The sequence below is a fragment of the Parabacteroides sp. Marseille-P3160 genome, from assembly GCF_900162725.1.
Classification (GTDB): Bacteria; Bacteroidota; Bacteroidia; order Bacteroidales; family Tannerellaceae; genus Marseille-P3160.
This window is the reverse complement of sequence record NZ_LT799418.1, coordinates 880,399-995,741: the sequence shown is the minus strand read 5'-3', so window position 1 is coordinate 995,741 and position 115,343 is coordinate 880,399. Positions and strand designations below refer to the sequence as shown.

The window sequence follows — 115,343 nt, the reverse complement described above, 5'->3', positions numbered from 1 at the left end:
TTGACATGGCAACTCCTTCATCATCTGTAAAACCTACTGAAGTAGAATACTTTATTTTCGAATCTCCCCCGTCAACACTTAAATAATAATTTTGCCGTAATGCCGAATTAAAGGCTATGTCAAGCATATCATTATCCTGGAAGACTAAAGTTTTAGAAGGGTCCAGCGGATCTATCATTGATTTCCATCCTACAGGAACATTTTCTCCCGATTGTAAATACCTAGTTGTATAAGATGATATAGCTGTATTATATCCACTATATGCATTATTATCTTGTTCAAGCCATTTTGCATTAGGACCTCGGGCTACACTAGGACGAATAATTGAAAGATATTCTTCCGCATTACATAAATCATAATATCTTTCAATGTTTTGAAGAGAGAAGTCTGCTTGAAAAGTAACTTTTGGCCCTGACGTACTTGAGCCTCCTTTAGTAGTTATTAATATAATGCCATTGGAAGCCCTCGAACCATATAATGCTGTCGATGCCGCATCCTTCAACACTTGTATTGACTCAATATCATTAGGATTTATTTCGTTGTATCCTCTTTCAAAACCATCAACCAAAATCAAAGGTGAATTACTTTTGTTTATAGAGGACCCACCACGAATTACAATATTAGGTGCTTCTCCGGGTTGACCGGAATTGCTATATATACGTGCTCCAGCCACCTTTCCTTTTAAAGCATCCATGACATTGGTCACCGACATATTTTCCAATTCTTTTGTATTCACCTTAGACACAGAGGATGTTAATGTTCTTCTGGACTGAGTTCCATATGCAACAACCACAATATCATCTAGTTCAACAGAAGAAAGTTTTAAAATAATCTTTAGATTTGAATCTTTAGCTACAACATTTTGACTCGTATAACCAATGTAAGAGAAAACTAGAACCGAATTCACTTTAGTACGGATAGAAAATTTACCATCCAAATCTGTAATGGTACCATTAGAAGTTCCTTTTTCCATTACCGAAACACCTATCAGCGGTGAATCCTGGTCATCAACAACGCTTCCTGATACACTTATTTCTTGGGCTGAAAGGGTACCAATAGAAAAAAGCAGACAGAAAAATAAACATTTAAAATTAATTTTGTTCATCTTTGTACTATATTTAAGTTTAACTTAATGAATGGCTGGGGAAATGTATGCCGTTCAAAATATACTTTTCCCCGGCTTTATTTTTGGATACCAGAAAAACCGATCTTTTTAAGATCATTTTTTAGAGAGTCATACTCTTCATCGGTAAATGAAGAGAGGGGAGACCTGCACGAACCGCAGTCAATTCCGATTAAATTCATAATAGCCTTTCCTCCTCTTACCCCTCCTCCGTACTTGATGATTACTTCTACTACTTGGATTGATTTCTGTTGCAAACTGCGTGCAGTAGCCAGATCATTATTCTTCATCGCATCGAAAATACCAGCATAAACTGAAGGGATATAATTGTAAGTACTTCCTACGCCTGCAACAGCACCCAAAGCCAAACCACAGATAAGGATTTCGTCATATCCATGAAGCACCTCAAACTCTCCACCGTTCAGTTGTAAACAAGCTCCCATTTCCATCAGATTATTGTGAGTAAATTTTGTTCCGACCAAATTAGGAATGCGTTTTTTCCCTTCCTTTAGAAACTGGACAACGGATAGATCTACCCCTGTCATCGAGGGCATGTTGTAGTAGTAAAAGGGAAGATTCGAGGCTGCAGCGGCAATCGGTGCAAAGAAACGGATCAACTCATCCACTGAACTCGGCTTAAAAAAACTGGGAGCTATAGCTGCAATAGCAGCAGCTCCTGACTGGGCTGCGTGCTTTGATAATTCAATTGCTTCCCGTTGACAGTTACTTCCTACATGTGCGATCACTTTAAAACGTCCTTTCGCAGACTTTAACCATTGCGTTAGAATCAGTTTCCTTTCCTCTGTAGTCAGGGAAGCCGATTCCCCTGTCGTTCCGCAAACAAAAACCCCTGTGACTCCTGACTTCGCCATTAGATCGGCGTATTTGTCAATTTCCGTCAATTTCAGGTCGCCATTAGCCTCCATCGGGGTAAAAGAGGCGGCAACCATTCCTTCTAATCGCTGATAATTCTCCATAAGCATTGAATTTAAACTGTTTAATAATTTCTATTCTATAATTCCTCTTAGAATATAAGGGATACGTATTCCGGGCTTAACCTCTCCGCTCGTAATATAAATTGTGTCATGATTTACGACAAGATTGGTGGTTACCGGAATAGGAAATGGAGAGGTACTAAGAATTTCCAACGACTGATCTTGTACGTCAAAACACCGGATACGTTTACTGAATCCGGGATGATCTTCAGTTGTCGGCAGGACTTCCTCAACACCTCCCATAAATAGTATCTTATCATTCTCATAGGGCATCGCGACGCCGGCCATCACGGGAAATGTTTGATTTATTTTATCCCATCTGTTTTCTGTTGGATGATACACATACCCATCCGTATGTACCTTCAATACGCCTTTTCCATCATAGTCCCGCCCACTAAAAAGATACAAAGAATGATTCTGGGCGACACAAACAGCGTAACCTTTTGGATCCCCCGGCCATGAAGGAAGCGCTTTCCAACCCTCTTCTTTCCGACTTAAATCCAAGACGAAGAAATGAGAAGTAGCCGTTTGGTTTTCCATACTCGTTTGACCGCCTAAAATATATATCTTTTGATCCAATAAGACTCCGCAGCTACAAGACAAAGGCTCCGGAAGCGACGGCCAATCGGTATCTATTTTCCATCGACTGTTCTCCCTCTTCACCATCCAAACCTTATCATAACATTGATTTGCATCATTACCTCCAATACACAAAACTCCCTCCGGTAACTGGATGGATACACCGTAAGCCACAGGAAAGAGTAGAAAATCTTCCTCTATTTGCCAATCCGACTCCTCTGCACCCTCTAAAGAAAGACTGTATAATGTTCTCCACCACTGTTTCACGCCTCCCTCCCAAGGTTTCTTGTCGGGAAAGTTCGCTCCTCCCATTACAATCAGATGATTGTCGACAATACCGGAGAAAGCACCTGCCAATCCGGGATTCTCTACGGAAGGTTTTAAAGAAGGTAGTTTTAAACGGATATCCCAATGAATTTCAAGACAAGAAGCATCTGTTGTAAAGACCTGTAGGCTACACATAGATAATAATAATATTTTTAAGGTGTTTTTCATGTAAAATCAAAATGTAAAAATCAAGTATGATGACTTCTTTTCATAAATATCTTATAGACCAGGAAATGTCGCTCAAGAGCTTTCCGATACCCGTTTTCATCTCTGGTTTTGATATAATGCAAAAGATCTTCGTGTGTCACAATCCCTCCGTCTTTTTCCAGTTCCACATTAATCGGCTCCAGGAAATCTTTAAATTTATCCTTCACAAAAGTCATAACAGGATGAACGATTTTCTGAAATTCCGTAATTGTCTTATTCCCTGTAATTTCATATAATTTGGTATGGAAAGAAAATTCGCTGTAAGGGGCGTAAGCATTATTCTCAAACATGACGCTTACTTTTACGATTTCTTCCAACTCGTCAATATCTTTTGGCCGGATATTTTGAAAAATATCATGGCAGATTCCCATTTCCAATGCAATACGGAAGCCCAAAATATCAAATAAGGTATCCTCACCCAAAATGCGGGGATCAATTACACGTTCCATTCCTCTGAGAATAGACGGCTCCGTTAAAATCATCCCCCTTCTTGTCCGGGATTCTATCATTCCCATCATCTTCAAACGGCTCAAAGCTTCACGAAGGACACTTCTGGCAACACCCAAAGCATTTGATAATTCCAATTCATTCGGAATGGCACTCCCTGCCCTCAAGTCATGTTCTCTAAAGTAAGTGAGCAACTTATCCTCTACCTGATCAACCAAGGTCAACGATTGGTTATGTATCTTTAGGTTTTCCATTGAAATGATTTATATTATTTGTCTGACAAATGAAAGAATTAAATTTGATATATCAAACATTTCAAAATAAAAAATAAAAGATTTAACATTCTTCCCTCTGCTTTTTATCCTATCAAATAACCAACTGCCTTATTCTTAGGAATGTTTGAAAGAATCAACCTGTTCCTATCCTTTTTGTCAGATCAAAAAACAAGCTATATAGCTTGAGCGATTTTTTTACTTTTTTTTATCCTCTTCATTGTTGGAAAAATCCCCTTCACCTGTCTTCTTTTCCGTTTCACCCGAATTAGGCGGAACGGCCTTTTTTAACAAGGAAATATTCTTTGTACTTATGCCGTTATTTTGTAACAAAAACGTAACAATTTATATGGACTTGGGATTAGAGACTTTCGATATGATAACATTAGATAAGATGGAACATATCCGTCTTATGAATCGTATAGATACCAAATATCTTATTCGTACGGAGTTTTTGCCGGAGATATTAAATATGCTCCGAAGCAATTACTATGTACAAGATATTTCGGGGAAACGCTCTTTCGATTATCTTACTTTATATTATGATACACCCAGCTATGCGATGTATCACTCGCATCAAAACGGCAAATCGGAACGTATAAAAATACGGACACGTGAATATTGCGATTCAAACCTTTGTTTTCTGGAAATCAAAACAAAATCGAATAAAGGACTGACACAAAAAATAAGGATTAAGAACAACCGGCTCGACTCACTTGATTCAACTGAGTCCATGCGCTTTTTAAACCTTCATTCATCTTATCCAAGTTCTATGCTCGAAGCAAAGCTAATGACCTATTACAAAAGGATAACTTTGGTCAATAAGGCGGAAACCGAACGATTAACGATTGATTATGATTTGCAGTTTCAAAACAAGTGTACAGATTGGAAAGTAAAATTACCTTGTATGACCATCATTGAACTAAAAAGAAAGAAATGGGCGCATTCTTTGATCGAAGATAAACTGAATGACATACATATAAAGCCTTATCATATCAGCAAATATTGTCTGGGTACGGCACTCACGGACTTAAGGGTTAAACATAATAACATTAAATCCAAGATCTTATATATTCATAAACTAACGGATTTTATCTATGAACAACATGCTTGATTTTTTCTATCCAGAAGCGTTTATCTCTCTCCTTACCCGATTTGCTTTTAATCTAATCATTATAGGCATCATCATTATTTTCTTTTATTTTAAGAAAACGAAAAGGCGGGATTATTTATTTACCTTTTTTATGGTAAGCACAACCATCTTTTTGATGATTTATCTTCTTGATTCAGTGAAAATCCAAATCGGATTCGCGTTAGGGCTCTTTGCCATTTTCGGCATTTTGCGCTACCGTACAGACACATTACCGGTAAGAGAAATGACCTATCTCTTTGCTATTATAGGTATATCAGTAATCAATGCATTAAGCAATGCTAAAATAAGTATTATAGAGCTTGTTTTTACAAACCTGATTTTTATCGGCATGTTCTGGGGATTGGAAAGCATTAAAAAGTTAAAGCATATAACCAGTAAGTTAATCATATACGAGAAAATAGATTTGATAAAACCGGAACGGCAAGAGGAGATGCTGACAGATCTACGGAATCGGACAGGTATCGATATCGAACGGTTCGAAATCGGACAAATCGATTTCTTGAAAGATATCGCCTATGTCAAAATCTATTATTCCAATGATAATAGGGAAAATATGGCTGATAATATCACCAAGACGAAAGAGTTTCTGGATAATTTATAATAGAAGCGTTGAGATGAAAAAGAAATCAGTCTATATTCTAAGTATGCTAGTCCTGTTTCATGTTCCCCGGGTTATTGCTCAAACCGAGACTTTCGGTCTATGGTCTTCGATAGAAGCATCCAAAAAATTAAATCGGTTCGATTTGAATAGTGAATTGGAATTGCGAACGATGGAGGGAGTGGAGAAGATTGCACGCATTTCGGCCAAAGTGGGCGTCGACTATCGTATGATCAAACCATTGAAGGTAGGGATCGCTTATCAATACATTCATTTTAATGATGTCAAATATTCGGATTTTCAGCCGAGAAATCGTTTTATAGCCTATTTGCAGGGAAAACAGAAATGGGGAAATTGGGAGTTTACTTTGAGGGAACGGCTACAGACAACGATCAAAGACGAAAGTGATCGCCTGAAAGAAAGCGGAAAGACGGACACTTACAAAATGAATCCGGAGTGGACCTGGCGTAACCGGCTGAGGATAAGCTACAACATTCCGAAATGTAAAATTACGCCTTCATTTTCCATCGAAACTTTTTACCAATTAAATAATCCGGATGGAAATACTTTTGACCGGCTTCGTTACACGCTATCCGGCACATATAAAATAAATAAGCAAAACGCCATTGAGTTGTATGGTTTGTATCAGCGGAATATAAACACGGACGAACCGGAAAACCGGAGTGCCATCGGAGTGTCTTACTCTTTTTCTTTTTAATAGGAACCAATAAATCACTTACATAAGATGTGTATAATAAATAGATTCTCAATCATTATCCAGTTTCTTCTCTTTGTAAACATCCTCATTTCGTGCTCCGGTAATGATGAGGAGATAGAAGATATTGGAAATAGTATAGATTATGAAGTAGAGGAAGACTATGAAACCAATTCAATCGATTCGACTTTTACGGATGCGATTACCATCGCTTTCAGCGCTAATGGGGTCACGATTGGAAATCCTTATTCCGCCACTGGGGTTACGATTGAAGAAACAAATGGAAAAGTCGTTGTGAATTCTACTTTCACGGATACTGAAATCAATTATGTCCTATCAGGAGTTACTGCGGATGGTTCGTTGAAAATATACAGCAAACAGAAATTCGGATTAATCTTTAATGGCGTCAGTATCATTAATAAAAACGGGCCGGCTATCAATATACAATCGGATAAAAAGGCTTCTGTTACGCTGTTGAAAGGTACTCGTAACCGTCTTGTGGACGGAAGTACTTACGAAGAAAAGACGAATGAAGACCAAAAAGGAGCTTTTTTCAGCGAAGGGGCGTTCATTTTCGACGGAACAGGCAGTCTCACGGTTATAGGGCGTTATAAACACGCCATCTGCAGCGATGATTATGTAGAAATTAAGAATGGGAACATAACAGTCGAAATTGCATCGAAAGACGGAATTCATGTGAATGACTATTTCCAAATGGAGGGAGGAGCATTATCTATCGCCTCCCTGAGCGACGGCATTGAATGCGAAGAAGGTACGATCCTTATAAATGGCGGTACTTTAGCGGTAAACAGTACTGACGACGGCATCGTATCTTCTTACGAAGGAAACGATAACTCCATAGATCCTTCCATAAATATCAATGGAGGAACTATTACAATTTCGACCGCCGGCGAAAAAGGAATGGGGATTAAGACTAATGGAAATGTCGTTATTACTAAATGTGATTTGCTGACAATTCAGGTGGCAGGAAACGGATCGAAAGGAATTAAAACCGGAAACAATGTGAATATTTCCGGCGGAACAACCGAAATGAGAGTAACAGGCGATGCTTTCTTTGATAAAGAAGATAACGAGATCACGTCTCCCGCAGGAGTAAAATGTGACGGCAATTTTACCTTAACCGGCGGAACGCTGACTATCAATAGCTCGGGAACCGGGGGAAAAGGTATTAATGTGGATGGTACTATAAAAGTAGACGCGGGCTCCATTTACGTGACAACAACGGGTGGACAATTCCGGTATGGTACGGACGACACCGCTGCCAAGGCGATAAAGGCGGAAGGCGAAATTACAATTCAAGGAGGAAAAATCATCGTAAAAACATCCGCTACGGAGGCGGAAGGCATCGAGAGTAAATCGACGCTGACAATTAACGGAGGAGAAATCGAGGTAGAAGCATACGACGATTGTCTGAACGCTTCAAAACACATCGCAATTAACGGTGGTTCCGTCTACTGCTACAGCCAGACTAATGATGGCATTGATTCCAATGGCACGTTGACCATTACGGGCGGAGTAATTATTTCATCCGGTTCTACCTCTCCCGAAGAAGGCTTGGATAATGATAACAATACTTTTAAAATAACGGGAGGTACGATTTTAGGCATAGGAGGAAGCACGAGCACACCGAGCTCCTCTGTTTCCACTCAACGTTCAGTAATATATGGAGGTTCAGGTTCTGCCGACCAAATCATCCGCATACAGTCTGAATCGGGTACAGACATTCTAACCTATAAAATACCGAGGAACTATTCACAAATGACTCTCTTATTCAGCAGTAATGCGCTTCAGAGCGGAACGACCTATACAATTTATCAAGGAGGGAGCATAACCGGAGGCACAAACTTTCACGGCTTGTATTCCAATGCAACCTATACAGGGGGAACCGCTGCGGCAACATTTACTCCGAGTTCCATGGTCACCTCTGTCGGTCGTACCTCAACTGGAATAGGAGGTGGAGGCGGCCCTCGGTAAGGTCGGGGACATCATTTAAGAGGAGCAAAGTCAAATTTTCAAACAGTTAGGCTGTAAAAAGGATTTTTAACCATTATACAACGTTTAATAAAAGATTTAACTTTACTATTTAGGCAAAAATAATCAGCATATGGTATTTTTGCCTAAATGTTTACATAAAGAGTCTTTTATGAAAAAGTATACAGTTCTTCTATTATGGATAATATTACCGAGTGTTATTTCCTGCAGCAAAGACGATAACAATAATGAGAGTAAAAATATAAGCCAGATCAACGGATTTGTTGAAAAAGGTCCGTTTATCGCCGGCTCATCGGTCACCGTATATGAATTGGACGCCAACCTCAATGGGACCGGCAAAGTGTTTGAAGCGAAGACGAACGACGAAGGCGCCTTTACGATTAACACCTCAACCGCATTTGTTTCCAATTATGTACGGTTATCCGTCAACGGTTTTTATTTCAACGAATATACAGGCAAACTATCCGACGCACCGATAACACTGGAAGGCCTTACGGAAATTAAGAAAGACGGAAACGTGAGCATTAATATCAATGTATTGACTCATCTGGAAACTCCCCGCGTCGTTCAGTTGGTTACAAAGGAGAAACTGGATTTCCGGGAAGCCAAAAAGCAAGCGGAAGAAGAATTGCTGTCAGCTTTCCTGATAACCGGCCAGGCGATCGTTCCCGAGGAAACCAGTATCACGGCTAACAATACTTCAGCCAATATCCTGATCGCCGTTTCCTCAATCTTATTGAACCAACGCAGTGATGCCGAAGTCTCCGAACTGATGAGTTTTATACGCGAAGATCTCTCCGACGGACAATTTAAAGAAGAGACAATAAAGAAAATAGAAGATTCGAGTTTTGGTTTGAATTACTCGAATATTAAAAAGCATATCATTGACCGATATGCCTATTTAGGAAAAACCGTAGAGGTCGGCAACTTTGAATTATTTATTGACGGAGACGGAGATGGGGAAATAGGAGATACTTACGAAGAGCAATTTCCTGTAGCGGAAGAGGATTTCTTCGATAAGGAAGAAAATGTCATAAAGTTTTTCCAATCTTCAAATGATCGGCTTGCTAATTATTTCAGGTACGAATCTCTGTTCGATGGGCTTTATACACAGACGGTATCCGCCGACGAACTGCAAAGCAACTATGATTTAAGAGCGGCCTATGAACATAATATCTCATCGAATAGTAACCTGATTTATAATCTATGGGCTTCAGCATACCTATCGTTGTCCAATGATAATCAACTGCTTGCAAAAGCCGAAACTTCTCAGTATGATTGGTTCAAAAAATATAGTTCCTTCTCACGTACCTATCGCTCTTATAAATATCTCAGCATGATCAATCTTTGGGGAGACGTCGTACTGCTCACCAAACAGCCAAATCCGGATGAAGCAGCTAACATTGCCCGGACTTCCAAAGAGAAAGTTCTTAGTTTTATCATCAGCGAATTGGCTGAAACGGAAAAAGTACTCCCGGAAGAAAAAGAGGAACTATTCTGTGACCGCTACTTTGCAGCCGCTTTACTGGCAAGAGCCTATCTGGAGAAAAAAGACTATCCGAACGTCTTAATATACGCAACGAAAATCATAAACAGCGGGAAATACGAGCTAAGCCCGGATTATAATGCAATCTTCGAGGGTGGCAATAAAGAGGTCGTTTTTGAACTTCCCGAAAAGGAAGAAGGCACACAGATACCGGCGGCCTACAAGGGACTGATCCGTAAAGGGAATTACATCGCACTAAGCCGTTACGCCGAAGTTTTGTTAATGGCATCCGAAGCAAACTATAAACAGGGCAATACCGGGCAGGCGGTTTCGTTGCTCAATCAGGTAAGGCGCAGGAACGGGAAAACGGATTTAACTGCTGCGGATAATATAGAAGAGGCCTTATTGGAAGAATGGAAAGAGGATCTGAAGAATGAAGGATCATATTTCGCTACACTTAAACGGTTAGGAGTTGCTGAAAATGTTTTAAAGATACCGGATTACAAGTTATTAATACCTATTCCACAAAGAGAAATAGATTTAAATTCCCGAATGACACAAAACCCGGGATATAATTAAAAGAAAATTCAATATTGCTCCCGGTATTTGCTTTCGTCTTTGTCCTTGAGGATGTTGAGGTAGCTCTTGTAACGGGATTCGCTGATGTAATGATTTTCGACGGCTTTGATGACTGCACAACCGGGTTCGTGCTGGTGGGTACAGTTATTGAAGCGGCAGTCGGCAGAATATCTGAATATTTCGGGGAAGTAATGGGCGACTTCCCCTTCTTCCATTTCGATTATGCCGAATCCCTTGATTCCCGGCGTATCGATCAGGTATCCCCCTTCCGGCAGGATAATCATCTCCGAAAAGGTCGTGGTGTGCATTCCTTTATTATGATATTCGGAGATATTGCCGGTGCGAAGATTGACCTTCGGTACCAGCTCGTTGATAATAGTAGACTTTCCCACCCCGGAATGCCCCGAAAGGAGAGTCACTTTGTTTTTCAACTCGTCCCGCAACAAGTCCAACCCTTCCCCCGTACGAGCGCAAAGCTTCAGGCAGGGATAACCGATAGAGGTATAAAGATGGATGAGCGCATCGAGATATTCGAGATCCTCCTCCTTATAACGGTCGATCTTATTGAAGACGATCTTTACCGGTACCTGGTAGGCCTCGGCCGTCGCCAGGAAACGATCCATAAAAACCGTCGTTGTGATAGGATAGTTTACGGTTGCAATCAGCAGGGCCTGATCCAGGTTGGATGCCAGGATATGGGATTGCTTGGAGAGGTTGGACGCCCGACGAATAATATAGTTCTTACGCTCGGCAATTTCAGAGATAAAAGCGGTACCCTCCTGGTTAATTTCAAGGGTAACATAGTCGCCGACCACGACCGGATTCGTATTCTGAATATCCTTTAACCTGAAGTTTCCCTTCAGTTTGCTTTCGATATCCCGCCCGTCCTCCGTCCGAACCGTATACCAGCTTCCCGTATTTCGTATAACCAAACCCTTCATTGTTTCCTTCTTGTAAATGTCCGCGAAGCGCAAACCGTACAGATATTGATCCGTACGGTTTTAGAAAAGTTTTTTGCCACCTTTACCTCTTATTATTAGATTGTCATAATTTCTTTTTCTTTGGCAACATACAGTTCATCGACCTTCCTAACATACCGGTCGTGAATTTTCTGTACTTCTCCCTCAGCGTCTTTCTCCACATCTTCGGGAATTCCTTCCTTGATACTTTTCTTCAACGAATCAATCGCATCCCGACGGGCATTACGAATTCCTATTTTTGCATTTTCCGCCTCTTGTTTAGATTGTTTTGCTAAAATACGGCGACGTTCTTCCGTCAAAGGCGGGATCCCCAAGCGAATAATTTCGCCGTTATTCTCGGGAGTAATCCCTACCTCCGAATCCAATATAGCTTTTTCAATATCACGGATCAAGGACCTTTCCCAAGGTGTAATAATAATTGTTTTGGCATCCGGCGTGGTCACCGACGCTACATTGCTTAGTGGTGCCAGACTTCCATAATAGGGCACTCTCACTCCATCTAAGATTTTTGGATTGGCTTTTCCTGCACGAATATGGGAAAGCTCGTCTTCCAGATATTCTACCGATTGCTCCATCTTAGCCTCCGCTTCTTTGATAAATTGCTTTATGTCCACCATAATCTTATCTATTAATAGTTTTGTATTAGCTTCCAAAAATAGTCATTTTCCGCAATATATCAATGAGAAATCCGGTATACTCAATTTGTTGATTTAATAGATTCAACTAAAAAGGACCGGGGCCGTGTCAAGAAAAAATGCTGTAAAAAATTCATAACTATGACTGATCGCATTCATAGTTATGAATCCACTCGTTCATAGTTATGAATGCGATCAGTCATAGTTATCATTTTTTCAGTGAATAAGCGGATGACTTTTGATACATTCTTTTTATCCGGCAATTGTCTTGTTTTTATACTCCTGCGGGCGATCGGAATTTTAAATAAAAGGCTATTGATTCCCGAACCTCGATGTATCTACCTCTTTTCGCTTCTTGTCTTTATAACCACCGAATTTGTAAGCAAAAGAGAGTTGTACGGCCCGCAAATCCGGAAGTGGATTCATTTTAAAATCCTGATGATCGTGTTTTAAGGCAATGTTATAGTGCCAATTGTCGAACAAATCCGTTGCTTTCAACCGGAGTTCAGCCTTGTCTCCGGCAAAGGTCCATTTCAATCCGGCATCCACCCGGTATAATTTATGGATTTCCATCGGGCCCTGGATATTCCGGGTAGTAAATATCCCGTTAAGTTCGAATTGAATATCCGGTTGGGTTGAAAGATGAACGGTATTATTCCATTGCGAATACATCGAGAGATTGTCTTTCCGGAAAGCGATATCGTGAAAATGGTCGTTCCTTACTTTATCATAGAAACCAACGAGTGACAGACGCGAATCCCATCTATTACCCACCGCAAAAGGTATGACTAAACTCAGGCCGGCCTGCTGCTTGTAATCAAAATTGGTGGTCTGGTAAATCAAAGCCAGCCTGTCGGGCGCTTGATAAGGTAGCTGAACAAAATAATCGTCCTGATAATTATAAAAGGCCGTAAGGATATATTTTCCTTTGATAATATAATTCAATTGTGCGTTGTAATCTTTATAAGGTTTCAACAAAGGATTTCCATGAACCTCTCCATACCCGTTCAAATAACTGACGGCTCCCTGCATCTCCCAATAATCAGGATATACTTTATCGGAAGAGAAAGAGAATTGCAATATCTGTGAAGGAGAAAAGACATAGGTGGCTTCCATTTGCGGAAACAAAGTCCATTCGTCGAAACTCCCCAACCTGTAATATTCTCCTGTCAGCGAAGCCGAAAAAGAGAATTGTTCCGTAAAACTCTTATTAAATCCGGCGTATAAATCATAGGTATATTCGTTCAACCGGCTGGCTGTGTTCAAATCCGACAAATCCCCTCCGGCCAGGGAATGATAAGTTTGCCTGCTGTCGTCGGATGCATAGAGAAACTTCCCGCCATAATTCAGCGACCCGCCTTTAGAGACAGGATGCGTCTGGTCGGCATATAACATCAGCCGGTTGATATTCTGATTGGCATAAGCCTCAAAACGGTTCTCTTTACCGACCGCCTTTTCGGTGAAATCTTGTATTGCGTGATTTTTGTAATAAGTATAATCGATCCCCGTATTCAATCCGAATCCGGAAGTATACCCCAATTCCAGATTATGCATTCGGATAGGATCGGCCGCATTTTTCCGGTTTTCCGAATGGGAATAAGTGCCTTCGGACAATTCCATCCTCTTACTGACCGGGATGATCTGGTTTGTAGATGTCAGGTGAACCTTGTTTTTATCATCAATATTGTAATCCGCCCCGATACGAACCGTATGGTCTTGAGAGCGTCCGCTACCCGTATTATCTTGGGTAATATCATAATATTCTCCGTCAAACAAATGGTGCGAAATTTGGTCTGTTTCGGAATGGGTGCGATTATAGGCGAAAGAATACAAAAAATCAAGCGATAATTTAGAGGAAGAGTATAATAAAGCGCTACCTAAGGAGTAATTGTCATAATACCGTTGATTGTACATACTATTGACTTGTCCCTGCCAATGGGGAGTCTCCGAAATTCCTTTTTGCAAAACCAGATTGATGGCAGCTCCGCGGGTATGGTATTGGGGCGGCGCACTGTACATTATTTCCGCTTTTTCGATCTGTTCCTTAGGCGTATTTTTCAGTAAATTGATTAATTGCTCATTTGTCATAGTAGTCGGCTTGCCATTCAATAATACGGTCAGACTATTAGCTCCGGCAAGCACCAACCGGTCGTCTTGTTCGCGTACGCCGGGCAATTGCAATAATGATTCGTAGGCATTGCTCACTACTTTATCTTCAACCAAACGAGACAAATCGTAAGTCATCTTGCCATCTATCACCCGGACAGCCGGTCGTTCGCCACTGACTATCACTTCCCCCAGATGATGTTCATTTTCTTGTAAATGAAGGGTTCCGATATCTTGGCGGGTATATTCGCCCTCAAAAGGTTGATACATCAAATGTTGTACGATTAGTCGAAACGCTTTCAGATCCGAATGGATCATAAACCGTCCCAATGAATCGGTATAAGCGGAACCGGCATAAACCGAGTCGGGCGTTTGCAGCACAATCGTAGCCAGTTCAACAGGAACATTATTTGCATTGCAAACTTCGCCGCTTATTTGCTGCGCATGGATAGTGAATGAGAATAGGGATAGTAGAATAATGAAAATATACCGGCTCATCTTTTTATAATTTTATTTGTCTCATTGCAAAATTAAGGGGAATAAAGACAAAGCTATGTTATCGCCTGCTTATGAAGTCTTATTTAGTCTTAATGGATATAACTTATACGAAAAAATACAGACAAGTTTTTGAATAGTTAAACAAAACCAATACTCAAAAGAGTATTTGTGTATTATTTGTGCAATACTCAAAAGAGTATTACATTTGTTTAGTCAAAATAACCAGTTAACCGACAATCAAATACCAGAACCATGACAGATGAAGAGAAAAAGAAAGATTTAGAGAAGCTAAAGAAGGATTTAGGAGATTATTTAAGAATTGCTCCATTAATCGGAGCTACCCCGGAGGAGATCGAAAGAGTAACAAACCGATTCTTAGATGATATTCAGAGAGTAATTAACAAGAAATGATTAACAAAAAAGGGTAGAATATGCTACCCTCCCAAAACAAAAAGATATGGATATAGAGAGTTTAATGCAAAGGATGCATGCCGTTACAGATGAGAACGAAAAGATTCAGATAGAATCATTAATTAAAAAAGAATTTAATACTCTTTCCGATATAGAAAAAGAGATTGTCCGTAAAGAGTTCTGTGCCTTATGGCAAAAAAAAATAGATCATACGGCACAAATATTAAACGAAATAAATATAGCCCAAGAGATTGAGGAAATATCGAAGTACCTTTCATTGTCCCGGATAGCTAAAGATTATTTTGGAAAGTCAAGAGAATGGCTTTATCAACGTATTAAAGGATATAATGTGAATGGTAAACCTGCAAAGTTTACCGATTCGGAAAGAATAAAACTATCACAAGTTCTTGCGGATCTAAGTCGCAAGATAAAAGAAACATCTATCAGAATTAGTTCTTAGCAGAGGGTTAACTTGACAGCTTGGCCCGGCCTTTTTTAATGTCGGGCCTTTTTGCTTCTATCATACCCCATTCCATACAAGCAATTGTTTTTATCAAAAAGCAAAATCACAACAATGGCGCTACGTTATCGCCTGCTTATGAAGTCTTATTTAGTCTTAACGGATAAGGAAAGGATAGGCAAATATTCATACATTTGTTTGACTCTAAAGAATGTAGATTGTGAACGCAAACTTCAAATATATTGTAATCGGCATCATTACCCTCCTAATTGTCATTTTGGGTTTTCAACTACTGTGGTTAAAAGGCTTATATCATTCCATTGAAGATGAAACAGGAAAACGGGTGATTGATTGTATTGCCAAAGCCGACCAGATAGAATTACAAATGCGGCTGGACAGTTTAGACAAGTTACCTGATCAAGGCAAGTCAATAACAATACTTAAGGCATTCTCATCACCGAAAGACTCTCTATCCAACCAAGTAGAAGATATCACGCAGAAACAGTTCATAAATAAAAACGATACGACAACCACTCTCCTTTCCAAAAAGGAAAGGAACATGACTATAAACGAAATGGACGCGATATTGACGGAAATAAAAATAGCCATCCATCAGGTTTTCGATTCCATTGCTCCTGTAAACATTCACCGTTTGGATAGTCTTGTCAGCCTCAGCCTAACGGATGGAAATATCAAGGCAAAGCTTTACGGCGTAGCTTATATTGATTTCAGCAAGGATTCGGTCATGGCATCCACAATAGATAACCTGAAACAAGACCCGACGGAATCATTCACCTACGAATATGATACGATAAAACAAATCGGTTATAAAGTAGAGATTGAATCTTTGACCGGAACCGTGTTGTCCCAAATGTCCGGCATATTGATTACCACCTTCCTTATCGTCATCATTCTTGCCTTTGCCTTTTGGTACCTGATACAAACGGTGATGCGACAAAAAACATTGGAAGAGATGAAAGACGACTTTACCAATAACATGACCCACGAACTGAAAACACCGATTGCCGTCGCTTATTCGGCATCCGATACTTTACTTAATTTCAGGCAAGGAGAAGACAAAGAGAAGCGGAACAAGTATTTGCAAATATGCAAAGACCAGCTATCCGAACTGACGGCTTTGGTGGAACAAATCCTCTCAATGAGTATGGAGCGGCATAAATCGATCTTACTAAACAAAGAAAATATTCCATTGAAAGAACTGATCCAGCCCTTGATAGAGCAACACAAGTTGAAAGCAATAAAAGAAGTGGATTTCAAAGTTGTAATTAAACCCGACAATCTAACAATCAAAACCGATCGTACCCACCTAAGTAATATCATTAGCAACCTGATTGATAACGCCGTCAAATATTCCACCGATACCGTAGAGGTCACAATCGAGGCTTACGAAAACGATTCGAACGGCATTATCCGGGTTAAAGACAAGGGGATCGGCATCTCCCGTGAAAATTTGAAACATATTTTCGATAAATTTTACCGGGTGCCTACAGGAAATCACTATACCGTAAAAGGATATGGTCTCGGGCTATTCTATGTAAAGACAATGACGGAAAAACTGGGAGGAACCGTCTCGGTGGAAAGTGTACCTGGCAAAGGCTCTACATTTACCATTCAAATACCTGTTTAATCATGAAGGAGAAGATAAAGATATTACTTGTGGAAGATGAACAAACATTGGCCATGATTATTAAAGATACCTTATCAGACGAGGGATTTGATATTACTTTAGCCGAAGATGGAGAAAAAGGATTGAAATATTATCTGGACAATAAACCCGACCTATTGATCGCCGATGTGATGATGCCCCTTTTAAACGGCTTTGAAATGGTCAGCAAAATAAGACAAAGTGACAAAACAATACCGATTCTCTTCCTCACGGCCCGCTCAGCTATAAAAGATGTTGTGGAAGGTTTTGAACGGGGAGCCAACGACTATCTGAAGAAACCGTTTAATATGCAAGAGCTGATTATTCGTATCAAAGCATTAGTAAACAGGGCTTATATTGAGAAAAAGAAGACAGAATCCAATAAATTTGAAATTGGCGATTATACCTTTGACGCCATTTCCCAAAAACTATATTCTACCGGAAATTGCCAGGAGCTTTCACACCGTGAATCCGAAATTCTGAAACGGTTGTGTATTAATAAAAATGAGGTAGTCAACACTCGAAATATTCTGCTTGAGCTTTGGGGGGATGACAGCTTTTTCAACGTACGCAGCCTTCATGTCTTTATCACCAAACTCAGGCATAAATTATCTCAGGATGAACGAATTAGAATAATCAACGTACGAGGTATCGGATATAAGCTTATATTTTGAACCTGACCTCTCCATGAAAAATGATATTATCCCTCACCTAAATCACAACATTCGTTATCTATTTCATTACTTTTAGACAACAATAAGGTTCTTTTTCTGTTTTTATATAAAGTACTGAAACTGGTTTCAGTATTAACAATAAAAGCACAGTCTTCTTTATGGCTTACTACCTCCAAGGAAAAATCCGTTCATACAAAAGAAATGTCCGGATAATGAATAAAATCTGTTTCCTTCTGATTATCCTTTCCTTCATCTTCAATAGTTGTACGTCGGAACCTGAGACAAAGCCTGTTCCCGAACAAGAAATAACTGATTCTCTAACCTATGCAAGTGAAGATTCGACGGAGTCCATCGATCCTCAGAAGATAGAAATAGAAAAAGTTTTGCTTTATGATAAGCATACCTTGGACGACAGTTATCCTTATAAAGACACGACCCGTGTCTTCCAATGGGATAAGATACGTGAGCGTTTGGCTTTGATGGATTCAATCCGCAATCTGTCCGCCTCATGGGGCATCCTGCAAAATTATAAAAACAAAAACGGAGAAGCGCCCCTTGTCAAAAACTTCCATAGGAACGAGTATAAACGCATCTCCGATACCTTAGGAGTAGAACGATATCAATCGGTTCCCCTGTTTCTTCCCAATGATTCTAATAAAGCCGAACGGTATGGGAGAGACGGCATGCTGGTAAAATACATCAAAAGTGAGGGCAGTTTCATTCATGTAACCACTATTGACTTTGACGGGGAATGGAAAGTTCCACAAAAATATATCAAGGTAATTCATGATACCGTCGTATTCAATAAGGCAATCTTTGTTGATGTAACCAATCAAAACATTACGACTCTTGAAAAGGTTGATTCAAAATGGCTTGTCCGAAGTATGAACCCGGCTACGACGGGAATGCATAAGCCTCCTTATATGCAGGAAACGCCTCTCGGCATGTTTATGATTCAGGAAAAGAAATCCAAGATGGTCTACCTGGTAGACGGAGGGCAGGAGACCGGAGGTTTCGCTCCTTATGCAAGCCGTTTTACCAATGGTGGTTATATACACGGAGTCCCCGTGAATGCGCCCCATACCGCCCTGATCGAGTTTAGCCCGTCCCTTGGCACGACTCCCCGCTCCCACATGTGTGTGAGAAACGCAACGTCCCACGCTCAATTTATCTACGATTGGGCTCCTGCGGAAGAAACGATGGTTTTTGTTTTTGATTGAAGGGTTACGTATTTCTGGTAAGTATCTATAAATAAATAAAATACAAATTTTATTCTCTAACGAAAACCTGTTTAAATTTCCAAAATAATTTTATTAAAAACGATTTCGTTATTTGTTCCGGCCTTTCTATTTTTACCATTTTAAAGAATAAAAACACTTTCCTTTAGTTAGACAGATAAAACAAAAGGTCTTTGCAGGCTGTTAGGATAATAAGATTATATTCTAAAAAAATTTATTATGAGAGCACCTAAATTATGTTTATTACTACTGGTTTTTTTGTTAAGCTCGACAACTTACAATAACGCTTGTACGCGAGTTGTATATAAAGGGCCTGAGAATATAGTTATCACTGCTCGTTCTATGGACTGGAAAGAGGAAATAAATGCCAACTTATGGGCATTCCCCAAAGGCATGCAACGCAGCGGTGAAGTCGGTTCTAAATCTATTGAATGGACTTCTAAATATGGAAGCATTATTACTACAGCCTGGGACATTGCCACAGCAGACGGTATGAACGAAAAAGGGCTGGTTGCAAATATCCTATGGTTAGTCGAATCTAAATATCCGACATTTAACCCGGATGGACAGGAAAAGGGACTATCCATATCTTTATGGGCCCAATATATATTAGATAATTTCGCGACAGTAAAAGAGACTGTCAACTATATGAAGGACGAACCTTTTGTTGTGGTCAGTGATTACATACCCGGAACTGAAAAATTCACTACTCTCCATTTGTCAATTTCGGATGCAAACGGAGATAATGCAATTTTTGAATATATAAATGGAAAACTGATTATTCATCATGACCCCTCGTACACTGTAATGACTAATTCCCCTGTATTTAACGAGCAATTGGCTCTTAATGAATATTGGCAGGGAATACCCGGAACAATTATGCTTCCGGGAACAAACAGGGCGGCTGACAGATTTGTCAGGGCTTCTTATTATATAAATGCAATACCTCAAACTTCGGATATACGGACAGCTATTGCCAGTACATTTAGTGTTATCAGGAATTGTTCTGTTCCATTCGGAATATCCTCGGAAGAGGAACCAAACATCTCGTCTACGCGTTGGCGCTCAGTTTCAGATCAAAAACATTTAACTTATTATTATGAAGCAGCTTTGACTCCAAATGTATTTTGGGTAGACTTGAAGGACTTTGATCTGAGTTCAAACGGAAAAGTGATGAAATTAGACCTGAGTAATTTTGCCACTTATAACGGAAAGGCTAATGGTTTTTTTAAAGAATCAAAACCATTCAAATTTCTTGGTCTCTAAATATTTAATAAAAAATAAAGGTGAGGAAATACTTCCCCCACCTTATTTACTGTATAGTAAACGAGCATTTCATCGATTGAGCCTGATACAGAATAACGGATTTTTAGAAGTTCCCTGAATACTTAACTTTTATTTCAACAAAAATATTCTATATTTGCAAGCATATCCCATTACTATGCAGAAAGTCATTCTATACATCTTACTGTTCTTTCTTCCGGTGGGAAACTCGTTCGTGAAAGATGAAAAGGCGAGCTTTCAATCTCCCCTGTCGGAATGCCGGAAACTTTATTACGAGATGAGGTTGGATAATATAATTAATTACGCCGCTTTCGAACAAGCCATTATCGGTTACAATAAAATTGATGAGAAAAATAAAGACATTATCACCCTTATTGATTATTCCAAACCTTCGACGGAGAAACGCCTCTATGTAATCGATATGAAACAGAAGAAGCTACTATACGCTTCGCTCGTATCCCATGGCAGGAATAGCGGGGAAAATTATGCGACTTCTTTCTCAAATGAAAACGGTTCCTATAAAAGTTCATTAGGTTTTTATTTAACGGAGAGCACCTATCAGGGGAAAAACGGGTATTCACTTGTACTGAACGGACTCGAAAAAGGAATCAATAACCGGGCGAAAGAGCGGGCGATCGTCATGCACGCCGCTCCCTATTGCAATCCTTCATTTCTCTCCAACGGACGCCTGGGACGAAGCCAGGGATGCCCTGCCTTACCGGAAGCGGTCTCCAAATCCATCATCAATACGATCAAAGGCGGAAGCCTTCTTTATATTTACGCTGACAACGAGGACTACCTGCAACATAGCCGTATTTTATCAGACCCTCCCATTGCGTTCGACGGCAGGCAGGAAAAAGAAGCCCGCCGACGAATCTAAATAGGACGATCTTAGTTCGTCTTCAACCTGAAAGTCAACAGGAAAAGATACAAAACGCAGAGACTCATTACCAACACCGCACCTAACTGCGTGCCTAAGAGATCCGAAGCGATGCCCATCAATGGAGGGAAAACAGCTCCGCCGACAATTCCCATCATCATCAATCCGGATACCTCATTTTTCCACCCGGGAAGATGCAGCAATGCTTGTGATAGTAAAATCGGGAAAATATTCGAATTGCCTAAACCGACAAAAGCAATACAGACATAGAGTAGCACCACGGAATCGAAGATCAAAAGACCGATGGCCGAAAGAATCATCAGCACTGTACTGATCAGGAAGAATTTCTTATTTGAAAACCTCGATAAAACCACCGCCCCGGCAAGGCAACCAATCGTACGAAACAGGAAATAGATGCTGGTGGCAATAGTCGCATCGGCCAAACTAATGCCGTCGCGTTCGATCAACAGTTTGGGCGCTGTCGTATTTACACCGACATCGATGCCCACATGGCAAAGAATTCCCAGAAAAGAGAGTAATATCACTTTATCTTTCAACAAGGCAAAACAATCGCCAAAAGTAGAGCTCTTCTTTTCTTCGTCCTGCTGTTCTTCGATAGGAGTCAGACGAAGGAAAACCAAAGCAATGATGGAAACGAATAGAAAAATAGGATATAAATACTTCCAATCACCAAGGTTTACCGCTGCCGAACCGGCAATAATAGGTGCGATAAACGAGGCTATCGCCTTCACAAATTGACCGAAAGTCAATGAACTCGATAGTTTTTCGCCACTGACCAAAGTGGAAAGAAGCGGATTCAAAGAAACCTGCAGTAATGTGTTCCCTATGCCTAACAATGAAAAAGAAACCAACATCAGCGGCAAGGTATAACCTATTATCGGAACGAGCACGGCCAAAATCGTGACGAACAAACTCAACAACACCGTCTTTTTTCGCCCGATCCGGTTCATAAGGATCCCGGTCGGTACGGATAGTATCAGAAACCATAAGAATACCATCGACGGAAACAGATTCGCAACGGAATCACTCAACCCGAAGTCTTCTTTCACAAAATTAGTCGCAATTCCGACCAGATCCACAAAGCCCATCACGAAAAAAGACAACATGATCGGGACCATCTTTAAATACAAACTCCTATTTTTCATTACCAGATTGATTTTAATTGATAGACATCTAAGCTTTTTACTTGAATATTATTTCCCCAGAAATGGAATCCTTCCTTATTCCCCGGATCCGGCTTACGCTCCATTGAATAGGAATAGGCTCCTCCATCAATAAAAACTTCAACAGATGTCTTGTCTATGAAAATATCAGCCGTAATCTCCGTACTCGTTATATCATCCGGAGAATAAAACACTCCGTTCACCAGATTAAAATTCAGATCATAATTTATTAATGATTGCCCTGATAAGTTTAAACCGGCACTGGTTGCGTGGGATAATTTAATCGTTGTCCGTATGCGTAAATAATCGGAATGCTCATAGGGTTTCATTAACTCCCCGGCCTGTTCGGCACTGAATGGTCCCTCCTGGCGGATCGCCGTCTCGTTCAAAAGGTCACATTCTTTTACAGGAGTACTGTATAATCGTATTCCATTAGTCGTCGTTCGCAAGCTCAACTCTGTAGGAAGAAGCATCATATTATTAAACGGCATTCCTTTTTGTCCAATCCGTCCCCAACCGATCTGTATGCGTCTGCCATCCGAAGCAGGAATATTCGTAAATGTTTGCGCCGCATAGATAGAACCGCTGGTATAATAGAATTTCCCGGTTTCCGGCGTAAATTTCTTCCCGTCAAAGGAACCGATCATATAGGTTCCCGAAGCGCCGTACATTACCCATTTTGTTTTTGTGGTATCTCCGTCGACCGGTAATTCGAACAGTTCCGGACATTCCCAAAATCCGGTCGTATGACTTTCATATGTCCAATCCTTCAGGTTCGCGGAAGTATAGATCGAATGCCCGTCGCGTTCATTTAGAACCAGTACCCAATGCTTCCCTTTATCATACCAGAATACCTTCGGATCGCGTGTATCCGTACTATTCCATTTTTCTTTTGAATCGATTACCGGATTACCTGGATATTTACTCCATGATCTTCCATGATCCGTACTATATGCGATGCATTGAGTCTGCCTACGATTTCCGTCTGCTGTATATGCAGCGACCATTGCCGGCTCGTTTTTTGTGCCAAACCCGGACGTATTCCCATAATCGATCACAGTAGAACCGGAGAACATCGTTCCCAAAGAATCAGGATATAAAGCAATGGGTAATTCTTTCCAGAAAATAAGATCCTTACTCACCGCATGTCCCCAATGCATATTGCCCCATTCCCGTTCATAGGGATTATGTTGGTAAAACAGATGGTATTCTCCTTCATAATAAATCAATCCGTTCGGATCATTTATCCAGCCCCGGCGAGTAGTAAAATGAAACTGGGGTCTATTTGCCTCTTTGTATAAATTCTTGCCATCGGCAATTTCATCGCTTTGGTAGATCTTGCCCATCCCGGCGTTATCACCCTCATAGTTAATCTGTATCGTCTTTCCAATCCATTGGGAAAGATCACAAAAGACCCAATAGTCTGCCGTATCCGGAGCCAACCTGATGGCAAAAGATCGTTCGCTCTTTCCGTCGACCTTAATATCCATCGTTGCCCGGTCTACACGCTGGGATATAGGCAAATTGAGGTATCTTTTTGAAACTTTGACAGACACTTCTTTCGCATTAAAAGTAAAGCATATAAAAAAGAACAGGAAAACTGAATAAATTCGGTTGCAGTTCATGATTTCAAATTTAGGTTATACATAATAAAGATCGTATCACACGATTGGACAATGCTTTTTATCGGATTGTCCAATCGCTAAAACAAGTACATTCTATTTATATGCCGGCCATGCTCCATCCCGGGTGCAAACAAAAGCAGCGGTATCAACGGCCAACCGGTGCGCTTCCGCCAAGCTTTGCCCTGACAGGATTGCATAGACGAAGGCGCCGGAGAAAGAATCGCCCGCACCGACCGTATCGGCGACTTTTACCTTAGGGGTGGCTATGACAGACTTCTCATTGCCGGTATAGATGGTACTACATACACTTCCTGCGGTCAGAATCAGGTAATGTAATGCGTATTTATCGATAAGTAGCCGGCACACCGTATCGTCATCTCCTTTCAATGCAAATAGTTCACGCAACAAAACCAGCTCTTCATCATTAATCTTAAACACATTGGCTTTTTCAAGCAATGATTCGATCAGTTCTTTGGAATAATAGGACTGACGAATATTGATATCAAAGAAGCGAAGGGCGTCCGGCGAAACATAAGAGAGCAGAGAGAATAGTGTATTCCGCGTCTCTTCCGAACGCAGTGCCAAGGTACCGAAGCTGACGGCATCAGCCCGCCTGACCAATTCGATCGCTTCCGTCGTAAGCGGGATGTGATCCCAGGCTACATCTTCAACGATCGTATAAGTAGGGCTTCCATGGTTTAATTCTACAATCACACTACCGGTCGGATACTCCACCGTTTCGATGACATAGTTGATGCGATTCTTTTTTAACTCCTGAATAATCTCAGCACCGAGCACATCATTTCCAATGGCACTGATTGCATACCCTTCAGATCCTAATTGTGTCGCATGATAGACAAAGTTAACGGGAGCTCCTCCGGCTCTTTTTCCTGTCGGGAATACATCCCAAAGCAATTCTCCCAGTCCAACGACGATCTGCTTTTTTGTTTTCATTCTATCGATTTTTATTAAATTTTATTTCCAGATGCTGTGCAGTTCTGTAATAGTTCCCTGCGTATAGTCAATCTTTCCATTCTCTGTGAACAACTCAATAATATCAAATGGATCGGAAGGATAGAACACATTTGTAATCACAATGCGTCCACCCGCGGTAAAGAATTCGACGGATGAAACATCAATGATAAAACGCCATTCGATTTCCGGCGTAGTGACTATATACGGAACAACTTGAATCCCCGCGAATTTATCGGAGAAAACGATCCCGGTTGCATGGGTCCGATCAACATAAAAGAACTTATCCAGATTGTTATATCCGATCGTAATATATTCGCCTTTAGCATTTTTCAAGCGTATGCCGTAGTTGGAAGGAAACGTAATCCTCGTATTTTCCGCCTGATTGAAAGTCAGTGCCAATTCAATCGGCGCCTTCGAAAAAGCAAATTGATCGGATAGGACTGCCAATTGATCAACCGTTCCTTTTTTAAGTTCTACCGATTCTCCACGAATGGTTTGTATTTCCCTTACCGGATCGGAGGTCAACAGATAGAGAGATCGATCTTTCACTAAACCTAACTCACGGGGAAAGGTTGCCGCTCCACTCCAGGTCACACAGGGTTTATCTCCGGCATACTGCCAATTATTCATCCAACCAATTAAGATACGACGATCATCAGGTGCATCAGACCAGGTGACGCCGGCATAATTATCACGTCCGTGATCCATCCAAAGCGGCTGATGCTGGGTACTTGTAAATTTCTTTCCATCAAAGTCCCCAACAAAATATTGCGTGGCTGAACCGCCTGACGGGCCGCCGGGATTGATATTAACGATCAATACCCATTTCGTTTCAGCCGTTCCTTTTACTTTCAGAGAAAACAGGTCCGGACATTCCCATACTCCGTCATGGCAACCATAACCTTCGCCAAACTCACTAAGGTAGGTCCAATTAAGTGCATCCGGAGAACTATAGAAGCGAATAACCTGTCCTGAAGCTAAAGCAACAATCCAGCGTTGGCTTTCTTCATGCCAGAAAACTTTAGGATCGCGAAAATCACGAATACCCGGATTCTTAATGACCGGATTCTTCTCATATTTAGTCCAGGTACGCCCTTTATCCAAACTATATGCAACAGCTTGCGATTCGATTTCGATCTTTTTTGCCTGTTCAATATCCGGATTATGGTAGGTAAAGAAAGCAAGCAACGGTGGATTTTCCGATGATCCGAAACCGGAAGTGTTTTTCCAATCAACAACCGCACTACCGGAGAAGATATATCCCAAGCTATCCGGATACAATGCGATAGGCAGGTTCTCCCAGTGGATCAAATCCTTACTTACGGCATGCCCCCAATGCATAGGTCCCCAGACAGAGGATTCCGGATAATGTTGATAAAAAAGATGATATTCTCCTTCATAATAAACCATTCCGTTAGGATCATTCATCCAATGTTCCGGAGGAGAGAAATGAACCTGCGGACGATATTTCTCATGATACAAAACCACCTTGTCTGCTGCTTGATCTTTTGTTTTCTTCTCCATACAAGATACAAATAGGATAAAAAAGGAAAAAATATAAATAAAATTGATTTTCATACGAATATTGCCGTTTTTAATATTACCATCCATAATTTTGTTGATATAATTTTTTACTAAAATTAATCTGATTTTTCGGGATCGGAAAATATTCATCTCTGTTTTTTGTGAACCTGGCTTCTTTCAAATAGCTTCGGCGTCCTTTTTCGACAGCAAGATACGAATTTACAAACTCGTCCGCGATGCCCCAACGAACTAAGTCGAAGAAGTGAAAACCCTCTTGCGAAAACTCCAACCTACGCTCCCAGCGCAAAGCCTTTCGTGCAAAAGATTGTGTCCATTCCGGACAATTAATCCCCGGATTATAGGGTGACACAATAAATTTCCCTGTTTTATCTCCTTGTACATCAACTAATCGGGCTGTACTATTAGCCGCACGTACACGAATTGCATTGATCAAGGGCAAGGCTTCATCCGGCCGCCCTAATTCGATCAGCGCCTCTGCTTTCCATAGCATGACATCGTCATAACGGATTATATCCCGGTTTTTTGAACTGGACATAAACGGAGCGGCTGTTGCAAAGCAAGGACAATCCGGAAGAACCGTTTCTTTCATAGACAGGAAACTACCGTAAGTGGAAGCATCACGTGCCCACGTACTTTCATAGATAAACTCCGGATCGTATTTGTACGGTACACCGGGAATAGCAACAGTATGATTTAGCCGGGGGTCTATGTTATTGGCCAGCAGATCATCCGAATTCAACAAATCCTTATTATTAAAAGAGTCGAACAAGGGTAGTCCGTTTTCATCTGTCCGGAAGGCATTGACCATATTCTGTGACGGAGAATGGAAGCCGCAGCAACCATATTCCGGATTCATCGGATAGTTTAACATCGCCCCCCAATCCAAACGCCCACGAAGTGTTCCATCATTTAATGAATGCTGAACAGCAAAGATCGATTCAGGTCCATTTTCCGTTTCACAGAGGAAATTGTTGGCAAAGTCCGCCGCAAGCGAGTAATGTGCGGATAATTCATCACATAAATTCACCGCTTCTGTCAGCTTCGTTTTATCAATCGTTGTTACATTATTCTTTTCATCCTGTTCATAGGCAGCATACATCAAAGCCTTGGCTAAATAAGCTTTGGCCATCCATTTATTTGCACGCCCAATATCCTCATTGTCATTCGGCAAATGTTCAGCCGCATAACGAAATTCATTAATAATAATATCCCAAAGCTGCTTATCAGTGTATTCTACATTTGATATATTGATATAATTGGCGGTTTCATCCGTTTCATCAATATAGGGAACATGTTTGAAAAGTATTTTCAATCCGAAATAGAAATGGGCACGAAGGAAACGCATTTCCGACTCGCGGGTTATTTTCTTCGGATAATCAGTTTCCGAAATAGCGTTAATACGACCTAAAGCATCATTACAACGGGCAATGGCAATATACTCCGCATACCACTTGGTATCCAGATAGCTCAGATCTTCCTGCATATAAACGAATGTTTCAATAATATTGAAATAATTCGCATCACCGGGTCCTGCCCCACCCTTATAAGAATCGCCACTCCGCAGGTCACCATAAGGCCATAAAGCCTTTATGCCATCTTGATAATTATCGTTGCCAAGGCAAGAATAAGCCGCAATCACCATTTTCTCAATACTTTCAGGAGTATTCAAGGCTTCCGAGTCGCCGACTCCTTGCGGAGATTCTTCTAAAAAGGAATCACAAGCATTTAACGGGAGCAATAATATTGCTGATATCGCTATGTATTTAAAAATATTTTTCATGATTATATCTAAAATTAAAATGAAATATTTAAACCGAAAGTGAAGGCACGGGGCACGGGATATGCCAAATTAGGAGTCTCGGGATCTTTCCCGGAAAAAGACTTTTTCTTAATTGTAAGTAGGTTCTGGCCGGAAAGATAAACGCGGGCCTGTTGTATTCTGATTAATTTCAATACGCTCTCCGGTATTCGGTAGCCAATCTCCAGATTACTCAATTTAAGGAAAGAAGCGTCTTCCACAAAATAGCTGGAGATACGATTCTCATTATTCACATCACTACTTGACAGTGCAGGAATCGAAGTCTTTGTATTAGTCGGAGTCCAACCGTCCAAGGTTCTTTTTCCATAGTTTTGTTGTCCGAAGAATCCGAAGAAATCCGTAAAGCCTTTCAAATTATTATAGGCTTTTGCTCCTTGCTGTCCATGCCAGAACATGGAGAAATCAAACTGACGATAACTTGCCGTCACATTCAATCCATACAGGAAATCAGGATCGGTCACCCCTAACCAGGTACGGTCTTCATCCGAGATTTTTTCATCCCCATTGATATTTTTATAACGAATACGGCCTAATCCCTTACCCGGCTGTGTCACATGCGCATCCACTTCCTCCTGCGTCTGAAAGAGTCCATCCGCTACATAGCCGAACAGGGAATTCAGCGGACGTCCCAAAATAGTCTGATCATTTCCATTACCCGGATAAGAATTGATCACATCCTCAGGAAGTTTCGTTATTTTATTCTTATAACTCGCAATATTTCCGGTGATCATTAAATCAACCTCCCCGACTTTTTGTGCATAAGTCAATAAGAATTCAATGCCTGAGTTTTCCATACTTGCCCCATTTACATAGCGATCGCCTCCGTAGCCAATTGTAGCGATATATGGAGGTTTAATCAGGATATCATCCGTTTTCTTAAAGAAATAATCGAATGATCCGGTAAACTTTTGATCTAAAAAGCCGAAATCGACACCGGCATTATGTTGTGTAGTCGCTTCCCATTTTAAGTCCGGATTACTGCGTTGGGTACGAATGAAACCGGAAGAGAGTGTTCCCTGGCCGGCTCCTGTGATATCATACGCCGTTCCATTGTCGCGTCCCCAGGTCGCATCCGTATAATAAAGAGCTTTATACAGGCCATAAGCTGCATAGTTATCAATCTCCTGGTTACCGGTCTGTCCCCATCCGTAACGTAATTTCAGATCGGAAACAATCCCTTTCGCTTTCCCGAAGAAAGATTCTTCGCTCAGACGCCAGCCCAACGAAAAGGCAGGGAACGTCCCCCAACGGTGATTTGTTCCAAATCGGGAGGATCCATCCCGACGAACAGTGATTGACGCCAGATATTTGTTATCGTAATTATAATTCATCTTCCCAAAGAAAGAAGCCAACGCATAAGAGGTCCCCGAACCAGTGTTTCTGAAGTTGGATTCGCCCGCATCCAGATACATATAATCGGCTGATTCCAGTAAGAAGCCGTCACGCCCGGCAGACATTTCCTCAAAACTATATTTCAATATTTCCTGACCGCCCAATAAATCAAAATGATGTTTACTCAAATCGAATTTATAGTTTAAGGTATTACTTACTATCCAGTTTCCACCCTTATTTGAGAAAGTATTTAACCTTGCCGTCTTTTCGGACAGATAGCCGGATTCGTATGTTTTCTCCATCTGGCGATTCCAATAACCGGTATAATCAATACCTAATTTAGAACGGAAATGTAGATTTTTTGCAAATTCAATATCCAAATTGATATCTCCAAACAGACGGATTACATCCGTATGATTGTCTTCATTGTCCTTAATCAATCGTACCGGATTCTGGCGGTCAGACATATTGCTGGAAGGTCCTCCCCAACCACCGTCCAAAGAATGAACCGGGACTAAAGGTTGTATAGTCCGGGCATTGTCTTGTAGATCTGATGCATTGATCGTCGAATTACGCGTTTTAGTGATCGAAAGGTTTTCTCCGATTGTCACCTTGTCGTTGAATAATCTATAATCACTGTTCAGACGAGCAGTAAGGCGATTAAAGTAAGTTCCCCGGACTGTTCCATTATTATCATAATAATCAACGGAAAAAAGCGAGTGTCCTTTATTATTTCCATTCGTAACCGTCACATTGTAATTTTGCGTAAAACCGGTACGACTGATTTCTTTCACCCAATCGGTATCTGATGTCTTCATCGTATTCACCCCTCCTACCGCAAGATATTCAGGTATCAGGATCTCATCCAACACAGCATGATTATTCGCATCTCTATGCCATTGATAGGTGAAATTTCCATAGTTGGGATCAACCCCGTCATTGATAGCCGCTTGCCATTGCACCTGTCCTAATTCCCGAGTATTCAACAAATCTAAAGAACGCTGCCATTGCTGCGCAGTCAGGGAAGTACGAAACTCAACCTGCGTCCCTCCGTCTTTCCCCTTTTTCGTTGTAATGATAATCACTCCATTGGCTGCGCGGGAACCGTAAATACTGGCTGCGGATGCATCCTTCAATACCTGAATCGACTCGATATCCGAAGTCGCGATCTCATTCATCGATCGTGTGCTCGGAATACCGTCAATAATATACAATGGTTTGCTGCTTCCTAAAGTAGAGACTCCACGAATTTTAATATCTACATCTCCATTCGGCTGTCCGGTGTTTTTAACATGAATTCCCGGTATACGGCCTTGCAACGATTGAATCGCATTACTGTTATTAATATCTTTAATATCATCCATCTTTACAACGGCAACCGAGCCGGTCAAATCGGCCTTTCGCTGCGTGGCATAACCTGTGACAATGACGTCGCTCAGTTTCTGTACATTTTCCTCTAGGACAATCGTGACAGGAGATGTGCTTTCTGCCGTAAAAACCTGCATCGCGAAACCTATGCATGTAATCTGAATCGTTGCTCCCTTTGGGACAGAGAGTGAAAACTCTCCGTCAAGATCGGTCAGAGTTCCGTTGGTAGTCCCTTTCACTACAACCGAAGCTCCGATAACAGCTTGACCGTCTGTCTCCGAAATTACTTTTCCACGCACAGACAATGGTTGCGCCGAGACTATTTGTGTTATGGATAGAAAAATGATCCATACAACACATTTAACAAATTGTGATAGTTTCATGTAAATAAATTTAAAATGTTTAACAATGAGAAGCAAAGATATCACCTTCCCGCATCTCATATGATAACAAATCAACCAATCACTATCAAATCCGTTGTATTGAAACTAAAATATGACAAAAGCACAAGCAATGCTACATTTGTGCAAAACATAAATACAAAAGAGAAAAATCTCATCTTAAGTAAAAGGGTTATGAAGAGCTTTCTAAAAGAAACTCCGTTTATTGAAATTCAGTCGGAGTTATGCCATATACTATCTTAAAACATTTAGAGAAATATGCAGGTGAAGAAAAACCGGTCATATAAGCAATTTCACTGATGGAGTAAGTATGTTGACGAATCAGTTGCGCCGCTTTTCCAAGACGGTAATTACGGAGAAAATCGACAGGTGTAGTTCCGGTCAATTCTTTGATCTTACGGTACAAATGGCCTCGAGAAAGCCCCAATGTATCACTCAACTTCTCTATATTATAATCAGGATCGGTATAAATCTCTTCAATCTGTCTAATAAATTTATGGAGGAACAAATTCTCCGGGCCACCGGCTTTCTCCGGTACGGTCAACAACAGATTACCCTGATGGAGCTCTTGCAACAAATGCGCACGCAGACGTTTTCGCTCTTCGAGTAAGCGGATGATTTTCAACTTTAACAAAGCCGGATAAAACGGTTTCTGAATATATTCTTCCGCCCCGCCCGAAAGTCCGAAATGCTGTTGCCGTTCGTCGGATAGCGCAGTCAGCAGAATAACCGGCAGATGACTAAAAGAAACATTCGTTTTAATCTGCCGGCATAACTCAAATCCATTCATCTGCGGCATCATGACATCACTCAGGATCAATGAAACTTCTTTTTCATCCAGCAATTCAAGCGCCTCTTTTCCATTCAAAGCAGTCAGGACATGGAAGTTCTCCTGTAACTCTTTTTGTAAATAGGTGCGTACTTCGTCATCATCCTCCACTAACAGAATTGTTTCGTCATACTGCTGCCCAAGTAAAGCTTTCTCGGTCGAGTCATCCAATTGGGACGGTACATACGAAAGCGAAGTCTCCATTTGTTTCGAGAGAACTTCGTCCGGAAAATGCGCATGTCCTTTTTGTAAAGAAACCGTAAAGGTCGTCCCTTTCCCCAACTCGCTTTCGACCGAGACTGTTCCGTGGTGAAGCTCTACGAATTCTTTGACCAAATGTAATCCGATACCGGAGCCCGCTCTGTTTTTCTCGGTAAAAAAGTAATCAAACAAATAAGGTAGGGCCTCCGGGGGAATCCCGGTCCCATCATCTTCTACTAGGATTTGTATTTGATCCGTTGTCTCCTCCAGCCGAAGACGAATCCATCCCCCTTCAGCAGTATATTTAAAGGCGTTGGAAAGAAGATTAACCAGAACTTTTTCTATTAAGTCCGTATCAATCCAGAACGTATCCAGGGCCATTCGGTTTTCAAACACATACTCAATCCGTCGCACCCGCGCCATGCTTTCAAAGTAAGATTTCACCTCCTGACAGAAAGCAACGATATTCACCTCATGGACTCTGAGATTCATTTGCCCGGTATCAATTTTCCGAAAGTCTAATAACTGATTAATCTCGAGGAGAAGCCGGTTGGCATTTTTCTGCATAAGTAACAGATCCGGTAGGTGGGAAGACTCGGACATGGCAGAGATCAAATGATCTAATGGACCGATAATCAAAGTCAAAGGGGTACGTAGCTCATGCGATACATTCGTAAAGAACTGCAATTGTTGTGCCGTGACTCGTTCTATCTCGGCATTCAACGAGACTAACTTGCGCCGTTGTTCTTCCTCTTTCCTGTTTTTCTCTCTCAGTTCTTTATTTTTTCTCCGAATTTTCCAATTGATATAAAAGACATTCACGGAAAGAAGAATCAGGAGAACCATCAAAACAAGAATAATAAACAGGGAGTTTTGAAGAAAATTAAACCGATGCAGTAAACGATCCAAAGTCTTCTTTTGCTGTTCAATCCGTGTCTGATAACTAAGTAGTTGATTGGACTGCTGTATCATGGCTTTAGCAAAATCAATCCCCACTACAGAAGAATACAATTTAATTTCTTTAGGGACTTTTTCTCCATGCAGGATTTTCATGGCTGTCCGTAATACGACATCGCCCGCCGTAGGATACATAAAAGAAGCATTTATCCGCCCATCGGCAACAGCTTCAAGACCGGCACCCGGTACAGCATCTACTCCGAGGATCGGTATTTTTGACGCCCGCGTATCTAACGAATCAAAAACTTCCCGGGCAGCAATAGCCATCATATCATTATGAGAGAAAACCAAATCGAACTGTTCAACCTGCTGCACCTCTTTTAAATTCTTCCTTGCCACACGATATAACCAGTCTCCTTCCACCTTTTGAGACACGACTTCTTTCTTTGCCTGCTTCAAAGCATCCATAAAACCTTGGTGACGTTCCTGGGCAGGGGACGAAGAAATCATTCCCCAGACTTCAAGAATAGATACCTTCTGAGAGGAAAGATAGCGTTCCGCATACTTACCCGCAGCATACCCGATGTCATAATTATCCGCTCCGACGAAAGAGGTATATTGATCTGTATTGACTTTACGATCCGTAATAATGGTAGGGATACCGGATCGGTAAGCTTCCTCGGCTACTGCGGTAATAGGCTCGGACTGAAAAGGTGAAATAATGATTAAATCTACTTTCTGTCGGATCAACTCACGGATCTGTTCTATTTGTGTATCATTATTGCTATTCGCGTCTTTTATGATAAGGTCCAAATCATCATAATAAGTCGCTTCAATTTTCATTTCACGGATCATAGCCTGCCGCCAAGCATCATCTAACATACATTGAGAAATACCGACGACATATTTCTTCTTTCCGGGCGAGGAACATCCGGAAAGGAAAAAAAGCAGAAATAAGAAAAAAAGAATTCCTTTAGTCCGTGTCATCAGTCGCCGTATTAACATATATATATGCAGTGAAGAAAAGATGGTTAACAAAGCAACAAGAAATGCTTAATTATGCACCAGCGTACCGATCTTTTCACCCTCCATCACTTTCTTCAGATTACCTACCGTATCCATATCGAAGACAATAACCGGTAAATTATTTTCCTTACACATAGTGGTGGCAGTTAAATCCATTACTTTCAGCCCACGCGCATAGATCTCATCAAACGTAATCTCATCGAATTTGGTGGCTGTCGGATCTTTTTCCGGATCGGCGGTATAGACCCCGTCCACCCGTGTGCCTTTCAGCATCACATCCGCTTCGATTTCAATACCACGTAAAGAGGAACCGGTATCCGTTGTAAAGAAAGGGTTGCCCGTGCCGGCGGACAAGATCACCACATGTCCTTGCTCCAGCAATTCGATCGCACGCCATTTATTATAGAACTCCCCGACCGGTTCCATGCGGATAGCTGTCAGCACATTGGATTTCACCCCGACGGAGTGCAGCGCCGAACTCAATGCCAGGCTGTTTATCACGGTCGCCAACATCCCCATCTGATCTCCTTTCACGCGGTCAAAGCCTTTGGAGGTACCGCTGAGTCCACGAAAGATATTACCTCCCCCAATGACGATTCCGATCTGTACGCCCAGCCCGGCAACGTCCTTGATTTGTGCGGCATATTCGCTCAACCGTTTTTCATCGATTCCATACTGTTTTCCACCCATCAGGGACTCCCCGCTTAACTTTAGAAGAATTCGCTTATATTGGCTCATGGTCCGGTATTTTACGTTATACTATAAGTTGCAAAAATACAATTATCTTTTGATTCAGTGGTAAAGCTACTTCTTTTTTAAATGGGTAGCGACGCAGACTGTCATTATGCAACTCACTTCTTTTTGAAGAAACAGGCATTCATTCCGTTAGTAGATTAAAAATAGTGTACTTTCAGTTGTATATAACTTTAAAGCCATAGAACACAACCAAAATGAGCATCGAATTACGGCCGGTTTTCTTTCGGATCTCCCGTCTGTTCATTTTGGGGAAGCACCCTCCCCAGTCCATCACTCGGAGAGAGCGATGGGCTGGGGAAAAGACTGTTGTGCCTCTTATAACAAGAAATATCAGGAAGAAACGTAGAAAGGCAATATAATGAGGTTTTATCTTTATACATTCCTATTATAAAATGAATGCCATCAGAAAGCTACCATTCAATTGCAAATTCTTCGTCTTCTATTAATGTGTTTATATTGCGTTGAAGCGACATTGTACCTTTAACTGAATACTGGGTCGTATAACCAGGCAATTCCAACGAATCTTCAAATGTATATTGCATATTGACCGTAATGGTTCTTCTTAATAATGAAGGACGGGAAGAATCCATAATGTTTACTATTTCATAAGAAGGCTGCCCTATTACTTTTAGATTAATTATATCGGGATATGCAGCTTTAAGAGATACTGTTCCAGTACTATCCGTTACCTCATTAAAGGTTGCTATAATCTTGAAATATTTACGATCTTTCCTCTCTTCTTTTGTCACTCCGGCATAAAAAAAGATTGATTCTTCATCTACAACATAAGTAGCACGCGTATCCACAACTATAGGTTGAGTACTCTTCTCTGTATATACAGATAAATTAGTCGCACCATAGGTTCCAGAATAATCATTAAAAGGAGTTATCCACAATAGCGCATTATTATAATCTTTGCGGGGATGTGATTGATAATTATAAGAAGAATTATCTTCTATAACGAGAGGAAGCATCCATTTATCAACGAGATCCAAGTCTGCTAACTTAAAATGAATATCTAGAAGACCGGATTGTTTGCCCTTAGGAATATAGACTACTGGATTGGGAATATCATAAAATGATTTATCCAATAACCGATAATATAAATCCGTTCGATTATAATAATGTTCCTTATTATATATATCCAATGTATCTGAGTCTAATATTATATGAACATCTCTATCTTTAATATTAGATGTTGTTCCGGAAATAATAACGGGTAATTGATAGAGAGTTGAGTCTTCTCCTTTATATTTCACTCTGATTTGGGTTACCGTACCATCTGCCTTCGCTTTCAAGCAAGCATACTGTACATACTGCTCATCTTTCCATTCATCATTACATGAACTGCATATGATCAGAATAGTTAAAAGAAATCCCAATAAAGATATAATATTCTTCATTTGTGTAATTTTTATTAATTAATAACTGATTAACCAACCCGGATTTTGAGTCAGACGAATATTTGCCTGTAACTCATTTCTATGTATCGGCCAAAAATAAGTCTTTTCTGCAAAGCAAGTACGTACACTCGTAATTTCTATAGGCATATGAAATTGTTCCTTTTCAACTTCCGTCATCAAAGTATTACAGCCATAGAACGGTGTCGCTTCTTCTTCTGAAGCATCTTTCCAACGACGCAAATCAAAATAACGATGTCCTTCACCCATGAATTCAACCTGACGTTCCCGCTTTAATTTCTTTCGGAACGCACTAACATCGTCATAAGTGTCAGACGCATAATCAGGGACTCCGGCGCGTATGCGTATCGGCTGAATACTCTTTTTCAGTTCATTGATATCCCGACTGATAGAATGAGTTTTGGTTCCATCCCATGACTCTATTTGATAGGTTGCAGTCAATTCATTCAATGCTTCTGCATAAATTAACAATATTTCCGCATAGCGAATAGCCGGATCAGCTTTTTTAGTGATATGAGAAGCGCTTCCGTCTGCATTTCTATCATCGTTTGTATCTGTTGGACGAACAAATTTCTTCACACCTATCCCGGTAAGCAACCAGTTCCCGGAATTGTTTTGACCTTCTGCTCCACCACGGTAATACCAGCAATAATAAGGTCCTTGATTTGCGACCAACGTCGCATTTAGTAAGTTCCATACAGCTCCATTGTATGCAACCGAAGCATAGAATCGAGGCTCGCGATTCGCATATTGAAGTGAAACACCTTTTACTAACGGCTTGTATAATCCGGCTTGTATATCGGCATCCGTTACAAATCCCGTTTTCCGAAGACTACCATCTCCCTTGCCTATTTCCAAATCTTTACCCGAACAATCGGTTCCGTCATTCATATAATAAGCGTCGCATTGTTTTTGCGTCATGCAGGTTTGATTAAATCCGTCGGCTTTAAGAGGGAGTTGATATAATACCATATCATTTATCCCTGAAGTTCCCTGATTTTGACCGCGGGTGAAGATTAATTCCGGATTTTCTGTTGCACTCAATTCACCATTGAATATGGATCGGTAGGATTCGAAAGGATCAATATCGGCATACCCTTGTGGCCACTTTTTTTGAGAGAAATCGCCATCTTCGTACGGTTCAAGCGTTGCAGGATAAGCAAGGTCTCCACTCTCCCGTTTATATGCCACATACAATTGATATGTGTTTAAATCTATTACGTCTTTTGCTGCAGCAGCGGCTCTGGCCCATTTTTCTTCATCATACGTTTCTGAAAGCAATCTTTTTCCTTTATCATCCACTAATTGCATGGCATAACTATCTTTATTTCCATTCATTAAAGGGCTTGCGGCATATAACAGAACTTTGGCCCGGACACTTAAAGCTGCACCACGGGTGGGTCTGCTTATGGATAATAGTTCTCTTCGTAAGGGTAAATCTTTGGCTGCGAGAGCCATTTCTGAAACAATGTAACCAACACATTCGTCATAGGTGTTGCGAGGAACTGATAGGGCATTATAACTATCGGTATAATCCAATCCTTCTTCCGACAATAAAGGAACCGGACCGTATTTTTGTAATAATTTCCAATAGTAAAAAGCTCGGACAAAACGTGCTTGCGCTTTGTAATCCGCTGCTTCATCCTCTGTAATTTCTTCGCAGGGATGAATATTCTCTATAAAAACGGAAGCTTGTCGGATACCCCTATATGCCTCTGCCCAAGAATCTTGATAGGTTTCTTCATTGTAGGTTGCTTCTCTGATATTTTTGTATTTGGGATGATACATATCGTCGCTAAAACTAAATGGCCAATTTCCAATGCCGATATCCCCATTATTGTCAATTAAATGAGAATAAGAATTGGCCAACCATTCTTCTACATAGTCTTCTTTAAAAAAAAGAGCTTCAATAGTCAACCGATCTTTAATCTCCTTGTCAACATTCAAGAAATCGCTACAAGAGACTAGAATAGAGATAATCGTGACTACGGTTAATATAATAAATTCTTTTTTCATTTTTCTGTTCTTTTATAAGTTAACGGTTAATCCAAGAGTCAAAGATTTAGAGAGGGGGTATCCTCCCCCGTCAGTTTGCGCCGCTTCCGGATCCCATAATTTAAATTTTGAGAAAGTAAGGATATTAGTTCCTATAAAATACACTCTCATTTTATTGATTTTAAATTTGCTGACAAAATTTCTGGGTACGGTATAGCCTAATTCAAGCGTCTTTAAACGTAAATATGAGCCATCGCGTAACCAGAATGTAGACGTTTGGCGATTATTTCCGTTTATATTTTCATACTCTAATCGTGGGTATGTTGCATTGGGATTTTCAGTAGTTGGGTCCCCCGATATGTCGCGTGAAATCCATCGATTATTGACAACGTCTTGCAATACATTTCCCCATTGTCCCCGTGAAAACGGATGAGCAATACCGCCAGAGAGGAAAAAAGATGATTTTCCACTACCTTGAAAAAGAATATTAAAATCCCAATTCGCCCATTGGGCTGATGCTCCCAATCCGTATATAAGATTAGGTTGGGTAGTAGCGCCTATTGCAACCTTGTCATTATCATTAATTACTCCGTTTCCATCAACATCCTTATATTTGATATCGCCGGGCCAAACACTTCCCCATGAGGTTTGTTCAGGGCTATTGCGAATATCATCCCAATCTTCGAAAAGACCGAGGGCTATTAATCCTCTCGCCTGATTTACTCTATATCCTTCTTCATATAAATAAGAAAAGTCTTTGAACCCCTCATCCTTTTCTAATATTTCATTTTTGCTATATGTCGCATTTCCTCGTATAGTTAGATTTAAATTGCCTATTTCTTGCTTAAATGAGAAATTGCCATCCATCCCTTGAGACAGAACACTTCCAACGTTAGCTTTTGGTGTATCTCCACTATTGAGCCCCACAATCCATGGCAACGAACCTCGAGTCATGAAAATACCCGTGCGTTTTTCATTAAAATAATCCGCAGTTATACTGAATTTACCCTCGAAAATTGAAACATCAATGCCGACGTCATGTTTTGTAGCTATTTCCCAAGTAATACCGGAAGAGGCCACTGCACTATAAGACATTCCGCTGTATGAACGGGAAAAATCAAAATCCGCCCATTGATAACCAGTCAAACTTTCACTAATGGTGTACATATATGGGAAACGGGTTCCTACATCATCATTGCCAACTCTACCCCACGAATAACGAAGCTTAAGCATTTCCAACCAGTTTAATTTATTTTGGACAAACTGTTCTTCCGAAATGTTCCATGCTAAAGAATAAGCCGGGAAAAAACCGAATCGATTATTTTTTTCGAAATTCTCTGAACCGGTATATCCAAAGTTGAAGTTGACATAATAACGGCGTTTCCAATCATACGTGAAACGTCCTGCCAAACCTTGGTGACGATATGGAATACTATTTTTTAGGTCGGATCCAAGATTATAGGTCTGCACTTTTGAATCTTGATTGTATTTTAGTGTAGTTCCGGTATGATGGTCTCCAAACCCTCGATTATAATGCAACTCCGTTTCAAAAAATTCCCGACGATCACCAGTCCCTCCAGAAGTTTGCGTCATCAGTACTTCCGCATTAACCCGTTTAAAAACTATTTCCCCGTTATCATCGCGATAACGTTCAGCGGTCCAACGTTCAGGTTCTTTTATTTTATTAATATAGTTATCGTTATAGGTATCAAAGCCCATTTTAGCAATAAACTTTAAACCTTTAGTTACAAAATCGAGATTTTGCTCTAAAGTTGCATTGGTTTGTACTTCATTCGACCATGTTTGCTTATATCCGGTTTGAGTAGCTGCCACCCATGGATTGTCACGTATGGAATTGACATTGAAACCAGGTATATAGCCGTTCGAGTAGGTTATGGGCATCTGTACGGGATTTTGTCCGGTAAGGCTGTTCCATATTGCAGAAGTACCTTTTCCTGAGTCATTTACCTTTTTCAACATTCCGGATATACCTATACGTAAGAGGGTGAATTTTGTGATATCCATATCGGCATTCATTCTATAATTATAGCGTTGAGTACTTGCATTTGTACTATAATTTTTTTCGATAGACTTATCTGTTTTATACATCCCTTGGTCTTCCACATAGCTGACGGAAACAAAATAACGTGCGTTAGCTCCTCCTCCGTCCATATTCACATTTGCCCTGTAGCTCATAGCTGCATCCCTAAGAATAACGTCTTGCCAATTGACATTGGGCAATATATCCGGATCCAAACCATATTTTATCGCAAGTAGTTCATCTTCTGCGTATACAGGTGTTTGATTACGTGTAATACGAGCCTCATTTAACATAGTGGCATAGTCATATCCATCGGCATACTTTGGGAGTTTAATCAGAGTGTTGTAAATTGTTTCAATTTTCGTGTTAATATTTATTTTACCCGGTTTGCCGTGTTTTGTCGTAACCAACACAACCCCATTAGCACCACGTGATCCATATATGGCTGTTTCGGACGCATCTTTCAATACTTGAAAAGACTCAACATCTTCTACATTTATTTCATCGAGATTGCGTTCAAAACCATCAACCAAAACTAATGCACTATTACTTGCTCCAAACGTAGAAATACCGCGAATCCAGAATTCAGAAGTATTATTACCCGGCTGGCCACTTGTTTGTCTAGCCAGCACGCCCGCAACATTACCGGCTAATGCATTTGTTATGCTGGCGGAAGGGGAAGATTTCAACACCCCCACATCTACAGCAGTAACGGCGCCTGTGAGATTTATTTTTTTCTGTGCTCCAGTACCTGTAATAACGACTTCTTCTAAAAGACTGGATTCCGCCTCTTGCATTATTACATTTATTACAGTTTCTGTTTTCACCAGAACTTCTTCGGATTTGAAGCCCAAATAACTAAAAACAAGCCTATTATATGGTTCTATTTTTATTTTATACCGCCCCTCAATATCTGTTATAACACCTAATCCGGGTATGTCTTTCACTATCACATTAGCTCCTATCAAAGGCTCATTATTCTTATCGGTAACAATCCCTGTTACTTCAAGTGCTGTACTAGCGTTGCCATTTTGGGCAAATCCATTTGGTAAAACAAATGAAAAAAGGATTATGAAAATTGTAAGATATCTCATGATATTTTCATTAAATAGGTTAAAGTATTACTCATCAATTTCAATTGTGCGGATACGTGAATTGTTCGCATCTCCAATATAGAAAATCTTATTTTCCTCGTCAAAAGCTATTCCAACCGGTTGATTAAAACGAGCCTCTTTTAATAAATCTCCATCTATATATCCATAAGCATCGCTGTTAACGCCAGTGCTTCCACGTCCGGCATAGGTATAAACGAAACCTTCAGGTGTCAAATATCGAATACAATGTGCATTCTGGTCTGCAAAGTAAAAATCATAGATATCTGATTTTCCTTCTTTTTCATATCTTTCGTTCTTAACAAAACAACCTTGCATCGGATTTCCCAGTAAGGCATTGGTGCCTTGTCCGTCTCGCCATCCTTCGACTCCTTCGCTTCCGACGAAATTATTGGCAACTTTTAATGTTTTATTTTCCCAATCATATTCAGCTTTCACAATCAATTTTTTATTTGGAACGGTCATGTAAGCATAGTTTCCGGAAGGATGGAAAAATATAAAATACTGACAATCCCTATTCTTTAGGGTATAAAGGAGTTGGGATGTTTGTGTTTCCCAATCATAGCGTACGATCTCTCCGGTTGTGCGTGAATTATAATACAATTCTCCATTCATGGGATGAATGGTGCAGGTATTGTTTCGCCTGTAATAAATAAGATGCTGGGGCTTCTTAAAACCATTCTCTCGGGTTACCAGGGATACGGCTATTGCTCCATCCGCATCTTTTTCATTGGCAATCAGCATAGTGTCTGCGCTTCGGGTAAATTGGAGTTGCCGTATATTCTCCCAGTTTCCTTGTCCTCTCTGAAGTATTGTGGATACGGTGTTTGTTTCAAAATCCAAAAGACGGATCGAAAGCCCCATTCCATCAATCATATAAATATGTTTCTTGTTTTTGGGGTCTATGACTAAATTCCGCGGACCTTCAAAGCCGCAATCCTCAAATGGACCATCTTTCACTTCTTTGGTTCCGGTTGGACTTATATAGCCTGCAAGTGTTGCTACAACGGTTTTGCTCTGATAATTGAATATTTCCGATGCTGTAACGCTTTTTGAATCTTCCCCTATCGTAACTTCAATAGTCCCTTCAACCGCACGTTTAGGGACAAGGCAATATATTATCTCTCCATTGCTCCCTATTACTTTTGCCGGAAGACCTCCTATCTTTACGGAAATCTGCGATACATCATTCCCAAAATTCTTTCCGTAAATATACAAGCGTGTTTTTGCGGATCCACTTTTAGGAGTAAAATCAGTGATTTCAATCGGTTTGCTAGGATCAAAATTGCTTTCATTGTTTTCTGCATTGTCTTTACAGCTACTAAAACAAAGCATGGATAAGAAAGAAAGCATCAAACAAATGAATTTCCATTTCTTTTTTAATATTTTATTCATGGTTCTAAACAAGAGTTCGTTAAAAAATTACTTAAGGTATTTATTAAATATTTGAAATATTAGAACAAAGCAGGTTACTATCATTAGTATTCACTAAAAAAATAAGAGTTAATTGACCCTCATTAGCATCACAAACGGGTTGCTTGGTAAAGAGTTCCGTGACAGGGATCTTATCCAAAGTAGCCGTAGCTTCTTTTAAAATGAAAAAACGCCGAATATCGTCCGGATGAAGACAAAATATTTCAAAAGTTCCGTCCACATCGGTTGTAACGCCTCTTGTCGATTTGTCTATCAATATACTGACGCCCGGGGTCTTCGCTTCAATAACCTTCCCTTTTACCTGTTCCTGGGCTTGCGCCATTATCGACAGAGGCGCAAAAAGAAAGAGAAGTAAAAAAACAAATTTGATTTTTCTTTCCATTGTATATATGTACTAAGATTATAAGATTAAATGATAAGTATTAGAATTTGCATCACGATTCCATCTTCAGATGGATCATCATAGAGTCGGGGCGCGTTCTTTTTTATCATTCTCATAGCAAGCCAGAGTTGCTGCTTCCAACAAGACAAAATGTGGAATTCCTGTTAATAAATAAAGGTTCTTCATAAGCATAAATTATTAATCGATCTTTCATAAAATTTGAGATATGAGTTAATCAAACTTCCATCAGAAAGGAAAAGCGCTATGATTAAGGTGCGCGAAAAGAATAATTTCAAAAAAAACTGTTTTATCATAATGGATTGCTTAAATTAAAAGTTAACAAATTATCTTATCCGGCCCACCTTATGTATGTGTACGCACACAAAGAAAGTTACAGCCTTCTCCATAAGCTAATATATGTTTAAAAATAAGCACCTTACTTCTTCCTTGGAAGAAGGAGAACGCTAAGATCAGTAGACTTTATACCGATTAATTTTTTATTTGCACGATAAACTGAAACAATGTAATCCAAATGCGATTTCAAAAACAAGCTGAAGTTCCTATCCTTAGACGGACAAAACGAGAGGCACAAAAAGTTTACGGTCATTTTGGATTAGTACCGGTGAAAGAAAAAGGCAAAGGCGGAAGCATTCCGCAACACCGTACTGATTTTGTAATATGGTCGGCAAAAGATCTTCGACCCGCTGGGAAAAATTGACTTGCCGCTACTGAATATCCGGATTACCTATGGCCGGTAGGGCAAATTCGTATTTAGATTTACACGAATAAGTGTAGCCCTGGCTCTGGAGGAATGATAAGTGGAATATCAAAATGAGGTGTCGAATGTTAAAAGACAGCGGCTAAAAAAAAACTGTGTGAGATTGTACATCCCACACAGCACTACTAAAATCGTTCTTTTTAATCAGTACTTGTTTGTATCTGATCCAATGGCAGATAAAAATTACAGAGAAATCTTCACTCCCAATAATTTATAGAATTCGGCGAGTAATGCCTGGTGTCCCGGCCAGGCGGGCGAAGTGGTCAGATTACCGTCGGTAAGGGCCTTGGTAGCATCTATATTCTTGTAGATACCCCCTGCCAAAGTTACTTCGGGGCCTACTGCCACATAGCAGGTAAGAGTACGTCCTTTGACCACGCCGGCTGCCGTGAGCACTTGTATGCCGTGGCAGATTGCCGCCACAGGCAGGTTCTTTTCGAAGAAATAGCGGGTGTATTCCAACACCTTTTTATCGAGGCGAATGTATTCAGGTGCACGTCCTCCGGTAACGTAAAGTCCTGCATAGTCTTCGAGTTTCACTTGGTCAAAATTCTTGTTGATAGTAAAGTTATGCCCCCTGAGTTCGGCATAAGTCTGAAAGCCCACAAAGTCGTGAATGGCTGTGGCTATGAGATCGCCCGCCTTCTTGCCGGGGCAAACCACATCGACTTCGAACCCCACACTTTCCAGTGCCTGATACGGAACCATCAGTTCGTAATCCTCAACAAAATCGCCTGCTAACATTAATATTTTCTTGCTCATAATCGGATATATTTTTTAGTTTTCCTAAAAATAGTATTTTATCCGATAGGTTTTATCCTATTCATGTTAAATGAATATAAAGTTCTTTTCGCAGTAAAAGCAAAATTCGCGTATTATTTTTAACATAAGGAAGAGTTATACAGTTGTTTGATTTTCAAGGTAAATTTGCCAAGCAAAGAATAAAGGGAGGAGAAACAAAACTTCCTTTTTCTCACTAATAAAGATTAGGTAAAGTAGCTCTTTGTCTTATATCTAATGAGGGAGGAACAAATAATTTCTAAAACAAAGAATAGTCTCTTTTCTATAAATTTTCTTTTGGTCATTATATTTCAGTGATATAAAAACTATTCTATTAAAAAACATCCGAACATTTAACAGAACTCTTTCTTTATTAAGGTATTAATAGAATATCAGAAATATTTATTCAAAAAAAATGTTTGAATATTTGTTTGCGGTTAAATTCTTTTATATTTTTACCCCTCAATTATAAGCAATATTAATAAGTCTCTCCTTCTTCCAAGGAAGTGGATTTTTTTGCATTAAGACTTCCCCATTATAGCCTCAACGATTAAAATCAATTAATAATAAACTGATTGCATAATACTAAATAGACGAACGTTTCTCCGCCTACTGCTGGGAAATTATCGGCTCGACAGGAAACGGGATTGAATATAGGCAAGATAGAGATGCGGCAGGCCTTTTCGTTTCACCGGTAGCGACAACCAGACTTTTCACTATAGGTAAAAAATCTTTCTAAAAATGTATATTTGCACTGATATCATCCCCTGCTTGCCATTTTAGCAAAAAGACAAGGTATTTTGTATGGGATGTACAGGCAAGAAAACGAAACAAAATGATACTTCCAACTGATTTTATAAGCCGTACACGGGCGCTGCTCGGCGATGAGTACGGACGTCTGGAAGCTGCTTTGCAGGAAAATACGCCGGTCAGCCTTCGCATGAATCCCCTTAAAGGAACGATGCGGCCGGAGGGAGAAACCGTCCCTTGGTGTTCGACGGGATACTATTTACCTGAACGGCTGTCCTTTACTTTCGACCCGCTCTTCCATGCCGGCGCTTATTACGTGCAGGAAGCCTCTTCCATGTTCCTGGAACAAGTGGTCCGCAGCCATATCACTTCGCCGGTAACCTGCCTGGATCTCTGTGCGGCACCCGGAGGGAAGTCGACCCATCTCCTCAGTCTCCTGCCGGAGGGAAGCTTATTGGTCAGCAACGAAGTCATCCGCAACCGGAGTCAGATCCTGTCGGAAAACATAACGAAATGGGGAGCGCCTAACCAGATCGTAACCAACAACGATCCGGAAGAGATCGGGCAACTGACGCACTTGTTCGACGTCATTGCCGCCGATGTCCCCTGTTCCGGGGAAGGAATGTTCCGGAAAGATGCCGACAGCGCCGGGGAATGGAGCGTGGCAAATGTGCAACTCTGCGCTTCCCGCCAACGCCGCATCATCCATGATTGCTGGGAGGCACTGAAACCGGGCGGCCTTCTGGTCTATAGCACTTGCACTTATAATACGGAAGAGAACGAGGAAAATATCCAATCCTTTATCAATGAATGGGGGGCAACCGTCCTGCCGGTTCCGGTCGAGGAGAAATGGCAAATCTCGGGACCGCTCAAATATTCCAATCCCGTATACCGCTTCTTTCCATATAAAACCAAGGGAGAAGGTTTCTTTCTGGCGGTTCTCCGCAAACCGGAAGAATCCTTCCGTTCCCAACGGGAACAGCGACTCCCAAAGGATAAAAACAAAAATAAGGAGATGCCGCCGGCTAAGCTGAAAGATTGGTTGATCCACCCTGAGAGTTATTCATTAGATCTACACGGAAACACCGTCCATGCCTTTCCGAAAGCTCACCTAGATACCTATCAACGTATCCGGGGAACGTTACGGATCGTCTCTTCCGGCATTTGCCTCGGTGAATTGAAAGGCAAGGATTTCCTTCCAGTCCATTCACTGGCTCTGAGTTCAGCCCTCAACCGGGCTGCGTTTCCGTCTGTCGAACTGGATTGGGAAGAAGCAATACGCTATCTGCGGAAAGAGGCGCTTATCCTAACCGGCGAAATCCCTAAAGGAATCGTATTGCTGACCTACAAAAATTTTCCGCTGGGCCTTGCCAAACAACTGGGTAACCGCGCCAACAACCTTTACCCACCGGAATGGCGGATCCGTACCGGTTATTGGCCGGAAAACGTGAAAACTTTATAGCCATAATGAACAAGATCATTCTTTTTTTTGCAGGGCTTTTGGTTTTCCCTTCGGTTTACGCTCAAAACCTGAAAGGGCAGGTTACCGATTTGTCAGGAAATCCGGTAGACGGGGCCTATCTTTACATTACAGAAACAAAGCAGGGACTTGTTTGTAATGAGCAGGGTACCTTCCAATCCACCCTTCCCGCCGGTGAATACCTTCTCCAACTCCAATGCCTGGGCTATGAATCACAATCAAAAAAGGTCGTGATTCCTCCCAAAGAAACCGTGGTTATCAGTTTCCGTCTACTGCCGAAAACATTTACGCTACCGGAAGTTGTCGTTCGTCAAGGTGAAGATCCTGCCTATGAAATCATGCGGCAGGCAATCAGGAAAGCACCTTATTACCGGTCGTACATAAAGGAATCCCATTATGAAACCTATGTAAAAGGTTCGGGAAAATTATTGAAAATGCCCAAACTGGCAGGAACGTTGTCGGGTATCAATTTCGATCTTTATAAGGACAAGCTGTTCCTTCAGGAATCTTTCAGCGATATCAAATTCACCGCTCCCGATCAGTACATCCAAACGGTCAAGGCCTTCTCAAGCACAATTCCCGAGGATGTTGATCCGAAAGAATCGATTGGTATTGCCACCTCTTCCCTCTATGAGGAGAAATTCGCCGGATTCATCTCTCCGCTACATCCCAAGGCCTTTTCCTATTACCGCTTTCGCTACGAAGGATTCACGGAAGAAAACGGACAGGTAATCAATAAGATCAAGATTATCCCGAAACTGAATGATCCGAATTTCCTGCAAGGATATATCTATATCGCCGACAAAGAATGGAACATCCGCCGCGCCGATTTAAACGCCCACACCTATGCAGGGGACATAGACCATCAACTCATCTATAACCCGGTCATGGAAGGCGTTTACCTGGTCACCTCTTACAGCACACACTTGTCGGCAGACTTGTTGGGGATGAAGCTTAACTTCAACTATGAAACGTCCATGAAATACCTGGACATACAATTGAATGATTCGCTTCCCGCCGCCGGGAAAGAGACAGCATACCTCATCCCGGCTACCCCGCCAAAGAAAAAAAGCCTGGAGATCAAAGGAAGAGAAAATTTCACCATATATTCCGACTCTACCGCTACAAAGCGGGATTCAGCCTATTGGGCGGGAATCCGGAAAACGGTCTTGAACGAGGAAGAGATTCTTAGTTATGAAATAAAAGATTCGATAGCAGAAATCCATAAAAAAGAGCGAAAGAAAGAATACGACCGTCGCTATCGTTTCTCAGATATCTTTTTAGGAGGCAGGGCTGGAGGGGATTCCACACGATACTACTTCCAGAATGACGGACTTCTATTCGGAGTCCCGGAATATAATTTCGTCGACGGCTTCTGGATGGGGCAAGGATTGGAATTCGGATTCCGCCCGCGAGAGCATTACTTGTTGACATTCAAACCTTATGTTTATTGGACAACGGCGAGGGAGCGATTGGTTTGGAATACGGAGATCGCCTATCAATACGCCCCGATGTCGAACGGAAGAATATCTGTCAGCGGAGGATCCGTTTCCACCGATTACAGCGGGAATAACGGCATCGCCCCAATCCTGAACTCGCTCTATAGCTTGTTAGCCGGGAAAAACAAGGCCGCTTTCTATCAGAAAGACTATCTACGGGCTGAAAACGAAATAGACCTGGCGAACGGACTGCAGCTAAACACGTCGGTTACACTGGCCAAACGGAAAATCCTTAAAAACCATACAAGCTATAGCCTATGGGGAAGCAAAAACGATATCCGCCCCAACCTGCCGGATTTTGAAGAACCATTAAACGAACAATTCGATAATTTATATCAATACGCCATTCAGCTTTCATATACCCCGGAATATTATTACCGCGTTTACAAGGGAAAAAAACAATATGCCCATTCCTCTTATCCGACCTTTACCCTTCGTTACCAACAGGGTTTGGACATGGGGCATGAAAGCTCTGCATTCAAACAGATGGAATTGACTATCCAAAAGAACTATTCCCTCGGATTATTCGACCGCCTGATTTTCCGGATGAACGGAGGAATATTTATAGACAGCAAAGAATTCAATTACATGGATTACAAGCATTTCAACCTCTCCAATCAATTGTTTACGGACAAAGGGTTTGAAACCGGTTATACACTGCTGGATCCTTACCGGTATGCTACCGATGATAAATGGGCTCAGGTATTTGTAACTTACCAATCCGATTATTTAGCTCTTAAACGGCTTCCGTTTCTTCAGGGTAAACTCTTTAACGAAGCGCTGCATCTGAACTTCTTATCAACGCCTGCTAAAAAAGCCTATGGCGAATTCGGCTACTCTCTCGGCCTATCCGGTCTGGGAAGAATCGGCGCTTTCGTATCACTCGACAGGCAGGGGTACGATCGCTTCGGGATCCGTATATCCCTTCCTCTACTCAGGTCGATCGGAATCAATAGGAAATAAACGGGGGCCGGTTGCGGGCCTTAATCGCCCGTATAAAGAAAACCTTTGTTTTCTGCCCGATTTGCCTTGCCTATTTGCCGTACAATGTTTTTACCTGGTTTTTAGACAGATGAAGCGCTTGCCGGCTACTTTTATTTTACTATCGTTCCCCTTTGTCAACCTGTTTGTCGATTTAGTCGATACCCCTTGTTCGTTGGACATGGTATGTAAGGGTTACTTAGGTTCCTGTTTGACTTTTATGCTTCCTCTTTCAGCCTATCAATCAATTTTATGTTTAATCTGAAAGCCGTTTGTTTTTTAGAGATACGCAAAATCATCTGAAGCATTCCGATCAAGAGGGTGTTATAAATAATGATTGTTTAGAGTCAGAGGATTACTCGGATAGATAGTTCTGCCTAATTTAAAGATTAAAATAAATTGTAGCTTTTAGAATATCTGTAGGACGAAAAAATATTTTTGTGTAATACGGATTTTCATAAACATCAGTCTCTATTATTATATTTATTACTTTATCCAATTGCAATGGAATTATATTTGCTTCTCCTATAAAATTGATTTCAGAAGATTGATCTGGCACTATAGTAGAATCTTTAGATGAAAATATACCATTACCCTTATATGTGAAATGTTGTAATTCAAGTGGTTTATCTTTATAATATAAAAAAACCTTAGACGTTGCATCCGCTATAGTGTCATTATTTTGAATAGCTAGAACTTTTAGTTCTATGATTTTTTCATCAATTATTGTATTTGAGTCATCATCATTACAACTGAATGTAAAAAACAATATAACAATTACTATTAGTATTGATAATATAGGCTTTTTCATAATAAAAATCATTTTATTATATAACAAAAAGCTTTGCAAAAAGTTAGAAGCTCTAAAAAAATTAATTATGATTACGATGTACTTTATTTACTTATAAATAATAAACCTCTATCAGATGGGAAAACATTAGAATTCATGTGATTAAAATACGTTGATTATGATGTTCTATCTAAAGTGAAAAAGCAAATACCAACATTAACTATTTTTGTTTCTGAGCTTTCAGTCAATATGTTCTCAGACGTTGAACCTTATTTCTCTGCAGAAAGGCCTCCTTCGACTGCATCAAAGTCATGTAAATAAACTGCTTATGTGTAATTTATATTTCCACTGGAATCATTCGGCGAATCCGATGCTGTATTTCCATGTACTCAATGTTTTATTTTACCATGATGGGCCTGGTGGCTCACCATGGTGGGCCACCAGGCCCATCATGGTGTGTCTGCAGGCCCATCATGGTGTAATAAAAAAACGAGTACGGCGAAACAGGGAAAACTCACTTACCACGACAATTTTTCATTCCATTAGTAACAACTTACTTATTATCTTTTGATTCAGCGGCAGGCAACCTCTTTAAATGCATAACGGCGCAGGGTACCGCCAGGCAACGCCAAAACCAGATGCCCATCCGGCTCAATGGAATGGATACGCGCCTCGAATATTCCCCCGGCGTCTTCATAGGAAAAATAACCTTCCCGTCTATACAATGCCTTCTCATATTCGGACCGGATCAGCTCTGTTTTTCTTTCTAACAGACATAGATAGTTTGCGAAGAAAGCGGAACAATATTCTTCCAATAACACATCCGGAGTATATTCCTTGCATGTGATTTGCTTTAGGGACACCGGGTTGGGTGCATCGCTGACAAAGAGTTCCTGATTCAAATTGAGCCCGATTCCCACGATCGAGCGTGAGAGGGAATCACCGGATAAATCGTTTTCAATGAGGATACCGCAAATCTTCCGGTCTCTCCAATAAACATCATTCGGCCATTTTACCGAAATGTCTGTCGTATACCGGTCCAACACCTGCTTCACACTGAGGACTACGATCTGGGAGAGCAGGAACTGTTCCGCAGCCGGCAGACGATCCGGATAGAGGATCATACTGAAAGTGAGATTCTTTCCGGCTTCCGACTCCCAATAATTGCCGGGTTGTCCACGGCCGGCTGTCTGAAAAGCAGCCACTACTACACTCCCCTCCGGCAGGGCTTCGTTCGTCAACAAATAACGAAGATAAGCATTGGTCGACTCCGTTTCCGCTATTTCTATCCGGCGGGGAAGGGGAAAGATTTTATTCATCGGCATATTGCTCCCGGATTTTTTGAGGTAACTTAGCAATAACTTCCCTATAGGAATGATGGATCCAATAGCGGATTTCATCCGAAGGCATATCCCGCTCCAGATAAATCGTGTTCCAGTAGGTTTTATTGAAATGGTAGGCCGGTTCGACTGCCGCATAACGGACCCGCAAGCCTTCTGTAAATTCGATACTCGTTTTGAGTGACACCGAAGGTTCCGAAGCATCCAGCGGCAGGAGCAGAAACATTTTATTCTCTACCTTAAAGACGAGAGAAACATCATCGAAGGGAAAACTCTCCGTTACATTCTTCAATGATAAACAGTAGATCCGTACCTCTTCTATATTCATCTTTTTTTTATTCTATAATCAATGAGTCGGCGCATAAAAGGCATCTTTCAGATGCTCCAACCTGAAATCCTCTCCTTCTTTAACCAAAGCGATCACATCAAAACGGATCGGAAGCGAGATATGAAACTGCCGCACATACGCATCGGCCGCACATACGATCCTCCGTATCTTCTCCCTGTCGACCGCCTCTTCGGGAGCAAGCAGGAAGTCAGAAGAACGGGTCTTCACTTCCACCACTACCAACTCCCGTCCATCCGTCGCTACAATGTCGAGTTCATACCGGTGCCACCGCCAATTCATATGCAGAAGGGTATATCCGCGGGCCGTCAGATACGCCTGCGCCCGCCGTTCTCCTTCCTTCCCTGTCTGATTCCGCGCTGCCAAAGCCTTTTGTTTGTACAAATGTAGCGATTTTTCTTTTTTATTTACTTGGACACCTGTATATTTGCAGGCGATGAGAGATAGAGCGAAAAAGAACTTTCCCCGCCCGAATGATCCGCGCGTCCACCGGATCGCCTTTATGCTTAATGAAGAAGAGTATAAAGCGGTAAACCGTTATCTATCAAAATATAATATCGGAAACAAATCGAACTGGTACCGAAGTACCATCCTTACGCATATACTTAAGACGTTGGAGGAAGATTACCCTACCCTCTTTAATGAAAATGAAATGAGAAGATGAATCCGTTTTCCGACGAATATTTTATGAAGCAAGCTTTGGAGGAAGCCCGGATAGGGGCAGCCGAAGGAGAAGTTCCGGTAGGTGCCGTCATTGTCTGCAACAACCGGATCATCGCCCGCGCCCACAACCAAACGGAAAGGCTGAACGATACGACGGCACATGCCGAAATGCTCGCCATCACGGCCGCTACTGGCCTGCTGGGAGCCAAATACCTGACGGACTGCAGCCTGTATGTAACGGTAGAACCTTGCATCATGTGCGCCGGAGCCATCGGTTGGTCGCAAATCGGAACCCTTGTGTATGGGGCAGGTGATGAAAAGCGTGGATTCAGGAAGTACGCCCCGCAAGCATTACACCCGAAAGCGATCATCAAGGAAGGAATCTTGGAAGCGGAATGCGCCGCCGAAATGAAATCATTCTTCCAAAGTCGCAGATAAAATAGATAATTACTTCACTTCCTCGTAATCGACATATTCGCCCTCATCTTTAGGGATGATCTTTTTCTTGGGAGTTGTTGTCCGGGCGTCCCCTCTCCTTTCCTCACGATAGGCATCGCGCTGCCGTCTCTGCGCTTGTTGTCTCGCCGGATTTCCGTCACCGAAGAAAATACGCTTCAAGGTGCGAAGAAAGGAAAAGCCCAGCAGGAAAAGCAACAAGATAAAAAAGAAGAATATGACAAACAACATCTTAAACATGACAAATACGTTTTATTATAGTAGGAAAACACAAAGATAAGAATTCTTGTTTATCTTTTACTGTTAAAAATAGACAAGAAAATGTAGAGCAGAATCGTTACGGAGATTCCCGGAATCCCCCAAAGGACTATAAAAAGGATGGCGCCGAGAAGCAAAATATATTGCAATTCATTTCCCTTCCAGGCCAGGGATTTTATTTTCAAGGAAAACATCGGAATCTCCGAAACCAATAACAGGGAAGTTCCTAATGCAACCAGCAACAATCCTCCGGCAAGCCAGCCTCCCAAGCCGGAAACGTAAGGAGTCAGCCCGTATATGGCGGCCGCCCAGAACAAGGCGTTGGCCGGAACCGGCAAGCCAATGAAAGAAGTCGCCTGACGGCTGTCGATATTAAATTTGGCCAGGCGCAATCCTGAAAAGGCCGGAATGATGAAAGCCAGCCAAGGCAGCCAGGATCCGCAACCGGCAGGCATGGCAACGCATGCCTCCCTCAACAAATGAAACAGCATCATTCCCGGAGCTACGCCGAAACTCACCACGTCCGCCAATGAATCCAGTTCTTTTCCTATCGGCGAAAAGGATTTCAGCAAGCGGGCGGCCAACCCGTCGGTAAAATCAAAGACAGCCGCCAATACGATCCAGAAGACCGCCCATCCGGCCAAGCCTTCGAGGGTCATCACGGAAGCGATACAACCCGAAACCAGGTTCAGGCAAGTCAATGTATTTGGTATGTGTTTCCGAAAGACCATGGTCAGCATTGGGGTTTAGATAAACGGGCAATCGGCGTCTGGTTACCTGTTACTTTCTGATCCATCTCAACGAGAACTTCCGTTCCCAGCGGTAGGAAGACATCCACCCGGGAACCGAATTTAATGAAGCCCATCTGGTCGTCTACCTTGCAACGTTCTCCCGCCCGGGCATAGGTCACGATCCGGCGGGCCATGGCGCCGGCAATCTGGCGGGTTAACACGTCGATTCCTCTCCTCGTCGTGATGACAATCGTTGAGCGTTCGTTCTCCGTACTGCTTTTGGGAAGGTAAGCGGCCAGGAAACGTCCGTTCTGGTGCGATACGTATTTAACAGTCCCGTTCACGGGAAACCAGTTGGCATGTACATTGAAAATCGACATAAAGATAGATATTTGAAGGCGGCGGTCCTTGAAATACTCATTCTCCTGGACTTCCTCGATCACAACGACCGTACCGTCGGCCGGAGCAATCACCAAGCCTTCCGAGTCATAGGGGAAACGCCGGTAAGGACTACGGAAAAAGTTCAGCACCAACAGGAAAAAAAACGTTGAGACGACTGAAAGAACATAAAATAAGTTTTCCTTGCCAACCGTATGATAAATGGTAACATTTACGATAAATAGCACCGTAAATAATGTCAGCAATAAGCCTGTTCCTTCTTTATGAACTTTCATTCCACTTTAATCATAACTAATCGATGGCAAAAATATTCTTTTTTACCGAATATAAAAAATTATTACAAGCCGACCTGCTCTATTTCATTCCGCTCCACGTACCAAAGGTATCCTTCGGCCGACAAAAAACCCATCTCCCGGATCAGTTGCAAGTAATGCTTCATCTGTCGCTGATAACGGGAATCTTTCTGTTCGCCGAACTTATAGTCGACCACCACGACCCGCCCGTCGTTCATCATCACCCGGTCCGGGCGGCGGGACTGCCCGCCTCCGAACAAAATATCCACCTCGTTCAGTACCTGAAAACTTCCGTCGAACCACTCCGTTACCTCCGGTTGCTGCAATAACTGTTGCAGGCGGACGATCAGGGTATCCGCTTCCGGACGATCGATGAAGCCCTCCGAATAGGACCGTTCCACTGCTGAAGGCACTTCTTCCCGCCGGCGGACTGAGCTGAGCAGATCATGCATCAGCAAGCCATGCTTCAGGGATTCGTTGTCGAAGAATCCTCCCCGGCGATGCAAACGAAGATGCAGCCGTTCATCCGGAGGCACGGAGGCCAACCGCGACATGGGGATCTCCTCGACGCCCTCCTCGTCTTTTTTTGCCGTATGCCACCAGTCTCCCAACCGGAAGAATCCGGACTCCGGATCAAAAGCCTCCGGAAGGCCGACCAACCATTCCTTTTCGCCGGGTTCCGCCTCTAAAACTGTCTGAAGGCTGTTCCAGAGCAGGGAAGAGACCGAGTCGATCACACTCGCTCCCGTCTTTTCATCGATCTTCTTCGGGCGGGGCGCAAAAACGACCAGCTCCTCTTTTGCCCGGGTAAAGGCGACATAAAGCGTATTCAGGTTATCGATAAATGCATGCAGGCGTTCGTTAAAATAATCTTCGGCGAAGTAAGTCTGGCTCAATATCTGTCCGTAACGTACCGGGACAAGATGCAAGCGGTTGAACGGAGATGTTTTCGGCTTGCACCAGAGAATGACCGGCTTGGTCGGTTCGTGGTCGAGCTTCCATTCTCCGAAAGGAATAAGTACAGCTTTGAATCCCAACCCTTTCGACTTATGGATGGTCAGGATACGGATGGCATTCTGCGTATCGGGCGTCGCGATAGTCTTCCGCGAACCGCTTTCATCCCACCATTGGAGGAAAGTGCCCAGGTCGGAAGTTTCCTTTCCCGCATATTCGGCGATCATATCCATGAAAGCTTGTACGAAAGCCTGCTCATCATCAGGGAAATCGGACTCGAAGAGACAAAAGATCCCTTCCGTTATCTCATACAATGAACTCCGCGACAAAGACAAGAGCGAGACCCTCACCTCCGGAGCAAAAGAAGTTTCCCCGCCGCCCGCCGGATGTCCCAGCAGAAGAGAATAGGCAATGATGGCTACCTGTTCGGTCGCACGTTCTTCCGGTTTGTTGAGAAAACGAAGCGTATCCACCAGAAACCGGACGGAAGGAGAAGAGCTGATATAAAGGGCGTCGTCCGAAATAATCTCATACGGGTAAACGGCCTCCGGGTGTGCCTCTTTGTAACCCAGCAAAGCCTCCGCCACCTCTGCACCCTCCCGGTTCGTACGAACCAGAATGGCGATATCGCGCAGCTCATAGCCATTCGCCAGCCATTGATCCAGCACTTCGGGAAGGCGCTCCAAGACCTGTTCCTTCCATGTCTTTTCCTCCTCATCGGCCAGGAAGGCGACTTGCACATGCCCCTCTTTCCCACGGAAAGGCGGCGCTACCTCCTGGATATTCCCCTCGTAAGCCGACCGGATCCGGGAAGCGTACCGGCTCCGGGCCTCCTCCTTTAGCGAGGAAACTTCCAGGGCCTGGTTATACAACTCCTGCAAAAGAGCCGGAGCCGTTCGGAAAAGCGTATTGTTGAACTCCACGATCCGGCGGCAACTACGCCAGTTTTCCTTCAGCGTTTCCTCTTTCAGCTCGTCCGCGCTGAAATCGTCGCGCACCTTCTCATCCAACAGCGTCCAATCGGAATTCCGGAAACGGTAGATACTCTGCTTCACATCTCCCACAATCAGGTTCGAGCGCCGGTAAGCCAGGCTCTCCCTGATCAGCGGGAGGAAATCGCTCCACTGCATCTCGCTGGTGTCCTGAAACTCATCGATCATATAATGTTCGACCGCCGTACCGGTTTTTTCATAAATAAACGGCACGTCGCTGCCATCAATAACCTTATTCAGCAGTTCGGTCGTATCGGCAATCAGCATCCGGTTCTTTTCTTCCCGCCAGACAGCAATCTCCCGTGAGATATCGGTCAGAATACCTAAAGTATAATAATAACGGACAATTTCGCAAGCGGTATAATAGTCGGTCAAGTTCGAAAAGAGAGCGACAACTCCCTTGACACAGTCGTTCAGCCCGGCGGCATAAACCACTCCGATCGATTCCCGTACCGCCGGGGAAGTCGTCTTCGTAGACCAGGCGTCAAGGTTATCCGGTAAACTCATAAAGGTAGCCGACGGAGGTTTCATATCTCCTCCCGCCAATCGCTCCAGGGTATAAAAAGGAGAGCGCGAACCGCCCTTGAAGTCCGAAAGCGACAAGCCTTGCCGGGCAACCAACTGCAGACCGGCTTCCCCCAATTGTTTGGCCATATTCTCCACCGAACGGATGACCTGATAAAGAGCATTCCGGTATTCGGACAGGGCTTTTTTATCCTCAATGTCCGCAGCCACCTGTTCGCTGGAAGCCTTATAGGTTTCCTTGAAAACCTCCCTGCCCAGCGCGAGGATATCCCGCCGGAGATTCCATTCCCCTCCGCTTTCTATCTTCTCCTCGGCAAAACGCAACAGCCAGCCGAGTAATTCCTTGCTTTCCGGTTTTTCCAGGTCGCCCAACAAGCGGTCGATGGATTCAGCCAGCACCAGTTCCTGATCCATTTCGATACCATATCCTCCTTGCAGGCCTATCTCACGCGTAAAGGCGCGCATGGTCTGCTGGAAAAAGCGGTCGATCGTACTGATATTGAATGCGGCGTAATCGTGAAGAATGGCGATCAGTATCTTCCGGGCCTCCACCCGCACCTGTGCTTCCGTCAGATGATAGGTTTCGCAAAGCAATTTCACGTAGTCCGAAGGCCTCCCGTCGGCCAGATGAGACAGTTCCGTGATAATGCGGGACTTCATTTCATCGGTCGCCTTGTTGGTAAAGGTAACCGCCAGGATATGACGGTAAGCCTCCCGTTTCGAGAAGAGGAGCGTTAGGTATTCACCTGTCAGTTTGTGGGTTTTCCCGGCTCCGGCCGATGCCCGGTAGATCGTTAGCATGGCGGAGTCAGATGATCCGGCTTTTAGTGTAACCCTCTTTCAGGAGAATGTCAAGGATTTTCTGGCGCAGGTCCCCCTGCACCAATATCTCCCCGTCCTTTGCAGAACCGCCGACGCCGCATTTCACCTTTAGCAACTTGCCCAAAGCCATCAAATCCTCATCCTTACCGCGAAAACCGGTAATCAGCGTCACGACCTTCCCCCCGCGGTTGCGCTTATCCAGCAGGATGCGCAGCAGTTGTTTTTCTTTCGGAAGCGTCTCCTCCTCTTCCGTCTCGCCTTTTTCGTAGGCAAAATCCGGGTTAGTCGAATACATGACCCCCAGACGGTCTTTCCAGTCATTATTTTTCATCACAATCCATCTAAAAATTCGGCTGCAAAGTACAGAAAAATCAGCAATTCACCTAATCCAGCCATGGAATCATCCGATGGGGCAGGAACGGATAACGGCAACCGGGATCTTACCGCTCGGTTGCGTGAAATAGACCGTTAAGGCATTAAAAAAGGGACGCCTGGAATCAGACGCCCCCCACACATACTCAATTAGTGGTTTACAAATTAACTGAAACAGATACACCTTCCGGATTATTTTCAAAGCTCATCCGGCAGGTTTTACTCTTTTCATCCCAATTCCATTGCATGCCGTCAATGGCTGTTCCATTGGAATCCTTAACAGAACAGGATACCGGTTTGCGGGGAAGAAGGATGCGCATGACATTCGTCGTATTTAACGGGCTTTTCACTACGAACGAATATGTTTTCCCGCTTCGCTTTTCTTCATATACGCGGGACGCGGAAGCCAAGACTTGGGGTCTTGCCTTGTCAGATACGGCATCTACATTATATAAGAAGGCTTGCTGGCCGGGCCGGACCACTTTCTCTGAAATGGCAGGCAATTGCGGATCAAATAAATCGACAAAAGTTCCTTTTTTAACATAAGACTCGGCGCTCACGCTTTCATCAAGAACGGAAATGAGTACATAATTGCCCCTTTCCAGATAGAAGTTATTCTTAAAGGTAAGTTTGCCGGCTTTCGCTTTCTGTTCATAGAAACGTGTAACGACATCCAACAGCTTATGATCACCCCCTTCGGTCAACACATATTCCTTCGGATCCGAACGTAGGATGTAAATCCATCCTTTGCCGTATGCATATTCTCCCTCGGCGGGGGATTCCGGCAGCCCCATCTTCCCGAATAAATGGCCGGAAGGTACGGCATACCGGTTATTTCCCGTATTCCACCACTCCCTGACCGACTGGTACGGATCGTTATCTCTCCCGCTATATACCAGGAGGCCGCCGTTTTTAACCCAGGCGGCAATATGATCGTGTACTTCCGGGGAGAGAGGTTTCATATTGGAATAAGTCATTAACAGTATTTTGGTTCCTTTTAATGATTCTTTATAGGACACATTCTCCAGATGAACCGTCTTTACCGGGACGCCTCTCTTCAGGAAAGGCAGCGCCTGTCCGTAAAAATTGGACAACTGGGGATCCTCATATCCCGCATGGATCGGGAAACGTTGGAACATCAACGAATTGGCCATTAATACGCTGATGCCTTCCGAACCGCTCACCTTATTGCCGGATAGCGGCATATGGTTAAGTGCATTGATCATCACCTGCATCTGCGTGGAGTAATGGCGCGGTATTCTTTCCTTCCGGTCGCTGCCCTCACTCGTACGGTATAATCCTTCATAAATACGATCGGGCCAAGGCATAACTTCGTAGTCCGCGATATTGGGATATAACAACTGGGCGGTGAAAGTCGCTTCGTAATTCTTTTTGTAATCCGCCCAGTCCCGCGGCCAATCCTCAATCGGGTCGGTAAGGAAAAACATTTTGCGCCCCGTCGGAGCAGTCATCGATTCCATGGAGCCGTATTCCAGGAAAGCAGTTTCGAAAACCCGCTCTTTCGCCACTCCGTTATAATAATTCGGCTCCCTTGAAGTTCCTGTCCATACTTGGGCAATATATCCGTCCACACAGGGCAAAGAGGCCAAGCTGGCTTCCGGACTCACAATCTGCCATTGTGAATAATTGACCAGCGAATGGGTCGGCACATAGCAACGGACATTCATCCCCTTGCTTTTCCCATATTCTTTCGCATAGGTAAAAACCTCATTCAATGCATTGTAATATAGCTGATATTTTAATTTATTCGCCAAATAAGTATTTTCAGGAGATTCATGCTGGGGACGCCAGTCGAATCCGTAGTACTTCTTCCACTCCCGTTTAAAGGCCTCGCTATATCCCGCCCGTGCCCAAAACTCGGGCTCTTCCATGTAAATAGCATCAATGCCGGCATCGATCACCCTTTTAACATGCATTTCCTTCATATACTTCAGGTAATTCTCCGTCGGTACGATATAGGGAACCATATGCCCATGCCAAATCGTATCGCCGTTACGTTGGACTTGCCCTTCGTCGAGATGCCACTTTCCATCCCATTTTCCGGTAAAATAGTCTTGGTATTCCCCCCAAGCTATTCCAGTCATAAAGTGGGTAATATAACCTTTATCTCTCCATGATTGCACACGAGACTCGAATGTTCCTCCCTTTTTCTTATCGCTCGGATTTCCACCGACTCCGTAAACAATCGCCACATCGGCCCTTATATCAGTAACCGGTTTCCATGGCTGGGATGTCTGAAAGGCTGTTTTTTCTTTCTGCAGCGGATCCGCTTTCTGCGCATTGCCGGCAAGCGGGAAAAGGATAAACGGAAAGATTATTCCGCAAAAGATACTACGTGTTTTCTTTATCATGATTGCGATTTTAGATTGATACTTTACTCTTGGAGATATTAATTCTAATCAAAAAAAGACTTCTCTCCCTCCATGGAAGAAAGAGAGAAATCTTTTGTACATTACCATATCATAGCGCTTTTACTGTTTTAGATTCATTATAATTGTACCGTTTGGTACCTTCTACACTAAAATCGATCCGGGCCCCCACTCTAACGTAATAATCCCGGTTCATAGAGAAAGATCCATTTGTGGTAAGGGTAATCACTTTCCCTATCGCATTATTTGCCTCATCACCGGTAATTCTTTTCGTATAGCGGCTATCATAATTATTTTCACCCACATAAGGACTCGAAGAATTAATATATAACACAATATCGGTAACATTCTGTTGATAATTGGGATTGGTAGTCCCTCTGGTTACCTTTACCTGAACTGTTATACTTCCATTTGAGTTCAACACAGGTTCGCCGACCCATTCGACATTTAAGAAAGGCTCTACTTCAAACCGAAGTTCTACCGTTCCTTTTATCTCTATCGTTTGACTTTCATCTACCGTAGTATTACCGGCATTATCCGTCCGTACCAGCGGCACAAAAGCACCTTGAGGTACGATATTATATTTACCTTTGAATATTTTTGTATTGTTGAACGTCCCATCCTGCTTCGTATAAAAATAATACGGGGTAGGATTATCACTCCAACTATATTCCATTAATTTCAAACGTATGCCTCCGTCACTGACCTCCGTCTGCATCGGTTTCTGTGTATTGACATCTATCACTTCTCCCTTCAAAGTTTCTTCCGGTTCATCATAATTATCGATATCAACGCAAGAAGAGATTCCAAATATACAGATATAGCACGATAAATAATATAAGATTCTTTTCATATTCTTTGTTCTTTTATTAATATCCAGGATTTTGTAAAATATTCGGGCTCTTTGTAATCTCACCACTCGGTATTTCCTGGTAATACCATCTGGAATCCCAGGTATAAACCCTATTCAATTCATCAAAACGGTCATCAAAAAACCATTTAGAAGCCTTTTCTACATAGAAAGGCATCAAAATACGATAAGTCGTTGCATTTTGTTCCTTATCCAATAGACGCCAGCGCTTTAAGTCCCACCAGGTTTTATTCTCAAAGCCAAGTTCCTTCCGTCTTTCTTTGCGAATAATATCAATAGAGCTTAGATCTGCACTACTCGTCAACAGAATAGCGCCAGCTCTTTCTCTTACCTGATTAATACATTGATAAGCATCCTCTTTATAATTGGCACCTTTCCCTGCTAAAAACAACTCATAAGCAGCTTCCGCACGATTCAACAATACTTCTGCATAACGCAATTCAATCCAGGTTTGATCCGATCTGTTCTCAACCACTTGCGCGGCAGGCATGGAAGGATTCATCCATTTCCGAATAGAAAAGCCGGACAAGGCCTGGGCCGTATGGCTATAAAAACAACCACTGCGACCAGCCGCATTCATTTTTGTTCCGTCAGGCAAGGTCCTGACAACTTGTGTTTCAGGAGTTGCAGATGTAATCAATAGACTTTTACTGGATGTGTTCTCATAACGATCTTTCGAACCTACTGGAATCAACCGGGAAATACCTCCGGCAACCTCACCGGTATAGATTCCTCTCCAGATTTCTACAACTTCATTCTTAAATAAGTCTCCCGGGAAAATCACCGTCGCCCTTAAACGAGGTTCGGCATTTGCAAAGAAATCCATTTGATTGGAATATAGATTATATTTCCCATCGGCGTCATAAACATCGATCTTTCCGTCTTTCATGGGAAGTCCGTCAAACATCTCGACATATTCAAGGGTCGGATTGACTTCCGAAGAATAACCGCCTACCATAAATTGGTAAGGAATATTATAACAATCATACCCATGCACTGATTCGGGATAGCCATATTGCCTTACAAAAATATTCTCCGGACTGTTCTCTGCAAAAAACAAATCCACATAATTTTGGTACTGGGCTTCTTTATCGCCTTCTTTCCAACCACTCTTGTAAAGTGAGTATTTCCCCTCCAAAAGCTTAGCCGCATCATATCCGGCTTGTAAATAAAAACCAGACCGTTCTTCAGGTATCCCGCATAATTGATTGTGATCCGTATCAAAGAAGGTTATTTTATTATACTTGGCGATAGTACCGGCATAAAGCATAATCCTTGACTTAAATCCGGCAGAAGCATATTTATTTGCCCTTCCCGCTTGATTGCTTTCCGGTAAAAGGGAGTAGGCCTTATCCAAATCTTCTCCGATCTTAACATAAGTGGCATCCTCCGAAGAACGGGGTATTTGAAGTTCCTCAATGCTTTGCTCCGGATAACTCAGTACTTCATCAACCAAAGGAACTCCTCCATAACGTTTCGCCAGTGCAAAATAAGTGACGGCCCGAACAAAATAAGCCTCACCCGTCCAGGTATTCACTTGCGTTTCGGAAAAATTAGAAGACGTAGCATATTCAGGAAGTGTCTTGATGAAATAATTAATATCGCGTATCAGCTTGTAGGCGTCTCCCCAGTATTTATTCTCATCTTCCGTCATCGCCCCGCCCTGGTCGCGGCTCAATGCTTCTCCTGTGACCGCAGGTGTCGGGCTAATAATCCAGAAATGGTTCAAACCTCGTTTAGGGGTATATCTGAAATCCTCGATAGGCAATTGTCCGTACATACGGGCCAGATAACTCTTTATTCCGTTTTCGCTGCCAAAAATATCTTTGTCCTGAACGATATTCATGGGTGGTATATCCAAGTCCGTACATGCAGGTGCTCCGCAAAGCAGTACCAACAAGATAACCATATATTTTAATAGTCTCATAATTTTAAAAGTACTTAAAATTTAACATTTAAACCAACACTGAAAGTACGATTCAAAGGATACAGGTTTCCATAACTGTCGCTCGTATGTTCCGGATCCAGTTCGATACTCTTTATCGTCAGCAGGTTATATCCGTTCACATACACCCGTGCGTTCTTTATTCCTGTCTTCGCTATGACTTTGGAAGGTAATGTATACCCCAATTCCAGACTTTTCAGGCGAAGATAGCTGGCATCATGTACATTAAATGCCGAATTCTCATCAGGCAGAGAGCCTGTGTAAGCATACTTACCTGGCAACCAGGTCGTCGTGTGATCATACGGATCGGCTAACGGATCGGCCGGATGCCATCTGTCAAGGAAGTAAGCCAACGCATTCGAATTATCATTCCCCCACATCGGCTCCCGGAGCTGTTCCACATATTTTACATTCGACATAGCCGAACCCTGGAGAAGCACATTCAAATCAAATCCTTTCCAATCAGCACCCAATGAGAAACTAAAATTGATAAAAGGAGATTTACTGTTTTCATAAGCGATCGGATGTGAGTCAAGATCATTAATTCTCCCATCTCCGTTCCAATCCAGGTAAATATAATCCCCCGGCAATGTTCCACGGTTGTAATACACTGAGCTATTGGCTATCTGTTCGTAAGAAACAAAGCGGCCGTCGCTATCGTATCCCCAGTGCTGGTTCAAATAGCGTTGATTGTTATTATTCTTCCAATTCTCATAAGAATTTCCCGCTTTAGCCCGTTCCTGGTAGGTTTGTTTGATACGAGTATAAGAGAAGATACCCTTCAGATTATATTTGAAATCTTCTATACTATTATTATGTGTCAATTCCAACTCTATTCCCCGGGTAAGATCGCCATTCAGGTTTTCCTGAGGTAAATCCGCTCCGACAACGCTGGGCAAACTAAGGGTCCGGGTGGTCAACAATCCCGTCCGCTCGCGGGAGAAATAATCGAAAGAACCGCCTAACAAACCATTCCAAAGTTCTACATCAACCCCAAGATCCAATGTCTTAGCTATATACCAAGTGATACCCGGATTGACCAATCCTTTACTTGCAGCCGAATTCACAAAAGTTCCATCGAAGAAGTAGCCACCCGGCAAACGATTGGAATCCCCTCCGGCCGGATAGGTATATCCATTGACGAATTGATAGCGAGAAGCGGTATCGTCTCCCATTTTCCCATAAGAACCGCGAAGTTTCAGGTTATTTACGAATGAAAGTGGCAGGCTTTTCCAGAAACCTTCTTCCGAAATTCTCCATCCCAAAGAGGCGGAAGGAAAGAATCCCCAACGATGACCGCTTCCGAACAGGGAGGATCCATCTTCACGGAAGCTGAACTCCACCAGGTATTTTGATAGATAGTCATATGCTAAACGTCCCACAATACCAAGATTTGCCGTCTCATATAAATCTTTATTTCCTTCCGGGTCATAAGTTGTACTCATGCTTCCTTGCTGATTTTCTGAATTTCCGGCAAATAATTGGTCCAAATCCAAAGCCAACTCTCTTTGGGCAAAGAAATTATCTCCTTTCTTCTCTGAGCCTTCCAAAAGAAATAAAGCCGTTACATTATGCGCATTATTGAATAACCGATTATAATTCAATGAGAACTGATACAAGGTTGCTTGTTTCGAATAAAACTCGCGCCGGAAAGTACTCGGGCTCTGGCGTCCTTTCGGATTGTATATACCCGATGCGTCATTATATTCGTATAAATTATGCTCCCGTTGGTAAATGCGGTTATCTGCAATCTGATAGTCATAACTATAAGTTGCTTTTGCCACTAAACCCTCAATATAAGGAACATCATAGGTAGCCGTAGCGGAAGATTGAAACCATTTATTCTCGTATTTTTTATAACCGACCACATCCGCATCCATCATAGCCACCGGATTATCTCCTTCAATCAGGCCATACATCAAATAATCGGGATTATTATTTGCATAAACAGGTTGTATGGCCGGAGCCCGCTGGAAAGCACGGATGATCCAATCGGCATTCTGGTAAGGTTGGTTCTTCGTATCCTGTATGCCGCTAATATTCAGATCCACTTTCAGCCGGTTGGTGATTTGGGCGGAAATATTGGAACGAATATTAAAGCGATCATAATCCAAACTTTCGCTCTTCAAGAAAGATTCTTGATACATATAACCTCCGCTGATATAGAAATTTACCTTATCATTTCCTCCCGTCGCACTCAGAGAGTGCTGCGTCTGGGGAGCCAAGGTTCGCATACATTCCTCCCACCAGTCCGTACTCGTTTTCGTTCCATTTCTATAAGCATCGATTTCTTCCTGAGAGTATGCGGTAGTACCACCGTTGGCGTTATGCATCAACTTCTCGTTCCGCAACGTCATCCAGTCTGCGGCACTCACACTTTTCGGAGAACCTGTCGGATTTTGCCAACCGAAATTCCCGGCATATTCCAGATCAACTTTCCCTGATTGCCCCTTTTTAGTCGTAATTAAAACCACACCGTTTGCAGCACGAACCCCGTAGATAGCGGCAGATGCATCTTTCAGTACAGAAATGGACTCGATATCATTTGCATCCAACCGATTAAAATTATCCCGGGGAACGCCATCCACGATTACTAGCGGATTACCCATACCCCGTATATCAAAGGTATTATTAAAAGATCCCGGTTCGCTACTCTTCTGCATCACCCTGACTCCGGGAAGCTTTCCAGTCAACATGTTCTGCACGTTTTCATTTTTAGTTGTAACGATGTCAGAATTATTAATGGCTACCACTGCCCCTGTCAGTGTTTCTTTCTTTTGTACGCCATATCCTATCACTACGATCTCATCCAAAACCTGATTATCTTCTACCAAGGTTATTGCCAATTCGGATTGATTTCTTACCGGAATTTCTTTCGGTTGATAACCGACATAAGAAACCACAAGGGTTGTTTGCCCACTCGATATACTTAAAGTGAACTTTCCTTCTAAATCTGTCAAAGTCGCATTGGCTGTACCCTTTTCAGTGATATTTGCTCCAATGAGAGGTTCATTTGCCTGATCTTTAACAATTCCAGCAATTCTAAAGGGACGATTGGGATTTTGAGCAAAGAGACTTGCAGAACACCATAGAAATACAATCGTCCCCAGAATCTCCAGGAAACATGTCTTTCGTTTATTCATACGTTGATTTGTGTTTATTATTAAAAAATAAATAATTTAAGATTTAAGATCATTCATTGCGCCATATTATATTCATAACAATGAAATCATAAAAGGTTTACTGAGATTATTTCATAAGCAGTTTTTTAAATTAATACTATTAGAGACAGGTAAAAAATACATTAGATCGTAATTAAGAATATGTACTCCTAAAAAGAGTATGGCCCAAACGCATCCAAAATTCTTTTTTTCGAAAGTACGCACAAGGTGGTTATCTCTCCGATTAAATAACGATTATATCAAGATTATTTTCATTTTTATTTTGATAATCTAAATCATAATTTCACATAAATTCGACAGATAAAAAATAATACAGCGATTTTCGCCCAGCATATTCTCCCTCTTGCCAAACCATGGGTAAAACATTTCCCAAGTGGCGCGTTTTACCTACTTCTACAATGGCAATTCTGGGAGGTAATTTTAGTCAAACAATATATTGTGTTTATATCTATCTGGAATTCAACACATGGATTCATTGTTTTCCGACTGTTGATCGACAAAAGTGAAACATGCTGATATTCATTTCATACATATAATGCAATCATTTATTCCACAACGGCGTAATCCGGTCTTTTTCCACTTGCATATTAAACGTTGTTTGGATACTTTTGCTATTATTCGTCGGAAGTAACTATATTTGATAGAGCTCTCTTACATTTGGGTCTTTCACCTCGGGCAATCTATTGCATACTTTTTGATGATTAATTCTAAATTTATAATAGATGAAAAATTATTTCTATAAAATATTTATTCACCTGAAATTGAAATTTCCAATTGAATCATTTATATATTTCTTTTTCTGCCTATGCTTTCTCATTTCTCTCATGCCGGTGAGAGTAGAAGCGCAGGGGATAAAGTTTAACGGGAATGAAAAAGTAATCGATGAACGCACCTCCTATAGCGTTTTTACCGGTTCGTCGCCGATCTTTAAGGATATACTGGATATTTCTTTCGACCTCTCTCTGCCCGGCCCTTCGGATGTAGGTTATATATTTAGACTGAAAACGCCGGAAACGCCGGAAATCTATAATCTGTTTCTTAATAATGCGGGGGATTCCATCCAATTCAAATTTAATATTGAAGGCAAACAGAGCCTCCTTACGGCTAACCTGAAAAGAAACAAGGCAAAGAATCATTTATTACACGTCAACCTGTTTTTTAACCTTGTGGAAAATTCCTTGCAAATGAAAATAAATCAATTTGAGTATAAGACAGTAGGCATATCATTACCTGCGAAAGTCCATCCTCACCTCTTCTTTGGAAGAAGCGATTATTTCATTGATGTTCCTTCAATTATCATAAAAAACCTGGTCATAAAGGATCATAAGACAAGCCATGCATTCCGTTTTGATGAGAACCAGGGAAACCTAGTTCACGATACCGACGGACAGGTCGTCGGTAATGTACAAAACCCCGTATGGCTGATCGATGATTCCTATTACTGGAAATTGATTGCAACTTCTTCCTCCAAAACGATCGCCGGAGCTAATTATAATGAAGAAAGACAGTCAATCTACTATTTCAACAAAGACTCTATCTTTATTTTCCGGATCGTAAGCAAAGAGATGCAAAAAAAGAAATATCCCTCCCCCTGCCCTTTAAGCTTAAACCTGGCGACCAATTTTATCAGTCCCCGAAGTAATTTCCTCTATGCGTATGAAGTTATGCCAAACCAGTCGGGAGGAGAGAATATGGCATTACTAAATCTGGAAGATTATACGTGGGAACCTTTTCGGTGCGATTCATTCAGCATGCAACTACATCATCATGCAATTGCAATGGATACGACAGCAAAAAAATACTATATTTTCGGCGGTTTCGGTAATCAACATTACAGTAATAAACTATATGAATTCAACCTAGTGACCGGAAAGTGGAAAGAACTACCCCTATCGGGTGATGTCATTACTCCCCGCTATTTTTCTGCCATGGCTTACCAGCCGAAGGATCATTCTTTATCCATTTTCGGAGGGATGGGAAACGAATCGGGGGAACAGAGTGTCGGACGAAGGTATTATTATGATTTTTATCAGATCGATTTAAACACATTGAAAGTAACAAAAAAGTGGGAAATCCCTTGGAAATCGGACAATATTGTCCCGACAAGAAATCTGATAATCGCTGACGAATCCACTTTCTATACACTCTGTTATCCTGAGCATTTCAGCGATTCCTTTCTCAAACTTTACCAATTTTCCATCCAGGACGGTTCTTTTCGGATCAAGGGAGACTCAATACCTATCCACTCCGAGAAGATCAAAACAAATGCATGTCTCTATTTTAATTCCAGGCTAGAGGAATTCTACGCCATTGTCCAGGAATTTGCTGATGACGATATCGCCTCCAATGTCAAGATCTATTCATTAAATTTCCCACCCGTCGCCTTTTCCGAGTTGAACAAATACCAGACTTCACAAGACATAGGGGCGCTCATAAGGCAAATCGGTGTGATCGGAGGATTAATAGTAGGAGCCGCCCTCTGTTTTTTACTTTTAATAATGTATTATGCCAAACGCAAAAGGGAAGAGCACATTCAACAGGGAAAGCAATTTGCAGACAATAATCCGGAACATTCGTCCTTGGAAATAAAAGCAAATGCCATTTTCTTATTTGGCAGGTTTACAGTAAGAAACAGGGAAGGGAAAGACATCACCTACTTGTTCAGCCCGAAGATAAAGCAGACCTTCCTGATTCTCATGCAATATAGTGTGGAAGGGGGTATTACATCCTATGAACTGAGCCAACTGTTGTGGCCGAACAAACCGGAAAATAAAGTAAAGAATTCACGTGGCGTTACAATCAGCAATCTGAGAAAAGTGCTTGAAGAGTTAGACGGCATCAAATTGATTTACGAAAAAGGGATTTTTAAACTCATTCTGGACAAGAATTGCTATTGTGATTATTGCCATTTCCAGGAGATCAAGGAATCGGCCGTTCCGAAGAGTACCTTCCGTGACGAACTGTTGGATATCATCTCAAGAGGGAAATTCTTAAAAGACACCAATGATCCGGAAATAGACAAGTTTAAAGAAATCATAGAGGAGGCATTAGTGCCGTTCCTGTTGATAGAAATGGAAGAGAGCCATCAAGAAGGAAATTTCTCCGTAACAATCGCTTTCGCGAATGCAATGCTGAATATCGATCCTGTAAACGAGACGGCATTCGAATATCTCATTCAGGCATTACAAAAAACCGATGCCCACAATGAAGCAAAAAGAAGGTACATCCAATTTATCGCCGATTACAAACAGATCATGGGTGAAGAATACAAAAAACATTCATGAGCTCCTTTTCTTTCTAGTTCAAGAAGAATAACCGACCCAAGGGCTCACCGAATTATATAAACAGATTGGATTAAACTGAATTTTTTCAGCAACCCAACGATGATTTATTCTGTGAGAATCGTCGTTCGACAGGGTTTAACAGGTAACGTTTAAGTAACGACAAACCTGCTTTAAATCGCATATTCCTGTTTTTTGACAAGATTTCAGGAGAATAAAAAAACTCCGATAATCAGGTTATTATCAGAGTTTATTTTGTTTTTGAAGATTTACCTGTGCGGCTGAAGGGACTCGAACCCCCACGCCGTGAAGCACCAGATCCTAAGTCTGGCGTGGCTACCAATTACACCACAGCCGCAGTATTGCGGGGCAAAGATACGTGTTTTTAGGAGAAACACAAATGATTTATTCCTTTTCCTGTTATTTCTCCAGCAGCAGGGAGACAGAATGGTCAATCAACGGATCGACTCCTTTCGCGATATCCGACGAAGTCATATTCACAAATACATCCGGATCAATTCCCGATTCTATATGGTTTTTATGAATGTCCAGAAGCGGACTGGCAGAGAAACGCACACTCCAACCGATGGGCAGCTCGGAACTGAACGGAAAGCCGCTTCCTCCGCCGGTACGGTCACCCAACAACGTCACATTCGAAAGCAAACTCATTTTGTAAACGAAGTCATTTGTTGCGCTGTAGCAATGGCGATTCGTAATGACAACAACCGGACGGAGCCAGCGAACCCTGTCCGACGGGGACAGTTCCAATGGATAAGGTTCCGAAAAATCATTATGCCCAGTGCCGGTCTTATGCTGGATATAACCCGTAAGCATTTTGTTTTCAATGAAACGGGAAGCGATACGGTCGGAATAAGTCAAGGAGCCTCCTCCATTCTCCCGCACATCTATAATCAATCCCTTGCAATCCTTAAAATACAGTAGGACATAATCGAGATTATTCTCCGAGACCCCATACTGGAAACTCTCATAATAAATATATCCGATCGTATACCCGGCAAACCGTTTGTAAAGCAGCCCGCCTGCCTTCCGATACTCCGTACCTGTCCCCAGATAGGAGTCGTGCACCGTCTTGTCATAATTCCGCGCATATTTTTCATACCAATCCCAATAACGCGCAACATCGAAGCTGGAGATAAGGTTGGTATGCCCGTCCTTTACTTCCGCCAACATTTCGCCTAACAACTGGAATAATTCAAACTGGTCTTTCACCGTATCCACCCGCCCTACATAGCGATCATAGACTTCATCCCAGTCTACACCCTTATAATCAAAGAAACAGTAATGCTCATCCATGATTTTCCAGAGCGCGTTGAAGTTCGTCCGCGGATCAGCCGTAAAATCATCGGCCTTTTCGCAACCGCCCAACAACAAGCAGAAAAGGAATATAAAGAGGGTGCCGTGTTTCATTTTAATCATTCGTTAATCAATAGTAAGCACTCCGGAACAGATGTTTTTTCTTCTTCAGGTTTTTGCCGCCCAGAGAAAAAAACTCCTTTACAAATCCAATCATAAAAGAATGGGAAACGATATGCACCTCGATATTATTCACATCGGTATAATACAAGCTATTCAGATAACCGGCCCGCATGGTGACGTTTCCTATCGGAAAATCGACCGTCAGATAATTCCGCATGGCAAACTTATTATGATAAGAGCTGAACTGAATCGTGCCCGAGTCATTCCCCTGGTTAAAGATCTCGTAATACGATTGTCCGTAATGAGGCGAAAATAAAGCGCCTAGAAAGGGAGTCTCCACCTGGTAACGGAGATACAGCGGATAATCCTTTATCATCAGCTGATAGATCGCCATGGCCGAAAGATTCAAATCGAGATCAGCCTTCAGCGTCGCCGGGTTATTCCCATTGCGCGTGTTGTATATAAACCCGAGTGAACCGCGTACGGAAGCTCCCGTCAAGATTTTTAACGAAGGAAGCGGTTTAAAACGATAGTGGTAACCCAGGGAATAATCCACAAAGCCGGAAAGATCGTTGGATGTCGACGCCGGATTGCTTGTGGAAGCAACATCCACGTTGATCAACTGTTGCCGGGAGATATTGTAATCCCCCCACGAAACGACCTTCATCCGCTCATTTAAAATACGGGCGCCTCCTCCGGTATATTTTAACGGAGACAAATAGGTATCCTTAATGTTATAACCCCCTATGCCTATCAAAGTTCCCTCGTTAACCGACCAGGGTTCCTCTTTTTTGTTGTCCGGTTGAGCCATGAGGCTAAGGCCTAGACAGAGAAATAAAGCGATCAGGCATGCTGTTCTCATAGTTATTCATCAAAAAGTTTCATTTGTCCCGTGATCTCATCAATAATGTCCGTGTTGCTTTTCGGAGAATCCGGATCATCCGGATCCGGATCTGTGGGTTCCGCTTCTTCTCCTTCGGAAGGCTCATCGCCCTCTTCGTTTGATTTCGGATGTACCATCAGGGGCTCCAGTTCGTTGATCGTCTCCACCTCCTTCTGTGTCAGACGCTTGCCTTTCGCCTTGAAAGATTTCACCCCGACAAACCCGGCCGCTTCCACAACCAGGGGAGGCGTATCCTTATCTTTTCCGTCGAATACAACTTCGATGCGCGGATAGGCCTCATCCGTCAATAAATATAATGTGTTGTGCGGGTTCTCGCCGAGAAAATTCTGCTTCGATGTTTTCGGTTCCAACTGGAATCGTTTCAGATAAGGCGCCTTCTGCTCCGCATCATAATAAACAGCCGTCCAGACTTTGTCCGGGTCATATTTCTCAATTGTCAGGATATGATTGTCGAAATGATTGCTCAGGTCATAATTCGTAACATAATAATCCCCATTGCGGTGAATCACCAGGATCTGATCGTCACTTTTGAATTCACCCAGTTCTTCGCCACGCCCGTCGTTGTTCAACCGGAGTACATCCCAATCGAACCAAACCATCAGCCCCCCCAAGGTAGACGTTCCCTTTTGTTTCAAAGTGATCTTATGCACATCCGCCTTGGTTAGGATATTGCCTTGTGAACCGCGCCCTTTGATCAGGATCTCGCTGAAGTCTTTTTCGAAAACGAGCATCCGCTGCCGGGGCTTCGGTTTCAGGATTACCTTCACGGTTTCGGCCTCCCCATTAGGATTGGCTGTAAAATAAACGACCTGAGAGCCTTTAGTTCCTTTCGTCACATCATACTCCCGGTCACGCGTTATGCCGGTTACCGAGAACCGTTTGATGTAGTAAGCTCCCTTCTTTCCATCCCGGTAGATCAGGTTATAGATCGTCCGCGTATCATTCCTCTTGAAGACATTGACATATAGGATATCCGGGCCGACGAACATTTTGTCGGAGACCTTCACCACCTTATAGAGTCCGCTTTTATAGAAGATAATGACATCATCCAAGTCGGAGCAATTGCAGATAAACTCGTCTTTCTTCAGCGAAGTGCCTATAAATCCCTCCTCCCGGTTGATATAAAGCTTTTCGTTGGCTTCCGCCACCTTAGTCACCTCGATAGTATCCAAGCTACGGACTTCTGTCCGCCGGGGATAGGCCGCACCGTATTTCTCTTTTAACATACGGAACCAATCGATGGTATAATCCACGATATTAGCCAGATGATGCTCCAACTGCGCGATTTCTTCCTTGATCTGGGCAATCAGCGCGTCATTCTTGTCCGCATTGAACTTCAAGATACGCCCCATCTTGATTTCCATCAGCTTAAGGATATCGTCCCGCGTCACCTCCCGGATCAGATCCGGCTTGAAAGGAGTCAGCCGGGAATCAATATGGACAACCGCCTCATCCATGTCTTTGGCGTTTTCAAATTCCTTATCTTTATATATGCGTTGTTCAATGAAAATACGTTCCAGGGAAACAAAGAACAGAGCCTCTTCCTGTTCTCCTTTCCGGATCTGTAATTCCGTCCGCAGCAGGTTCAGCGTTTCGTCGGTCGAATGACGGAGAACGTCGCTCACAGTCAGGAAATGCGGCTTATTATCCTTGATAACGCAACAGTTCGGTGAGATGCTGATTTCGCAATCGGTGAAGGCATACAGGGCATCGATCGTTTTGTCCGACGACACGCCGGGTGCCAGATGCACCAGTATCTCCACGCCTCTGGCCGTATTATCGTCTACCTTCTTTATTTTGATTTTTCCTTTATCGTTTGCCTTGAGGATGGATTCGATAATGGAGGAAGTCGTCCTTCCGTAGGGGATCTCATTAATGGCCAGCGTCTTGTTGTCCAATTTGCTGATTTTCGCCCGTACTTTGACAGAGCCGCCCCGTTCGCCGTCGTTGTATTTGGAAACGTCGACAATTCCCCCGGTTTGGAAATCGGGATATAAAACGAAAGGTTCTTCTTTCAGATAAGCGATGGAAGCGTCCAGCAATTCGTTGAAGTTATGAGGTAGGATCTTGGAGGAAAGCCCCACGGCGATCCCTTCGACTCCCTGCGCCAGCAGCAAAGGAAACTTGACCGGCAAGGTGACCGGCTCCCGGTTTCGACCGTCATAGGACAGTTTCCAAAGGGTTGTTTTCGGATTGAAGACGGTTTCCAAGGCGAACTTAGAGAGCCGCGCTTCGATATAACGCGGAGCGGCCGCCCCATCGCCTGTCAGTATATTCCCCCAGTTTCCCTGGCAGTCTATCAGCAAATCTTTCTGCCCGAGTTGTACAAGGGCGTCACCAATGGAAGCGTCCCCATGCGGGTGAAACTGCATCGTATGCCCCACTATATTGGCAACCTTGTTATAGCGCCCATCGTCGAGCAGCTTCATCGAATGCAGGATACGCCGTTGTACCGGTTTCAGCCCGTCATTGATATGAGGCACGGCGCGCTCCAGAATGACATAAGAAGCATAATCCAGGAACCAGTTTTGATACATCCCTGACAAATGGTGTGAAATGTCGCCGGCTTGTCTTCCGGGCGCCCGATATCCCGAACGGGCGGTACTTTCCACCTGCTCTTCTTCGGGATTTTCTTCCGTCGGTTGGTCTACCTCTTCTGTTTCATCCTGGTCTTTTTCGTCTTCCGGCTTCATTTATCTTCTATCATTTACGCGTACCGGGCAAATATACAAAAAAATAAAATGATTTTCTTTTTATAACCTACATTGGTTCGTATAGAAAAAATCATTTTACAAAGTAGGCGTATCGACTTATAACAGTCATTAAATCACAGGAGAGGAAGAAACGTTAAACAAGATAAAAAACAGATAACATTATGCTTTGCAACATATCATAATCTTCGATTATTTCGTAATTGAAATCTACTTTTATGTTTGTATTTTGATTTTGCGTCCAGAGACCTACTATAAAATCATATATCATGAAAAAGCTAACATTTATTTTGTCATTTTTACTGCTGACTATCGTCTTAGCTGCACAAGAGCTCCCTTTAGATCCTCTGATCAGACATGGGAAATTGGACAACGGGCTCACTTATTACATTCAGAAAAACACATACCCTGAAAACAGGGCGGTCTTTTATCTGGCACAGGATGTAGGCTCAATGCAGGAAGAAGACAATCAATCGGGATTGGCGCACTTCCTTGAACATATGGCATTTGCCAGCACTAAGAATTTCCCAAACAAGGTGATTGATTTCCTGGAAAAAGGAGGCATGAAAATGGGGCAAAACATCAATGCCTACACAAGTTACGACCAGACGGTCTACTACTTGAGTGATATTCCGACGGATCGTCCCGGACTAATTGACACTTGCCTTCTGATCATTCATGATTGGTCCGGATTTATATCATTAAAAGATAAAGACATAGACAAAGAACGAGGCGTTATAAAAGAAGAATGGCGCGGGCGCAACGGAGCATACACACGAATATTTGACAAGGAAATGCCGATTATGTTTGAGGGAAGCAAATATGCCGACCGGAATGTCATCGGAAAGATGGAAGTAGTTGAAAATTTCAAGTATCAGGAACTTAAAGATTATTATCATAAATGGTACCGCCCCGACCTACAGACAGTCATTATCGTCGGCGATATAGATGTCGATCATATAGAAGCGCAACTGAAAAAGCTGTACCAGGATATACCTAAACCTGTTAATCCGGCCGAGAGAATTTATTATCCGGTTAAAGACAACGTAGAACCTGTCGTATCGATAGCGACAGATCCTGAAGCTACGGTAACGAGGCTGACTTACTATATCAAGCATGACACATCCAAGGAAAGTAAAAACACATTGGCACGGATGAAATTAGTCTATGCCCAAAATATGTTCTCCTCAATGCTCTATTCCCGTCTTCAGGAAATAGGGCAACTACCCAATGCCCCATATACTGACGCGAGTGGAAGGTATGGTACATATTACATGGCTAAGACAAAAGACGCCTGGACGTCATGGGCTACCGTCAAAGAAGGAAAAGTAAAAGAAACATTGGAGATCTTGGCGAGAGAACAGGAACGTATAAAGAGATATGGATTCACAAATGAGGAAATAGAACGAGCCAGGGCCAACATGTTGAATGGCCTGGAAAACAGATATAACAACAAGAATAAACAAATGACAGGGAATATAGTCGGTTCTATCCTAAACATGGTGCAAGCCAAAGGATATTTGCCGGGAATTGCCTATGAGTACGAGGCGATGAAAAGAGAGCTTCCCAAACTGGACAATCAGGTTTTTAAAGAAATGGCAAACCAATATTTTACCTACACAAACAACGTCATAACCGTTTCGGGCCCAGAAAAAGAAGGGCTCAATTATCCGACAAAGCAAGAATTACTGGATGTCATAACCACTGTACAGAAAGAAAAAATCGAGCCCTATGTCGAAACGACTTTGGATGAACCTTTGGTATCCGATCTGCCGGCGGCCGGGAAAATAACAAATATAGAGAAAGGAGATAAATACGATGAAACTCTATGGACTCTGTCAAACGGCATTAAAGTATTATTGAAAAAAACGGATTTCCAAACGGACCAAATACTGATGTCCGCCATAGGTTACGGAGGAAAATTCCAGTTTGATGCTTCCGAGAAATTAAATTACCAGGATTTGGGCTATCTTCCCATATTCAGCGGTATAGGTAATTTTAGTGCCATCAATCTAAAGAAAAAATTAGCAGGAAAGTCGGTCGGCCTGCAACCCGTGATAGGCAATTATACCCAGGGATTAAGCGGCAGTTCAAACAAAAAGGATATCGAAACCATGCTTCAATTGGCCTATTTGTACATAACATCCCCACACAAGGATCCCCAGGCGTTCAAAGCCTATATTGAAGGGTATAAAACGTATGTACTCAACGAATCAAAAAACCCGTCCACTATTTTCTATGACACATTGAATGTAACGACTTATGGCAACCAGCCAAGAGCCAAAAAAATCAGGATAGAAGATATAGACCGCATCGATTATGACAAGATGATAAGCCTATATAAAAAGTGCTTTGCCAATCCGGGGGAAATGACTTTCATCTTTGTAGGAACTATTGATGAAGAGCAGCTCAAGCCGTTAGTTGAAAAATATCTGGCTTGCCTTCCGTCAGAGATAAAAGAGACTCGGATCGCACAGGTAACCGATTATAATAAAAAGAAAGGACAGATAATAAAACGTTTTGCGCAGAAAATGGAAACACCTAAAGCGCAAGTTGTTATAAATTATACAGCTCAGATGAAAAGAGACGGAAATACGACGCATTATCTTGCCGTAATGAACAATATCCTGCAACAAGCTTTCTTCAGAGCCATGCGCACAGAAAAATCGGGAGTGTATGGAGCCGGCGCATCAATAAACATAGAAAAATATCCTATAACCAATGACAATGCAAGTTTGAGTGTCAATTTCACTACAAATCCGGACAGGATAGACGAAATGCTGGAAGTGGCCCAAAAAGAACTGCAAACGATAGCGGACAACGGTCCCCGGCAGGATGAGTATACAAAGGCTATCGAAAATACAGTCAATAACAGGACTACATGGAACAGGCTAAACGGCTTCTGGATTGCTGTCTTGGAATGTAATTATTTCTACGGAGAAGAAGAAAATATAGATTTTGAAAAGAGGATAAGAGCGATTACTCCGCAAGAAATCCAACAAATGATGAAAGATATGCTTCAGCCCGGCAACAAGATTGAAGTAATTATGCTTCCTGAATAGCAACTTGCCTAAATAAAACTCTTTTTTAATTCACGGGCGTAAGTTTCGGCTTACGCCCTAAAGAGAGAAGTTCCCAATCATGGCTGATTTAGAAATGAACGGAGATCTCCACGTTTTCGGCGGCATGTGACCATTTGGGACCTTCGTTGACCAGGCGCATGGCTTCGTGGTCACAGGAAGGACAAAGCCCTTTTTTGATCCGGATGTTATATGGCTTCCCGGCTTCGTCCGTGCTGAAAAGGACGGTGACATTCCCCGTTTTATCCTTGCACTCGGCATCTGCCGGACGTATCATTTTCTCATCCAAATATTGCTTATACGCTTTTTCACCACCGATGGGACACGGTTTGCCGGCCGGGCGCTTTTCTTCCTTTTTCACGGGAGGAAGAAGAATCGGCTCCGACGGTTCCTCCAACACCCGGCTGTCTTCCGACAAGGTGATCTCCATCCGCCCGGAAGAATCACTCTTCACCACAGCCGACTCATAACCTATATAACTTATTTCCAGATGGTCTCCCGGCGTATACACCGAAAAATCAAATTCGCCGTAGCAATTCGTAACGCTCCGTTCCTGGCGTTCCCTCAGCAAAACGGCTGCTCCGTTCAAAGGACGGCCTCCGGTGTCGACCACCTTGCCGGTCAATGGTTTCCGACTTTGTTCGACCGGCTGTTTTTGCTGTGGTCCGCTATGGGCAATAGCCGGAGGGCATAAAAACAAACAGACGGCCCCCATGCCAGTCAAAAGCAAGGCCACATAATTCTTTCTTTCCTTATGTGTGCTGAATAATTTCACGGTATTCTCTTTAACTCCACAAAAATAAATGATTTCCGGTAAATATCATATATTTTCACTATTGTACTGAAAAAATTAAAAACTCAGGCTGGAGGATACATCAAAAGCCATCGCTTATCCGCTGAAAATTCATACCTGTGAACGGACGCAGTCATAACTATGAATGAATACAGTCATAACTGTGAATGAACGCAGTCATAACTATGAATTTTTGAAGGAATCTTCTTTTTCTTGTTAATTTTACTCATTCATTGTTAGAACAACGACAGATATCTCCATTATTGACGAAAATTCATTTACTTTGCAAGTTCTAAATAATTAATATATCCAAATAGACTGTGTAAGATGGCACAAGAAGACGTATTTAAGAAGCTTGTTTCTCACTGTAAGGAATATGGATTCGTATTCCCATCCTCTGAAATTTACGACGGCCTGGGAGCTGTTTATGACTACGGACAATACGGAGTCGAGTTGAAGAACAATATCAAAAAATATTGGTGGGATAGCATGACCTTATTGCATGAGAACATCGTCGGCCTCGATTCGGCCATCTTTATGCACCCGACTATATGGAAGGCGTCCGGGCATGTCGACGCCTTTAACGACCCCTTGATTGACAACAAGGATTCCAAGAAACGGTATCGCGCAGACGTATTGATCGAAGATTATTTAGCTAAAATCGACGAAAAAATAGAGAAGGAAGTCAGCAAAGCCGCCAAACGTTTCGGCGACGCTTTCGACGAAGACCAATTCCGCGGCACCAACCCCCGTGTCCTGGAACATCAGGCGAAACGGGACGAAGTGCATACCCGGTTTGCAAAAGATCTGAACGACTCCAACTTCGAGGATCTGCGCCAATTGATTATCGATTGCGAAATCGCCTGTCCGGTCTCCGGCACGCGTAACTGGACGGAAGTACGCCAGTTCAACCTGATGTTCTCCACCGAAATGGGCTCCACATCGGACGGTTCGATGAAGGTTTACTTGCGGCCCGAAACGGCGCAGGGCATCTTCGTCAATTTCCTGAACGTACAGAAAACCGGCCGCATGAAGATTCCCTTTGGAATCGCCCAGATCGGAAAGGCATTCCGTAATGAAATCGTAGCCCGGCAGTTTATCTTCCGCATGCGCGAATTCGAACAGATGGAGATGCAGTTTTTTGTCCGCCCGGGTGAAGAGTTGGAATGGTTTGCCAAATGGAAGGAAACCCGCCTGAAGTGGCATAAAGCCCTGGGCTTGGGCGACGAGAAATACCGCTATCATGACCATGACAAGCTGGCGCATTATGCGAATGCGGCAACGGATATCGAATTTGAAATGCCTTTTGGATTCAAGGAAGTGGAAGGTATCCACAGCCGTACGGACTTCGACCTGAGCCAGCACGAGAAATTCTCCGGCAAGAAGATCCAATATTTCGATCCGGAGCTAAATAAAAGTTACACGCCGTATGTGATCGAAACCTCTATAGGTGTAGACCGTATGTTCCTGAGCATCATGGCCGGTTCTTATTGTGAAGAGACGTTGGATAACGGTGAAACCCGTGTTGTCCTGAAACTCCCGGCTGCTTTGGCGCCGATCAAGCTGGCTGTCCTACCGTTGGTGAAAAAAGACGGGCTGCCTGAAAAAGCTGAAGAGATCGTTAATTTACTTCGCTTCGACTTCCGCTGCCAGTACGACGAAAAGGACTCTATAGGAAAGCGCTACCGCCGGCAGGATGCCATCGGAACTCCCTATTGCATTACGGTCGACCATGATACGCTCAATGATAACTGCGTAACCATCCGTTTCCGCGACACGATGGAGCAGGAGCGGGTGCCTATTGACCGCTTGCATGATATTATTACGGAAAAAGTAAGCATGAAAACGCTTTTAAAAAAAATAAACGGATAAAATAACATGAAAAAATATGTTTATCTCGCGATGTTACTCCTGTGTAGTGCCGTGTTATTCACAGCCTGCGGAGACGATGATGAGGAAGTAATCGACGAAGCTTGGAAAACGGAAAACGAACAGGCCTTTCAGGAAATTGCATCGAATTCCGCTTATACTAAAATCCAAGCCCAAAGCAGTACGAATATGGGCAAAGTCGTTTACAAGAGAATACTGAAAGAAGGAACCGGAAAAAAGATATTTTTTAATAGCCGTGTAGATGTATATTATAAAGGATGGCTTGTCGATGGAACTTCTTATAATCAACGTTTGTTTGAGGATGGTGTTCCTTATCAGGTTGCCGTCAGTTCAACAGTCGCAAATTACAGTTCCAGTAGTAGTACAGGGTACATGACTTGCCCTATTGAAGGTTGGTCAACAGCTCTTCAAACGATGAAAGAAGGAGAGAAAGCTGAGATTTGGATTCCCCAGGAATTAGGTTACGGTTCAATTAGTTATACAGAAAAAGAAGAAATTCCGGCTTATTCAACATTGAAAATCGAGATTGAAGTGGTAAAAACATACACCTACGGAATTGATTTTTAATAGGAAAGTACGTTAAAAGTGTTAAAAAGTTTGATTTTTGTCTTTTTAATATTGTATTTTACTTACAATTAAATACACATACTATGAAAAAGACGATTATCTACCTCACGATCAACGCATTAAGTGTTTTATTCCTAGTCTCATGCAATAATGAAGAAGATTCTTTTTTGAAGAACAGTTCTAACATCTCTCCTCAAAATGAATATTCTATATCTTTTACTTATTTGGGTAAAGAGTATTCTACTTCCTATATGCTTAATGATGATTCAACGGCAATTTTTGCCGATAAAAATATTGAGGAGAAGTTAAAAGATTTAAGCCAAATACCTAATCTATCTACTTACTTGAATAAAGATGGTACTCTTGCTTTTTTTGATAATATAGAATCTTTGAAAAAAGAATGCGCGGTACCTACAACTGCAGTAGTGACTAAAAGTGCAACAACAACAGAAAGCAATCCTTTGGTTACATTTTATAAGGATATTTTTTATCAAGGAAAGGCATGGCCCTTTGAGCAAAACAGAACTCCATTAGGACCTACTGATAAGGCTGTAATAATGATTCATAAACTAGGTAAAATGAATGACAACACATTATCTGTTAAAAATAATATAGGTTTTTCTATAACTGTATTTGAAGACAAAGACTATAAAGGTAATTCCCTGACTTTCACGACAAGTATTGAAAATTTTGATGCGATTTTTAGGCGTTTTAACACTAATGACGGAACTATTGCAACATGGAAAAATTGTATCAGTTCGTTCATTGTAAACAACAATTAAAAATGCAATACCCTCATTGCTGAAATTACTGCATCTCTGATTGCAGGTTACACTCATAGTGAGTTTATATATATCTGAAAATTAAGTAGAGATATTCTGCAAATAGCTCAAAAACTGCTTTATGATTTCATTTGTAGAGATATTTTTATATTTAGATTTTGTAATTGTTCTGTTTTTTTATTGTTTCTGGGCTCGTCAATCCAAGTTAGGAGCAATTCTCTTCACTTTATGGGTATATAAGAAGAGGGGGCAAAGTTTTTGCCCCCTCTTTTTGCTTTCTATTGAGTTAATTATTTGATTTCGCTGCCGGGTTTGACCATTTTTTGCGGCGTAATTACCGCAAGGGAACCGTCGGCATTTTCTGCTGAGAGGATCATTCCCTCAGAAATAATGCCTTTGAGTTTGCGGGGCTCCAAGTTGGCAATAAAACAGACTTGTTTGCCGACTAACTCCTCCGGCGCATAATGCTGTGCAATGCCGGAAACGATCGTACGGCCCTTCAATCCGTCGTCGATCTTGAACTGCAATAGCTTGTCGGCTTTCGGCACCCGGCTACATTCCAGGATCGTTCCTACCCGGATATCCAGCTTGGTAAAATTGTCAAAAGGTACCGCTTCCCGGATCGGCTTCGCCTGGTGGTTTTCCGCTTCGTTCGCCTTCTTGGTGTCCTGTAGCTTTTGTACCTGGCGCTCGATGATCTCATCGTCGATCTTTTCAAACAACAAATCCGCTTTGCCTAATTCATGTCCTGCCTCCAGAAGATTCTTATCTCCCAGGCGGTTCCATCCCAAAGCTTCCACATTAAGCATCCGGTTTAGTTTCTCCATGCTGAAAGGAAGGAAAGGCTCGAAGACAATACCGAGGTTCGCTGTGATTTGCAGGGAGATATTCAGGATGGTCGCTACCCGTCCGAGGTCGGTTTTGGCAACACTCCATGGCTCCGTATCGGCCAGGTATTTATTTCCTATGCGTGCCAGGTTCATCGCTTCTTTCTGTGCATCCCGGAAGTGGAACGTATCCAGAAGCTGCTCTACGTTACCCCTGACTTTGGAGACTTCTTCCCAGGTTTCACGGTCATAGTCCGTCCATTCTCCGGATTCAGGCACCCGGTTCTTGAAATACTTGCCGGTCAGCACCAGGGTACGGTTTACGAAGTTGCCCAGGATGGCCACCAGTTCATTGTTGTTTCGCGCTTGAAAGTCCTTCCACGTAAAATCATTATCTTTTGTTTCCGGTGCATTTGCCGTCAGAACGTATCGCAAGATATCCTGCTTGTCCGGCAGATCGACGAGATATTCATTCAGCCAAACCGCCCAGTTGCGAGAGGTGGAAATCTTATCACCCTCCAGATTCAGGAATTCATTCGCCGGGACATTGTCGGGCAGATTGTACGTCCCTTCTGCCTTCAGCATGGTAGGGAAGACGATGCAGTGAAAAACGATATTATCTTTTCCGATAAAATGCACCAAACGAGATTCCGGGTCTTTCCACCATTTCTCCCAACTGTCGGGAAGTAGTTCTTTTGTATTGGAAATATAGCCGATCGGTGCGTCAAACCAAACGTACAACACTTTCCCTTCTGCTCCTTCGACCGGAACAGGGATGCCCCAATCCAAATCACGGCTCACGGCGCGCGGTTGGAGCCCTAAATCCAACCAGCTCTTACATTGTCCATACACATTGGCCTTCCATTCCTTGTGTTCGTCCAAGATCCAATGACGAAGAAAAGGCTCGTATTTATCCAACGGCAGATACCAGTGTTTGGTCTCCCGCATCACAGGTGCACTACCACTGATGACTGATTTCGGATTAATCAGGTCGGTCGGGCTCAGCGAAGTTCCGCAGGCTTCGCATTGGTCGCCATAGGCATGTTCGTTATGGCAATGCGGACAAGTACCGGTGATATACCGGTCGGCAAGGAATTGTTTGGCTTCTTCATCGTAATATTGCTCGTTCGTCTTCTCAATAAAGACTCCCTTGTCATAAAGGGTACGGAAGAATTGGGAAGCCAGGTCATGATGTATCTTCGAAGTCGTTCGGGAATAGATGTCAAAGGTGATGCCAAAATCTTCAAAAGACTTTTTAATAATGCCATGATACCGGTCTACAATATCCTGCGGTGTCACTCCTTCCTTTTTGGCACGCAGTGTAATCGGCACGCCGTGCTCGTCCGATCCTCCGATCATCAACACTTCTTCTCCTTTCAAACGGAGATAGCGCGCATAAATATCAGCGGGGACATATACACCAGCTAAATGACCGATATGCACCGGCCCGTTGGCATATGGCAGGGCGGTCGTAATTAAAGTTCTTTTGAAATGTTTCTCTTCCATACCTTTGGATTCTTTTTTTTGACGGCCAAAGGTACGGAATTTAGACGAAAGTTTAAAAAGAATAAGAGAAGTAAAAACCGGCGCCTTGCGTATGAAAAGTCGGAACGACTACAAACTGCCGAGCGCTGCGACTGTTTACGCTGCGGGCGATCGCATTACGGAGCGGAAAATAGCATAAATAAGCCAACTCGACCGACAGGATCCCGAAGCCGGCACCTCCCACGACATCCGCTACCCAATGGCGGTTATTGCAAATGCGCGAGACGCCCACCGCCGTGGCGATTGCGTAACCGGAATAGGCTAGGAACGGGCTGCTGTCCTTAAACTCCTTATAAGCCATATGTGCTCCCAGAAAGGAATTGGCCGTATGCCCCGAAGGAAAAGAGTAGGGACAGCCATCCGGACGGCGCTCATCGACCACATTCTTCAGCGTATGCACCATCCCTGCGTTCAATCCTTCGGCAATCCCGAGAAGGAAGAACTGGTCGAGCCAATGATGCTTCTCCTTCCCAAGCAGGTCGCAGGCAAAAACCCATCCGAGCATCCCCCATTCCACATAATCATCCACCCGGACCCTCTTTACCGAGTCTTTACGTGAAAAAAGATGAAAGTCATTCATCCCGTCGATCGCCGTGCCGGCAGCTCCGACGGCGATCAGCGATGCCGGCAGGATCAATTGCCTGGCGCTAAACCGGTATCCGACGACAGGCACGCGTTCGGGAACACTGTCTACAGACGCTTTCTCCTGCCCCGACAAAGGCCTTGCAACAAGCAAGAACAAGAATATCCATATCTTTACCGAGTTCATAGTCGGCAAAGATAGAATATTTTCATATATTTGCCTTCCTGAAAATGAATTAACAGATATGGAACACCCTTTGACGATTTACAACACGCTCAGTAGAAAGAAAGAACAATTTATACCCTTGCACGAACCTCATGTCGGAATATATGTATGCGGCCCTACCGTCTATGGAGATCCTCATTTGGGACATGCCCGTTCGGCCATTACGTTCGATATCCTTTTCCGTTACCTGAAGCATCTGGGATATAAAGTACGTTACGTCCGCAACATTACGGATGTCGGCCATCTGGAGCATGACGCCGACAGCGGAGAAGACAAGATCGCCAAGCTGGCCCGAGTGGAACAACTGGAACCGATGGAAGTCGCCCAGTATTATCAAAACCGATACCATGAAGCGATGGACCGGATGAATGTGCAACGTCCCAGTATCGAACCGTTGGCTTCCGGACATATTATCGAACAGATCGAACTAGTCAAAAAGATATTGGATAACGGTTACGCCTACGAAAGCCAGGGATCCGTCTATTTCGACGTCGCAAAATATAACAAAGTCCACCGGTACGGTGTCCTTTCGGGACGGAATATCGATGATATGCTCAATACAACCCGTGAACTGGAAGGGCAGGAAGAAAAACGCAACCAGATCGACTTCGCCCTCTGGAAATCAGCACAACCGGAACATATCATGCGCTGGCCGTCGCCTTGGAGCAACGGTTTTCCCGGCTGGCATTGCGAATGTACGGCCATGGGGAAGAAATACCTCGGCGATCATTTCGATATCCACGGAGGAGGAATGGACCTGATTTTCCCTCATCACGAATGCGAGATTGCACAGGCCGTCGCTTCCCAGGGAGACGAGATGGTACATTACTGGATGCATAATAACATGATCACAGTCAATGGGCAGAAGATGGGAAAATCGCTGGGCAATTCCATCACGCTGGAAGAGTTCTTCAGCGGCAATCACAAATTGCTTCACCAGGCTTATTCACCGATGATTATCCGTTTCTTTATCCTTCAGGCGCATTACCGCAGTACAGTGGACTTCAGCAACGAAGCGCTGCAGGCTTCTGCCAAAGGGCTGAACCGCTTGCTCGAAGCTTATGAGCACTTGCAGAAAATAAATCCGGCGGAAGCTTCCACCGTTACGCTTACAGGATTACGGGAGAAATGCTATCAGGCGATGAACGACGACTTGAATACGCCGGTGGTCATCTCTCTCCTCTTCGATGCCACCCGCGAAATCAACACGGTGAAAGACGAAAAAGCAACCCTTTCTGCCGGAGATTTGAAAGAATGGCAGGAAGTATTCCAAATTTTCCTAGTCGAGTTGCTCGGCATCCAACCGGAAGCGACAAGCGACCCGGGCAGCAACGAGGCATTCAGCAAGGCCATCGATTTGTTACTCAATATACGCCAACAGGCGAAAACCAACAAAGACTGGGCTACTTCGGACCGGATACGGAATGAACTGGCGGAAATCGGTTTCGAGATCAAAGACACCAAAGAAGGCGCCGAGTGGAAATTGAACCGGTAAGATGACAATATCTTTCCACCTGCCGGAGGATGAATAGGGGCTATTGCTTAGGCATCACAATCCGGCAAGTCAAAGGGTATTTCAGCCCTTTGGAACTCTTATAGTTGATTTCCGCAGCACCTATTTTTAATTTAGCCCGGATCTTTACAGGGAGATGGTTCTCGTCGTCTCCTATCCAAACGGTAGCGGCCGAGCTGCTTTCCGAAAAGGCCTCGTCGTAAATATCCAAGGAAAACCGGAGGGTCTTATACTTTACGGACTGCCCCTGGGTAACGATTTCCTGTCCGTGGTAACGGACTTTCAATTTGATCATATTGCGTCCGAGCGCTGCAATGAGAGGATATTCATCACCGGGAGTCAGACGTTCCCAATCCAACGTACGGAGATAAAAGACCGCCCCCAGCATGTCGAATACGCAACCGTCTCCGGCCATCACCGTATCGATCTTAACCCGTTCCGAAGTATAGCGGCGGGAATGTACGTACGTCTTCTGATTCCGGTAGGAAAAAGCAAGATCGTCATATAAAAAAGGATCTTTATGCTCATCCGCCCGCTTGTTTGCAAAAAGGAGCTGGTTATCCTGTGAGAAATAACAGTTCAGCGTATCTCTCATGCGGTAGACAGACTCGAAAAGCCCTGTCGTATGGAAAGTCAGGCGGTAACGAGAAGCCTGCCTGCCACCATATCTAGTCTGATTGTAGGAAAGCGCAGCTTCCCCGGCTTTAGGCATCAATATTCCCCATTTGAAATAGGCATCATAGAAGACCTGCTCTCCATAATTGAAAGGCAGGTTTTTAGGTAAACATTGTGTCCGCGCCTCAACTGCGGACAAGAACCATAAAAAGAGGGCCAGAAGCCCTATCAATCTAAAACGGTAATCCGCCGATTTTGGGTGTACCGCTATTTGAAGACGATTGTTTTCCTTCATCTTTATAATTTCGCTTCTTTTTAGTCGCCTCCTTCGGCTTATTTTTCGTAATATCCAACGGTTTCTGCTTATCCAACGGAGTCGCCAGGATATCCCAACGGGTCTCATCGCTCCTCCAGTTCTGCATGATCTTAAACATCCCGGGATAATAGTATACCTCTTCCGGTTGTATTTTATCCAGATAGAACCCCGTATCCCATTTTCCATTCCTGTTGCGGTCTACCACCAACCGGGCATAGTAGGTCTCCGGCGGTAAATCCATGAATAAGGCGCCCCCATCCTTTACCTGTGCCTTGCGAACCGGCTGGTCGCTTCTATTCAGAAGCTCTACGAAAGCCATAGAATCCGCCACCCCGTCTATATAAATGAACAAATGCCCATATGCATCTTCCTCTTTCATTTTGAACTTCGCTGAGAAAGGGCTGTTCCATTTGCCGTAAATGCTGTAAACCGCAGCCGAATCTACATTCAACCGGTATTCTTCCCCATAGCGCCATTTGCGGAAAAGAAAATAGCGCAACGTATTGATCGAGTCGACCCTTAAGTCGAAATCAGCCGCCTGCCAGCTGGAATCGGCTTCCATCTTCTCCAACCGGATCGTCTCTTTCTTCAGGTCCGCTACCGGTTCATTAAAAGTAACCGATAAAGTATCGAATAAGTTCATCTCTCCGGTTGTATTGAAAGCCATTCCGAGGAAATCAATCGGCTCGGGCTCATCCTTTTTCCGTTTCTTCTTTTCCTGCGGACGCTGCCGGAAGAGCAATTGCAGCGTATCGGTTTCGGCTTGCAGCACATTCAGGGAATCCGTCCGGGGATAGACTACTTCCATTTGCAAAGTATCCTGCTGCCAGACAAGGGAATCCGTAATCCAATAGTTCACGGCCTTCCCTTCGTCGCCCCATTGCGTATAATACCACTCCTTGCCTGCCGGCTCAAAATTAAGCGGTTTCGGCACAGGCATCGAATCCAGCGGCGCATTGAAACGCAAAGAGAACAGATTCGCTTGTGAACGCTCGGGACGAAGCATATATTGCCGCTGGTAATTCTCCTTAAATAATCGCAACTTGACATCATTCGGCAGGAAACGCGTGTAAGAAACCGTCTTTATCGTATCGATCGTCAGCGTGTCTTTCCAGATTGTATCCTGCCGTGTCGTAAGCTCGAAGGTCGGAACTACGATAGAGTCGAGGAAAGCGATATCTTCTCCTGGCTGGTCGAACTTATAATCCCGGTTCTGGTCATTCAGGGCATAGACGCGGTAGCTTCCCGTAGCAATGTTCCGGATGGTAAAGCTCCCCTTGTCGTTAGTCCGCGAAGTACGGAAGAAGGGCGTTGTCAGAAAGGCGGAATCGGCCAGATCGCGATGCAACCCGATAGTAATGCCCGACATAGGTTCCAGATTTTCGGCATTCAACAGAACGCCGGCTATTTCCAGCGAATCGATGACATCTCCGGTTGAGAAAGCAAAGGAAAAGTTAGGATATTCGTTTTTCTCATTATTATCCGAAATGGAATTGTTGAAATCGATCGTATAAGTCGTATTGGGAATCAGGCTATCCTCCAGTTCCACTATCACATTTTTTCCGGCCGAACGGATCACGGGCGGTATTTTCTGCGGAGGGGTAACGATCACATTTTCCGAAGGATTGTCGATTTGGATCAATTCATCAAAAAAGATTTCCACCTTTTTCCCCTTATAGTTGGTGGCTTGGGGAGGCGGCGAACTGCTAATGAATTTAGGAGGAGTCTCATCATAAGGCCCTCCGTTAGGGGATGCCATATTTGCGCAGGAATAAAGAACTCCCGACAGAAACAATCCAATAACAGCCTTAAATCCAACTCGCTTCAACATCCGCTCCATTCCCTATACCAATCTGATTCATTATCTATGAGCGACAAAAATAACGAATAGTTATCAAAGGAGTAGTAAAAAAGAAAGTANCTGCCAGCTGGAATCGGCTTCCATCTTCTCCAACCGGATCGTCTCTTTCTTCAGGTCCGCTACCGGTTCATTAAAAGTAACCGATAAAGTATCGAATAAGTTCATCTCTCCGGTTGTATTGAAAGCCATTCCGAGGAAATCAATCGGCTCGGGCTCATCCTTTTTCCGTTTCTTCTTTTCCTGCGGACGCTGCCGGAAGAGCAATTGCAGCGTATCGGTTTCGGCTTGCAGCACATTCAGGGAATCCGTCCGGGGATAGACTACTTCCATTTGCAAAGTATCCTGCTGCCAGACAAGGGAATCCGTAATCCAATAGTTCACGGCCTTCCCTTCGTCGCCCCATTGCGTATAATACCACTCCTTGCCTGCCGGCTCAAAATTAAGCGGTTTCGGCACAGGCATCGAATCCAGCGGCGCATTGAAACGCAAAGAGAACAGATTCGCTTGTGAACGCTCGGGACGAAGCATATATTGCCGCTGGTAATTCTCCTTAAATAATCGCAACTTGACATCATTCGGCAGGAAACGCGTGTAAGAAACCGTCTTTATCGTATCGATCGTCAGCGTGTCTTTCCAGATTGTATCCTGCCGTGTCGTAAGCTCGAAGGTCGGAACTACGATAGAGTCGAGGAAAGCGATATCTTCTCCTGGCTGGTCGAACTTATAATCCCGGTTCTGGTCATTCAGGGCATAGACGCGGTAGCTTCCCGTAGCAATGTTCCGGATGGTAAAGCTCCCCTTGTCGTTAGTCCGCGAAGTACGGAAGAAGGGCGTTGTCAGAAAGGCGGAATCGGCCAGATCGCGATGCAACCCGATAGTAATGCCCGACATAGGTTCCAGATTTTCGGCATTCAACAGAACGCCGGCTATTTCCAGCGAATCGATGACATCTCCGGTTGAGAAAGCAAAGGAAAAGTTAGGATATTCGTTTTTCTCATTATTATCCGAAATGGAATTGTTGAAATCGATCGTATAAGTCGTATTGGGAATCAGGCTATCCTCCAGTTCCACTATCACATTTTTTCCGGCCGAACGGATCACGGGCGGTATTTTCTGCGGAGGGGTAACGATCACATTTTCCGAAGGATTGTCGATTTGGATCAATTCATCAAAAAAGATTTCCACCTTTTTCCCCTTATAGTTGGTGGCTTGGGGAGGCGGCGAACTGCTAATGAATTTAGGAGGAGTCTCATCATAAGGCCCTCCGTTAGGGGATGCCATATTTGCGCAGGAATAAAGAACTCCCGACAGAAACAATCCAATAACAGCCTTAAATCCAACTCGCTTCAACATCCGCTCCATTCCCTATACCAATCTGATTCATTATCTATGAGCGACAAAAATAACGAATAGTTATCAAAGGAGTAGTAAAAAAGAAAGTAATAATCGCAAGAATGCTTATTTCCAACCAAAGACCATCGAACGGATACGCTTTTTCCTTCCTTCTTTCAGGCGCCGTTTTGCAGTATGGCGCCAAGAATAATTTCGCTCACCACTTCTCTGCAAGAAAAATCCTTAATCGGTAGGCGGAGAGTACTTTGTTGCTGTGATTTTTGTGGTCATAGCGATGAAGGCGTTCAAAGGCAACTGTCGCCGGCGGACTTTTATACGGTGATTCTCTTTTTTCTCGCTACTCATTGAGGTGTTCGATGGCCGTCGAACACGTGTTTTACGGCTGTCGAACACGTGTTTTACAGCTGTCAAACACCTGTTTGATGACTGTCAAACACGTGTTTCACTGCCGTCAGCTACTATAATGTCAATATACAAAGAAAAAAATGAGTTGCCTTTTTTGTGTAAGGAGTTGCTTCTTGTTTCCCAAAGACAGGAAAAAAGCGGCACTTTGCTCTTATTAAAAACTAAAATCTTGCGGATTTAAAAGAATCTTTAAAACAGAATAGAATATTTTCCCATTCAATCTTTTTTTAGTTCTTGTTTTTCAATAAGATAAAAAACGATTTATTTATGAATGCCTAAACATTCTGTGAAACCCTGTTTATATGAAGAGAATAGGACATTGAGAAATATTTTTGAGAAAAATATCTCCAAAAAATTGGTTATAGTGGATTTCTTTTTTAATTTTGGAAAGAAAATAAAGAGAATATTAACAACAACCTGCTTCTTGCAGAGAAGTGGAAAAGAGAAGAAATGTATATTGGTAATATCCAATTATAGCTAATGTGTTTATCCTATTCTGTAATCAATGTATGAAATGACCGAAAAGTGTAAAAACGGCTATTTCATCCATTAGAATTAATTTTGTTTAACATTTAAATTATTAATTATGAGGCCAATCACTATCATGAAAGATTCTTATGGGATCTTATGTAAAAAACGCCGTATTGTAAGCCTACTCTTTTTACTTTTTCTCCTCGGGATCACATCCATATGGGCCCAAAGGACAACAATCCAAGGTATTGTAAAAGACACAAAAGGAGTAGAAATCATTGGAGTTAATATTTTGGAAAAAGGGACCAACAATGGAACGTTAACTGACATGTCCGGTTCTTTTTCTCTCAATGTAGAAGAAGGGAAAACGCTTGTTTTTTCCTACGTGGGTTACAAAACAGTAGAAACTCCTGCAAAACAAGGAATGCAAGTAATATTAGAGGAAGACGACCAGGTTTTGGGAGAAGTGGTTGTTGTAGGGTACGGTAGTACGGTAAAAAAAGATTTGACTACAGCCGTTACCAGTGTACGGGATAAAGACTTTCTACAAGGTGCCGTGAATGACCCCATGCAGTTGGTTGACGGAAAAGTTGCCGGTCTTTCGGTTTCCAGCTACGCAGCATCAGATCCCAATGCAAGTTCCGCCTTACAGGTAAGAGGCGCCTCTTCAATCAAAGCCGGAAACGGCCCTCTGATTGTTATCGACGGAATGCCGGGGGGAGATCTGAGAAATCTGGCCCAACAAGATATTGAGTCAATTACGGTTTTAAAAGACGGTTCGGCCGCTGCTATTTATGGTTCACGCGGAGCTAATGGCGTTATTTTGGTTCAAACCAAACAAGGTAAGGCCGGAAGAGTAAGTATCTCGTATGACGGATATATGGAACACGACTTTATCGCTAAAAAACCGGATATCCTTTCTCCTCAAGAGTTTGTAGATCATAACAGAGCCATTGATAAAGGATTCCGGACAAATTGGTATGATGAACTATTGAATAAAGATAACTTCGGACATAACCATAACATCTCCTTATCCGGAGGAAATGAATCGACATTGTTCCGAATCTCCGCCAATTATAAGAACAAAGAAGGCATTGACATTGCTTCGGGACGTGAAGAATATGGTTTACGCAGTAGTTTTAAGCAAACTACATTGGAAGGTTTACTTGAGGTCGGCGGAAATATTTCCTATCGTATTGCCGAGGAGGATTATACCGACTATAATGTCTTCAAAATTGCAACAAAATTAAATCCGACCGTGAGTAAGGATGAAATGGATTACTTTAAAGGACGCTATGATGAGTATAACCCCATAAAAAACCTTACGGAACGTGAGAATGGAGCAACGCAGGAATATTCAATGATAGACTTTAATATAAAGTTAAATTTATTGGAAAACTTGAATAGCGAACTTCGCTTGGGAAGGCAAGGCCATAATAAAAAGCAGAGGGAATATTATACGAAATATCATCGGGAATCCATAGACAACGGACGGGCCGGACGAGCTAGATTGGAACAACAGAACTGGGTTGATTGGACGTTGGAATGGTTAGGAAACTATAACTTCAAAATAGACAAACATGATTTCAAAATCATGGGCGGCTATTCTTATCAGGAGTTTAATTGGGAAAAGTTCGGTGCAGAGAATATGGATTTCCCTAGCGACGCCTTTCTATGGAATAATTTGGACGCAGGTAAATGGATGAAGGCGGAAGGACGCAATGGAATGTGGTCTGAGAAAAACAAAGAAAAAACAATCGCATTCTTAGGACGACTCAATTATGATTATGACAATCTATTTTTGGTAACAGCTTCCTTACGTTATGAAGGGAATACAAAATTCGGAGAGGATCATAAATGGGGAGCATTTCCTGCTGCCTCAGCAGCTTGGCGATTCTCCCGCCTGCCGGTATTTGAGGACTCTCCTATCGTAGACGACCTGAAGTTACGCTTTTCTTACGGAGTGACCGGACGTTCCGGATTTGATAAATATATTTCATTGGCCAAGTATTCCGGGTATGGTTGGCAGATTGATAGCAACGGACAATGGATTCAGGTTTACGGACCGGGAAATAACCCGAATAGCGAAATCGGTTGGGAAAAACAAATTTCCTATAATTTAGGCGTAGACTATGCACTATTTAACTCTCGCCTGAGTGGTAATATCGACGTCTTTATCCGGGAAGGAAAAGATGTTATTGCAGAATATGACTCGCCGGTCCCTCCTTTTCTACATCAAAGCATATGGACGAATGTCGGAACTACGAATTCCAAAGGATTTGAACTTCAAGTAAATTGGAATGCCATACAAACGAAAGACTTCAGTTATACGACTTACGGTACATTAAGCTATACAAAATCAAAATTAAAGTCATTCTCGAACGCAACCTATAATAAAGGATATATCGACGGAAACGGACTGCCTTCACCGGGAAATCCCGGACCCGCTCAACGTTTGGCGGAAGGACGCGAGATAGGTTCGTTTTACGGTTATAAATATGCCGGAGTGGATGAGGCCGGACGAATTATGATTTACAAAGGAGGACAAGAAGGGGCTGAAAAGATTTTGGCTGATGACGCACAAGATTCCGACCGGACATTCATTGGAAACGGAGCTCCGAAATGGGAGTTATCATGGGGGCACACCCTTAGCTATAAGCAATTTGACCTGGGACTATTTTTCCGTGGACGTTTCGACTATGATATCTTGAACACTTATCAAATGTATTTTGGATTGCAGGCCGAACCGGAAGTTAATCTTTTGCACTCTGCCTATAAAGAAAATGCACATATTCTCGGAGGTAAGAAAGTTTGTGATTATTTCCTTGAATCGGGAGATTATCTAAAATTAGATAATATCACCCTCGGTTGGACACCCAAACTTAAAACAAAATGGATTTCGAACCTACGCATCTATGCCTCTATGAAAAATGTATTTACACTGACGAGTTATTCGGGAATGGATCCCGCTTCAATTAATGTAGCCGGCTTATGGCCGGGCATTCGTAGTAGTGATGCTTCAGATGCTGATCCGTTAAGTGTATATCCGACAGCTCGTAATATCACCTTTGGTATTCAAATCAGTTATTAATCTTAAAGTGTATTTATTATGAAAAAAATAAAATCATATCTATCCCTTTTGTTGTTGGGAGTTATCATTTCTTCCTGTACCGATTTGACAGAGGAGCCTTTTAGCGTATTAACAACAGACAATTATTTTACAGATAAGAACTCCATTGAAGCGGCTGTACTCCGCCCGTATGAACATGGACACTGGTGCGCTTGGGATGGCGACCGTTGGATGTTGCAGGAATTAACAGCCGATCATTTTGTGTGGACCCAGAAGGGGAAGCATGGCTGGGATGAAGGCCAGTGGGTACGTTTGCACCGGCATAATTGGGATTACTTACAGGGACAAATCAATGGAGGCTGGGTAGGACCTTACCAAGGTATCGCTCAAATAAACAATGTGCTTCTGGATTTCCAAAAATTGGATTTTGCGGCTTTAGGGGCAACAGAAGAAGAAAAAGCTAACTATATAGGGGAATTACGTGCCTTACGCGCATGGTATTATACTTTTTTAATTGACTTTTTCAGGTCTGTACCTATTGTAGAAGATATCACTACTTTAAAAGAACAATCTTCGCCCCAGGAAGTATTTGATTACATAGAAAAGGAATTGAAAGAAGCTATACCTGGACTAAGCAAAGAGGCAAGAGTCGGTCACATTAACCAGGCCGCGGCAGCCGCTCTATTAGTTAGGATGTACTTAAATGCAGAAAAATGGATTGGAATAGCCAAATATACGGAATGTGCTGCGATTGCACAGGAAATTGTTGACGGGAAATATGGAAACTTTTCTTTAGATCCTGATTATCGTGGGCCATTCCATCGTTCTTTTGTAGGAAAACCTTCTCCTGAAAATTTATTTGAATGGCCGCATAAACGGAATATGTATGAACTCGGTTGGTTATATTCAGCCTTTCATCATTATAAATCCAACAGTATTTTAGACACCGACGGTTGGAATGGATATAACGGAATTCACTTAACTCCATCACTTGACCTAGACGGAAAACCTTATTCTTATGCATTAGGAAAGCCCTACGAAAAATATGCAGATGGGGACTATCGCAAACAAAATTATGAAGTCATTAATGGGAATGGCGATACAAAAGGCTTTTTCCTTGTAGGACCTCAATATGAATTCGACAAGGCAAAAGGTTATGGCTATGACAAGACAAAAACTGTAACAGGTAGCGAAGAATGGACGGGCGAACCGCTCGTATTTGTCGACCAAGTGGGGCGTTTTTCCGAAAAACCGAATGGTCGCTGGTCGGAAGGTTCTCAAGTCACAACCGGGGAAGAAAATTCGGGCATCCGATTAATGAAATTCGGGCCGTTGTCACATACCCATGGATTGTTTATGAGCAATTCGATTGCGGAAATACGTCTTGCTGAGGTATATTATTCTTTGGCAGAGTGTAAATACCGTGCGGGAGATAAAGCCGGAGCTGCAAAACTTTTGGATGCCGTACGTGCACGAAACTATCCAGCTGAAATATGGGCTGACTACAGCTATGAGGAGAATCCTTCTCTTTTGACAGACCAGGAGTTCATCGATGAATGGGGGCGTGAATTCTTAGGGGAACATCGTAGGCGTACAGATCTCATTCGCTGGGGGCGTTTTGGAGAAGGATGGTGGGACAAACCGGCCGACAAAACCGACAAGGATTATGAAGTATTCCCAATTCCTTCTCGTATAATCAATTCCAATCCGTTGATCAAACAGACAACGCGAGGATGGGAATAATTTGTGAATTATAACTAAATCAAAGGGGGTGTCCTCATAGGGCACTTTCCTTTTGTCTATATCAAGCGGTTACTTTTTTCCTTTTAATGAAGTGAAAATCTGATGAAATTACAGATAGGGAAGTCAACCGTTATCTTTTTATTAAGCATGTATAATGTTAATGCTTACTATCATGAAAAAACATCTCGAAGAACCACCTTTCCTAAACGAATCAATTGATTCGGGAGGAAATACTATCTAATCAATCTGCGTCTACATATAACCAGATTCGCTTTCAGTTTTAGTTTCACATTACTTATTGTTTAAACTTAAAATTAATTACTATGCAATGGAAAAAAGCATTTGATTTTTTCAAGCATAAAAAGGTTTATTTCCTTTCTATGTTTGTCGTTCTTTGCACAACTGTAGCCTTTTCTCAGGCAAAGACTGTCAAAGGTAAAGTGCTGGACGAACAAGGTCAACCCATCATTGGGGCCAATGTCGTAGAAAAAGGTACCACCAATGGCACCATCACTGATTTGGACGGGAATTATTCCGTTTCTGTGGATAATCCGCAAAGGGCGGTTCTTCAATTCTCTTATATCGGTTACAATACCCAAGAGGAAGCCGTTCACGGCAGAGATAACATAGAAATAAGATTATCTCTTTCGGTCGTAAACTTAGGTGAAGTGGTTGCAATCGGTTATGGAACACAGACACGTAGAGAAATCACGGGTTCGGTTGCCAACATTTCGGAAGAGAACTTTAATAAGGGGGTTACCCGGGATGCAACGGACTTATTACAAGGAAAAGTAGCGGGCTTGACCATTACCAAAGGTTCGGGTGACGTTGGCACTGATCCCACGATCCGTTTACGTGGTATATCAACATTACAAAATGATAAAGGCCCTTTTATTGTAATCGATGGGGTCCCGGGGGGAAATCTGTCAACGGTTGCCCCGGATGATATAGAATCCATATCCGTATTGAAAGATGCCTCTTCGGCTGCCATCTATGGTTCCCGTTCGGCCGGTGGCGTTATTTTAGTAACAACCAAGCGGGGTTCGGGTTCAAAAGTAGCAGTGACTTATAACGGTTATATAGCCACCTCGACCTTAGCCATGAAGCCCGATCTGTTTACAGCCGATGAATGGCGGAATTATGTTAAGGAAACGGGGCAAGACGGTTCCATGTATGACGCTTACGGCTCAAACACGGATTGGTGGGATGAAATTACACGCGTCGGCATTTCCCATAATCATAATATATCAATGTCGGGAGGCAGCCCTAAAAGCAATTATCGCGCTTCTTTTTCTTATTTGAATACGGAAGGCATCTTACGTGACAATAGCCTGGAACGTTATAACTTTCGTTTCCAATTCTCCCAACGCGCCATCAACGACCGCTTGCGCCTTGGGTTGACCGGATCATCAACCATGATCGAAAAAGACAATTATGCGGGAAGAAACTTCGTCTTAGCGTATAATATGCTTCCGGTTTATCCGGTTAAGTTGACGGATGGTTCATGGTTTGATACCCGTGAGTATGACCAGGGGAATCCGGTAAGGAACCAAGACTTGAATTCCAATAAAGACAAAATACAAAATGTATATGGAAATGGAGAAATCGCTTTCATGATCATGGATGGGCTGGAGATAAAAACGAATCTGTATAAGAGCCGTTTTACCCAAGAACGATCTGAATATTACAATTCCGAAACGGAAATGGGACGTGACGACGGCGGACGCGCTTTCAGAAGGAATGAAATATGGGATAAAGATTTGATGGAATGGATTGGTAATTATACCACGTCTTTAGGAATGGAAGAAGAACATAAAATTGAAGCGATGCTCGGATATTCCTGGGAAAGAAATGAATATTCTACCTTCCAAGCCCAAAACCGGAATTTTGTAACAGACATGTTAGGTTCGGATAATCTGCAGTCCGGACAGGGATTGAGACCGACCGATATCGAATCGGGAAGGAATATGAATAAACTTATCTCTTTCTTCGGTAGAATCTATTACGGATATGATGAACGCTACATGATAACTGCCACTTTACGTCGTGACGGTTCTTCCAAATTCGGAACTAATCATAAATGGGGAACTTTCCCATCGGCATCCATCGCTTGGGGTATTTCCCAGGAAAGCTTTATGGAGGACGTAACTTGGGTAAACGATATGAAATTTCGTGCCGGATATGGTGTAACAGGTAACCAAGATGGATTAGATCCGTATAAAACATTGGAACTTTACGGCTCAAGCGGAACTTATTATGACAACGGTTCCTGGTTGGCAGCATATAAGATCAATCAGAACGCAAATCCCGACCTGAAATGGGAAGAGACCTCCATGTTGAACATCGGCCTTGACTTTACCCTATTCAAGGGTCGTCTGAATGGTACGGTCGAATGGTACGATAAACAAACGAAAGATATGCTGTATACTTATAAAGTGCCTACCCCTCCTTACTTGTATGATAATATGATGGCAAACGTAGGCGACATGAAAAATACGGGTATTGAATTGGCTCTGAATTTGGATGCCATTCGGACAAAAAACTTCAATTGGAATACTTCGCTCAATTTTGCTTATAACAAAAATGAAGTAACCCGCCTCTCCAGCGATTTATATACGACAAACCGCGTCCTTGTAGGGGATGCCTGGATTCGCGGTGGATCAAGTAATACGACCCATGTGATAGAAGAAGGTTATCCGGTAGGGCAATTTTATGGCTGGAAATGTGAAGGCTTGGATAGTGAAGGACACTATATTATGACTGATATAACCGGTGAAGGGCAAATATCGGAAGATGACAGAACCTATATCGGATCGGCGCAGCCGGACTTCACTTTCGGATTGAATAATACTTTCAGTTATAAAAATTGGGATTTCTCCTTCTTCCTACGCGGCACATTGGGAAACGACGTATTGAATCATGTACGCATGGCCTATGCACAACCCGGTTACCTGATCGGTAGTAACGCATTGAACGATCCGTTGGTATATCAATTGAAACAAGTGCCGCAGTATTCTTCTTTCTATATCGAAGATGCATCTTTTATGCGCTTGGATAATATGTCTTTAGGTTATACCTTCAATACTAAAAATATCGACTGGCTAGACCGGGCAAGGGTTTATGTTACTGCACAAAACCTCTTTGTTATTACAGGATACAGCGGACTAGATCCGGAGGTGAACATGTCAAGGAACAATGGTTTGTCCCCGGGCGTTGAAGATCGTGAAGTATACCCGAAAGCCAGAATATTCTCGGTAGGGGTTAGCCTTAGTTTCTAATTACTTAATTCTATGAATATGAAAAAGAAATATATATTGTCATTACTTATAGGTTGTGTCCTAACAGGGAGCTTCTCAACCTGTACGAATTTGGATGAAGATGTCTACGATACCATTCCGGCAAGTGAATTTGGGAAAACACCGGCGCAAATCAATTCTATTATTGCTCCCATCTATAAAACCTTGAAAGAGATTTGGCCAGGCGACTTCTTTTGTTTAATGGCTGAAACATCGGATATAGGTATCAGTCCGACCCGAAGGGGAGGCGACTGGTGGGACGGAGGAGCCCATATGGAGATGAAACTTCATACATGGACAGCCCGCTCCACCTTAGTAACTAACTCATGGAATGCATGTACCAACGGAATCTCGACTTGTAATCAAATCTATAATATCATTGAGAAATCGGAAATGGAAGCTGAATTAAAAACAAGAACCTTATGTGAAATTCGAGGAATCCGCGCTTTCTGGTATTATATGTTGATTGATAATTTCGGCAATGCCCCGTTGGCGATAGACTTTAATAATACGGAACTCCCGACGGTCACTCCCCGACAAGAGTTGTATAAATTCGTAGTCGATGAACTCAATGCGATCAAAGACATATTGCGCGAGGATGTAACATCATCAAGTTATGGAAAGTTCACGAAAGGAGCAGCGTATACTCTATTGGCCAAAATGTACCTGAACGCTGAAGTGTGGGCAGGAAGCCCGAACTGGGAAGGTGTAATTGAGGCTTGCGATGTCGTAATGAACTTGCCTTATATCATCGAACCGGATTGGAAGGCAAGCTTTATCGTGAATAATCAAAACTCAAAGGAGATCATTCTCCCGGTTTGTTTTGGCAAATCCGATGGCGGAAACCACATGCATAAAAGATCATTACACTATTTAGATCCGATTGCTTTGGGCATGACAGTAGGTACCTGGAACGGTATAAGTGCCCAACCGAACTATGTAAAGAAGTTTGATGATGCGGATAAACGTAAAACGGGCTCTTTCCTGATCGGCCCGATGATCGATCCGGCTACAGGAGAAGTGCTGATTACAGGCCATAACCGGCCGCTTATCCATACAATAGATCTGACAATGATTGAAGGATCAATAAAAGAAGGAGAATGGGGCGAAGTTAATCAGGAAGACGGCGCCCGCGTAAATAAATGGGAGTTTGAGGTTGGTTTGGCCAATTCCGACCAGGAAAATGATTTTGCCATCTTCCGCCTCGCCGACGTATACCTGATGAAAGCAGAAGCGTTGTTGCGTCTCGGACGAGATAATGAAGAAGCAACCCGTTTGATTAATATAATCCGTGAAAGAGGTTTTGGAAATACAGATCACAATTATACAAGCACAACGTTGGAAAATATTTATCTGGAAAGATGCCTGGAATTGGCTTGGGAAAACATGAATCGCCAAGACATGATTCGTTTTGGAAAATTTCTGGAACCGGGCTATCTGAAACCGAATAGAACGCCTGACTACCGTTTGCTTTTCCCCATACCTCAAACGGCTTTCGATACGAACAACAAACTTGTTCAAAATCCCGGTTACCCTCAGTTCTAAGGGCTTAGGGAGAGTAAAATATTATTAATGTAAATTATAGCTAATTTGGCTGCGGATATTCAATAGAGTATCCGCAGTTTTTATATCTTTCCGGCTAATATTTACAAAATCATAAAGAATATGGACAAAAGTGCATTATATACGGGAGGCGGAGACAAAGGAATGACTTCGCTGGTCGGAGGCCAACGGGTTTCAAAAACAGACCAACGCATTGAAAGTTACGGGACAATCGACGAATTGAACTCTTTTATCGGCCTGTTGATTACGGAATTAAAGGACCGGAGGGATAGCGAGACTTTACTATTCGTGCAGCATAAACTCTTTACGATCGGCTCCTACCTGGCGACAGATCAGGAAGAAAAGGAGTTTAAGGTGGAAAGCGGCATTTCGGCAGAGAATATCCAACGAATAGAAAAGGAAATCGACCGCTTGGACGGTGATGTCCCCAAGTTACGCAAGTTCGTTTTACCGGGAGGTTGCCCGTCTGCGGCTCTGGCTCATGTATGCCGGACCGTCTGCCGGCGTGCCGAACGTCAGATTTACCGCTTGGCGGCGACAGCGACAGTGGAAGAACCTGTTTTGATATTTATCAATAGACTGTCTGATTATCTGTTCATTATGGGAAGACATGAGTGCTATATAAATCAAAAGGATGAAATAGTTTGGGATAATACTTGCATCTAAGAAATATTGTTCTATTTTTGCGAAAAAATTGAAAAGAACGAACTGTCATATGGCAGTATTAAAAACTTGAATGCTATGTATTGGACATTAGAATTAGCCTCAAAGTTGGAAGATGCGCCTTGGCCGGCGACCAAAGATGAATTGATCGATTATGCACAACGTTCCGGAGCTCCTTTAGAGGTCATAGAAAACCTGCAGGAAATGGAAGATGAGGGTGAAATCTATGAATGCATGGAGGATATTTGGCCGGATTATCCAAGCAAAGAAGATTTCTTCTTTAACGAAGAAGAATATTGACTAAATTAAAACAGCAGCTATAAAGTACGGCGGAGTAAGGAGATTTCTACAATCCCCTTATTCCGTTTGTTTTTTACAGAACAATACAATTTATCCCGTTTTTTGCAGTTACTATAAAAGATAATGTTGCTGGAATGTAGTATGAACCGATATATCCTGTCTCTTTTTTTAGCCTTTCTTTTTACGGGTATCGCCCGGGCCCAATATGACGCCCAGTTCAGCCAGTATTTTATGGCGATGGGGTATTATAATCCGGCCTATGCGGGAGTGACAGGAGATCTGAATACAATGGCGCTCTACCGTATGCAATGGGTCGGCATGGAAAGAGCTCCCAAATCTATTTTCGCGACAGCGGATATGCCTTTGCGGTTAGGGAAGACCAATCACGGAGTAGGCGTGACTTTCTTTTCTGAATCAATCGGATTGTTCCAGAATATACATTTATCGGGACAATATGCCTTCAAGTTCAAGTTATTCGGAGGCAGCTTGAGCCTGGGGTTACAAGGAGGCATAGCAAACCGTTCTTTCGACGGGAGCAAGGTAAAACTATTGGACTCGGACTATCACCAATCGACCGACGAAGCGATTCCCGCAAACGAGGTGAACGGTATGGCGCTCGACATCAATGCCGGATTCTATTACACACATAAGAATTTCTATCTGGGAGCGGCGGCTACCCATATCACGGAGCCGGAAATCGATTTCACGGAAACGATTACGACATACATAGGAAGAGCCTATAATTTTACCGCCGGATACAATATAAAGACGGGAAATCCGTTGTTTGAATTGCAGCCTTCTGTTTTCATGAAAACAGACATGCAAAGCTTTCAAGCGGATATTACCGGAAGAGTGATCTATAACAAAATGTTTAACGGAGGCGTTTCATGGCGTGTAAACGAGTCAGTCGTCTTACTGTTGGGGGCAACTTTCGAAAACATACAAGTAGGATATGCCTATGACTATCCGACTTCGCCTATCATTAAGGCGAGTAGCGGAAGTCATGAAATTATGGCCCGATTCCGGATTAATCTGAATAAGACGAAAAGTGGAAAATTTAAACACAAAAGTGTACGCATATTATAAGCATATATGAAAAAGATTTTAATCGTACTAATGGCAGGAGTATTGCTTTCTTCCTGTGGAAGGTCTCTTTCAGGAGCCGGAGGAGAATTGACCGGAATCAAATCGACTGCCTTTAACGAGCCCACTCCCTATGGGATGGTGCTGGTAAAAAGAGGGGCTTTTTCTATGGGACCGTCGGATAAAGACAGCCTCTGGGGCATTAATCCGGAAACCAAAGGCGTTTCCTTCGAAGCCTTCTGGATGGACGAAACTGAAGTGACAAACGCCAAATACCGGCAGTTTGTTTACTGGGTACGTGATTCCATCATCCGCGAACGTTTGGCGGATCCGGCTTACGGAGGTATGGAAGAATACAAAATCACCGAAGACCGGTATGGCGACCCGGTGACTCCCCATTTGGACTGGTCCAGACCCATTCCCTGGAAAAGAGCGACGGAAGAAGAACAACGGGCTATTGAAAGCGTCTATTATACCAATCCGGTTACCGGAGAAAAAGAATTGGACCCCAAACAGATGGTCTACCGTTACGAATGGTACGATTATACGGCTGCTGCCCTACGCCGCAACCAACTCGACCCGGCAGACCGGGTACGGAATACCGACCAAAGCGTCGACCCGAATGAGGTGGTTTACATATCCAAAGATACCGCCTATATCAATGAGGAAGGGCGGATCGTCAATGAAACGATAACCCGCCCGCTGAGCAGCGAATGGGATTTTCTGCATACGCGAATGGTTCAGGTGTGCCCGGATAAAACAGCGTGGATCAACGACTTTACCAATGCGTACAACGAGCCTTATCTCCGTATGTATTTTACCCATCCGGGATATGACGATTATCCGGTGGTGGGCGTTTCCTGGGAACAAGCTACGGCGTTCTGCGTCTGGCGTACCAACTACTATCTGCAATCTCTGAGCCTGCCTCCGGGACAAGCGATAGAGTCTTTCCGTTTGCCGACGGAGGGGGAATGGGAATATGCCGCCCGCGCCGGGAAAAACGAAAACAAATATCCTTGGGCGACCGACGAATTACAGAACGGCAAGGGGTGCTTTATGGCTAACTTCAAACCGGGAGAGGGCAACTACACGGAAGACGGCCATCTGATCACCTCCCGGGTCGCGTCTTTTGCACCGAACGAATTCGGCCTGTATGATATGGCCGGCAACGTGGCCGAATGGACTTCTACTACCTATTCAGAGTCAGGCCCCCGCCAGATGAATGATATGAACCCGGATCTCCGCTACGATGCAGCAAAGGAAGATCCGTACGAAATGAAGAAAAAAGTCGTACGCGGCGGCTCGTGGAAAGATGTCGCCCAATTTATACGTTCGGATATGCGGACGTTCGAATATCAGAACGAGACCCGCTCTTATATCGGCTTTCGTTGTGCACGTACGCAAGTAGGTTTCTCACGTTCAAAAGGTAAATAAAGTAAAATATAATTTCAACAGAAATGGGAGTACATAGAAGATACAAAAATATAGTGGAGATGTTTCTCGCGAGCGAAAGAGGGAAACGAATCTTAAACTTCGGATATAGCTGGGGAGCTTCCGTCGTTATCCTGGGAGCGATGTTTAAAATCCTGCACCTTCCCTATGCAAACTGGGTGATCGGAATTGCCATGACCTTCGAAGCCATCATCTTTTTCATTTTCGGTTTCGAACGGCCGTCGGAAGATTACAACTGGGAAGCAGTTTTTCCCGTACTAAAATCCAAGAATCCGTTGGATCGCCCTAATTTTGAGAACGGAGGGAACGGAAATGGGCAAGCTGTACATATCGCCGGAGCAGGCGCAGACGGAGGCGCACAGACAGTTCTCATCGCCGGAGGAGCTATTCCGGCAACCGGCGAAAACGTCCCGGGCGGCATTATCGGAGGAATCGGGCATGTCGGTGTGGACGTGAACGAAGAAGATGCAAAAACGCTGACGGAAAGCATTAAAAAGCTGAATGGCGCTGCCGAGCAGATCTCCAAAATGGCGGATTTGACCGAAGCGACCCAAAACTATCTGGAACAAATTGCCGCCATGTCCCGGAATATGGAACGTTTTAGCCAGGTGACCACCTCCCTGTCGGACGTCTCCGATACGCTTCTCCAATCTTACCAGGCCATCACGGATAATTCGGATAATATAGACCAGAACTCCCGCGGTTACGTCAATCAGATGGAACAGCTGAATCGCAATATTTCCGGATTAAACACGATCTATGAAATACAATTAAAAGGAATAAGTTCCCAGATCGATAACATCGAACGGATCAACAATGGGCTGAGCCGAATCCGGGATATGTATGACGGATCCGTTACGGACAGTACCCTGTTCCGTACCGAAAATGAAAAGATGGCGCAATTATTATCTCAGTTGAATAACGTCTATAGCCGGTTGCTGCAGGCTATGACGATCAATATGCCGGCGGGAGGATACAATAATCCTTACCAGCCGAACCAGGGGCCGTCCTATCCCCCCTCCTCCAATAACCCCTATTCAACGAATCCGGATCAACACAGAAGATAATAATATCAAATTAAAAGAATAAAATGCCAGTAGCAAACAAACCCAATTCTCCCCGTCAGAAGATGATCAACCTGATGTATCTGGTGTTCATCGCCATGATGGCTATCAATGTTTCGACAGAAGTATTGGATGGCTTTGAATTGGTTGAAAGCAGTCTGAGAACGTCCATCGAAAATGCGACCCACCGTAATACGCTTGTCGCAGACGATATGGAAGCCTATTTCAAAAGCAATCCGGAAAAGGTGCGGGAATGGTACGAGAAAAGCAAGGAAGTGCAACGTCGCTCGGATAGCTTATACACTTATATAGAAGAATTAAAACGGAAAATCGTAAAAGAAGCGGACGGCGAAAAGGGAGATCCCCGGAATATAGACCACAAGGATGACCTGGAAGCCGCTTCCCGCGTGATGCTGGCGCCGGTTACCGGTGAGGGGAAGAAACTGAGAGGTACTATTGAGGACTACCGGAAGATGATCGGACAGATGTTACTAACCGATACCGCCAAATTACGTATATTGGAATCGACCCTTACGACGCAAGCTCCGCGAAAGGCGGGTCTGAATATCCGGACATGGGAGACGGCCTTATTCGAAAACATGCCCGTTGCAGCAGCCATCACCCTGTTGACTAAATTGCAAAGTGACGTACGCTATGCCGAAGGAGAAACCCTTTCAAGCCTCCTGAACAGTGTGGATGTAGGGGATTACCGCGTGAACCAGATCGTTGCCCAGGTGATTCCCCAAAGCCAGATCGTGATGAAAGGGAGTCCGTACAGGGCTAATATCGTCCTTTCGGCTGTCGACTCTACCAAACGTCCCCGTATTTTTGTCAACGGCAAAGCCTTGCCGGAACAAAGCCAAGGGCTTTTTACCGTGAATACCGGTGCAGTCGGAACCTTTCCGATCAAAGGATATGTCGAATTGCCGGGCAGTGACGGAGGCATTGTCCGCCATAATTTCGAAAGTGAATACTATGTAACGGAGCCGACGGCTACCGTGGCGCCGGTACTGATGAACGTACTTTATGCCGGCATCGAAAACGAAATCCGGATTGCAGTTCCCGGCGTACCGAGCGGCAACGTAACGGCGACCATGACAAACGGTACGCTGACCAAACGCGGCGACCTGTGGGTTGCCCGCCCTTCGAAGGTAGGGACAGACGCCATTATCTCGGTACATGCGCGGATGTCCGACGGACGGAATCTGGAAATGGCGCAAAATACATTCCGCGTACGGCAGTTGCCCGACCCATTGCCTTATCTGGAATATAAGGATGCAAGCGGCAACCTGCGCCGCTTTAAGGGAGGAACCATCGCGAAACGGAGCCTGGTGGATGCGGAGGGTATCTTCGCCGCCATCGACGACGGGATTCTTAATATCCAGTTCGACGTAATCAGCTTTGAATTGACATTCTACGATTCAATGGGAAATGCTATTCCAGAAGTAGCCAACGGATCCAAGTTTTCCCAACGTCAGAAAGACCGGATCCGGAATCTCTCCCGGGGGAAACGGTTCTATATTGCCCGCGTCGTAGCCAAAGGGCCGGATGGCGTCCAACGCACCTTGCCTGTTATTGAAGTAATTGTAAATTAAAAAGATATGAAACGCTTGCCTTATATATTATTGGCTTTATTAGTCGCCAGTCTGTCCGCAACGACCTTACAGGCGCAGGAAACCCAACGCCGCTCTCCCCAGTTGACCCGGGGGGAAGACCGGAAAAAAGCGGAGGCCGAAAAAGAGTCCGGACTGCCGGAATTGACCGTCCGGGCCCAGAACAGGAATGAGCAGTTGACGCAGGAAATAGGACGGGCCCGCTGGATGCGCGTAATCTACAGGGAAGTCGACCTGACAAAGGAACAGAATGCGCCTCTTTATTATCCCACGACTCCGATAAACGGAATGATGAACCTCTTCACCTCCATCTTCAAACTGGTAACCGAAGGAAAATTGACCGTGTACGAGTATGTCGGGGATTATGAGCTTTTCGACGACAATCATAAACTACCTCTGAAAGACATGTTGGACAAATTTCACATCCTGTATGACGAGATTCCGTCCAAAGGCTCCGAACCGGCGCATTACGTCATCAACGAGAGCGATATTCCATCCAATGACGTCAAGACTTTTTATGTAAAAGAGGCATGGTATTTCGATCAGAACAATTCTGTTTTCGACGTAAAGACCTTGGCGATCTGCCCCATCCTGACTGACAATGCGGAATACGGCGAACAGAAGATGCCGATGTTCTGGCTGCCTTACGAGGAGATTCGCCCTTATATCTCGAATTCATACATCATGACTTCCAACATTAATAATGCGAAGACTTTTACCATTGACGATTATTTTCGCCGCCGGATGTTCGACGGTGAAATCATCAAAACGGAAAACCTGATGAATATCGCTTTGCAAGCCTACTGCCCCACTCCCGATTCCATGAAACGGGAACAGGATCGCATCGAAAAACAACTGGCGACTTTCGAAGAATCACTTTGGTTTAAGCCGGATTCCACTTTATTGACCGATGCGGATAAGAAAGAGGCTAAAAAGTCAACCAAACGTTCCGTTCGGGAAGGCGGCGTAAGCGCTGCCAGCAAATCAACAACAAAGGGGGAAACGGTAAAAGCGCCCAAGCAACCGGCTGCACAGAAATCATCTCCGGTACGAAGCGTACGCCGGCGCCGCTAAGGTGGTGGTACCAATTGGCAGGAGATATTAGTCTTGAATCAAGGGCGGACATTCTCCTGCATCCACTTTTCCGCCTCGATGATAGTTTCCGGCTTGCCGAGATCGATGATCGAAAGCTCTTCCTTGGCAAAAGCCCGGATCGATTCCTTGGCGCAGACCGATAAATAGAAATTGATAATCGAGAACTTCCCTGTCCACTCTTCCATCAACCTGAAAATACGGGGTGATATCACATGGATACCCCCGAAGGCGTACTCTGCGTACTGTGAAGGATCAAAATGGGGATAGTGCGATTTCACTTCGCCGGTATCCCGGTTTCTCCAACCACAAAGTTCGTCTTTCTCATTAAACAAAAGGTAGCGGGATGTTACCCGCCGGCTGACCAGCAACGTGGCCAGCGACTGTTGTTCCAGATGGGAACGATAGAATTCCCCCAAATCAAGTGTGGAAAAAATATCGACATTATGGACCAGGAAAGGTTCTTCGCCTTGAAGAAACGGTTGCGCTTTTTTAAGCCCTCCCCCGGTATCGAGCAGATAGTCCCGTTCGTCCGAAATATCGATATGCAGTCCGAAATGCTGGTTGGCATTCAGGAAATCAAGAATCTGTTCGCCGAAATGATGGATATTGATCACAAGCTTATCAAACCCGGCGGCTTTGAGTTTGAGGATCACATGTTCCAGCATCGGCTTGCCTGCCACTGGAAGTAGCGCTTTCGGGCAGGTATCCGTCATAGGTTTAAGCCGCGAGCCCAAACCGGCTGCAAAAATCATTGCTTTCATATCTCTAAGTTAAGTGTCTATCTCTTTATTCCCTTTATCCGGGATATTGTCATAACGGATTAAAAGTCTGTTCCATATTTTGCTCACGGTGAATAAGGTGCACCTTGATCCCACCGAATTTTTCATGTAAGTGCTCAGCCAGATGTTGTGCCGAATAAACCGAACGGTGTTGGCCTCCGGTACATCCGAAACAAACCATCAGGTTTGTGAATCCGCGCTCTATATAACGCTTAACGGAGGCATCGACCATCACATACGCCTGCTGCAAAAAGTCGGAAATTTCGTGGTTGGATTCGAGGAACTGAATCACCGGCTCGTCCAATCCCGTAAAATGATTGTATCGTTCGTATTTCCCGGGATTATCGATGGCGCGGCAATCGAAAACGAAGCCTCCGCCGTTGCCGCTGGGATCGTTCGGTATGCCTTTCTTGTAAGCGAAACTGACGATCTTCACCTCCAGTATCCGCTTGCGGATATCCTCGGAAAACTGCTTTAACTCAGTTAGGTTCCGCAAGACGGAACAAAGATACGGATATTCCGGATAATCTTCCTGAAGCAGTTCGCGGAGATTGTTCAAGGCAAAGGGAACACTCTGGATGAAATGTGGTTTCTTTTCAAAATAGCCGCGGAAACCGTAGGCTCCCAACACTTGTAACGTACGGAAGAGAATGAAATGCTTCAATTGGCTGAAGAAATGCCCTTCGTCCACCTCCGTATAGTTCCGTAAGGACTGCAAATAATCCTGCAACAACTCTTGCCGCAGTTCGTGGGGATATTTAGCTTTGGCCTGCCAGAGGAAAGAGGCTACATCGTAATAGACCGGCCCCTTGCGCCCGCCCTGGAAGTCGATAAAATAGGGTGCCCCCTCCTTTACCATCACATTCCTCGACTGAAAATCACGGTAGAGAAAGGTGTTCGACGTATTTTGAAGCAGGACGTCGCTCATCTTCTGGAAGTCGTCTTCCAGCCGGTTTTCCTGAAAATCCATGCCGGTCGCTTTCAGAAAGCAATATTTGAAGTAATTCAGATCCCAAAGAACGGAACGGCGGTTGAATTCCGGCTGCGGATAGCATTGCGAAAAGTCGAATCCTTCGGCTCCCTTATATTGGAATGCCGGCAATAAGGCGACGGTCTTCCTCAACAGTTCCCGCTCTTCCGAACTGTAGACGCAACTGGTGCGGCCCTTTTCTATTGCCTGGAAGAGCAGCATATCACCCAGATCTTCCTGCAGATAGAACGATTCGTCTTCCGAACTGCAATAGACCTCAGGTACCGGTAATCCTTTTTCCTTAAAATGCCTTGCCATATAAAGGAAAGCGTGATTTTCCTCTTTCGAAGTACCACTGACGCCAATCAGCGTCTGCCCCTCTCCCCGGATACGAAAATAACGCCGGTTCGACCCGGAAGAAGGAAGTTCCGTGATATTCGTTACAGAGGATCCTGTAAAAGACTGGTAAAGCTGAGTTAAACCTTCGATGACCATTGTTTCATTGTTATCATGTTGCGAAAGTACGACATAATGATAAAAGTGCAATAAAAAAAACAGATTTGCTTTACCTCTTGCGTCAAATTAATTCTTCCATCCGCCATACCGTCCGAACGGGAAGATTAACTATTTACAAAGTCGCCACCCAATTTACCCATAGTTACCACTGCATCCTTTCTTTGTCGCCACCAGGGCAAACTCCTGTTATGTTCGGCGGAAGCTCCAGCTTCCGTCGGTGATAAAAGCGAGGCTCCCGCCTCGCAATGATTATCCTTTTTAAGGATTGGCAAAGCGGGAGCTTTGCTTCCAACACGACGCAGTGAGGACACACCGTCGAACAAAGGGATAAATGATTTAATCGGAAGCAGATAACCTGAGAACCAATTCTTTCAGTTGCGAACGGCTGATTTTACCCGTTTCTGTCAAGGGAATTTTTTCTACCCGGACATATTTCCGGGGAATATGGTAAGGGGGAAGCGCCTGCTCCAAAGCAAGGCGGTCGGCGACAGGACGCTCCGTCACAAGCACCACAATCTCTCCGAACCGGACGTCTGGCAAAGAGGTCACCGCAAAGGGAGGCGGAAGGAGCGGAGCCAATAGCCGTTCCATCTCTTCTATCTGAATTTTTATACCCCCGCTGTTAATGACATTGTCCTTTCGTCCGAGAATACGGAAACGTCCGTCCGGCAACAGTTCGGCAATGTCATGGGTCACCAGCCGTCCCTGATGTACCAATGGCGCCTCTATACAGAGCGTTCCTTCCTCCGAAAGCGACAGCATTACAGAATCAAAAGGGGTATAGTAAGGCGACGCCTCCGTCCCGTTTACCCGTCGGAGCGCAATATGGGAAAGCGTTTCGGTCATTCCATAGGTGGAATAGACCGCATTCGGAAATGACCGGAGCCCAACCTCTACCTGCGGATCGATCACGCCGCCGCCGATCAATAGCACATGGATAGCCGACAACCGCTTTCGTTCCGGTTCATTCTGCAGGCTGTTGAAGACCTGCAAAGGAACCAGGGCGGCCAAATGGAATGGCCGAGAAATGGATCGGAGCGGGTGGCCGGAAGGCACCACCGGATAGAGATCGAGCCCGGCGACCAACGCACGCACGACCATCATTTTGGCAGCAATATAACGAAGAGGCATACACAACAAGGCGCTGTCCTTCGGTCGAAGCCTGAGAAAGGCGCATGTCATCCGGGCGCTCTGCCTCATCCGTTCTTTCTCCACCTGCAGGACTTTCGGCGCACCGGTCGAGCCGGAGGTTTGCACGGAGAGAAAAGGAGAGGCGGAAAACCAATCCTGCAGGAACTCCCCCAACTCCCGGTGATATGGGGAGCGGGAGGCAAAGTCAGGCATCTCTCCCCCGGTGAAATCAGCGGCGGTATAAGTGACCCCTTCGACCCGGATGCATGGTTCGTCGCGTGGCAAAACAGGCATGGCTACTTCAGGGATTCAAGTGAAAACACCGGCTTTTCCGGACGGAACCAAAGGTTGTCGCCCTCGACCTCAAGCGGCATCTCAGGATTATCGGTATATAAGCCGCCGGTACCCAGGCCTTGAGGCATCAACGGATCCAATGTGGCGCACCATTGGGCGATGGCGTTCAGTCCTATATTGGATTCCAACGCCGAAGTGATCCACCATCCGGTCAGCCTTTCGTTTGCCAAACGGATCCATTCGTTCGACCCGGAGATTCCTCCGTGCAAGGTCGGCTTCAAGATAAGATACTGCGGGCGAATCACATCCAGTAATTCGGCTTTTTTCAGAGGATCGTGAATGCCGATCAGCTCCTCGTCCAGCGCAATCGGCAAAGGCGTTTCCCGGCATAAACGGGCCATCTCCTCCCAATGCCCGGCTGGAATCGGTTGTTCGATGGAATGAATGTCCAGCTCCGCCAGCCGGTTTAATTTTTCCAACGCATCCTCCGTAGTAAACCCTCCGTTGGCATCCACCCGCAGCGTGATCTTGTCCGAAGGGTAACGATCCCGGATCTGCCGGAGAAGCTGAAATTCCTCCTCAAAACAGAGGGCGCCGATTTTCAACTTTATGCAACGGAAACCTCGCCTGATCTTGTCTTCCGCCTGCTTCAGCATCTGTACCGGCGTCCCCATCCAAACCAAGCCGTTGATCGGAATGCCGGCCTCTCCCTTCGAAAAGGGTGTTTCCCAGAGCGTAAAACTTTCCCGTTGATAATGTCGGAGGGCCGTCTCGATACCGAACAACATGGAAGGATAAGGGTGCAGCGATTCCCTGTCCAGTAATCCGGCTTCCAACTGTACGCAAAACTGGCGGAGCTTCTGTTCGTAATCCGGCAAGTCGTCGCAACTGAGATCAGCCAGGGGAGCGCATTCTCCAATGCCCCAGTGCTTCGTGCGGATAGAGTCGTAAAGGACCACATACCAGACGGGATGCTCGGAATAAACACCGCGCGACGTACCGGCAGGCTGTTTGAAATGAAGCGTATAAGAAATAATTTTTGTCTTAAGAGCCATTTCGAATCGATTAAGGGAATTTGGGGAATTGCTTGAAGTCAGGCTTCCGCTTTTCCAGAAAAGCGTTTTTCCCTTCCTGAGCCTCCTCGGTCAGGTAGTAGAGCAGAGTGGCATTACCGGCCAGTTCCTGAATTCCGGCCTGGCCGTCCAGTTCGGCATTCAGCCCCATTTTAATCATACGCATCGCCATCGGGCTGTGTTGCATCATCTCCTTGGCCCATTGGACAGTTTCATCTTCCAGTCGGTCGAAAGGAACGACAGCATTCACCAGTCCCATCTCCAATGCTTCCCGGGCAGAATACTGCCGGCAGAGGAACCAGATCTCCCGGGCTTTCTTCTGCCCGACGATACGAGCCAGGTAGGAAGAACCGAACCCGGCATCAAAGCTACCTACCCGGGGACCGGTTTGTCCGAAGATCGCATTCTCCGATGCAATGGAAAGGTCGCACACGACATGAAGCACATGACCGCCGCCGATCGCATAACCATTGACCATTGCGATGACCGGTTTCGGCATGGAGCGGATCAGTTTCTGCACTTCCAATACTTGCAGGCGGGGCACTCCGTCTTTCCCTATATAACCGCCTTTCCCCTTGACATGCTGGTCTCCGCCGGAGCAGAAGGCCTTATCACCGGCTCCGGTCAGGATGATCACATAAATATCCTGGTTTTCATGGCAGAGCCGGAGGGCGTCCGCCATCTCCATCGTAGTAGTCGGCGTAAATGCATTGCGATAACGCGGACGATTAATTGTAATACGGGCAATCCCTTCGTAGAAGTCGAAGAGGATATCTTCATATTCCTTCAGGGGCGTCCATTCTCTTTGTGTTGCCATCTTATTTATTTTTTAGTTGATGATAATAGGTTTGTATGATCTGTTTGCTTAAAGTCATGTCCGTATGTGCTTCCAGAAGGATGGAAGCCGGGAGGTTTTCCGAGAAGAAGTCTTCGAAAGCCTCCTCCAAAGAGGCATTGTTTGTCGCCTCGCGGTAAATCATTCCGGCCGCTTCCGCCCATTTCTGCGCTCCGGCGGCATGGCCGGCCGCTACGTAGTGTTCCAGGGAAGCCGATTTGTTCAGTCCGGGTATCATATGGAAAATGCCTCCTCCCCCGTTATTGATCAGGAGAATCCGCAAGTTGGAGACCGGCCGGCTGTCCCAGAGTGCGTTCAGTCCGTAAAAGAAACTCAAATCGCCAATCAGCAGATAGACCGGCTCGTCCGTAACGGAAG

At 43.4% G+C, this 115,343-nt stretch carries 81 protein-coding genes, 1 tRNA gene and 2 pseudogenes (1 of these 84 running past the window's edge); 33 read left to right on the top strand and 51 right to left on the bottom strand.

The window, feature by feature from the left end; translation table 11 throughout:
* The 4 genes from BQ8014_RS04000 to BQ8014_RS03985 form a co-directional block, all read right to left on the bottom strand.
* On the bottom strand, positions 1-1,105 hold the start of the coding sequence (locus BQ8014_RS04000) for a SusC/RagA family TonB-linked outer membrane protein (protein ID WP_080903232.1). Its footprint begins 2,030 nt before the window's first position; 1,105 of the gene's 3,135 nt are visible here — the first part of the coding sequence; it begins with the start codon at positions 1,103-1,105; its stop codon lies beyond the left edge, outside the window.
* A gap of 77 nt (positions 1,106-1,182) precedes the next feature.
* Entirely contained in the window at positions 1,183-2,100 is a 918-nt protein-coding gene (locus tag BQ8014_RS03995) for a dihydrodipicolinate synthase family protein (protein WP_080905804.1), read from the bottom strand.
* Positions 2,101-2,130: 30 nt separating this feature from the next.
* Complete coding sequence (locus BQ8014_RS03990; protein ID WP_080903231.1) at positions 2,131-3,192, bottom strand: hypothetical protein; 1,062 nt, start codon at positions 3,190-3,192, stop codon at positions 2,131-2,133.
* A 20-nt stretch (positions 3,193-3,212) separates the two neighbouring features.
* Positions 3,213-3,932, bottom strand: coding sequence for a FadR/GntR family transcriptional regulator (locus tag BQ8014_RS03985; RefSeq protein ID WP_080903230.1), 720 nt, complete (start codon positions 3,930-3,932; stop codon positions 3,213-3,215).
* 394 nt (positions 3,933-4,326) lie between these two features.
* Here BQ8014_RS03985 and BQ8014_RS03980 point away from each other — a divergent pair, with 394 nt between their 5' ends.
* The 5 genes from BQ8014_RS03980 to BQ8014_RS03960 all read left to right on the top strand — a co-directional run bounded on the left by BQ8014_RS03980 (position 4,327) and on the right by BQ8014_RS03960 (position 10,494).
* Entirely contained in the window at positions 4,327-5,064 is a 738-nt protein-coding gene (locus BQ8014_RS03980; protein ID WP_160150028.1) for a polyphosphate polymerase domain-containing protein, read from the top strand.
* Positions 5,048-5,704: a DUF4956 domain-containing protein gene (locus BQ8014_RS03975; RefSeq protein ID WP_080903228.1), complete on the top strand. Its 657-nt coding sequence runs from the start codon at positions 5,048-5,050 to the stop codon at positions 5,702-5,704. The genes BQ8014_RS03980 and BQ8014_RS03975 overlap by 17 nt, the downstream gene beginning before the upstream one ends.
* Positions 5,705-5,717: 13 nt before the next feature.
* Positions 5,718-6,419 carry a DUF2490 domain-containing protein gene (locus tag BQ8014_RS03970; RefSeq protein ID WP_160150027.1) on the top strand — a complete coding sequence of 234 codons (702 nt, stop codon included), beginning with the start codon at positions 5,718-5,720 and terminating at the stop codon, positions 6,417-6,419.
* 27 nt (positions 6,420-6,446) lie between these two features.
* Positions 6,447-8,411 carry a carbohydrate-binding domain-containing protein gene (locus tag BQ8014_RS03965; RefSeq protein ID WP_080903226.1) on the top strand — a complete coding sequence of 655 codons (1,965 nt, stop codon included), beginning with the start codon at positions 6,447-6,449 and terminating at the stop codon, positions 8,409-8,411.
* A gap of 169 nt (positions 8,412-8,580) precedes the next feature.
* Positions 8,581-10,494 carry a RagB/SusD family nutrient uptake outer membrane protein gene (locus BQ8014_RS03960; RefSeq protein WP_160150026.1) on the top strand — a complete coding sequence of 638 codons (1,914 nt, stop codon included), beginning with the start codon at positions 8,581-8,583 and terminating at the stop codon, positions 10,492-10,494.
* Positions 10,495-10,502: 8 nt separating this feature from the next.
* On the opposite strand, the gene rsgA is transcribed toward BQ8014_RS03960, so the two are convergent.
* The 3 genes from rsgA to BQ8014_RS03945 form a co-directional block, all read right to left on the bottom strand.
* A complete protein-coding gene (gene rsgA / locus BQ8014_RS03955; protein WP_080905803.1) occupies positions 10,503-11,435 on the bottom strand; it encodes a ribosome small subunit-dependent GTPase A in 933 nt (310 codons plus the stop codon).
* A 95-nt stretch (positions 11,436-11,530) separates the two neighbouring features.
* Positions 11,531-12,091, bottom strand: a complete 561-nt coding sequence (gene frr / locus BQ8014_RS03950; RefSeq protein WP_080903224.1) for a ribosome recycling factor — start codon at positions 12,089-12,091, stop codon at positions 11,531-11,533.
* 330 nt (positions 12,092-12,421) lie between these two features.
* Positions 12,422-14,713, bottom strand: a complete 2,292-nt coding sequence (locus BQ8014_RS03945; RefSeq protein WP_080903223.1) for an outer membrane beta-barrel family protein — start codon at positions 14,711-14,713, stop codon at positions 12,422-12,424.
* A 252-nt stretch (positions 14,714-14,965) separates the two neighbouring features.
* On the opposite strand from BQ8014_RS03945, the gene BQ8014_RS19490 reads away from it, so the two are divergent.
* From BQ8014_RS19490 to BQ8014_RS03915, 7 genes are all read left to right on the top strand, one after another.
* Entirely contained in the window at positions 14,966-15,124 is a 159-nt protein-coding gene (locus tag BQ8014_RS19490) for a hypothetical protein (RefSeq protein WP_200814341.1), read from the top strand.
* A gap of 46 nt (positions 15,125-15,170) precedes the next feature.
* Positions 15,171-15,584, top strand: a complete 414-nt coding sequence (locus BQ8014_RS03940; RefSeq protein WP_080903222.1) for a DUF5053 domain-containing protein — start codon at positions 15,171-15,173, stop codon at positions 15,582-15,584.
* A 220-nt stretch (positions 15,585-15,804) separates the two neighbouring features.
* Positions 15,805-17,232 carry a sensor histidine kinase gene (locus BQ8014_RS03935; protein WP_080903221.1) on the top strand — a complete coding sequence of 476 codons (1,428 nt, stop codon included), beginning with the start codon at positions 15,805-15,807 and terminating at the stop codon, positions 17,230-17,232.
* A gap of 2 nt (positions 17,233-17,234) precedes the next feature.
* Positions 17,235-17,924, top strand: a complete 690-nt coding sequence (locus BQ8014_RS03930) for a response regulator transcription factor (protein WP_080903220.1) — start codon at positions 17,235-17,237, stop codon at positions 17,922-17,924.
* Positions 17,925-18,133: 209 nt separating this feature from the next.
* The gene (locus BQ8014_RS03925; RefSeq protein WP_234998107.1) at positions 18,134-19,144 is read left to right on the top strand and encodes a L,D-transpeptidase; all 1,011 of its coding nucleotides are present in this window, start codon (positions 18,134-18,136) and stop codon (positions 19,142-19,144) included.
* Positions 19,145-19,381: 237 nt separating this feature from the next.
* Positions 19,382-20,428, top strand: coding sequence for a linear amide C-N hydrolase (locus BQ8014_RS03920; RefSeq protein WP_080903219.1), 1,047 nt, complete (start codon positions 19,382-19,384; stop codon positions 20,426-20,428).
* A 175-nt stretch (positions 20,429-20,603) separates the two neighbouring features.
* Positions 20,604-21,326: a murein L,D-transpeptidase catalytic domain family protein gene (locus BQ8014_RS03915; protein ID WP_080903218.1), complete on the top strand. Its 723-nt coding sequence runs from the start codon at positions 20,604-20,606 to the stop codon at positions 21,324-21,326.
* Between the two features lie 11 nt (positions 21,327-21,337).
* Here BQ8014_RS03915 and BQ8014_RS03910 read toward each other — a convergent pair whose 3' ends face one another.
* From BQ8014_RS03910 to BQ8014_RS03840, 14 genes are all read right to left on the bottom strand, one after another.
* Entirely contained in the window at positions 21,338-22,492 is a 1,155-nt protein-coding gene (locus tag BQ8014_RS03910; protein ID WP_080903217.1) for an MFS transporter, read from the bottom strand.
* Positions 22,492-24,135: a glycoside hydrolase family 32 protein gene (locus BQ8014_RS03905; RefSeq protein ID WP_080903216.1), complete on the bottom strand. Its 1,644-nt coding sequence runs from the start codon at positions 24,133-24,135 to the stop codon at positions 22,492-22,494. Before BQ8014_RS03905 ends, BQ8014_RS03910 begins: the two co-directional genes overlap by 1 nt.
* Positions 24,136-24,228: 93 nt before the next feature.
* The gene (locus tag BQ8014_RS03900) at positions 24,229-25,089 is read right to left on the bottom strand and encodes a carbohydrate kinase family protein (RefSeq protein WP_080903215.1); all 861 of its coding nucleotides are present in this window, start codon (positions 25,087-25,089) and stop codon (positions 24,229-24,231) included.
* 21 nt (positions 25,090-25,110) lie between these two features.
* Positions 25,111-26,634, bottom strand: coding sequence for a glycoside hydrolase family 32 protein (locus tag BQ8014_RS03895; RefSeq protein ID WP_200814339.1), 1,524 nt, complete (start codon positions 26,632-26,634; stop codon positions 25,111-25,113).
* 76 nt (positions 26,635-26,710) lie between these two features.
* Entirely contained in the window at positions 26,711-28,435 is a 1,725-nt protein-coding gene (locus tag BQ8014_RS03890) for a RagB/SusD family nutrient uptake outer membrane protein (RefSeq protein WP_080903214.1), read from the bottom strand.
* Between the two features lie 14 nt (positions 28,436-28,449).
* Positions 28,450-31,557, bottom strand: a complete 3,108-nt coding sequence (locus BQ8014_RS03885; protein WP_080903213.1) for a SusC/RagA family TonB-linked outer membrane protein — start codon at positions 31,555-31,557, stop codon at positions 28,450-28,452.
* 220 nt (positions 31,558-31,777) lie between these two features.
* Positions 31,778-34,489, bottom strand: coding sequence for a substrate-binding domain-containing protein (locus tag BQ8014_RS03880; protein WP_080903212.1), 2,712 nt, complete (start codon positions 34,487-34,489; stop codon positions 31,778-31,780).
* 66 nt (positions 34,490-34,555) lie between these two features.
* A complete protein-coding gene (gene pyrH, locus BQ8014_RS03875) occupies positions 34,556-35,266 on the bottom strand; it encodes a UMP kinase (protein WP_080903211.1) in 711 nt (236 codons plus the stop codon).
* Positions 35,267-35,694: 428 nt separating this feature from the next.
* The gene (locus BQ8014_RS03870) at positions 35,695-36,687 is read right to left on the bottom strand and encodes a DUF4973 domain-containing protein (RefSeq protein ID WP_080903210.1); all 993 of its coding nucleotides are present in this window, start codon (positions 36,685-36,687) and stop codon (positions 35,695-35,697) included.
* Between the two features lie 18 nt (positions 36,688-36,705).
* Positions 36,706-38,721 carry a RagB/SusD family nutrient uptake outer membrane protein gene (locus BQ8014_RS03865; protein WP_080903209.1) on the bottom strand — a complete coding sequence of 672 codons (2,016 nt, stop codon included), beginning with the start codon at positions 38,719-38,721 and terminating at the stop codon, positions 36,706-36,708.
* A gap of 12 nt (positions 38,722-38,733) precedes the next feature.
* Complete coding sequence (locus BQ8014_RS03860) at positions 38,734-41,835, bottom strand: SusC/RagA family TonB-linked outer membrane protein (RefSeq protein WP_080903208.1); 3,102 nt, start codon at positions 41,833-41,835, stop codon at positions 38,734-38,736.
* A 27-nt stretch (positions 41,836-41,862) separates the two neighbouring features.
* The gene (locus tag BQ8014_RS03855; protein WP_080903207.1) at positions 41,863-43,248 is read right to left on the bottom strand and encodes an IPT/TIG domain-containing protein; all 1,386 of its coding nucleotides are present in this window, start codon (positions 43,246-43,248) and stop codon (positions 41,863-41,865) included.
* A 43-nt stretch (positions 43,249-43,291) separates the two neighbouring features.
* The gene (locus BQ8014_RS03850; RefSeq protein WP_139785067.1) at positions 43,292-43,669 is read right to left on the bottom strand and encodes a peptidase associated/transthyretin-like domain-containing protein; all 378 of its coding nucleotides are present in this window, start codon (positions 43,667-43,669) and stop codon (positions 43,292-43,294) included.
* A gap of 961 nt (positions 43,670-44,630) precedes the next feature.
* A complete protein-coding gene (locus BQ8014_RS03840) occupies positions 44,631-45,209 on the bottom strand; it encodes a DJ-1/PfpI family protein (protein ID WP_080903204.1) in 579 nt (192 codons plus the stop codon).
* Positions 45,210-46,062: 853 nt separating this feature from the next.
* On the opposite strand from BQ8014_RS03840, the gene BQ8014_RS03835 reads away from it, so the two are divergent.
* Both BQ8014_RS03835 and BQ8014_RS03830 read left to right on the top strand, forming a co-directional pair.
* Entirely contained in the window at positions 46,063-47,439 is a 1,377-nt protein-coding gene (locus BQ8014_RS03835) for a methyltransferase RsmF C-terminal domain-like protein (protein WP_080903203.1), read from the top strand.
* Between the two features lie 5 nt (positions 47,440-47,444).
* Positions 47,445-49,919 carry a DUF5686 and carboxypeptidase regulatory-like domain-containing protein gene (locus BQ8014_RS03830; protein WP_160150025.1) on the top strand — a complete coding sequence of 825 codons (2,475 nt, stop codon included), beginning with the start codon at positions 47,445-47,447 and terminating at the stop codon, positions 49,917-49,919.
* Positions 49,920-50,319: 400 nt separating this feature from the next.
* Here the strand turns inward: BQ8014_RS03830 and BQ8014_RS03825 are convergent, their stop codons facing one another.
* From BQ8014_RS03825 to BQ8014_RS03810, 4 genes are all read right to left on the bottom strand, one after another.
* The gene (locus BQ8014_RS03825; RefSeq protein WP_139785066.1) at positions 50,320-50,748 is read right to left on the bottom strand and encodes a hypothetical protein; all 429 of its coding nucleotides are present in this window, start codon (positions 50,746-50,748) and stop codon (positions 50,320-50,322) included.
* Between the two features lie 551 nt (positions 50,749-51,299).
* Entirely contained in the window at positions 51,300-52,046 is a 747-nt protein-coding gene (locus tag BQ8014_RS03820; protein ID WP_080905800.1) for a biotin--[acetyl-CoA-carboxylase] ligase, read from the bottom strand.
* A complete protein-coding gene (locus tag BQ8014_RS03815) occupies positions 52,039-52,395 on the bottom strand; it encodes an MmcQ/YjbR family DNA-binding protein (protein WP_080903200.1) in 357 nt (118 codons plus the stop codon). The genes BQ8014_RS03820 and BQ8014_RS03815 overlap by 8 nt, the downstream gene beginning before the upstream one ends.
* Before the next feature lie 18 nt (positions 52,396-52,413).
* A complete protein-coding gene (locus BQ8014_RS03810; RefSeq protein WP_080903199.1) occupies positions 52,414-52,779 on the bottom strand; it encodes a YraN family protein in 366 nt (121 codons plus the stop codon).
* Positions 52,780-52,849: 70 nt separating this feature from the next.
* On the opposite strand from BQ8014_RS03810, the gene BQ8014_RS03805 reads away from it, so the two are divergent.
* Both BQ8014_RS03805 and BQ8014_RS03800 read left to right on the top strand, forming a co-directional pair.
* On the top strand, positions 52,850-53,077 hold the full coding sequence (locus tag BQ8014_RS03805) for a hypothetical protein (protein WP_080903198.1): 228 nt from the start codon (positions 52,850-52,852) through the stop codon (positions 53,075-53,077).
* Positions 53,074-53,514, top strand: coding sequence for a nucleoside deaminase (locus BQ8014_RS03800; protein ID WP_080903197.1), 441 nt, complete (start codon positions 53,074-53,076; stop codon positions 53,512-53,514). Before BQ8014_RS03805 ends, BQ8014_RS03800 begins: the two co-directional genes overlap by 4 nt.
* Before the next feature lie 9 nt (positions 53,515-53,523).
* Here BQ8014_RS03800 and BQ8014_RS03795 read toward each other — a convergent pair whose 3' ends face one another.
* The 9 genes from BQ8014_RS03795 to BQ8014_RS03755 form a co-directional block, all read right to left on the bottom strand.
* A complete protein-coding gene (locus BQ8014_RS03795) occupies positions 53,524-53,772 on the bottom strand; it encodes a DUF4834 family protein (protein ID WP_080903196.1) in 249 nt (82 codons plus the stop codon).
* A gap of 50 nt (positions 53,773-53,822) precedes the next feature.
* A complete protein-coding gene (locus BQ8014_RS03790; protein WP_080905799.1) occupies positions 53,823-54,521 on the bottom strand; it encodes a CDP-alcohol phosphatidyltransferase family protein in 699 nt (232 codons plus the stop codon).
* Positions 54,522-54,523: 2 nt separating this feature from the next.
* Positions 54,524-55,195 carry a phosphatidylserine decarboxylase family protein gene (locus BQ8014_RS03785; RefSeq protein ID WP_080903195.1) on the bottom strand — a complete coding sequence of 224 codons (672 nt, stop codon included), beginning with the start codon at positions 55,193-55,195 and terminating at the stop codon, positions 54,524-54,526.
* Between the two features lie 62 nt (positions 55,196-55,257).
* Positions 55,258-58,485 (bottom strand): UvrD-helicase domain-containing protein, encoded by a 3,228-nt coding sequence (locus BQ8014_RS03780; RefSeq protein WP_080903194.1) that lies wholly within the window; start codon positions 58,483-58,485, stop codon positions 55,258-55,260.
* 7 nt (positions 58,486-58,492) lie between these two features.
* Positions 58,493-58,837, bottom strand: coding sequence for a translation initiation factor (locus BQ8014_RS03775; RefSeq protein WP_080903193.1), 345 nt, complete (start codon positions 58,835-58,837; stop codon positions 58,493-58,495).
* Between the two features lie 199 nt (positions 58,838-59,036).
* Positions 59,037-61,250, bottom strand: coding sequence for a hypothetical protein (locus BQ8014_RS03770; RefSeq protein ID WP_234997976.1), 2,214 nt, complete (start codon positions 61,248-61,250; stop codon positions 59,037-59,039).
* 109 nt (positions 61,251-61,359) lie between these two features.
* On the bottom strand, positions 61,360-62,121 hold the full coding sequence (locus tag BQ8014_RS03765; RefSeq protein ID WP_080903192.1) for a DUF3823 domain-containing protein: 762 nt from the start codon (positions 62,119-62,121) through the stop codon (positions 61,360-61,362).
* Between the two features lie 16 nt (positions 62,122-62,137).
* Complete coding sequence (locus BQ8014_RS03760) at positions 62,138-64,066, bottom strand: RagB/SusD family nutrient uptake outer membrane protein (protein ID WP_080903191.1); 1,929 nt, start codon at positions 64,064-64,066, stop codon at positions 62,138-62,140.
* Between the two features lie 14 nt (positions 64,067-64,080).
* Complete coding sequence (locus BQ8014_RS03755; protein ID WP_080903190.1) at positions 64,081-67,227, bottom strand: SusC/RagA family TonB-linked outer membrane protein; 3,147 nt, start codon at positions 67,225-67,227, stop codon at positions 64,081-64,083.
* Positions 67,228-67,988: 761 nt separating this feature from the next.
* Between BQ8014_RS03755 and BQ8014_RS03750 the strand changes: the two genes are divergently transcribed.
* A complete protein-coding gene (locus tag BQ8014_RS03750) occupies positions 67,989-70,550 on the top strand; it encodes a kelch repeat-containing protein (protein ID WP_080903189.1) in 2,562 nt (853 codons plus the stop codon).
* Between the two features lie 273 nt (positions 70,551-70,823).
* Here the strand turns inward: BQ8014_RS03750 and BQ8014_RS03745 are convergent.
* The 4 genes from BQ8014_RS03745 to BQ8014_RS03730 all read right to left on the bottom strand — a co-directional run bounded on the left by BQ8014_RS03745 (position 70,824) and on the right by BQ8014_RS03730 (position 75,581).
* Positions 70,824-70,905 (bottom strand) — tRNA-Leu (locus tag BQ8014_RS03745).
* Positions 70,906-70,967: 62 nt separating this feature from the next.
* Complete coding sequence (locus tag BQ8014_RS03740; protein WP_080905797.1) at positions 70,968-71,975, bottom strand: S41 family peptidase; 1,008 nt, start codon at positions 71,973-71,975, stop codon at positions 70,968-70,970.
* Positions 71,976-71,991: 16 nt separating this feature from the next.
* Entirely contained in the window at positions 71,992-72,846 is an 855-nt protein-coding gene (locus BQ8014_RS03735) for a DUF3316 domain-containing protein (RefSeq protein WP_080903188.1), read from the bottom strand.
* A gap of 2 nt (positions 72,847-72,848) precedes the next feature.
* Positions 72,849-75,581: a DNA gyrase/topoisomerase IV subunit A gene (locus BQ8014_RS03730; RefSeq protein WP_080903187.1), complete on the bottom strand. Its 2,733-nt coding sequence runs from the start codon at positions 75,579-75,581 to the stop codon at positions 72,849-72,851.
* A 287-nt stretch (positions 75,582-75,868) separates the two neighbouring features.
* On the opposite strand from BQ8014_RS03730, the gene BQ8014_RS03725 reads away from it, so the two are divergent.
* Complete coding sequence (locus BQ8014_RS03725; protein ID WP_080903186.1) at positions 75,869-78,661, top strand: M16 family metallopeptidase; 2,793 nt, start codon at positions 75,869-75,871, stop codon at positions 78,659-78,661.
* 88 nt (positions 78,662-78,749) lie between these two features.
* On the opposite strand, the gene BQ8014_RS03720 is transcribed toward BQ8014_RS03725, so the two are convergent.
* A complete protein-coding gene (locus BQ8014_RS03720) occupies positions 78,750-79,454 on the bottom strand; it encodes a carboxypeptidase-like regulatory domain-containing protein (protein ID WP_080903185.1) in 705 nt (234 codons plus the stop codon).
* Between the two features lie 345 nt (positions 79,455-79,799).
* On the opposite strand from BQ8014_RS03720, the gene BQ8014_RS03715 reads away from it, so the two are divergent.
* The 3 genes from BQ8014_RS03715 to BQ8014_RS03705 all read left to right on the top strand — a co-directional run bounded on the left by BQ8014_RS03715 (position 79,800) and on the right by BQ8014_RS03705 (position 82,711).
* Complete coding sequence (locus tag BQ8014_RS03715) at positions 79,800-81,344, top strand: glycine--tRNA ligase (RefSeq protein ID WP_080903184.1); 1,545 nt, start codon at positions 79,800-79,802, stop codon at positions 81,342-81,344.
* Between the two features lie 6 nt (positions 81,345-81,350).
* A complete protein-coding gene (locus tag BQ8014_RS03710; RefSeq protein ID WP_080903183.1) occupies positions 81,351-81,929 on the top strand; it encodes an FKBP-type peptidyl-prolyl cis-trans isomerase in 579 nt (192 codons plus the stop codon).
* A gap of 83 nt (positions 81,930-82,012) precedes the next feature.
* Complete coding sequence (locus tag BQ8014_RS03705; protein WP_080903182.1) at positions 82,013-82,711, top strand: peptidase inhibitor family I36 protein; 699 nt, start codon at positions 82,013-82,015, stop codon at positions 82,709-82,711.
* A gap of 290 nt (positions 82,712-83,001) precedes the next feature.
* On the opposite strand, the gene metG is transcribed toward BQ8014_RS03705, so the two are convergent.
* Together metG and BQ8014_RS03695 are read right to left on the bottom strand one after the other, a co-directional pair.
* Positions 83,002-85,107 (bottom strand): methionine--tRNA ligase, encoded by a 2,106-nt coding sequence (gene metG, locus BQ8014_RS03700; protein WP_255376321.1) that lies wholly within the window; start codon positions 85,105-85,107, stop codon positions 83,002-83,004.
* On the bottom strand, positions 85,097-85,852 hold the full coding sequence (locus BQ8014_RS03695) for a phosphatase PAP2 family protein (protein WP_080903180.1): 756 nt from the start codon (positions 85,850-85,852) through the stop codon (positions 85,097-85,099). Before BQ8014_RS03695 ends, metG begins: the two co-directional genes overlap by 11 nt.
* A gap of 58 nt (positions 85,853-85,910) precedes the next feature.
* Between BQ8014_RS03695 and cysS the strand changes: the two genes are divergently transcribed.
* On the top strand, positions 85,911-87,386 hold the full coding sequence (cysS, locus tag BQ8014_RS03690) for a cysteine--tRNA ligase (protein ID WP_080903179.1): 1,476 nt from the start codon (positions 85,911-85,913) through the stop codon (positions 87,384-87,386).
* Between the two features lie 40 nt (positions 87,387-87,426).
* Here the strand turns inward: cysS and BQ8014_RS03685 are convergent, their stop codons facing one another.
* The 3 genes and pseudogenes from BQ8014_RS03685 to BQ8014_RS03675 all read right to left on the bottom strand — a co-directional run.
* Positions 87,427-88,314: a DUF3108 domain-containing protein gene (locus BQ8014_RS03685; RefSeq protein WP_080903178.1), complete on the bottom strand. Its 888-nt coding sequence runs from the start codon at positions 88,312-88,314 to the stop codon at positions 87,427-87,429.
* Positions 88,253-90,175 carry an Ig-like domain-containing domain gene (locus BQ8014_RS03680; protein ID WP_080903177.1) on the bottom strand — a complete coding sequence of 641 codons (1,923 nt, stop codon included), beginning with the start codon at positions 90,173-90,175 and terminating at the stop codon, positions 88,253-88,255. The genes BQ8014_RS03685 and BQ8014_RS03680 overlap by 62 nt, the downstream gene beginning before the upstream one ends.
* Before the next feature lie 69 nt (positions 90,176-90,244).
* A pseudogene (locus BQ8014_RS03675) lies at positions 90,245-91,558 on the bottom strand (Ig-like domain-containing domain); the annotation flags it as partial.
* 982 nt (positions 91,559-92,540) lie between these two features.
* Here BQ8014_RS03675 and BQ8014_RS03670 point away from each other — a divergent pair.
* The 11 genes from BQ8014_RS03670 to gldN all read left to right on the top strand — a co-directional run bounded on the left by BQ8014_RS03670 (position 92,541) and on the right by gldN (position 109,346).
* Positions 92,541-95,516 carry a SusC/RagA family TonB-linked outer membrane protein gene (locus tag BQ8014_RS03670; RefSeq protein ID WP_080903175.1) on the top strand — a complete coding sequence of 992 codons (2,976 nt, stop codon included), beginning with the start codon at positions 92,541-92,543 and terminating at the stop codon, positions 95,514-95,516.
* An 18-nt stretch (positions 95,517-95,534) separates the two neighbouring features.
* Positions 95,535-97,238 carry a RagB/SusD family nutrient uptake outer membrane protein gene (locus BQ8014_RS03665; protein WP_080903174.1) on the top strand — a complete coding sequence of 568 codons (1,704 nt, stop codon included), beginning with the start codon at positions 95,535-95,537 and terminating at the stop codon, positions 97,236-97,238.
* A 323-nt stretch (positions 97,239-97,561) separates the two neighbouring features.
* A complete protein-coding gene (locus BQ8014_RS03660; RefSeq protein WP_080903173.1) occupies positions 97,562-100,516 on the top strand; it encodes a SusC/RagA family TonB-linked outer membrane protein in 2,955 nt (984 codons plus the stop codon).
* 18 nt (positions 100,517-100,534) lie between these two features.
* Positions 100,535-102,079 (top strand): RagB/SusD family nutrient uptake outer membrane protein, encoded by a 1,545-nt coding sequence (locus BQ8014_RS03655; RefSeq protein ID WP_080905796.1) that lies wholly within the window; start codon positions 100,535-100,537, stop codon positions 102,077-102,079.
* A gap of 120 nt (positions 102,080-102,199) precedes the next feature.
* On the top strand, positions 102,200-102,763 hold the full coding sequence (locus tag BQ8014_RS03650; protein WP_080903172.1) for a cob(I)yrinic acid a,c-diamide adenosyltransferase: 564 nt from the start codon (positions 102,200-102,202) through the stop codon (positions 102,761-102,763).
* Positions 102,764-102,838: 75 nt separating this feature from the next.
* Positions 102,839-103,060, top strand: coding sequence for a DUF2795 domain-containing protein (locus BQ8014_RS03645; RefSeq protein ID WP_005633363.1), 222 nt, complete (start codon positions 102,839-102,841; stop codon positions 103,058-103,060).
* Between the two features lie 141 nt (positions 103,061-103,201).
* Positions 103,202-104,146: a PorP/SprF family type IX secretion system membrane protein gene (locus BQ8014_RS03640; RefSeq protein ID WP_080905795.1), complete on the top strand. Its 945-nt coding sequence runs from the start codon at positions 103,202-103,204 to the stop codon at positions 104,144-104,146.
* Between the two features lie 6 nt (positions 104,147-104,152).
* Positions 104,153-105,577, top strand: a complete 1,425-nt coding sequence (locus BQ8014_RS03635; protein ID WP_080903171.1) for a T9SS ring complex lipoprotein PorK/GldK — start codon at positions 104,153-104,155, stop codon at positions 105,575-105,577.
* 23 nt (positions 105,578-105,600) lie between these two features.
* On the top strand, positions 105,601-106,662 hold the full coding sequence (gene gldL, locus BQ8014_RS03630) for a type IX secretion system motor protein PorL/GldL (RefSeq protein WP_234997973.1): 1,062 nt from the start codon (positions 105,601-105,603) through the stop codon (positions 106,660-106,662).
* A 23-nt stretch (positions 106,663-106,685) separates the two neighbouring features.
* Entirely contained in the window at positions 106,686-108,254 is a 1,569-nt protein-coding gene (gene gldM / locus BQ8014_RS03625; RefSeq protein ID WP_080903170.1) for a type IX secretion system motor protein PorM/GldM, read from the top strand.
* A gap of 6 nt (positions 108,255-108,260) precedes the next feature.
* Complete coding sequence (gene gldN / locus BQ8014_RS03620; protein WP_080903169.1) at positions 108,261-109,346, top strand: type IX secretion system ring subunit PorN/GldN; 1,086 nt, start codon at positions 108,261-108,263, stop codon at positions 109,344-109,346.
* Positions 109,347-109,384: 38 nt separating this feature from the next.
* Here gldN and BQ8014_RS03615 read toward each other — a convergent pair whose 3' ends face one another.
* From BQ8014_RS03615 to BQ8014_RS03590, 7 genes and pseudogenes are all read right to left on the bottom strand, one after another.
* On the bottom strand, positions 109,385-110,128 hold the full coding sequence (locus tag BQ8014_RS03615; protein ID WP_080903168.1) for a nucleotidyltransferase family protein: 744 nt from the start codon (positions 110,126-110,128) through the stop codon (positions 109,385-109,387).
* A gap of 49 nt (positions 110,129-110,177) precedes the next feature.
* Positions 110,178-111,611 carry a RapZ C-terminal domain-containing protein gene (locus BQ8014_RS03610; RefSeq protein WP_080903167.1) on the bottom strand — a complete coding sequence of 478 codons (1,434 nt, stop codon included), beginning with the start codon at positions 111,609-111,611 and terminating at the stop codon, positions 110,178-110,180.
* A gap of 125 nt (positions 111,612-111,736) precedes the next feature.
* Positions 111,737-111,955 carry a hypothetical protein gene (locus tag BQ8014_RS19080; protein ID WP_139785065.1) on the bottom strand — a complete coding sequence of 73 codons (219 nt, stop codon included), beginning with the start codon at positions 111,953-111,955 and terminating at the stop codon, positions 111,737-111,739.
* A 13-nt stretch (positions 111,956-111,968) separates the two neighbouring features.
* Positions 111,969-113,057 carry an AMP-binding protein gene (locus tag BQ8014_RS03605; RefSeq protein WP_234997972.1) on the bottom strand — a complete coding sequence of 363 codons (1,089 nt, stop codon included), beginning with the start codon at positions 113,055-113,057 and terminating at the stop codon, positions 111,969-111,971.
* Between the two features lie 2 nt (positions 113,058-113,059).
* Complete coding sequence (locus tag BQ8014_RS03600) at positions 113,060-114,112, bottom strand: o-succinylbenzoate synthase (protein ID WP_080903166.1); 1,053 nt, start codon at positions 114,110-114,112, stop codon at positions 113,060-113,062.
* 10 nt (positions 114,113-114,122) lie between these two features.
* The gene (gene menB / locus BQ8014_RS03595; RefSeq protein WP_080903165.1) at positions 114,123-114,947 is read right to left on the bottom strand and encodes a 1,4-dihydroxy-2-naphthoyl-CoA synthase; all 825 of its coding nucleotides are present in this window, start codon (positions 114,945-114,947) and stop codon (positions 114,123-114,125) included.
* 1 nt (position 114,948) lies between these two features.
* Positions 114,949-115,343 (bottom strand): annotated as a pseudogene (locus BQ8014_RS03590) (2-succinyl-5-enolpyruvyl-6-hydroxy-3-cyclohexene-1-carboxylate synthase); the annotation flags it as partial.

Excerpts from the sequence above, each read along its gene's own strand:
- BQ8014_RS03785 (WP_080903195.1), bottom strand. The coding sequence starts at position 55,195 with ATGAAAGTTCATAAAGAAGGAACAGGCTTATTGCTGACATTATTTACG.
- gldL (WP_234997973.1), top strand. The coding sequence starts at position 105,601 with ATGGGAGTACATAGAAGATACAAAAATATAGTGGAGATGTTTCTCGCG.
- BQ8014_RS03830 (WP_160150025.1), top strand. The coding sequence starts at position 47,445 with ATGAACAAGATCATTCTTTTTTTTGCAGGGCTTTTGGTTTTCCCTTCG.
- BQ8014_RS03930 (WP_080903220.1), top strand. The coding sequence starts at position 17,235 with ATGAAGGAGAAGATAAAGATATTACTTGTGGAAGATGAACAAACATTG.
- BQ8014_RS03600 (WP_080903166.1), bottom strand. The coding sequence starts at position 114,112 with ATGGCTCTTAAGACAAAAATTATTTCTTATACGCTTCATTTCAAACAG.
- BQ8014_RS03665 (WP_080903174.1), top strand. The coding sequence starts at position 95,535 with ATGAAAAAAATAAAATCATATCTATCCCTTTTGTTGTTGGGAGTTATC.
- BQ8014_RS19490 (WP_200814341.1), top strand. The coding sequence starts at position 14,966 with ATGACAGATGAAGAGAAAAAGAAAGATTTAGAGAAGCTAAAGAAGGAT.
- BQ8014_RS03985 (WP_080903230.1), bottom strand. The coding sequence starts at position 3,932 with ATGGAAAACCTAAAGATACATAACCAATCGTTGACCTTGGTTGATCAG.
- BQ8014_RS03795 (WP_080903196.1), bottom strand. The coding sequence starts at position 53,772 with ATGTTTAAGATGTTGTTTGTCATATTCTTCTTTTTTATCTTGTTGCTT.
- BQ8014_RS03860 (WP_080903208.1), bottom strand. The coding sequence starts at position 41,835 with ATGAGATATCTTACAATTTTCATAATCCTTTTTTCATTTGTTTTACCA.
- BQ8014_RS03900 (WP_080903215.1), bottom strand. The coding sequence starts at position 25,089 with ATGAAAACAAAAAAGCAGATCGTCGTTGGACTGGGAGAATTGCTTTGG.
- BQ8014_RS03770 (WP_234997976.1), bottom strand. The coding sequence starts at position 61,250 with ATGATAAAGAAAACACGTAGTATCTTTTGCGGAATAATCTTTCCGTTT.
- BQ8014_RS03945 (WP_080903223.1), bottom strand. The coding sequence starts at position 14,713 with ATGAGCCGGTATATTTTCATTATTCTACTATCCCTATTCTCATTCACT.
- BQ8014_RS03715 (WP_080903184.1), top strand. The coding sequence starts at position 79,800 with ATGGCACAAGAAGACGTATTTAAGAAGCTTGTTTCTCACTGTAAGGAA.
- BQ8014_RS03790 (WP_080905799.1), bottom strand. The coding sequence starts at position 54,521 with ATGGTCTTTCGGAAACACATACCAAATACATTGACTTGCCTGAACCTG.
- BQ8014_RS03940 (WP_080903222.1), top strand. The coding sequence starts at position 15,171 with ATGGATATAGAGAGTTTAATGCAAAGGATGCATGCCGTTACAGATGAG.
- BQ8014_RS03890 (WP_080903214.1), bottom strand. The coding sequence starts at position 28,435 with ATGAAAAATATTTTTAAATACATAGCGATATCAGCAATATTATTGCTC.
- BQ8014_RS03685 (WP_080903178.1), bottom strand. The coding sequence starts at position 88,314 with ATGAAGGAAAACAATCGTCTTCAAATAGCGGTACACCCAAAATCGGCG.
- BQ8014_RS03920 (WP_080903219.1), top strand. The coding sequence starts at position 19,382 with ATGAGAGCACCTAAATTATGTTTATTACTACTGGTTTTTTTGTTAAGC.
- BQ8014_RS03655 (WP_080905796.1), top strand. The coding sequence starts at position 100,535 with ATGAAAAAGAAATATATATTGTCATTACTTATAGGTTGTGTCCTAACA.
- BQ8014_RS03905 (WP_080903216.1), bottom strand. The coding sequence starts at position 24,135 with ATGAACTGCAACCGAATTTATTCAGTTTTCCTGTTCTTTTTTATATGC.
- BQ8014_RS03755 (WP_080903190.1), bottom strand. The coding sequence starts at position 67,227 with ATGAATAAACGAAAGACATGTTTCCTGGAGATTCTGGGGACGATTGTA.
- pyrH (WP_080903211.1), bottom strand. The coding sequence starts at position 35,266 with ATGAGCCAATATAAGCGAATTCTTCTAAAGTTAAGCGGGGAGTCCCTG.
- BQ8014_RS03990 (WP_080903231.1), bottom strand. The coding sequence starts at position 3,192 with ATGAAAAACACCTTAAAAATATTATTATTATCTATGTGTAGCCTACAG.
- BQ8014_RS03750 (WP_080903189.1), top strand. The coding sequence starts at position 67,989 with ATGAAAAATTATTTCTATAAAATATTTATTCACCTGAAATTGAAATTT.
- BQ8014_RS03680 (WP_080903177.1), bottom strand. The coding sequence starts at position 90,175 with ATGGAGCGGATGTTGAAGCGAGTTGGATTTAAGGCTGTTATTGGATTG.
- BQ8014_RS03710 (WP_080903183.1), top strand. The coding sequence starts at position 81,351 with ATGAAAAAATATGTTTATCTCGCGATGTTACTCCTGTGTAGTGCCGTG.
- BQ8014_RS03765 (WP_080903192.1), bottom strand. The coding sequence starts at position 62,121 with ATGAAAAGAATCTTATATTATTTATCGTGCTATATCTGTATATTTGGA.
- menB (WP_080903165.1), bottom strand. The coding sequence starts at position 114,947 with ATGGCAACACAAAGAGAATGGACGCCCCTGAAGGAATATGAAGATATC.
- BQ8014_RS03835 (WP_080903203.1), top strand. The coding sequence starts at position 46,063 with ATGATACTTCCAACTGATTTTATAAGCCGTACACGGGCGCTGCTCGGC.
- BQ8014_RS03815 (WP_080903200.1), bottom strand. The coding sequence starts at position 52,395 with ATGAATATAGAAGAGGTACGGATCTACTGTTTATCATTGAAGAATGTA.
- BQ8014_RS03910 (WP_080903217.1), bottom strand. The coding sequence starts at position 22,492 with ATGAAAAATAGGAGTTTGTATTTAAAGATGGTCCCGATCATGTTGTCT.
- frr (WP_080903224.1), bottom strand. The coding sequence starts at position 12,091 with ATGGTGGACATAAAGCAATTTATCAAAGAAGCGGAGGCTAAGATGGAG.
- BQ8014_RS03670 (WP_080903175.1), top strand. The coding sequence starts at position 92,541 with ATGAGGCCAATCACTATCATGAAAGATTCTTATGGGATCTTATGTAAA.
- BQ8014_RS03975 (WP_080903228.1), top strand. The coding sequence starts at position 5,048 with ATGAACAACATGCTTGATTTTTTCTATCCAGAAGCGTTTATCTCTCTC.
- BQ8014_RS03880 (WP_080903212.1), bottom strand. The coding sequence starts at position 34,489 with ATGACACGGACTAAAGGAATTCTTTTTTTCTTATTTCTGCTTTTTTTC.
- BQ8014_RS03825 (WP_139785066.1), bottom strand. The coding sequence starts at position 50,748 with ATGAAAAAGCCTATATTATCAATACTAATAGTAATTGTTATATTGTTT.
- rsgA (WP_080905803.1), bottom strand. The coding sequence starts at position 11,435 with ATGAAGGGTTTGGTTATACGAAATACGGGAAGCTGGTATACGGTTCGG.
- BQ8014_RS03855 (WP_080903207.1), bottom strand. The coding sequence starts at position 43,248 with ATGAATAAAATATTAAAAAAGAAATGGAAATTCATTTGTTTGATGCTT.
- BQ8014_RS03805 (WP_080903198.1), top strand. The coding sequence starts at position 52,850 with ATGAGAGATAGAGCGAAAAAGAACTTTCCCCGCCCGAATGATCCGCGC.
- BQ8014_RS03725 (WP_080903186.1), top strand. The coding sequence starts at position 75,869 with ATGAAAAAGCTAACATTTATTTTGTCATTTTTACTGCTGACTATCGTC.
- BQ8014_RS03775 (WP_080903193.1), bottom strand. The coding sequence starts at position 58,837 with ATGAAAAATAATGACTGGAAAGACCGTCTGGGGGTCATGTATTCGACT.
- BQ8014_RS03740 (WP_080905797.1), bottom strand. The coding sequence starts at position 71,975 with ATGAAACACGGCACCCTCTTTATATTCCTTTTCTGCTTGTTGTTGGGC.
- BQ8014_RS03965 (WP_080903226.1), top strand. The coding sequence starts at position 6,447 with ATGTGTATAATAAATAGATTCTCAATCATTATCCAGTTTCTTCTCTTT.
- cysS (WP_080903179.1), top strand. The coding sequence starts at position 85,911 with ATGGAACACCCTTTGACGATTTACAACACGCTCAGTAGAAAGAAAGAA.
- BQ8014_RS03865 (WP_080903209.1), bottom strand. The coding sequence starts at position 38,721 with ATGAAAAAAGAATTTATTATATTAACCGTAGTCACGATTATCTCTATT.
- BQ8014_RS03960 (WP_160150026.1), top strand. The coding sequence starts at position 8,581 with ATGAAAAAGTATACAGTTCTTCTATTATGGATAATATTACCGAGTGTT.
- BQ8014_RS03610 (WP_080903167.1), bottom strand. The coding sequence starts at position 111,611 with ATGGTCATCGAAGGTTTAACTCAGCTTTACCAGTCTTTTACAGGATCC.
- BQ8014_RS03705 (WP_080903182.1), top strand. The coding sequence starts at position 82,013 with ATGAAAAAGACGATTATCTACCTCACGATCAACGCATTAAGTGTTTTA.
- BQ8014_RS03615 (WP_080903168.1), bottom strand. The coding sequence starts at position 110,128 with ATGAAAGCAATGATTTTTGCAGCCGGTTTGGGCTCGCGGCTTAAACCT.
- gldN (WP_080903169.1), top strand. The coding sequence starts at position 108,261 with ATGAAACGCTTGCCTTATATATTATTGGCTTTATTAGTCGCCAGTCTG.
- BQ8014_RS03730 (WP_080903187.1), bottom strand. The coding sequence starts at position 75,581 with ATGAAGCCGGAAGACGAAAAAGACCAGGATGAAACAGAAGAGGTAGAC.
- BQ8014_RS03760 (WP_080903191.1), bottom strand. The coding sequence starts at position 64,066 with ATGAGACTATTAAAATATATGGTTATCTTGTTGGTACTGCTTTGCGGA.
- BQ8014_RS03735 (WP_080903188.1), bottom strand. The coding sequence starts at position 72,846 with ATGAGAACAGCATGCCTGATCGCTTTATTTCTCTGTCTAGGCCTTAGC.
- BQ8014_RS03820 (WP_080905800.1), bottom strand. The coding sequence starts at position 52,046 with ATGAATAAAATCTTTCCCCTTCCCCGCCGGATAGAAATAGCGGAAACG.
- gldM (WP_080903170.1), top strand. The coding sequence starts at position 106,686 with ATGCCAGTAGCAAACAAACCCAATTCTCCCCGTCAGAAGATGATCAAC.
- BQ8014_RS03640 (WP_080905795.1), top strand. The coding sequence starts at position 103,202 with ATGAACCGATATATCCTGTCTCTTTTTTTAGCCTTTCTTTTTACGGGT.
- BQ8014_RS03850 (WP_139785067.1), bottom strand. The coding sequence starts at position 43,669 with ATGGAAAGAAAAATCAAATTTGTTTTTTTACTTCTCTTTCTTTTTGCG.
- BQ8014_RS03980 (WP_160150028.1), top strand. The coding sequence starts at position 4,327 with ATGATAACATTAGATAAGATGGAACATATCCGTCTTATGAATCGTATA.
- BQ8014_RS03645 (WP_005633363.1), top strand. The coding sequence starts at position 102,839 with ATGTATTGGACATTAGAATTAGCCTCAAAGTTGGAAGATGCGCCTTGG.
- BQ8014_RS03895 (WP_200814339.1), bottom strand. The coding sequence starts at position 26,634 with ATGGAGAAGAAAACAAAAGATCAAGCAGCAGACAAGGTGGTTTTGTAT.
- BQ8014_RS03650 (WP_080903172.1), top strand. The coding sequence starts at position 102,200 with ATGGACAAAAGTGCATTATATACGGGAGGCGGAGACAAAGGAATGACT.
- BQ8014_RS03870 (WP_080903210.1), bottom strand. The coding sequence starts at position 36,687 with ATGAAGAATATTATATCTTTATTGGGATTTCTTTTAACTATTCTGATC.
- BQ8014_RS03780 (WP_080903194.1), bottom strand. The coding sequence starts at position 58,485 with ATGCTAACGATCTACCGGGCATCGGCCGGAGCCGGGAAAACCCACAAA.
- BQ8014_RS03885 (WP_080903213.1), bottom strand. The coding sequence starts at position 31,557 with ATGAAACTATCACAATTTGTTAAATGTGTTGTATGGATCATTTTTCTA.
- BQ8014_RS03800 (WP_080903197.1), top strand. The coding sequence starts at position 53,074 with ATGAATCCGTTTTCCGACGAATATTTTATGAAGCAAGCTTTGGAGGAA.
- BQ8014_RS03635 (WP_080903171.1), top strand. The coding sequence starts at position 104,153 with ATGAAAAAGATTTTAATCGTACTAATGGCAGGAGTATTGCTTTCTTCC.
- BQ8014_RS03915 (WP_080903218.1), top strand. The coding sequence starts at position 20,604 with ATGCAGAAAGTCATTCTATACATCTTACTGTTCTTTCTTCCGGTGGGA.
- BQ8014_RS03660 (WP_080903173.1), top strand. The coding sequence starts at position 97,562 with ATGCAATGGAAAAAAGCATTTGATTTTTTCAAGCATAAAAAGGTTTAT.
- BQ8014_RS03970 (WP_160150027.1), top strand. The coding sequence starts at position 5,718 with ATGAAAAAGAAATCAGTCTATATTCTAAGTATGCTAGTCCTGTTTCAT.
- BQ8014_RS03840 (WP_080903204.1), bottom strand. The coding sequence starts at position 45,209 with ATGAGCAAGAAAATATTAATGTTAGCAGGCGATTTTGTTGAGGATTAC.
- BQ8014_RS03995 (WP_080905804.1), bottom strand. The coding sequence starts at position 2,100 with ATGGAGAATTATCAGCGATTAGAAGGAATGGTTGCCGCCTCTTTTACC.
- BQ8014_RS03605 (WP_234997972.1), bottom strand. The coding sequence starts at position 113,057 with ATGCCTGTTTTGCCACGCGACGAACCATGCATCCGGGTCGAAGGGGTC.
- BQ8014_RS03695 (WP_080903180.1), bottom strand. The coding sequence starts at position 85,852 with ATGAACTCGGTAAAGATATGGATATTCTTGTTCTTGCTTGTTGCAAGG.